This window comes from Pseudochelatococcus sp. B33 (assembly GCF_053570585.1).
On the sequence record NZ_JBSEFH010000024.1, the window covers coordinates 1 to 100,018 of the forward strand.

Here is a 100,018-nt window from a genome sequence, read left to right on the forward strand (position 1 = left end):
GCTGTCGCTGCCCCTGCCGGCCATTCCCGGCCCGCCGTCGCTGCCTTCGCCGCCGTCGCTCCCCGCGCTGCCGGCGCTGCCGCCCTGTCCGATCGATTGAAAGGAGAAGCCCATTGAAAGGAGAAGCCCATGGCACTCGATAAGGCCGGCCTGGCCGCGGCTCTCAAGACCGCCTTCGCCCAGGGAATGGACGATCCGGACTGGACACAGGACGACGCGGCGCAGGCGCTCGCCGATGCGATCGACGCTTTCGTGCGCACCGCTTCCGTCACCGGCATCACCACCATCGTCACCGACGCCGGGGCCAATGTCATCGGCCACGGCACCCAGGACGCGCCGGGGGTCGTGACATGAGCGACATCCACGGCCCCGCCGTCCCCTTCGCCATCGACCCCGAGACCGGCGGCGTCAGGATGGTCAGCGATCGCGACAAGCTCGCGCAGAACGTCCGGCTGATCCTCGGCACGAAAATGGGCGAGCGGCCGCTCAACCGGGGCTTTGGCACGCAGCTGCGCGCGCTGGTGCAGGAGCCCAACGACGGCAGCCTCGGCGCGCTGCTGACCCGGCAGGTGCGCGAGGCGCTGGTGCAGATGGAGCCGCGGATCGTGCTGGCCGATATCGTCTTTCGCGCAGACGGACCGGGCCTGACGCTCGACCTGACGTGGTTCGCCGCCGAAAATCCGCAGCCCGAGCGGCTTTCGATCCCCCTGGGAGGCTTGTGATGACCCTCGCCCTCGACCGCCCGCAGATCGACTATACGAACAAGGATTTCGAATCCCTGCGCCGCGCACTGCTGGATTTCGCCGCGCTGCGCCTGCCGGAATGGACCGACCGCAATCCGTCGGATTTCGGCATGCTGATGGTCGACCTGTTCGCCTATATGGGCGACGTCGTCCTCTACTATCAGGATCGGCTGGCCAACGAGTCCTTCCTGCACACGGCCAGGGAGCGATCGTCGGTTCTGCGCCACTTGCGGCTGATCGGATACGAACTCGCGCCGCCCGTCCCGGCGGGCGCCGAACTGGACCTGATCTTCAACCCCGGCCTCGTGTCGGTCACCATCCCGACCGGCGCCCGTTTCCGCGCACCCAACCCTGACAACCCGCAGGTGTTCGAATATCGCGATCCGCCGCTGACCGTCTTCTTCGGCTCGGATCAGGTCGAGATGCTGGCTTCGGGACACTACCTCTATCGGGGGCTGCCGGTCGTGCAGGGCGAGAGCGTGGGCCCGGTCGTTATCGGATCGTCGAGCGGAGAGCCGAACCAGGATTTCCCGCTAGGTACCGGACCGGTTCAGGCCGAAAGCCTGCGTGTCGAGGTGAACGAGGGCGCGGGCTGGGTCAGATGGGACCGGCGCGAGAGCCTGCTCTACGATCTCGGCCCCGACGGGCGGCTCAGGCTGTCGTCGCCCGGCGACCGCGTCTATCGGGTGGATCGCGACGCCTCCGGCGCGGCCGCCGTGCGGTTCGGCGGCGACGGCCGGTTCGGCCGCCTGCCGCCCAGGGGCGCCGGCAATGTGCGCGCCACCTATTTCGCCGGCGGGGGCGCGGCGGGCAACGTTTCGCCCGGCGCCATCCGCGAGGCGCTGACGCCGGTACCCAACCTGTTCCAGGTCACCAATCCCGGCGCCGCGGTGGGCGGGGTCGACGCGCAGACGACCGCGGAAGCCGCCCGGATCGGCCCCGCCGCCTTCCGCGCCCGCGAGCGCGCCGTCACGCTGGAGGATCATGCCGCCATGGCCTTCCGCGCCGGCGGCGTCGCCAAGGCGCGGGCGCGGGCTTCGAGCTGGAACCGCATCGACCTGTTCGTCGCGCCCGCGGGTCCGGCCCTCGCGCCGGTCAGCGAAAGCCTGCGCCGCCGCCTGATCGCGTTCTTCGAGGATCGCCGCATGGCCGGGGCGGAGGTGCGCATCTTCTCCCCCCGGGCCGCCGAGATCGAGATATCGGCCGAAATCGCCTATGACCAGCGCTACCGCGCCGACGCCGTCCGGCAGGCGGCGCTCGACGCCGTGAACGGCGTGCTGGCGTACAGCCGGGTGGACTTCGGCCAGCCGGTCTATCTCGGCACCATTCACGATGCGCTGGTGCGGGTGGCGGGAGTGCGCGGCGCCTCGATCCGCCGCTTCCGCCGCCGTGGCGCGCAGGGCGATGCGGCGCTGGATGCGGCGCTGAAGGCGGCGGGGCTGCCGTCGGTCGATGCCCTGCCCGACGTGCTGCGCGCCGCCCTTGCCGGGCAGATCGAGGCGGATGGCCGGATCGAGCTCGATTTCGATGAGATCCCCGTCGCCGGGGCCGTCGAGCTGACGCTGATGGTGGCGCCATGAGATTTCTGGGCTTCACCGCAACGCCGGACCTGATGGGCAGGCGCATCCGCCTTTCCTGGTCCTACGCACTGGAGGCGGGCGAGGTTCCGGGCGGGCTGCCCGACGTGCTGATACGGCGCAAGACGCGCGACTTCGCCTTTCCGCCGCTCGCTGTGCCCGACCCCTATCTGGTCCACGACAGCGCCACCTTTCCGCCCGCGCCGGTGCCCGGCGTGCTGACCGTCACCGACCTGCCGGACCGCAGCGCGCGGTCCGGCCCGCTGGAGGGGCAAACCGAGACCGTCTCGGTCGCGCGGATTTCGTCCGGCGTGCCGCTGGAAATCCAGCGCTGGAGCCGCACGATCTGGCGCAACGGGGCGGGGCAGGCGCGCCTCGTCGAAGGCACGCTTCTGGATGCCGAGGCCCTGACCGTGGGCGAGACGTATTATTACGAGCTCGACGACGGCTCGGCGCCCGGCCCCGAGGATCTGGCGCGCTACCGTTCCGTCGTCCGGGCGGGCGAGATCTTCGGCTACAACCGCCAGCTGTGGTCCCTGCTGCCCGACGCCTATCGCGGCGCCGACCCTCAGCTTCTGCCCGCCTCCGCCCATGTCCCCGGCATCCCCGAGACCAGCCGGGCCGGCGGCCAGCTCAAGCGCTTTTCCGATACGTTCGGCATGGGCATCGATTTCCTGCGCAACGGCGCCAACGGCCTCATCGACCTGCGCGATCCCGAGCGCGCCCCGGCCGCCATGCTGGCCGCGCTCGGCCGCCAGATCGGCTGGTACGTCGCGCCCTCCGTCCCGCTCGAGCAGAGCCGGAACGAGGTCGAAACGGCGACGAGGCTTTTTGCCCTCGGCGGCACGATCCAGGCGATGCGGGCGCTGATCAACCACCAGACCGGCTGGAGCGCGCAGGCGGTGGAGATGGAGGCCGGGCTGTGGCGCAGCGGGCAGCCTGCGCGCGGGCTGCTGCGCTTTCTGCGCGAGCGCCCCGCCGCGCCGGGCGTCTTCGGCGGCGGGCTGGATGCGGCGCCGGCCTTCGCCTTTCCGCCGGGCGGGGCCGTGGGCGGCGTCGGGATGCCAGCGATCCTCACCGCCGGCGCGGCCGAGCCCTATGCGCTGGCGCCGGGCCTCGAACTGACGCTGTCCGTCAATGGCGCCGAGCCGACGCGGGTCGTCTTCGGCCCCGACGATTTCGCCGACATCGGCGCTGCCCGCGCGGTCGAGGTCGCCGCCGTCATCGATCGCCATTTCGACGACCTGACCGCTGCCGATCAGGCCGGAGCGCTCGCCCTCGCCACGCATCTCGACACGCCCGAGGCCAGCATCGTGGTCGAGACCTCCCGCGAGAGCCTGCTGGCGCTGAGCGAGACGCCGAGGGGGCGGATCTCCCCGGTCGCCGACGACGGGCGGCTGCGGCTGTTCTACGGCACGCGCGAGGAAAGGCCCGGCGCGGACCGCTCGACCAAGGTCCTGCGGCGGCTGGCGGTGAAGTCCTTCGGCTTCGGGGAATGGCGCGATGAAGTCGTGCTGCCGGCTTGGGGACCCGGCAATTGGGGGCGGCCCGGCGCCGATGAAGCCGCCGCCGCGCTCGTCGGCAGCGACTACTGGCTGGCCTTCGCGTCGGGAGAGCGGCTGGCGCTGGCGCGCGGCCGGGGCAGGCCGCCGGCGCCCGCCGAACTGGTGACAGCGCAGCCCGGCCCCTATGCGCTGACCCCCGGCCAGCAGCTGGTGCTGGTGACGCAGGCGGGGTCTGAAACCTTCACCGTCAACGCCGTCGATTACGCCGTTCCGGCCAGCGCCTCCACCATCGAACTCGCGGCGGCCATGAACGCGCAACTCGCCAACGTGTCGGCGGTGGCGCTTGCGGAGGGCGGCGTGCGGCTGTCGACGCTGGCGACGGGGGAGACCGCACGCCTCTCCATCGACCTCGCCAATTCGACGACCGCGCGGCCCCTCGGCCTGGCGCGGCGCGGGCTGGCCTCGTCGGGAACGTGGGATCCGGCGATTGACTGGCGGGCGCCCGAATCCGGCCCGCTGACCGCCGGCCCGCTGGCCTCGCCCGCCGCTGCGGCCTACAGTGGCGGCGCGCTGCTGGGCTGGGCCGAGCATCAGGACGGGGCCTGGACGATCCGGACGGCGCATTGGCGCGACGGGGCGGCGGCGGCGACGCCGCTCGGCCTCGCCGAGCGCGAGGCCGGCGCGCCCTGGGTGCTGCTGACCATGGCCGACGGGTTGCCGTCGGACGATATCCGCGCGGTGCTGACCGATGCGCGCGGCGTGCTGGCGGCAGCGACCGATGCTGGGCTGGCGCTGCGCCCTTTCGGCGGCGCCTTCGCCACCCTCGACACGGGCGGCGGCCTGCCCTCGGACGATCTGCGCGCCCTGGCCGCGACGGCGCAGGGGCTCGCGGTCGCCACCGCCGCCGGACTGGCCGAGATCGCGCCCGGCGGCGCGCCGGTGGTGACGGTCGCGGGGCCGGACGCGCTGCTGGACGACGATCTGCGCGCGCTCGCCGCGACGCCGGAAGGCGGTCTGCTGGTCGGCTCGGCCACCGGCCTGTCGGTGCGCGACCGTTTCGGCATCTGGACCCGGCATACGCCCGCCGATGGCCTGCCGCCCGGCCCCATTATCGCGGTCGCGGCCTCGGGCCCGCTGCTGCTCGCCGGCTCGGCGGGGGGGCTGTCCCTGTTCGACGGCGCGGAGTGGCGCGCGCTCGACGAGCGCCACGGCCTGCCCTCGACCGATATCCGCGCGTTGCTGACGACACCCGGCAGGATCGTCGCGGCGACGGCGGCGGGGATCGCCCATTGTCCGGCCGACCGGCTGCTGCGCCGCGCGCCGTGGCAGGCGGTCACCGCCGCCGAGGGCCTGCCGTTCGCCGATTGCCGCAGCGTCGCGCTCGGCCCCGAGGACCGGCTGATCGTCGGCGGACCTTCCGGGGTGGCGATCTCGGGACCGGACGGGCAGGGGATGTGGCAGCTGGAGCAGGCGGCCGATGGCCTGCCCGCCGCGCCGGTCGTGGGGCTCGATGGCGCGTGGTCCGCGCCGCAGGTCCTCGCCGCGCCTCCCGGCGGCGCGGTCGAGCCGCATCTGGCGCAGACGGCCGACGGATTTCTATGGTGCGCCTATGCCCGGCGCGGCGATCCGGTGGCGGGGGATCGCGACGACTGGCTGCTGGAACTGCGCCGCTTCGATCCCGCGGCCGCGCTCTGGGAGCCGCCCCAGCCCCTTGCCGCCGCGCTCGCCACGGGTTCGGCCGACCGCGAACCCTTCGTCCTGCCGCAGCCGGCCGGAGGGGCGCGCGTCTTCCTGTCCACCGACCGCAGCGGCGGGCGCGGGCTGGCCGAGATCCCGGTCGACGCGGCGGGCGTGCCTTCGGGGCCACTGGTTTCTTTCGCCGCCGATCCGGCCGAAGCGTGGGCGCCCGGCGCCGTCGCCATGGACGCCGAGGTCTGGGTTTTCCACCGCGGCGAAAGGCCCTACGCGCCCGCGCAGATCGCCTCGCTGGACACGGCGCAGGATGCCGTGCGGCCGAGCCTGCGGCTCGCCGCCGCCTCGTCGCTGGCCTCGCCCGCCGGACTGCGCACGCCGGTTCTGGCGCATCTGCCGCGCCACGCCATGCGGCATCAGCCGGGCGATCCCATGGCCTATACGCCGGACGAGCCGGACAAGGGCGGCGGTGCGCCGGAAGATCCGGTGCCGCTGCACAGCCGCCGCACCGTTGCGCTGCATCTCGCCCCGGCACCGTTCGGGCTGCCCCCGACGCAGGAGCGGATCGAGCGGCTGTTCCAGCTCCTGAACGATTTCAAGCCGATCAACACGCGTCTGCGCCTCGTGATCCGTCCGTCCCCGCTCATCGAGGTGGTCTATCCGCCCGGCGCGGATATCGGCGAAAGCTGGTCCGACAACGCTCCCTTCACCGAGGTCCTGGGCGCGATGGCCGACGGGAGCGGGGTCGTCTACCCCGGGCTCGCGGTCCTGCTGGCCCATGACACGGCCTCCCGCGTCATCGACTTCGCCGATCCGGCGACCTTCCGCCGCCGGACCTGGTTCCCGGACCTTGCCTGAGGAGTGCTCCCATGATGCCCGATTTTATCGAAACGCCTGCCGCCGGCCTGAAGGGCCTGTGGCGCGACGTGCTGCGCGACGGGGCAGGGCGCATCGTCGAGGAGGGGCCAGTGCGTGCCAACGCCATCGTCGCCGATTGCCGCCGGGCGCTGGCGTTGTTCGTCTCGGGCGCGGGCGGGCCGGGGATCGAGGGGCTGTGGTTCGGGCAAGGCGAAGCCGATTGGGACGTGAACGGCACCCCGGCGGCGACGCCGGCGCAGGCGCAACTGGTCGATCCCCATCCGTTCCTGCTGCCGGCGGCGCAGTTGCAGATCGACTTCGTGGACGAGATGGGTGCCGTCACGGCCGGTCCGACGAACCGGCTCCAGATCGTGGCGAACCTGCCCGCGGGGTCGCCGCCGTGGCCGGACGCCAACCATACGACCCTGTCGCTGCGGGAATTCGGGCTTGCCACCCATCTGGCGGCAAACCCGGCGCTGTTCAACTACGTGACCCATCCCGTCATCAACAAAGATGCCGCCAGCTCGCTCGAGCGGACCATCTGGTTGGTGTTCTAACCATTTGATTTGATGCGTTTTCCTCACGCGAACCGGTACCCATTTCGCTCGAAAACGCTGTAGGCTCGCAGGAGGCTTCCATGGCGATCATCACTCCCTCGACTTTCGATCCGCTGCACCGTTTCGTCTCCGTGCGCCTGCAGCAGGGCGTCCCCATCGTCGATGCTGACTGGAACGAGATGGACGACCTGCGGCGGTTCGAGCTGCGGTCCTATCTGAAATGGTTCGTCGGCGACGGCGTGCCCGAGGGCTCGGACGGGTTCCGTTGCGCCGCCCGGGCCGTCTTCGCGGCCAACGACTTCGACATCCTCGCCGGCGTGCCGGCACCGCCGCCCGGCACGCCCAATCTGGTGCAGGGCCTACGGCATATGGGCCGCTGCCTGGTCGAGGGCGGCGAGGCCCTGATCCACGCCGACGTGAACTTCCGCGCGCAGGACCTGCACGTGGCCGCGCCCGGCTCGGCCGCGCGGGCGGCGGCGCAGGGCGTGCCGCAGATCGACGAGATCCCGGTGCTGGATGGAACGGTGTGCCTCTATCTGGATCTCTGGGACCGGCTGGTGCGGCCCGATGAAATGCCCACGCTCGTCTTTCCCGACATTGGCACGGAAAGCTGCGCCCGGATGCGGGCCGAATGGGCTGTGCGGGCAAGGGTCGGCACCGCCGTGCCGGCCTCGGGCGACGCGGATTTCATCGCCGGCCACTCCTACTACGCGCTGACGCTGCTGGAGCGCGTCGCCGCCGATCCGGTCGTCTATCCCGGCCAGTTGACGGATCTGCGCGAGAAGCGGCTGCTGACGCCGCCGGCGCATCTGATCGAGGATCTGTTCGGCAACTCCCCCGCTGACTACCGGCGCGGGCAGGACCGGCCCGCCTTGCCGTTCCGCACCGTGCTGAACGCGCTGCTGCGGGGGGAACTGCCGGGCACGGACGACCAGGTCATCGCTCCCGATCCGGCCAATGATTTCGCCACGCGGGCGATCGTTGCGACGGACACCGATATCGTGACCGCCTTCCACTCGCTGCGCGTGGGGGGCACGCCCAAGATTTTCGTGACCTCGTGGAAGGATGCCTCGCCCGAGGATGCGGACGCGGCGCCCCTGCAGGTGACCGCGCTCGATGCGCAGACGGCCGCGCTGCTGATGCTGCCGACATTGCCCTTTCCCGCGCCGCTGCTGGCCTATTCGACGCAGAACGACATCCGTTTCCGCCGCGCCGCCGCGCTCGGCGGATTGGCCGGCGCCGCCGAAACGCCGGTCGCCGCGACCGCCGACATCGAAACCCATCCGCTCGTTCTGCTCACCGGGCAGATCGTCACCTTCCTGTGGCACCGCAACGGGCCCGGCACCGACGACAACATCCGCTATCGCCGCCGCCAGTACGACGCAACCTGGACCGAAGCCGCCGCGGTCTGGCTGGAGGCCGACACCGTCGATCTGTCGCCGCTCCAGCCCAGCACGACGCTCGCCGAGCCCTGGGCCTTCCACGCCGCCGCCGATGCCGCGGGGCGCCTCTTCGTCGCCTTCCGCACCGCCACCGACAATATCGCGGTGGCGCGGCTCACCCCCACGAGCGGCGCGGTCGAGACCTGGGCGAACCATACGATCGACAGCGGCACGTCCGATCGCGAACCCTTCGTGCTGGTCGAAGGCGCGGCGCAGGTTCATGTCTTCCTGCGTGCCGACAGCGGGATCTCCATGGCGACCCATGACGTCGCCGCCAATAGCTGGTCGGCGCCCGTGCCCGTTCCCGGCACCTCGGAAGGCGCGGCGGGATCGAACCAGCGCCCGGCGGCGCTGTTCGACGACGATGGCGGCCTGTGGCTGTTCTGGTCGAAACAGGTCGCGATCGGCCCGAAGACCGATGTCTGGTGCGTCTACCGCAACCCGAACACGCTCGCCTGGGGCGCTCCCCGGCAGGTCACCGGCTCGCCCGGGAACAACGATTTCCCTGTCGTCTTCGAGAAGGACGGAGCCTTGCGGCTTTTCTTCCGCTCCAACCGCAGCGGGAATTTCGACTTCTTCTTCAAGACAATCGCCACCCGGATATAGAGCGGTTTGCACGATCGTTGAATCAGGGTCTGCTGCGCAAACCACTATAATTCTTATAGTTTTCCGCAACTTGCGTTCAATTTGAGGATCAAATCAAACGCAAACTGCTATAGAGAGACGCACAATGCCGAACCCTATCATCTCCCCCGTCGTATGGGCCCCGGTCGTTCCGTTCACCGTCTCGGATTCACCCTACGCGGCCTTTGACATTCACATGTCGTCGCTCGACGAAAGCGCCGGCATGGTGATCCTGGCCGTTCCGGCCGGGGCAACGGTCGCCGCCATCCGCAATCCTGCGGACTGGTCGGGCGCCGGAACGCCGATCCTGTCGGGCGGGGCGTGGGTTCCGGCGACCGCTCTGGGCGACTGGAGCCTGACCGTCACCTCGGGCGCCGACGTCACCGATCCGGCGACACTGAGCATTTCCTCCTTCACGTCGGGCGCCGGCGGGCTTTTGCGCCTCGTCGTCACCGGCCTCTCGGGCGACGTCAGCGTCGAACCCGCCGGGGGGGAGCTCGCCATCGACCGCGTGCTGGCCGTGCCCACGATCCTCAACGCCCAGACCAACCCGCCTGCGCCGATCCGCGAACATACGGATGTCACGGTCTCGGCCAGCGTCAGCCACAGCGTGACGGCCAATCCGGCGCCTTCCCAGCCCTTGCCCGCGCTGCCCGCCGTCGTCTCCGCCTGGGCGCCCGATCCGGGCAACCCATTGGCCCTGCCGTCGTTCGCCTCCGCGGGGGCCTCCGGGACATTCTCCGCCCCGGCGGTCTATGAGGCCACGGGGCTGGATTTCGTGCTGACCGCGGCCCTCGATCTCGACGCGACCGGCATCATCGACGCCTCGGATCCGGCGAATACCGCGACGTTGGCCGTCGTCATCGAGCAGGCGCGCTACGGCATGGTGCTCGTGCTCGACCGCTCCGGCTCGATGGGCAGCAGCCTGGGCGGCGGGATGAGCAAATGGAACGCCTCGGTGCGGGCGGCCCATGCCTGGGCCGACCTGTTCCGCGCCTTCCGGCCCGGCGACGACCACCTTGCGGGCATCGTCACCTTCGAGAACGACAGTTGCGGGTGGACGCCGTCCGCCGCCGACGATGTCACCTTCCGCAACCCCGCCTCGGGGGCGGCGGTTCCCGGCGCGACGCCGCTGCAGCCCCTGTCCTCCACCGGCACGGTCACGACCTGGAATCTCGGGACGCCGCAGTCCTGCACGCCGATCGGCGACGGGCTGATCAAGGCCTGGGACGCGCTCGGCGCGCAACTCGTGCCCGATGACCGGGCAACCGTCGTGCTGATGACCGACGGCTATGAAAACGCGGGCTCCGTCACCATCGCGGCATCGGCCGTCGGCCCGGTGACGACCTTCGATCAGAAGCGCAAGGACGACCTGCACAAGACGGCCAACGACATCATCGGCGAGCGGCTCTTCACGCTGGCGCTCGGCACGCAGGTGGACGACGACCGGCTGAACACGCTCGGTTCCGGCTATTACCAGCAGATCACGACCTCGGTGAACGAGGTGACGCCGGCCTTCGCCGCGATGCTGGGCCACACGCTGCATGCCGAGACGCTGATGCCGCAGGCGCCGCTGGCGCCGGACCCGGATGCACCCCCCGACGCCCTCTATTACCGCGTCTCGACGGGCGAGAGACGGCTGGCCTTTCTGGCGCACTGGGAGAACGCGACCGACGCGCTGCGGATCGGCTGGCGGCCTCAGGGGTCGAGCGATCCCTTCACCCTGGTTGCAGCCGGCGGGGCCGTCAGCGAAAGCAAGCGCTCCTCCCATGGACTCACCGGCATCGACCTCGCGCAGCTCGTCGGCGAGGGGTCGCCCGCGACCGAATGGCGGCTCCAGCACGTCAATGCCGCGAACACGCCGCAGCCCATCAACCCCGACAACGCGCTGGCCATGGTCGATCTGGTCACCAAGGTCGATGTCGGCTTCGACAAGCCGCAGTATTTCATCGGCGAGCCCATCGGCCTCACCGTACGCATCGCCTCGGGCGGGGTGCCGGTAACCGGCGCGACCGTGCAGTACGACGCCGCCCGTCCGGGCGAGAGCCTTGGCACCTACCTGACCCGCAACGCGCCGATCTACAAGCGCTCGACGGCCGAGCCGTCCGGCCAGGGCATCGCGGCGCCGTCCGTGCGGGACACCGCGCCGCCGGATACCGCGCCGCCCAGGCAGGACGCCGACCCGCCCAAGGGCAAGGGGCTGATGGTGAAGGCCCTGTTCGCTGCCGACGGTGACCGCGAGAACCTGGGTTTCGTCACCGTCGCGGGCCAGCCCCTGTTCGACGACGGCGCGCACGGCGACGGCGTGGCCGACGACGGCGTCTATGGCGCCGCTTATACCGATACCGCGAAGGAGGGAACCTATACCTTCCGCTTCCGCATCGAGGGCAAGCTCGCGGACGGATCCGCGTTCTCGCGCGTCTTCGTCCGCTCGACCTGGGTCGGCGTGCGGCCCGATCCGAACCATCTCGGCGCGGTCTGGACGCTGATCTCGCCGCAGGGCGCAGAGGTGGCGCAGAGCCTGCTGACCATCACGCCGCAGACCGCGAGCGGCGAGTTCCTCGGTCCCTTCCGGGGGGACGAGATCGACTTGAAGATTTTCGGCGGCACGGCGGTCGGGCCGCTCGTGGACGGGATCGACGGCAGCTATTCCATCAAGATCAACCACCCGCCGGGGCGCGATCCGACCGTCGGCATCTCGATCTACGGGCAGGAAATGGCGCCGGCCAGTCCGGGTTCCGGCGCGGGTGGATGGATCTGCTGTTGCTGGCCGTTCTCCATTAAAAGGTGCCTGGCGTGCCTGCGGCATCTGCTCAGAAGGCTGTTCGGCAGGTGAGAGCGGGGCCGGAATCGTGCAGGGGGTGCGCCTATTCCCCCTGCTGCGGCGGGGTGGGCTTCACCCACCGCGCCATCAGCGCGAGGATCAGCGGGGCCGCCGGAAGGATGATGAAGATGCGCAGAACGTGGAAGGCGGTCACCAGCGCCACGCCCTGCTGAAGGATCTTCGCCGTCAATGCCATCTCCGTCACGCTTCCGGGGGCTGTGGCGAGCACCATGGTCTGCCACTTGATGCCGGTCGTCGCGCTGATGACGAGCGCCATCAGCACGCAAAGGGCAAGCAGGACGCCGGTCGAGACGAATATCGCCCGCGCCAGCCTGCCGCCCCGGATCAGCACGTCCCTGTCCAGCGTGCTGCCGAGCCAGACCCCGAGCAGAATCTGGGCGCCTGCAAGGACGACGGAGGGAGGTGCCGATACCGGCAGCATCATGGCCGACGCGGTCGCACTGGCCGCGAGAGGTCCGAGGAAGAACGGGCTGGTCATGCGGATCGCATGCAGGAAGAAGCCGCCGACCAGCGCAAGAACCAGAAGCAGCAGGGCACCCGGATAGTCTGTCGCGAGGCCGCCCAGGGTCCCCGTGGGATCGGCCACGTCGCCGTTCAGCGCCACCAGCAGCGGCGGAACGATCAGCACCAGCAGCACGATGCGCAGGATCTGGGCGAAGGCCACCAGGCCGGGCCGGGCTCCGTACTTGGCCGCGAGCCCCGCCATCTCGGCGGGGCCTCCGGGAATGCTGGCCAGGCTGGCGGTCATCATATCGATGCGGGCGAGCCGCATGAGGACCACCGCGGTCAGAAGCCCGGCGGCAATGGTGAGCAAGGCCACGCCCACCATCGGCACGATCTGCTGACCCACGGCGTTGACGGTCGCCGGCGTGAAGAACAGGCCGACCGACGCTGCAACAACCAGTTGGCCGATCGGCCGGGTGATCCCCGGCACGCCCGGGTTCCGGCCCAGGAGGCCCGCGAGAGCGGCGAGAACCATCGGCCCGATCATCCAGGGCAGTGGAACGCGCAGCCGCGCCGCAGCGTAGCCGCCGGCGACGGCAACGGCATAGAGAAGAGCGACGTTCAGGAGGCGGCGTGTGTCCAATGGTCTCTTATTCTGCTTCTGCGGGCCGTGCCAGTTTCAGGTTGGTATCGGCTTGCCCGCCACCTGGACTCGCTTCTTGATGCAAACTCTAAAGCAATTCCAGCAAAAGTGGGAACCGGTTTTGCGTCCGGAATTGCGTAAAAACAAAGAGATATAGAGTATTTCCCCGTTTCAGCGAAAAGGAGAAATACTCCAGTCCCTGCATATCAGATCGGCGGCTATTTGCCGAGGGCGGCGCGCACCCTGGGCATGACCTCCTCGGCCATCAGCACCATCGAGCGCTTCGCAAGCCCGCCATCCACCCAGTCCATGCCCGCATAGACGAGTTCGCCGAAGTCGCCGGTCTTCTCGTGCAGCGCCAGAATCTGGTCGACGACCTGGTTCACGGTCCCGTAGATCACGAGCTCGTCCATGATCCTGTCCAGATTCACCTCGCTGTCGGGCTGGTCCTTGTGCTCCTTCATGACGAACAGGCGCTTGCTGCGGTGGAGCTTGGCGAGGATCTGCCGGTAGTAGGCCAGATAGGGGCTGTTCGCGTCGTATCGGCCGTAGCCCGCTGCCGTCTTGTCGTCGTCCGCCACGAAGATCGTCCGCGCCACGCGCCAATCCCGGGGATCGGCGACCTCGCCGACGGAAGCCTTGCCCTCGGCATAGTTCGCCCAATGGCTCGGCAGCCATTTGGAGAGCAGGAAGTTGGCGGAAAGCGGATGGAAATTCCGTTTACCCATCGCGACCACGCCCTGGGAAAACGGCGCCAGGACCGTCCCCACGATCTCGGGATGGGGGGACTGGTAGGGTTTCGCGAGCTGACCGATGCCGAGCTCGGGCGCACTCGTCCGCGCCGTGGAGATCTTGAAGCGATTGTCGGGCAGATCGATGTCGTAGGGAGCGTCGCGCTTCCAGATCTCGAGGATGACGTCGATCGCCTCCACGAAGATCTTGTTGCGATCCTCATCGAGGATGCCGAGGGCCTCCGCGTCCGATGTCAGCGCGCCCGGACTGATGCCGAAGACGAACCGGCCCTCGGCGAGATGATCCAGCATCGCCGCGTGGGAGGCGATCAGGACGGGATGAGACTGGGAGAGATTCGACGTTCCGGTCGCCAGCTTGATCGTCTTCGTATCGCTGACGAGCGTGGCCAGGAACAGCATGCTGCTCGTGATCGTTTCCGATCTGTCGGTCAGATGTTCGCCGATGAAGGCATCGTAGAAGCCCAGCTTGTCCGCAAGTATGACGGTTTCGCGATCCTCCTTCAGAGTCTCGGTCCAATTCCTGTGCATTCCATGGACCGGCATGGTAAAATATCCAAGTCTCATCATTGTCTCCGAAAAAAGATAGTTGCATTCCCACGCCGTCGCCCGCGGAAGTTCTCTTCCCCGTGACCTTATTCTCTGGCGACTTGCTCATCGCTGATGGTTTGATAGTCGCATCGACCTGGATGCGGTTGAATATCCGATGTCAGAAAAACCTTGTTTACTTGATGTCCGAAATCATTCCAGAGCATTTCCGCCTATCTTCGAATCGCGAAAATTCTCCAAGTTTTTGGTTTGACGCGTTTTCTTTACGCGAAGCGGTATCCACTGCGCTCGAAAACACTCTCTGCACCGACATGCGCCCTGTTTGCTTTGCGGGTGCCATTGTCGTGGAATGAAAACTGTATCGAAACTCAGTCCTGTAGCGTCTTTAGAGCATGTCATCGTTTCGCGGAAATGCTGACATGCTCTAACTCTTTTTGAGCGAATTCTTATCGATCAAATGATTCCATTTGACCGGAATGCTCTCTGAATAAGGATCCAATCATCGATAAATATTTTGGCGTCATGGATTGGTTGAAAAATCCATGACGTAGTGATTGTTCCGGATATCGCGCAAATATCAGACGGAAGACCAGGTGCGCTGACCGAGGAAAGGCGATCCGGGCGCGTGCAGGGTTTGGGGTCCGATCGTCCAGAACGACCCCGGATCGTTCTTGCGCTGCTCCTGGAACGCCTTCCAGAGATCGGCGCGGGCCTCCGGCGACGTGAATTCATAGAGAATGCAATGCTTGCCCCAGCCGGCCACGCACATGAGCTTGCGCGTGCGCACGCAACCCGGGCTGGCGCCCAATTCCGCGAGCCGCCGCTGCGCGTACCACCGTCCGGCGTCGAAGTCCTCCTGCGGCGTGCGCATGGAAAAGTTGCCGATCCGTATCGCCGGCGCCGGCACGTCGGGCAAGCCGGGCGGCGGCGCTTCGGGGCCGTCGACGCTCGCCTCCTCGAGCAGCACCGCATGACGCAGGTTGATGCGCTTCGCCAGCATGGCCGCGCCGCCGGGGGTGGGCGCCTCGTTGCCGTCGAGCACGAGGGGATTCAGGAATACATGCGGTGAATCGGCGCCGATCAGCACGAGGTACTCGCTTGCCGATCCGATCCCCTCCTTGGCGGGGTCGACCACCGTTTCGCCGAACACGCCCGTCTCGATCCCCGCGCCCGACCGCGATGCGTAGCGCGCCACCCAGTTGTATCTGGGGTCTGCGGCGAGAGCGGGCAGATATTCCTCCTGCTCCCATTTGATGAAGGCGTCACGATCGGCGTCGGCCACGTCGTACCAGGTTGCCCAGATGCCTCGACTCATTGTTTGCGTATCCTCATCGATGGTGCGGCGCGCCTATCCCGCGCCGATTGCGGCCGCCAGGCGGAGGCCCGGCAGCCGATGGGCCTGTTGCCGTCAGGTCGGCTCGATGTCAGTTGACGGTGATATTGGCTTCCTTGATGATGCGCTCCCACTTGTCCCTCTCGCGACGGACGAGGTCCTCGAGGCCCTCGGGTGTGGAGCCGATCGCCTCGACGCCGCGCTCGTTGAGGAATGCCACGGTCTCCGGCATGCGGATGATCTCGCGCAGCGTGTTGCCGAGCTTGTCGACGATCGGCTTCGGCGTCTTGCCGTTGACGTAGATGCCATGCCAGATGACCAGCTCGACGCCCGGCAGGGTCTCGCTCAGCGCGGGCAGTTCGGGCATCCCCTGCCAGCGTCCCGGCGTGCTGACCGCCACCGGCACGAGCGCCCCGGACCTCACGTGCGGCAGAACGGAGGGCGCGCCGTCGAGCGCGATGTCGATATGTCCCCCGAGCAGGGCGTTCATGGTGTCGCCGCTGCTCTTGAACGGGACATGCGTCATCTTGAGGCCGGCTTCCGAAAGCAGGAGCTCCATCGCCAGATGGTTCGTCGCGCCGACCCCCGACGAGCCGTAGCTGAACTTGTCGGGATTGTCCCTGATCTCCTGCAACACGCTGGCGAGATCCCTGGCGGCGAACTTCTCGGGATTGATGACCAGCAGATTCACCTGCTGGTTCGTCTGCGTCACGGCGGCTAGGTCGTCCACCGTATAGGGCATGTCGTTGCGCAGCAGCGGCGCGATGGCCACGGCGGCGTTGGTGGTGATCACCATCGTGTAGCCGTCCGGAGCGGATTGGGCCGCCATGTTGGTGCCGGCGATGCTCGCCGCGCCCGGCACGTTCTCGACGACGAAGGGCTGCCCCAGCTTCTGGGACAGCTGGTTGGCGAGGTAGCGCGCAATGCCGTCCGACGTGCCCCCGGCGCTGGCCGACACGACGAACTTGACCGGCTGCTTCGGCCAGTCGGCATCCTGCGCGGCGGAGGCGGCAAGGCTCCCCATCCAGAACGTCGTCGCCAGTGCAATTCCTGCTATCAGTTTCTGCATTCTTGTTTCCTCCCTGCAGATTTCAGCACCCAGGGTCGCTGGGATATCGACACGCCTGCCGGATACGAACGCCCGGAGCGTGTGATTGCGGCCCGCCCATTGTCGCGCCACTTTAGGGAGATGCACAGATCGAGGTTATCCGGCGGCGAGGAAATTTATCTTTTCCGTTTGGGCCGAAATTTGCCGGCCGCGGTCTCCCGCACCTGAGCCAGAAAGTCCAATCAGGAAAAGCACCATTTCCCAAAGAGAACTATCTTTGCGGGCGCCATCGGATAGATCGTGGCAGAATTCGTGATCCGGCGGGCATGCCGTCTGCGGGCGGAGTGCCTCCAAGGATAATATCGATCGAAGCGGGAGGAAGGTACCTTGAATCTCTTACTGGCCAGGAGACATCTCGTCGCGGGGCTTTTGTTCGCCCTGATGGGCGGAAGCGTCTCCTTAATGTCTCTCAACTACAGGATGGGAACGCTGCGGGACATGGGCCCCGGGTTCCTGCCGTTCTGGCTGGGGCTGATTCTCGCCGCCCTCGGCCTCGTTGCCGCGGCGCAGTCCCTGTATGCGGCCATGGATGAGACCCGGTTGCGCATAGAACCCAAGCAACTGCTGTTCGTCATCGGCTCCGTACTCTGCTTTGCCGTCCTGCTCCGGCCTCTCGGGCTGATCGTTTCCGTCGTCGTCATGACCCTCGTGGCGAGCTTCGCCAGCACGGAGTTCAATCTGAGGGAGCGGATCGTCACCGCCGTGGCGCTCGCGGCCCTCGCCTATGTCATCTTCGTCTACACGCTCGGCCTGCCGCTCCAGTGGGCGCCGGAAGCGTTGCTGCGGTGGGGGCGCTGACATGGAACTTCTCTCGCATCTGGCGCAGGGCGCCGGCGTGGCGTTCACATTGCAGAACCTCGCCTACGCTTTCATAGGCTGTCTGCTGGGAACGTTGATCGGCATCCTTCCGGGGCTCGGCCCGCTCGCGACGATAGCGATTCTGCTACCCTTCACTTACGGTCTCGATCCGATAGCCGCGCTCATCATGCTCGCGGGCATCTACTACGGCTCCCAGTACGGCGGATCGACGACCGCGATCCTGCTGAACCTGCCGGGCGAGACATCCTCCGTGGTGACGGTGATCGACGGCCACAAGATGGCCCAGAAGGGCCGCGCCGGAACGGCGCTCGCGACCGCCGCGATCGGCTCGTTCTTCGCCGGATGCGTGGGAACGCTGGTGCTCGCGGCCTTCGCCATCCCGCTCACCAAGGTCGCCCTGTCCTTCGGGCCGGCCGAGTATTTCTCGCTCCTCGTGCTCGGCCTCGTCGGCGCGGTCGTCCTGACGCCGAGTTCGCTCGTGCTGTCGCTGGGGATGCTGGTCATCGGCGTCCTTTTCGGCATGGTCGGCACGGACGTGAATTCCGGCGTGACCCGCTTCACGTTCGGCATTCCCGACCTGTGGAACGGCATCGATTTCGTCGTCGTCGCGGTCGGCATCTTCGCGGCGGCGGAGATCGTTTCCAATCTCGTCCAGCCCGAGGGCGCGAGGGCCGTCACCTCGAAGGTGTCGAACCTCTGGCCGACACGTGAGGAGTTCCGGCGCATGACGCCGTCGATCTTCCGGGGCACGGCGCTGGGAAGCGTGGTGGGCATTCTTCCGGGCGCGGGCGCCGCGCTGGCGTCCTTCATGGCCTACACCGTCGAGCGCAAATTCTCGCGCAATGCCAATGAAATCGGCAAAGGCGCGCTGGAAGGCGTCGCGGGCCCGGAGTCGGCGAACAATGCGGCCGCGCAGACGGCCTTCATTCCGACGCTCACGCTGGGCATTCCGGGCACGGGAAGCATGGCGATGCTGCTCGGCGCGATGATGATCCACAACATCCAGCCGGGTCCCCAGGTCATGACCAGCAACCCCGACCTGTTCTGGGGCCTGATCGTATCGATGTGGATCGGCAATCTCATGCTGGTCATCCTCAACCTGCCCCTGATCGGCATCTGGGTGCGGCTGCTGACGGTGCCGTACAGGATGCTCTTTCCCGCCATCCTCATGTTCTGCTGCGTCGGCGTCTATTCGGTCCAGTCCTCGACTTTCGACGTCATCCTCGTCGCCATATTCGGTGTCGCCGGCTATGTCTTCCGCAAGCTCGAGTGCGATCCGCTGCCGCTGATGCTCGGTTTCGTGCTGGGCCCGATGCTGGAGGAGCATTTCCGGCGCGCGATGATCCTGTCGAGGGGCGACATGATGTTCTTCATCGAGCGTCCGGTGTCGGCCGTCATGCTGGGGCTGGCGGCGTTCATGCTGCTGCTCGTCAGTTCCTCCTATATCCGGGAACAGCGCCGCGAGAAGCTGGTCCTCGAGGAATAGGGGGCAGTCCCCCGGCATGTCGCGATACGAAAGAAGCGGCCGCCCATCCGGCGGCCGCTTCTTTTTCAGTATTTAAGGTCAGTACCTTCCGGTCTCGATGCCGCGGATCAGTGCCCGTGCGCGTAGTTCCCGAAATTGCCGCGGAAGAAGACCAGCGGGTCGCCGTCGAGGCGCCGGCACGAAACCACCTCGCCGATGACGATGTCATGATCGCCGCCGGGATGGATGTCCCTCACGACGCATTCGAAGGTCGACAGGGCGTCGCGCAGCAAAGGCAGCCTGCGGTGGCTGACCTCGACGTCCAGCCCGTCGAACCGGTCCGCCATGCTGCCCGCGTTGCCGACGAACCGGGAGGCGAGATCCTTCTGGGCGTTGCTCAACAGGCTGATGGCGAAATGACCCGAGGCCCTGACTGCTCTGCCCGTGGCGCTGCCCCGGCGCGGGCAGATGAGCAGCAGGCACGGGACGAGCGAGACCGAGGTGAGCGAGTTCATCGTCATGCCATACCAGATGCCCTGATCGACGGTCGTCACGACCGCCACGCCGGTGGCGAAGGCTCCCATCGCCATGCGAAATTCCGCCGGGTCGATCCGTCCTTCAGTCGGTGAATGAACAAGCTGGTTCATGGCGATCCTCTTGGCGATCCTCTTGCCTGCAAATGCTGACCGCAAGATAGGTGCCGTCCACTCATGTTGAAAATGTCCTAAATATGAAATACATTATTTCTCTTTGGGAAAGGAGATGTCGTGAACAAGTTCATGGCCCTGATCATATTCACGAAGGTGGCGGAGAGCGGCGGATTCACGGCGGCGGCCCGCAAGCTGGGCATGTCCGTGTCCGCGGTGACCAAGGCGATCGCCAGGCTGGAGGATGATCTCGGAACGCAGCTCTTCCACCGCACCACCCGCCAGCTTTCCACGACCGATTACGGCCAGGAGTTCTATGAGCGCAGCGTCCAGATCCTCGCCGATCTGGAGGACGCCGAAACCCAGCTTCGCAACCGCAATGCGACGGCGCGGGGGCGCGTGCGCGTCGTCGTTCCGATCTCGTTCGGACGCGTGACGCTGGTTCCGGAACTGCCCCGGTTCTTTGCGCGCTATCCGGACATCGAGCTCGATATCTCTTTCAGCGACAGTCCCGTCGACCTGATCGCGGAAGGTTTCGACGTGGCGGTCCGAACCGGGCATGTCAGCGATTCCCGGCTCACCATCCGCCTGCTGACGCGCGGCCCGCAACTGGTGGTGGCCTCTCCCGACTATATCGCGCGACACGGCGTGCCGCGGACGCCGGAAGACCTGCAGGAGCACAATTGTCTCGTCGGCCGCTTCGGGCCGGATTGGGAGTTCCGCGATCTCGACGGCCGCATCAAGACGGTCCGGGTCAAGGGCAATGCCGTCATCAACAGCGGCGACGCCCTGCGCGAGGCCGCGGTCACGGGACTTGGCATCATGCAGGGCACGCTGTGGCTTGTGCGCAAGGATCTCGGCCGGGGCAGGCTGGTGCCGCTCCTCTCCGAATACTGCGTCGACGGCGTGCCGATTTCCGTGCTCTATCTCGGCAAGAAGCATCTGCCGCGGAAGGTGCGGATCTTCATCGACTTCCTCATCTCGCTCGCCAAGAACGAGGAGCTGCCGTCCCTCCCGGCTCCCGCTCTCCAGCCGGCCGAGTAGCGGGCTGGCGTCCGCTCATTCCCTGCCATGGATGAAGGCGGTGACCGCCGCCGTGAAGCCGGCCGGATTCTCGATGACCGAGATGTGGCCGGTATCGGGCAGCTCGACGTAGCGCGAGTTCGGTGTCTGCTGCTGGTGGGCGCGGACGACGGCCGCGGGCGCGCCGCTGTCCTTCTCGCCCGTGAGGTAGAGCGCCCGGACGCTGTTCTCCTGGAGACGGCGCTCGTAGTCCAGGCCCTTCAAGGCCTCGGCGCTGGCGCAATAGCCCTCGGGCGGGGTCGCGAGCACCATCTCCCGGATCGCCCGCAGGGCTTCAGGAGCCCGGGCCGGGAATTCGGGCGTGAACCAGCGGCTGACGGTCGCGTCGGCGATGGCCTCCATCCCGCCGTGGCGAACCCGCTCGACACGCTCGTCCCAGTTCTTCCGGTATTCGGGCGTCGCCGCCGCCCGTGCATTGCAGAATGCGACGCTCTCCAGGCGCTCGCGATGATCCAGCGCCAGCCCCATGCCCACCATGCCCCCCAGAGAGAGGCCGACGAAATGGACCGTGGGAATGCCGAGCGCGTCCAGGAGCGCGACGGCATCGGCCGCGAGGTCCGACAGGGTGAAGGAACCGGATCCGACCGGCGAGCCGCCATGGCCGCGGCTGTCGTAGCGCAGCACGCGATAATCTTCCGCCACTGCCGCGGCGAAGCCGTCCCACAGGCGCAGGTCCAGCGCGACGCCGTGCGCGAGCATGATGCAGGGAGCCTGCTGCGGCCCTTCGAGCCGATAGTTGATGGCGCGGCCGTCGGAGAGAGTTGCCTTCATGACCGCTGCTCCCCGCTATCCGCCCGCCGTTCTTCCCGCCTCCAGGGGATGTCGGCGTCCGCGGGCACCTCCACCTCGTGGGCGTTGATGGTGAGCGCGAGGAGGGAGTAGTAGCCGACGAGGCCGACCAGATCGGTCGTTCCGCGAACGCCGAGAAGGTGCTGCGCGCGGCTGTATTGCGCGTCGGACACCCTGCCGGTGCGCAGGAGCCGGGAGCAGAAATCCGCCACGATCACCTCCGCCTCGCTCGGCCATTCCGGTTCGCCGTCGGTGCCGAGCGCATCGATCGCCGCTTTCGGCAGCCCCTGTTTCTCGGCGATGGGCGCGTGGGCGAACCACTCGTAGTCCGCCTGCCAGTGGCGGGCGACGACCAGGATCGCCAGTTCGCGCAGCCGCTGCGGAACCGCGCACTCGAAGCGCACATAGACCCCGAGCTGCTCCACGCGCGCCGCGAGCTCGGGACTGTGAAGCAGCGCCAGGAACGGCCCGCGCACGCCTCCGCGCGCGCCTCCGGCGATGCGGTCGTGGACAGCCTTCTGCGCGGCATCCATCGCGTTGGTGTCGAGTGGGGGAAGTCGCATGGAAACCTCATCCGTTAAAGCAATTCCAGCAAAGGCGGGAACCGGTTTGCGTCCGGAACTGCGTAAAAACAAAGAGACAGAGCATTTCTCCGTTTCAACGAACAGGAGAAATGCTCTAGCCGGGCTGCCGGTCAGCGCCGAATCTACTTTTCCCATGGATCGAGGCGGGACAACCTCCATTCTGGGAAATTCATCTTTCTCCCGGAATTCATCTTTCTCCTGGAGAGGAAAACGCTGGAGCGGAAACCGCCTCGGCGCAAAGGAGAATTTCCAAAACGGACCATATCGCGGCCCTGCCGCAGGCTGTAGGCTGGCTCTTCTTACGGAGTCCGATCCTCAGAATGTCAGTCAACTCAGCCACACGTTTCGTTGCCGATGCGGGAGGGGTCGGCGCCTGCTGCTGTCCCGCCTGCACGCCGTCCGCCACCGGGCCGGGCCGGCGCCTCGCTTCCCTGCCGGCCGCCGATCCGCCGGCGCCCGCCGGGCCGTCCGCGTCGCGCGCCGCGCTTCCCGTTCCGGAATGGGTGAGCCGCCACAATGCGGGCGGCGAGGAGGGGCGGCTGCTGATATCGGGCGCCTGCATCGTCTCCATGGACCCGGCGGTCGGGGATCTGGCCAGGGGCGACATCCTGATCGAGGGCAGCAGGATAGCTGCCGTCGCTCCCGTCATCGATGCCGATTGCGAGACGGTCGATGCGCGGGGAATGATTGCCTGCCCCGGCTTCATCGACACGCATCGGCATTGCTGGCAGAACGTCTTCCGGCGCTTTGCCCCCAACATCCTGTGGCAGACCTATCGGACCACCTCCGACCGGGCGGCCGCCGTCTACCGGCCGGACGACGTGCTGATCGGCAATCTGCTGACCTGTCTCGGAGCGATCGACAGCGGCGTGACCACGCTGCTCGACTGGTCGCACATCTCCAATTCGCCGGACCACTCGGAGGCCGCGATCGAGGGGCTGCGGCGCTCCGGCATCCGCGCGGTCTACGGCTACGGCCAGTCGCGGTGCAATCATCCGGACAGCCTCTACCCCGAGGATATCAGGCGGCTGCGGCGCGATGTGCTCACGGCGGACGACGCGCTGGTGACGCTTTGTCTGGCTGCGGACATCGACCGCTACCAGCACTGGCCCATTGCCCGCGATCTCGGCCTGCGGATAACTGCGCACGCGGCCCGCCGCCCGGAGCTGATGGCGGAAATCAGCCGCCAGGGCCTGATGGGCGACGACGTGACCTACATCCACTGCACCGATCTCGACGATCTCGCATGGAATCACATCCGGGACAGCGGCGGCACGCTGTCGCTCGCCACCATATCCGTGGCGCAGCTTGGTGTGGCGGGCGGCGTCCCGCCGATCCAGCGCGCGCTGGATCTCGGCCTCAAGCCCAGCCTGAGCATCGACGTGGAGGTGTCGCTTCCCGGCGACATGTTCAGCCAGATGCGGGCCATGCTCGTGCTGCAGCGGTCCGCCGCCAACGAGCGCAGGATGCGTGGCGACGGCGCGGACGTGCCGCTCCTGAGCGTGCGCGACGTGCTCGGCTTCGCCACCGTGGAAGGCGCACGCGCGCTTGGCATGCTGCACAGGATCGGGACGCTTGCGCCCGGCAAGCAGGCGGACCTCGTCCTGATCGAGGCCGATGCGATCAACACCCTGCCGCTCAACAACGCCGTCGGGACGATCGTCTCCGGCGCCGACGGCAGGAACATCGGGGCGGTCATGATCGCCGGCCGGCTGGTCAAATGGGGCAGCCGCCTCGTCGATGTCGACGTCGCGCATGTGCGGCGTCTCGCCGAGGCCGCACGCGACCGGGTCATCGAACAGTCCGGGCTAGACGCGCCCCTGTTCGACGACGGCTACTGAACGGGGAGGGAGGAGGACGATGATGAACGGACATCTGTGCAGCGGTCCGGCCTGCGGATGCCAGGCCAGCGACGGCCGGCAATCCTTTCTGGACGGGGTGTTCTCAGGCATCGTCGACGCCGCCGCGCCGGAGCCGGTGCTGTCGGAAACCGCGCTCGCGGCGGATTTCGCCCGTCGACCGGGGAAGGCGGACGCAGCGCGCAGGATCCTGTTGAAGGGCGGCACGATCATCAGCATGGATCCGGCCGTCGGCGATTTCGCCTGCGGCGACCTTCTCATCGAAGGCAGCAAGATCGCCGCCGTCGCACCCCGCATCGATGCGGACGCCACGGTCATCGACGCCTCGGAGATGATCGTCATTCCGGGCTTCTGCGATCCGCACATCCACGCCTGGCAGGGCAACCTGCCGCGCATCATCCCGAACCATGCGAGCACCGCCGAGGACGAGAAGAAGGGCACTGTCGACCCCGCGACGCGAACCCGGAATTACCGCTGGGTCTTCCACCATACGTTCGGGCCGGCCTACCGCCCCGAAGACACCTATATCGGCACGCTCATGTCGCTGTTGTCGGCCATCAACGGCGGCATAACGACGGTCTGCGACAATGCTCATAATTCGCGCACCGCGACCCATTCGGACGCGTCGATCCAGGCGCTGATGGATTCGGGCGTCCGCGGCATCCACGCCTTCGGGCGGCCGCGCTTCGGTTCCTGGGACGGTCAGTTCCCGCAGGACGCCTACCGGCTGCGCAGCCGGTACTTCTCCTCCGACGACCAGCTGACATCCCTGCGCCTCTTCATGCTCGGACGCGATCCCGAGGAGGAGCTCCGGCAGATCCTCGAAGTCCGCCGCGATCTCGACTGCTGGATCACCTTCGACAGCGGCATCGGGATCCACCCGCTGGTGGAACTCTACGAGAGCGGCGAACTCGACGGCCGGGAAACGATCAATCACGGCACGTTCATATCCCGTGAGAAGATGGCGGCCGTCGTGGCCCACGGCGCCACCGTCAACGTATGTCCGCGCATCGAGACGCAGTTCCGTTTTGGCGACGTGCCCTATCAGGCCTGGATCGAGGCGGGCCTCAAGCCGGCGATCAGCAACGACGATCCGGCGACCTACGCCATAGACACGTTTCACGAGATGCAGACGCTCTACGCGTTCCAGCGCGCGAAGGCCCACAGGGACGCGCTCCGCGGCGACGGGGCGTCGCTGCACTACGCGACCTTGCGCGACATGCTGGAGGCCGCGACGATCCGCGGTGCGCAGAATTGCGCGCTCGACCACAAGGTCGGCTCGCTGACGCCGGGCAAGCAGGCCGACATCGTCATGATCAATACCGACGACATCCACCTCTTCCCCCGCCACAACGCGATCTGCACGGTCGTGGAAGGCGCCAACGTCAATTCCGTCGACACGGTGTTCATCGACGGCCGCATCCGAAAATGGCGCGGAAAGCTGGTCAACGTCGATTTCCGGCGGCTGCGCGCGGCTGCGGAGGCCTCGCGCGATTATCTCTTCGAGAAAACGCAGTGGCCGCTGCCTGCCATCGACCTGACGGACTGAGGGCGAGGAGGGCGCCTTTCGGGCCCCCCTGAGGCCGGGATATGCGGGCTCGGCGTCTCCCGCGCGCCGGAACAATGCCGGCAATGCGTCGTTACTTTCCCGTATCGGTCCGCAATTCGCGAGGAGGAGAAGTCATGCCCGCGAAATCGAAGGCCCAGCAGAAGGCGGCCGGCGCCGCCCTGTCGGCGAAGCGCGACAGCCGCAAGAAACGCCAACTGAGGGGCGCATCGCGAGAGATGTTCGAGTCGATGACGGAAAAGGAACTGCACGAACTCGCTTCCACCGAGCGCAAGGGCAAGCCGGAGCACATCGACAAGTCGTGAGCAGCCGGCCTCAAAGCGTTGCGAGCAGCCGGTTGTCGATGCCCTCTTTCGACGCGGCCCGCATCGCGACCTTGTTCTCGACCGCCTGGATGATCGGGTCGCTGAAGTCGACGCCGTAGAACTCGCGCATGTTCCACAGGCCGCCCGGCGAGAAGACGTTCACTTCCAGAATCTTGTCGCCGACGATATCGAGGCCGACCAGAAACATGCCGTCCGCCACCAGTTTCGGGCGCAAGCGTTCCGCCAGCGCGAGGATTTCGTCCGTGATCCCGACGGGCTCGGCGGTGCCTCTTGCGTGGATGTTCGACCGCAGGTCGCCTTTCGCGGGCACGCGCCTCAGCCCGGCGTAGGTGTCGCCGTGCTTCAACGGTTGCCCGTTGAGCAGGAAGAGCCGGATGTCGCCGGCCTTCGCTTCCGGAAGATAGGGCTGCGCGATGAGGTATCCGTCGACGCTGATCGCCTCGAATATCTGGTTGAGATTGGCCTCGGAGGCGGAGCCGATCTTGAACACGCTCTTGCCGCCCGAGCCCTGCAGAGGCTTCAGGATCGCACCTTTCCGGTGGCCTTCCACGAAGCGGCGGATTTCGTCGATGTTCCGCGATATCAGGGCGGCCGGGCGCACGATATCGGGGAAGGTCTCGAAATAGAGCTTGTTCTGGGCGAGCGCCAGCCCCTCCGGATCGTTCAGGACGACGACGCCGCGCTGCGCCGCGAAACGGCCGAACAGGATGCCGGCATGCACCGCCCAGGGCCTCGCCGTGAGATCGAGGGAGGGATCGTTGCGCAGCAGCAGCGCGTCGATTTCGCCGATGTCGAAGGTGCGGCGCTCGAGGGACTTGTCCTGCAGCGCAGCATGAAAGGTCTCCGGTTTCTTGTATTTCGTGGCCGGCAGAACCGCCGCATGCACCGCAAGTGCGCCGTCGGGACGCAGCGTGAAATCGCCGGGGGCGAGATAGACCACCTCGTGATCCCGGTTGAGCGCCGCCATCGCCAGGAGCGAGGTGGTGAAGTGGGGGCCTTCCCCGTCGATGGCGTTGACGAAAAACGCGATGCGCATCCGGGCCTCCTTGCAGATGTCATGCCGTCATGTCGGCGATTGTGAGACCGCCGCGGGCGGCGGCGAGCCGTCGTCCGGCTTCGGGCGAGGCGAGAAAGGCGGGCTGCACGGCGGGCCGGCGCAGCAGTCCGCGCAGCGCGAGTTCCTGCATCACCGGGAAATGGTCGGCGGCGATCTTGCCCATCCAGAACGGGTCGAGCGCCCCGCCGGCACGCAGATGCGTCAACACTTCCGTCAGTCCCCGCAGATAGATGGCGTCCTTCGACAGGCCGCCGCCGCGATAGATCCGCAACGCCATATTGAACGCGCCGGGTTCGTCGAAGCCATGGACGCCGGTCAGCAGGGAGAACGTTTCCTGGAAAGTCGCGCCGTCCAGCATCGCTGCGCAGCCGATGACCCGGCCGGCGATCAGCCGCAGCCGCTCCCGCGTCATGCCGCCCGCCAGGTATTCGGCGAGCACGGCAAGTCCCTCCTGCACGCCTTCGTAACCGGCGAGCCCGCTGCGGAACAGGCGCAGCCCCTGGACGGAACCGTTGAAGTAGGTCAGGAGGTGCACGCCGACCTCGTGGCAGAGCAGGGCGTGTATGCGGCCGCGGTCCATGACGGTGGTGCTCGCGACCAGCAGCCGGCTGCCGGTGACCATCAGGCCCGCGGGAAGATCGCTGCGGATTTCGACGCCGGCGTTGAACTCCGGCATGTCCGCCCGATAGGCCTCGATCATGAGCCGGGCGGCCTCGGCCACGGTTTCGCAATCGGCCGGTTCCGCCTTGGCCTTCGCCCGGCGCTTCGGGGGCAGGGCCGCCAGGATGGCCTTCGCCTGTGTCAGCAGTGCCGGCTCCACCGGGCCATAGAGCGCCCGGCTGAACTCGGTGAAGCGGCGGGTATGCAGCGCCGACAGCATGGTCAGTTGAAGATCGACCTCCTGCTGCTTCTCCCGGAAGAGCTGGTAGAGCACCGGGTCTTCCAGATGCTCGAAGGCGGCGGCATAAAGCTTGCACTTTTGCGCCTCCACATCGACCGACAGCGGCCGGTAGTAGAAGCGGGGCGGGTCCTTGAAGCCGCTCTCGCGGAATGCGAGCCATGCCTGACCGGCGTTGATCGGCGTCAGCGCCGGGAGGAAATCGAAGGACGTGACGATGTCGTCGATGGAGCGGTCGAGGCGTCTCACCGCATCGATGAACGCCTTGCGGCCGAGCGCCCTGTGCGTCGTTACCGTGAGCGCGCCGGCGCTGGCGGCGAACGCCTCGAACGCCTGCAGGCAGGCGTCGAAAACGTTTGCGACGAGCCGCTCCCGCAACCCCGGGTAGACGACGCCGGATTCCGGCTGCCGATAGATCGGGGCGAACCGCGCCGCGATGCAGGGCGCCCGGATTCCCGCCCGCCGCAGCGCCGTCAGCGGATCCTTCGCCGCATCCGGCCATGTCACGCGCGGCGTGCGGAACCTGACTTCCGCGTCGCGGATCGCCTTGACGAAAACCCGCCGTGCGTCGCGGGTCCGGGGCTCGTGGCTTGCCGAGACGGAGACCTCGTAGTGCGGCAGATAGGGCGAATCGTCGGCGAGGAAGATATCGTGCTCGAGTTCGCCGACATCGAGCACGATGAAGGCGCCGAACCGCTCCTGCATGACCGCGCCGACGGCATCGACGAGGAGAGCCGCTTCCCCGAGATCGCGTGCGACGAGATATGACGCGTGCGCCGAGGCGATATCGCGCGCGGCCGTATCGTCCCTCGCACCCATGATATGCAGGCACAGGAACGGCAACGGCCGGTCGATGTGCAGCCGGCCCCCGTCGGGCAATTCCCGGCGCACGGCCTTGCCGCTCCGAAGGCAATCGACGATTTCCGCAATGAGCGGGTCGTTCGACGGCTCCTTGGCCGATTGCGTGCCCTCCGCCATTCTCATCACGCTTCTCCGAGTGCATGCTCGATGACCGGAACGGCCGAAGCCAGCAGGGAACGCAATTCCCCGAGCACGCGGCGGTCGGGCTCGCCCGTCCATTCGTCCATGAAGATCTTCTTGAATTCGACGGCGATGGCGCAGCCGGTTCGCGGAAAGGTGTCATGAATGAACCGGGTCTGCTCGCCCTTGCCCTGGAAGGAGACGTTCTCGCGCACATCGAGCCGCCGCCCGGCGATTGCGCCGGCCGACAGATGCTCCATCAGCGCGTCGACCACGCCGCGCCAGCGGTCGCGGTCCATCGAGAAGGTGCCGATATTGATATCAGGCGCTTCCGCCAGGGGCGTGGCGGCGGCGTCCGGACCCTGCCTGCGATGGTTGTAGCTGTGGATGTCGAGAACGGCGAAGGCGCCGTGACGCTTCTCCATCTGGCGCAACGTCAGCGCCAGCATGTCGTAATAGTCGTCGTGGAGGCTCAGGGAAGCGGCGATCAGGTCTCCCGGCGGCCGCTCCCGCCACACCGACAGGCCCCAGGATTGCTCGGGCACGAGATAGACCGCCCCATCCCGGGCCCGGTTGAGATCCACCTCGAAACGCGACCGGTGGGCAACGATGCGATTCGGCAAATCCCGGATCAGATGGTCGGTGAACGGATCCTCCTCCCTGAGACGCTGCTCGCCGGACAGCGCGGTGAGCGCCCGCGTTTCGGACCGCATGCCGTGCCCGTTGTGAATGGCGGTCCCCAGCACCGCCGACGCGCCCAGATGGAGCGACCACAGATCGTCATCGGCGGCCGGACAGTGCGGCCAGTCGTCGGTTTCCATCGATATTCCCGTCATCATCGAGCCTGGAATGATCCGTTCTCCTGCTTGAGGCCGATGGCGACCTCCATTCTGCGCAACACCCACAGGATCACGACGCCCAGTCCGGCGGCGAGCAGCGCGAGCCGCCACAAGCCGAACCCGGCCGAAAGGCCGATCGCCCCTGCGAGCCACATGCTGGCGCCGGTCGTGAGGCCTCTCACGTCTCCCTTCGCGTAGACGACGACACCGGCGGCGAGAAAGGCAACACCCGCCGTGACGGCCTCCACCAGCCGGATGGGGTCCATGCGCACCGCCTCGCCCGACGACGTCAATGTGTGCATCATTTCAAGGGTGACGATGCAAAGGATGGCGGCGGACACGCCGATCAGCATGTTGGTGCGCAGTCCCGCGGTATTGTTGCGCACTTCTCGTTCGAGGCCGATCAAGCCGCAAAGAACGGCCGCGCCCACGAGACGCAGGACGATGACTTCGAACGGCATCGACATCGTCATCGTCAATTCATCAAGCAGCCGCTGCGGCACGCCGAACCTCCCTTTACTGCTTTTCGGGAAATGCGCGCGGCGAAGCATTGTTCCGTGGAACCGGCTCCGGCTCCAGCCGGAACAAAGCCGATGGGTGGGCGTTGAAAGAGTGGCAACGACTACAGGAGAGACATCCATGGCGGACTCACCCGACAAGCGGGATCCGGGCCCGGATGAACAGCCGCAGATCGTGCCGGCGGGGAAGACGCGGCCCGGCGGGATCGGGCGGACGGTGTTCTACATCCTGCTCGCGAGCCTGGGATTGGCAGCAATCGCATGGGCGGTACTGGAGATATGGGCCTATAGCGGCGCCCCCGTCCCGTAGACGGCGAGCGACCCCGACGGCCCGGTGCTTTCATGAAAGGGATTGTCATGCCACAGGACAAGAAGAAGCAAACCACCGACGAGCCGACCGATACGGAGAAGATCCTCGACTACGGAGAAGATCCTCGACGAAAGTCTGGAGGACAGCTTCCCGGCAAGTGACCCTCCCTCCGTCACGCGGGCGCCGGCGGACAAGCGGGAAACAAAAGATCCGCCGCGGGACAAGCCGGTTGAGCAGGGCCGATAAGACGGCCCTTTTTTATTTTGTTTTGCGTTGCGGCAGTCCGTCTCCCTCCGGCCATCTCCGCGTGGACAGCGCCGGGGCCATCCACCCGTTTCCTCTTGTCACGTGTTTCCCCTTGCCACCCGTTTCCCCTTGCAGTCGGGCCGTTGTCCGAAGCGGTGGCGCACTCTCAGTTTCGCGATGTGCCGTAGCCCCTGAGATCGATCACGTTCGTCTCCGGAATATCGCTGTCGCGTCTGCCGCTCTTGGCGATGCCGACCAGCGCCCCCTCGCGTGACGGATGGGGGCCGAGCACGGGAGTTCCGATTTCATCGACAGCCCACCAGCCGGGCGTGACGCCCAGGCGCTTGGCCTCTTCTTCATTCAGTTGTCGCGGTTCGAGTTTCATCTGTCTGTCCCTTGCAGTCTGTTTTCTCCGATCGAACGGGGATTGGCGATGCCGAGCGGCACCGCCAATCCGCTTGTTGCGGGCAGGCGCTCAGTAATCCTCGCGGTGGCGCCAGCCCCGGCGCGCGGCTTGGGCGTGGCCTTCGGGATCGCCGAACCAGCCGCCTTGGCCGCGGTCGCGGCTATAACCTTCGTCGTCGCGGCGGCCATAGCGGCGGTCGTCGTCATCCCGCGAGCGGCTGTAGGAGCGGCCGCGGCGGTCGTCGTCGTAGTCGCGGCGCTCGTCCCATCCGCGACGTGCGGCCTCGGCGTGGCCTTCGGGATCGCCGAACCAGCCGCCCTGGCCGCGGTCGCGGCTATAACCCTCGTCGTACCGGCCTCCGTAGCGGCGGTCGTCGTCATCCCGCGAACGGCTGTAGGAGCGGCCCCGGCGGTCGTCGTCATAGTCGCGGCGTTCATCCCATCCGCGACGTGCGGCCTCGGCGTGGCCTTCAGGGTCGCCGAACCAGCCGCCCTGGCCGCGGTCGCGGCTGTAACCCTCGTCGCCACGGCGGCCGTAGCGGCGATCATCCTCGTAGTCGCGCCTTGAGGCGTACCGGCCTTCCCCGCCACGACGGTCGTCGTCATCATAGCGGCCGTAGCGGCGGTCGTCGTCGTCCCTGCGCCGGTAGCGGCGGTCGTCTTCGCTGACAAAGCGTCCTTGCGCGTCACGTTCGCGATTGGTCATGATAGCCTCCTGTTCATGGGGATGGTGGATGAAGTCGTCAAACGACAGATGGTTCAGAACCGGATCGGGCAGGCCGTCCTCTTCCAGTTCCTTCTTTCGTTCCGCTATGTGCTCGCCGATATCGGCAAGGTTCAGGGATTGAATGCGGGCGAACAGCCCGGTTTCGGGCTTTTCTTCCGCTTCGACGAGCTGCCTGATGAACGTGTCGAGCACGCGCAATCTGGCGGCGTCTTCCGCGCTATCGGTCCTGTCGGCCCGCAGATTGACAAGCAGCAGCTTGACCAGATCCCGCTTCACCTCGCCTTCGAGAAGCTCCGCGCTTTCGATGCCGCGCTTCTTCAGCTCGGGCAGGAGGAACTCTTCCTCCAGGCAGGAGTGTTGAAACCAGCGGGTCCTGAGTTGCTGAACATTGTCTTTCTGTCTCTCGGGCGATTTCTTGTTGATCGTATCGAGAAGGTCGACCAACTCATGATGAATTTTCCGAAGAGCAGAAAGTGTGTCGGTGTCCGATGACCTGTCGGCACTTTTTTTCTGTTCCGAGTCGCTTTCTTCTGTGTCCGTTGTTGGATTTCTACTGTGCTTTTCGGGGTTTTCAGATTCTGGTGTTTGTCTTGGCATATGGTGCCTCCAACTTTGCAAGTGTTGGCAAACCAGTCTCGTTTTCGGGAGCCGCGCGGGTACCCGAACGCACGGACGGTGTCGTCCCTGCACGGATTAAACTTTCGTTGGAAAACTTTGTTCCGAAAAATAAATAATAATGGCTGCGTTCCAGCTGTATTCAATGGTCAAGCTTGCCGATAAAAGAATAAAATTTGTAATAAATATCAGGAAATTCAAAGAACGTCAGGGCAGTATCGCTGATTAATACCATAATTCTATCTGTATTTTATATATCCAATGTCCGGAATGAGTATTTATTGCAAAGGATGAGCTTCTCAAGGCATGGAAGCAATCCGTCGGCATCGGCCTTTCTTGGCGGCGCAGCACCGCGGCGGCGGGAAGGAGGCATTCGGCCCGACGTCAAAAAACAGGCGCCGCCAAGGCGGCGCCTGCAACAAAAAAACAGGCGCCGCCAAGGCGGCGCCTGCAACAACAGGGAGGCGGTCGACTGCCTTTTTAATTGGCCGCGGTATGGAATCCGCCCGGCGCCGTTATATCCCTGAGGCCGGAGCCGGCGGCGATCGGATGTTCCTGTGCCGCGTCGGCAAGCGATACGATACCCGTCAGACGCTTGTCGCGGTTGACCACCGGCAGGCGCCGCACCTGGATGTCGCCCATGTTGCGGGTGACGTCGTCGACGTCCTCGTCCTCGAAACAGTATTTGACGTCGGCGGTCATGACATCGCTCACTTTGGTGTTGCCATCCTTGCCCATAGCGAGGCACCGCACCACGATGTCCCGGTCGGTTATCATGCCGACCAGCCGGTCGTTCTCCCGGACCGGGAGAAAGCCCACGTCGTTTCCGGCCATCTTTTTCGCCACCTCGGTGATCGTCTCGTCAGGTGTGGCGAGAAGGACGTCCCGACTCATGATTTCCGATACTTGCATTTTCGAGTCCCTCCGATGCGAATGTCGGCGTGCCGCGTCGCGGCAGGCTCCATTTGGCCACAGGGGCCCCCTCGCTGCCCGAGTGGTTGCCAGTTCAACCGGACGGGAAGATATTTGTTCCGGCTCGAAGCGAAAAAGGACGGCAGCGACCGGCGCAAACCGTGCAAGCCGCGCAAGCGCGCGATGAGGTGCGGATCGCGTGCGAATCGAGGCATGTTTCCGCGCGGGCCGTCCGATTGCGCGGGCGGCATTCCCGGGCCGGAAACGACGGCTCCGCGACGGGATGAGGCGGTGAGTTTGAAAACGGGGCATGGATGATGAACAACCTGGACCTTGGCGTCGTCGGCAACAGCACGATCGCGGCCCTCATCGATGATCGGGCCAGCATCGTCTGGATGTGCTATCCGCAGCTCGACGGCGATCCGGTGTTCCACTCCCTCATCGGCACGGCTGCGCACGGCGGCGGTGCGTTCGACATCGCGCTCGAGGGGTTCAGCGCGAGCCGGCGGACCTATACCCACAACACCGCCATTCTCGAAACCGTCCTGGAGGCCGAGAACGGGGCGCGCGTGCGCGTCACGGACTTCGTGCCGCGTTTCAAGAGCCGCGGCCGCATCTTCCGTCCGGCGATGGTGGTGCGCAGGATCGAGCCGCTTGCGGGCACGCCCCGCATCACCTTGCGTGTCCGCCCTTCCGGGGACTATGGCCGGGTGCAGGCCGAAGTCACCCGCGGTTCCAACCATATCCGCTATGTCGTCGGCGAGCAGGTGCTGCGCCTGACCACCGATGCCTCGCCCGGCCTAGTCGTCAACGAGGTGCCCTTCATCCTGGAGCGCACGCTCACCTGCCTCCTCGGTCCGGACGAGATCCCGACGGAGGCTCCCGGCATCCTCGGCGCGCGTTTTCATGACGAAACGGCCCGCTACTGGCGCGACTGGGTGCGCTATCTCGCCATTCCCTTCGAGTGGCAGGACGTCGTCATCCGCGCGGCGATCACCCTGCGGCTTTGCGCCTTCGAGGAGACCGGGGGCATCGTTGCCGCGCTCACGACCTCGATCCCGGAATTCTGCGCCTCGGGCCGCACCTGGGACTACCGCTATTGCTGGCTACGCGATTCCTTCTTCACCGTGCGCGCGCTCAACCGGCTGGGCGCGACCCTGACGATGGAGGACTACATCAGCTACGTCACCAATGTCGTGACGCGCAACGGCGAGCGCGAGCTGCAGCCATTGTTCGGGCTCCAGTTCGAAGCCCAGATAGCAGAGGAAGTCGTCGGCTGCCTGCCCGGCTACAGGGGCTTCGGTCCGGTGCGGCGGGGGAACGCCGCCTATACCCAGCGTCAGAACGACGGTTACGGCTCCGTGATCCTGGCCATTGCCCAGTGCTTCTTCGACGAGCGCCTCGAGCGCCGCGGCGACAGGGCACTGTTCGAGCGGCTCGAAGCGCTCGGCCACAAGGCGGTGGCGGTATGGAACACGCCGGATGCCGGATTGTGGGAATTTCGCGCGCTCGCTTACGTGCACACGCATTCCGCCGCGATGTGCTGGGCGGCCTGCGACCGGCTGGCGCGCATCGCACTGAGATTGGACCTTGCGGACCGGGCGGCCTTCTGGCGCGAGCACGCGGACGCCATCCGCGAGGAAATTTTTGCTAGAGCATGGAACAAAGAGCTGTCAAGCTTCGTTTCCCGCTTTGAGGGCCATGACGTCGACGCGAGCCTGCTGCTGCTCGCCGACATCGGGCTTCTGCGCGCGGATGACCCGCGTTTCCGCTCCACTGTCGAAACCATCGGGCAGCGGTTGAAACGCGGATCGCACCTTTTCCGCTATGCGGGGGAGGACGATTTCGGCGTGCCCGAGACGGCGTTCACGATATGCACGCTGTGGTACATCGAGGCGCTGGCCAAGATCGGCAGGGAGGGAGAGGCGCGTGCTCTGTTCAATGATTTGCTCGGGCGACGCAATGGCCTCGGTCTGCTGTCGGAGGGCATTCATACGGAGACGGGAGAACTCTGGGGCAACTTCCCGCAGACCTATTCGATGGTGGGTCTCATCCATGCCGCGCTGTCGCTGTCGCGGAAATGGGAGGAGGCATTCTAGCGCATCAAAACGGGGACCGCTTTTTTGGAAATTTGATGCATGAGCAAATAGTTGGAGCAAAGTTGCGATTTAGATTTAATGCATTTTGCTCCCGCAGGATGGGGCAGGAGGGACAGTGAAACTGATAATTGTATCCAACAGGGTGACGGTGCCGGGTCGCAAGAGCCATGCGGCGGGGGGACTCGCCGTCGCCCTCAACGACGTGCTCGCCAAGCGGCGCGGCATGTGGTTCGGGTGGAGCGGCAAGATCGGACCCGAGCAACAGGAGGCGACCCTGTCCACGCACGGGGAAGTCACCTACGCCCTGTGCGATCTCTCCAAGGAAGACTATGCGGAATATTATAGCGGCTTTGCCAACCGCGCGCTGTGGCCGCTGCTGCATTACCGCCTCGATCTGACGGAATTCGCGCGCAAGGATCTCAACGGATACCGGCGCGTGAACGGCTATTTCGCGGATCTACTGGTGCCGCATATCGAGCCCGACGACGTGATCTGGATTCACGATTATCACCTCATCCCGCTGGCCGAGGCGCTCCGGGGGCGGGGGGTAGCGAACAGGATAGGCTATTTCCAGCACATTCCCTGGCCATCCGTCGATGTTTTCCTGGCGCTGCCCAACCATGCCGAAATCGCACGCGCGCTGACGGCCTGCGACCTCGTGGGTTTCCAGACGCAGCGGGATGCCGCCAATTTCGGCGACTATCTGGTATCCGAAGGGCGCGCCTCCACGAAGGACCAGGCCCACTACGTCATCGGCGACAGAAAGCTGCGGGTCGGCGTGTACCCGGTCGGCATCGACCGGGCCGGCTTTGCGCGGGCCGCCACGCGCGCGGCCAGGAGCCGCTTCGTCCGCGACGTCGAGGAAAGCTTCTCCGGCCGTCCGATGCTGCTCGGTGTCGACAGGCTGGATTACTCGAAGGGGCTGACGCAGCGTCTCGACGCTTTCGAACGGCTGCTGGAGACCCATCCCGGATATCTGGACAAGGTAACCTTCCTGCAGATCACGCCCCGAAGCCGTGCCGACATTCCCGAATATACGGCCATGCAGCGCGCCCTCGCAGAGACCGCCGGGCGCATCAACGGGCTTTACGGAAAAGCCTCGTGGACGCCGATCCGCTACATCAACCGCACGCACACGCGCGCGGAACTCGCCGGCCTCTACCGGCTGGCGAAGGTGGGCGTGGTCACGCCGCTGCGCGACGGCATGAACCTGGTGGCGAAGGAGTTCGTCGCAGCCCAGAACCCGGCGGACCCCGGCGTGCTCGTCCTGTCGCGCTTTGCCGGCTCCGCCACCGTGCTGAAGGGCGCGCTGCTGGTCAATCCCTACGATCTCGACAGCACGGCGAAAGCCATCGATCAGGCGCTCAAGATGCCGCTGGAGGAGCGCATCAACCGCTGGACGACCATGTGGGCGGGTGTCGGGGAAACGGACATATCGCAATGGGGCGCGCGTTTCCTGAGCGATCTGGAGAACCTCGGCGAGGCCGAGCCGGCCGTGCTGCCACCGGACGACGAGACGCCGGGCACCATAACGGCCGCGCCATCGGCCATCGGCGATCTCGGCGTCATATCCGCCAACAACCGGCGCCCCAACCTGAAAACGCCGCGACCTGCGGGACCGCGCAGGGCGGTCCGCGGCCTGTCCGTCGAGCTTTCGAAGTGCAAGTAGACGATAACCGCGAAAGGAAGGGGGAAGTCATTTCGCCACCTTCGTTTGTCGCGCTGGCCGCCGAGGCCCCGGCGCTGATCGCTCTGGCGGAGAATCCGGGAAAATGGGCGTTGTTCCTCGACATCGACGGCACGCTCGTCGACATGGCGCCGACACCCGACGCCGTGGAGGCACCCGCCGGCCTCGCCGACAACCTCACCGCTGTCATGACGGGCCTCGGAGGCGCGATGGCGCTGGTTACCGGTCGCGGCATCGCCTTCGTGGACCGGCTCTTCCTGCCGCACCGCTTCCCGCTTGCCGGCCTGCACGGGGCCGAACTGCGTCTGTCCGACGCGCGCACGATCGCGACCGATCCCACCCCTTCCTTTATGCAGGCCAAGGCCACGCTGCGCGCCGGAACGGCAGGCATGTCCGGCGTGATCGTCGAGGACAAGGGAGTGGCCGTCGCCGTCCACTACCGTCTCGCGCCCCACTACCGGGAAAGAGTCGAGGCCCTGATGCGGGAGGCCGCCGTGCTGGCCGGCCCCCGGTGGAGCCTGCAAGGCGGCAAGATGCTCGTGGAGCTGAAACCCGCGGCAGCCGACAAGGGGGAGGCGCTGAAATCCTTCATGGATGCGGCGCCGTTCGCCTTCAGGCGGCCGCTCGCGGTCGGCGACGACCTGACGGACGAAAGCATGTTCGCGGCCGCCAACGCTCTTGGCGGACAAGCGGTCAGGATCGGCAGCCGCGATGCGCGGACGCTCGCTGCCGGGCGGATACAGTCGCCGGCACATCTGCGCGATCTGTTGGCCCTGATCGCCGGCAGCTGGGAGAATAACCCGCGATGAGCCGGATGCCCGCGGTTTCGAACCGGCTTCGGGCGCAGGATGAGCCTAGAGAATTCGCTCGAAATCAATAAGTTAGAGCATGCTGCCGTTTCCACGAAAAGACAACATGCTCTAGCGTCCGCCTCCGGGGGCCGGCCGGGAGGACAGGGCGCCGCCGGGCAGTATTTTTCCGATTGGAGGGAACCCCTCGCATTGCGGTTGGTTTGGCCTGATATCGATGTCCGATACAGCCGGTCGAAGACCGGAAGTGTCGGCACCGAGTCGGCAAGAGGAGACAGGCCATGGCCAAGTGCGACCAATGCGGCAATGACTACGATAAATCCTTCGAGGTGATATTGGCAGGGAAGATCTATGTCTTCGACAGCTTCGAATGCGCTGTCCACAAGCTCGCCCCTGTCTGCCCGCACTGTGGTTGCAAGATCGTCGGCCATGGTGTGGAACAGGGCGAGGTTATCTATTGCTGCGCCCATTGCGCCCAGCTGGAAGGCGCGACGGAGCTGGTCGACCGGGCGTCGTGAGAGCGGGGCGCAACGGGAAATCCGCCAGAACCTCGGCACAATGATCTGTCAACGTCCGCCGCCGGTGTTGGGGAAAGCCTGCCCAGGCGCCACCGGAAAAGGCCGGCTCAAGCCCGGCGCACCGGCGAGCCCGAAGCGCCAGGGCAGGTCCCGGCCCTGGGATATGCCGATGCGGCTTCCCCTCACGATGCCCGCCGGCGACGTCGACGGCAGGATCAGCGACAGGGTCTTCCCGTCGAACGGAGCCCCGTCGTCCGTCGGATCGATGCCCAGTGCCTGCGCAAGACGGCCCGGCCCGGCACAAAGCGGCATCCGGCCCCGCCTTTCCTGCATGATCTCGAGCCCGATCTGCGGTTCGATCGCCCGGATCAGCACGGCTTCGCCCGGCCGCCCGACCACATTGAGGCAAAGGTGGATGCCGTAGGATCGGTAGACATAGGCATGGCCGGGCGGGCCGAACATGGTCGCGTTCCGCGCCGTCTGGCCGCGGAAGCTGTGCGATGCGGGATCGTCGCGCGCGTAGGCCTCGGTCTCGATGATCGTGCCGCCCGCCCCACGGACGACAAGCCGCCCCCCGATCAGCGCACACGCAAGCTCGACCGCCGTCATCCCAGCGTCAAAAGGCGGAAACATGGACAACCTCCCGTGCCGTGGCGGACAATGCCGGTCTCGTCCGACATCAAATACTCCAAGGAGGAAATACTCCAAGGAGGACCAATCTGGCGAGACACCTCGGTTGCCGTCGCGGCGTCCCTGACGGTGCCTTTGGCCTGTCGGTTGACCTGATCCCTGCATTGCGGAACACTGCCTGACAAGATTCGCTGGAAAATCAAGATCCCGAATTGGCGGCAGCATGCAGCGCGTTACGGTTACTCTCGATGACGATCTGATGCAGGAGCTCGATCGGGTCATCGCCATGAAAGGTTATCAGAACCGGTCCGAGGCCATACGCGATCTGGCCCGCGCCGGTCTTCGGGAGGCCGTTCTGGAGGCTGCCGACGATCAGTCCTGCGTCGCGGCGCTGGTCTACGTCTACGACCATGCGGCACGCGAGTTGTCGAAGCGTCTGGTGCAGATCTTCCACGATCACCACGACTTGTCGCTCGCGACCATGCACATCCATCTGGATCATGACTACTGCATGGAGATAACCGTCATGAAGGGCGACACCCGGGAGGTTCAGCACATCGCCGAGCAGGTGATCTCCGAGCGTGGCGTCCGTCACGGGCGCCTCGTGCTGATTCCCGTGAGCGAGGAGGTCCATCGTCACAGCCACGGCCACCTGTCCGCGCGCCCGCATTCCCACCTCAAGGTCAAGTAAGGGCTGCGCAGGCTCCTATGTAGCCTGTGGCGGACGGCTGCGCGGGCGAGGGGGCAGGACGGCTGCTGCGAGCGCGCGGGAGGCGGGGTGATCGAAGATCATCTCTCGACCGACGCTCACTTCCTCGACGATGGCGCCTTCCTCCATCACGATGAGCCTGTCGCACAGCCGCCGTGCCAGGCGCAGATCGTGGGTCACGAACAGGAAGGCCGTTCCGGATCGGCGCCGCAGCTCTGCAACGAGATCGAGAACCTGCAGCCGGACAACGAGGTCGAGGTTGGACACGGCTTCGTCGAGGACGATCAGTTCGGGGTCCACCGCGAGCGCGCGGGCTATGCAGACCCGCTGCAACTGGCCACCGCTCATCTGCCCCGGAAGCTTGTCCATATCCCGCTCGTCGAGTCCGACCGAGGCGAGCAATCCGGCGGCGCGCCGGCGCTGTGCGGCGCTGCCGAGATCGCTCAAATGCCGCATCGGCTCCGCCAGGATTCTCGCGATCGTGTGGCGCGGATTGACGGCGGCAGTCGAATCCTGGAACACCATCTGGACGGCGCGGCGGAAAGCGCGGTGCCGGTCGCCGCGAAGCCCGGCGATGTCGTTGCCGCGAAACATCGTGCGGCCCGCGTCGGGCTTTTCCAGCCCGAGCAGCAGGCGCGCCAGGGTGCTTTTGCCGGAGCCGCTGCGGCCCAGCAGGCCGACGCATTCGTGGCAGCCGATCGCAAGATCCACCCCGCGCAGCACGCTCCTGGGAGGCGGTCCGCCGATCAGGGCAGCCGAGCGGTAGGTTTTCGTGACGGCTTCGGCCGAGAGAAGGCTCATACGGCTCGCTCCTCGGGATAGAGGGCGAGGTGCGCGGCGACCAGCGCCTGCGTCGCCGGATGGCGCGGACGGTCGAAGACGTCCTCCACACGGCTGCGCTCGACCACGCTTCCGGCTTCCATCACCACCACGCTGTCGGCCGCACGCGCTACCACTCCCATGTCGTGTGTCACGAGCAGGACGCCGAGTCCCCGCGTTGCGACCAGGCGCTCGATCAGATCGAGCACCCGGGCTTGCAGCACGAGGTCGAGAGCGGTCGTCGGCTCGTCGGCGAACAGGAACGGCGCACCGGACAGCAACGCCAGCGCGATCATCATGCGCTGGAGCATGCCCCCGCTCATCTGAAACGGGTAGAGACCCAGAATCCGCACCGGCTCCTCGAGGCCGACCTCGTCCAGAACGGCGTCGATGCGGCCGTCGGCGTCCGGGCCGTGGAGACCGGCGGCTTTCAGCGTTTCCGTCGCGTGGGCGCACATGGTCATGACAGGATTGAAGGCGCTGCGCGGGTTCTGCATGACCGTGGCCACGAGGCGGCCGCGCAGTTCCGCTCCGCTCCTTTCCCGGCCATCGACGGCGACGCGGCCGCCGACCCGGCTGACGCCGGGCGGCAGGCTCTCCTGTATGCCGAGGCAGGTCAGCGACTTGCCCGAGCCGCTGGCGCCGACCAGGGCCGTAACGGTGCCTCTGGCGATGGTCAGGTCGATGCCGTGCACGAGCGCAACCCGCGCGCCGTGGCGCCGGGTCACGAGCCTGAGCCCTTCAACCGAAAGGATGGCAGCCATCAGCAATGCTCCGCCTTGAATGCCGGATCGAGGTGATCGCGCAGGGCATCGGCGAGCCGGTTGAAGGCCATGACGCTGATCAGGATCATGAGGCCGGGCCAGACGATCAGCATGGGCTGCGTCCAGACGAACTGCCGGGCGTCGTTGATCATCACGCCCCATTCGGGCGTCGGCGCCGAGACCCCGAGGCCGAGGAACGACAGGCCCGCCACATGCAGCATCATGTGTCCGATATCGAGCGTCGCGAGCACGGTCAGCGGGGCGAGCACGCCTGGCAGGATATGGTCCACGAAGGTCCGCAGCCGGCTGGCGCCGGCGACGCGGGCGGCGAGGACGAACTCGCACTCCCGCATCGACAGCACGAGGCTGCGCACGATGCGCGCATACCACGCCCAGTGGGAGAGCACGATGGCCGCGATGACGTTGACCATGCCGGTGCCGAGCACGCCGATCATGAACATCGCCAGCACGAAGGTCGGAAAGGTGAGGAAGACGTCGCACAGCCGCATCAGGACCTGGTCGACGCGGCCGCCGACAAAGCCGGACACGCCGCCGACGCCGATGCCGAGCGCCAGAATGAGCGCCAGGATGAGCACGACCGAGCCCAGCGAGACCCTCGCGCCATAGATCAGTCGCGTCGCCATGTCCCGGCCGAGGTGATCGGTGCCGAGCCAGTGCTGCCATGTGGGATCCTGGAGCCTGTTGGCGAGATCGACCGCGTTCGGATCGTAGGGCGATACAATCGGCGCCGCAAGCGCCAGAAGAGCGAGCCCTGCGATGACGCCGAAGGCGGCGCGGACCTGCCATGAGCCGCGCGATCCCCGGGCGCGCTTGCCCGGAGGGGTCAGGGTATCGTCGACCGCCGTCATCCGGCACCCCCCGCGAACGATCTGGTCCGTGGATCGAGCCAGGCGTAGAGAATGTCGATCACCAGATTGCAGAGCACGAAGATGAGCGTCATCAGCAGGACGAAGCATTGCATGACGGGGAAATCGCGGTTGTAGATGGCCGAGACGGCATAGCGGCCGACGCCGGGCCATCCGAATATGTTCTCGACCACCAGGGTCCCCCCGATCAATTCGCCCACGTGCATGCCGGTCGCGGTGACGATCGGGAGCAGCGCGTTGCGCAGCACGTGGCCGCGCATGACGCGTCTCTCCGACAGCCCGCGCAGGCGGGCATAGAGCACGTGTCTCTGCCCGGCGACTTCCAGCATGCTGGCCCTCAACAGGCGCGCGTTGATGGAGAGCGACATCAGCGACACCGCGAGCGCAGGCATCAGGATGTGCTCGACGCCGCCTTTCCCGAGCGGAGGGAGCCAGCCCAGCCAGACCGAAAAGACGATGACGAGCATGAAGCCCAGCCAGAAATTCGGCACCGACACGCCGACAAGGGCAATGGCGCGCACCAGTTGGTCCGGCAGTCTGTCGGGATGCCGCGCCGACCAGATGCCGAGCGGCAGGCTGACGGCGAGGGTGACGAAGAGGGCGAAGGCTGCGAGCTGCAGGGTCGCCGGCAGGAAATAGAGAAACTCGTCCAGCACTGGCCGCCGCGTGACGTAGGAGACGCCGAAATCGAGGCGCAACGCGTCCCACAGCCAGCCGACATATTGTGCGACGAGCGGCCGATCGAGCCCCAGCAGTGCCCGGGCATGGGCGATCGCCTCATCTGTCGGCGGAATCTGCGACAACCGCAGATAGTCGAGCGCCGGGTCGCCGCGGCCGAGACGCAGCATGAGGAACACGAGGATGGACACGCCGAGCAGCATGGGCGGCAGCAGCGCGATCCGGACGGCAATGAAGCGGACCATGGTCTCGCCTCAGTCCGCCGGACGGTAGGTTTCGAACGGAATCTCGTTGACGGTCGGCCCGAAGCCGGCCTCTGCGACCCCGGGGCCGGCCACGAGCGCCGCGGTGGCGTAGGTCAGCGGCAGGTAGACGGCCTCATCGTGCAGCGTCGTGAGAATGTCCCGGTAGAGCTGCCGCCTTGCCGTTTCGTCCACCGTCACCAGCACCTCGCCGATCCTGGCATCGAGATCGGCTTTCATGGGCAGGCCCAACTGGGCCTGATAGTCGGCGTGCGAGGGAACGCGCATGGAGCTGACGAACGAATGGGGGTCATATGGCGCGCCCCACGTCTCGCCGAAGATCATGCCGAACTCGCCCTCGCGCTGACGGGTGTGGAAGGAGTTCGCCTCCTCGCCGATCAGGACGACATCGATGCCGACTTTGAGCAGATCGGCCTGAATGACCTCCGATATCGCCTTCTGCTGCGCGTTGTTGCCGACGAAGCAAAGCTCGATCCTGAGCGGGACGCCGTCCCTGGCACGGATCCTGGCGCCGGGGGCGAGCGTCCAGCCCGCTTCGTCCAGCAGTGCGGCTGCCCTGGCGGGATCGTGGTCATAGGGAACGAGCCCCACGTCCGTGTAGGGGAGGTTGACGGCGAACAGCGTGTCGGCGCGCTTCTGCGTTCCGTAGAGGACGCCGCTGACGATGGCGTCCTTGTCGACCGCATGGTTGATCGCCTTGCGGACCGCGCGTTCGCTGGTCGGCAGCCGCTTCGAGTTCAGCGCCAGCGCTTCCGTTATCAGCGGCTGGGACAGCGCGGCCTTGTCCGGGTGCATCGCCTGCAGGCGCGCGAAGGTGTCGGGCGAAACCTGGCCCAGTCCGTAGATCAGGTCGATGTCTCCGGTCTCGAAAGCTACCGCCCGCGCGTTGGGGTCGGGAATGACCTTGACGACGATGCGATCATAGGCCGGCTTCGGCCCCCAGTAGGCCTCGTTCCTGATGAAGACGTCGTATTCGCCGAGCCTGGTCTCGGCCAGTTTCCAGGGCCCGGTGCCGACGGGGGCCACGATCCCGTCGGCGGAGCCCTGAGGCGGAATCGCAGCCGGCGAGATGAAGCGGAACGGCCGGATGAGGGCCAGTTCCTGAAGGATCGGGTAGTAGGGGTTCTTCAGCGTGAGCCGGAAGGTGCGGGCATCGAGGGCTTCGGTGTTCTGCACCTGATTGGCGAGCTCAAGCCAGTCGTGCCGTCCGCGGTTGGCGAGCACCGTATCGAAATTCGCCTTGACAGCGCCGGCATCGAAGGCCGCGCCGTCCGAAAATGTGACGCCGTCACGGAGCGTGAACGTATAGGTTCGCCCGTCGCCGGACACGGTCCAGGCCACGGCGAGCCACGGCAGGATCGTTCCATCCGCCCCGTATTTGACCAGGGGCTCGTAGAGCATCGCCTGGGCAAAGAGCTGGTTCGGCGAATAGGCATGCGGGTCGAGGGGGCCGACATTGGATGTCCACGAATAGGTCAGCGTCGACCCGGCGTGCGCCCAGCCGGCGGCAAGCACGCCTGCAAAGACCATTCCGGCCAGCGATCCCGGCACCCGCATCATAACCTCCCGCGCCCGGATTCCGACATGCCGGGTGAGGCCGATGTTACGGCGGGTGTGTATGATGTCTAGGTGAAATCGTCTTATCGGGCCGATCAGAACAACTTTTCTGCAAATGGCGCGCGATCACAGCCACCTGGCGCGTTTGAAGCCGGTATAGAGCACGGTGCAAAAAACGGCGATGGTGCCCAGCACGACGAAATAGCCGTAGCTGGTCTTGAGTTCCGGCATGTTCTCGAAGTTCATGCCGTAGATGCCGGCGATCGCCGTCGGCACGGCGAGGATGGCGGCCCAGGAAGCGAGCCGGCGGGTGATCGTTCCCTGCCGCTGCTGCTCGAGCAGGTTGCTCGCCTCGAATACCGAGGTGATGACGTCCCGCAGGCCGCCGACCATCTGGTCGACGCGGTGCATGTGCTGCAACGCATCGCGAAAATAGGGTTTGGCCTCGACATCAATGCAGGGCAGATCGAGATGCACGAGCTTGCCGCAAAGATCGAGCATGGCGCCGAGCACGCGCTGGAACAGGATGACCTCGCGGCGCAGTTTGAAGATGCGCTTGATTTGCTCGGGATCGAGGATGGTGTCGAGCATGCTCCGTTCCATGTCGAGCACGGCATCCTCGATGGTGAGGACGATCGGCAGGTAGCCGTCGACGATGAAATCGAGAATGGCGTGCAGGACATAGTCGGCGCCATGGCGCATCAGGTGCGGTGAGGTCTCCAGCCGGTGGCGCAGTTCCCCGTGGCCGCGGTCGGACCCGTGGCGGACGGTGATGATGTAGCTCTCGCCGACGAAGATGGCGGTGCGGCCGTAGCTGATGCCATCGCCTTCGAGCTTGGCCGTCTGGGCGATGACGAAGATCTGATCGTCGTAGGTGCTGAGCTTCGGCGTCTGATGCGGGTTGAGCGCGTCCTCGACCGAGAGTTCGTGCAGGCCGAAACGCGTCCGCAGGAAGGCGAGCTCGTCCACGCTGGGCTCATGCAGCCCGATCCAGATGAAATCGTTCTTGTCGGCGGGGATGGAGACGGCCTCGAACGGCACATCCTCCACCCGTCGGCCTTCGCGGTAGAGACAGGATGCGACGACGGTCATGGCGGCTCCCGTGCTCAGGCGCTCTTGAGCTGCAACTTGGCGCGCCGCCAGATGGGCGAGACGCAATAGCTCATGGCCGGGATCATGAGCGCGCCCAGGACGATGCCGAAGATGCCCGAACCCGCGGCACCGGCGAGCCAGCCGACCGCCGGTCCGGCCGTCTGCCCGGCCGCTGCGGAGAGATCGTGCACCAGATGCGCGGCGCCTCCGAGACCGAACTGCTCGAAGCCGTGCAGGACAATGCCGCCGCCGACCCAGATCATGGCCGCGGTGCCGATGATCCCGAGCCCTTTCAGGAACCAGGGCATGCCCTGCACGATGCCGCGGCCGAAGGCACGGACCGCCTTGCCGGGCGTCGACGGCGATCTCATGCGCGACAGCATCAGACCGAAATCGTCCGCCTTGACGATCAGCGCCACCGCGCCGTAGACGCCGAGGGTGATGCCGACGCCCACCACCGCGAGGACGATCGCCTGCATGCCGAGCGACGCGTCCGGTATGGCGCCCAGGGTGATGGCCATGATCTCGGCCGAGAGGATGAAATCGGTCTTGATGGCGCTCGCGACCTTCTGGTCCTCGAAGCTCCTGGCGTCGACGGCTATCGTCTCCAGCTCCGCCTCGTGGCTGTGGGCGGCATGCGGCAGGACGAGCTCGAACACCTTCTCGACGCCCTCATAACAGAGATAGAGACCGCCGATCATCAGCAGCGGCGTGATGGCCTGGGGCAGCAGCAGGCTCAGGATGAGCGCCGCCGGCAGCAGGATGAAGAGCTTGTTGCGCAGCGAGCCGAGGGCGATCCGCGCGATGATCGGCACCTCGCGCGCCGGCGAAAAGCCCGTCACGTAGCGCGGCGTCACCGCCGCGTCGTCGATGACGACGCCTGCCGCCTTGGTGCCGGCCTGCGCGGCCTGACTGGCGACGTCGTCGAGGGAAGCGGCGGCGACCTTGGCCAGCGCCGCGATATCGTCAAGAAGTGCTACCAGACCGACACTCATCGAAGCCTCGCCCAGTTCGACAATCGTTGCGACGCAGGGTGCTAACGCATCAGACCAAAAATGGGCACCGTTTTCCGGAAGAATGTGATGCATTCTGCTCTGACGGATGGCTGCGGAAACGCCGCCCGCCGGGGCGCGATCGTCCCGGCGGCAGGGGGCATCGGGATGCTGCGGCTTGGCCAGAGGCCGGCGAGCCGCGCTCACCGGCCCTGTGTCACTCGGCCGGAACAGGGGTGAGGCCGCCCTCGTCCGTGCGGGGATCGGGCGCCTGCTGCCGCGCGGCACGCGCCAGCACGCTCTGCCGGTTCACCGACTTGCGTTCGGCGTCGATGCGGCGGACGAGGAACTCGGCGCGCTCGATGGAGCCCAGCAGCGCCAGGATGGTTCCCCGCTCGCCGGCGCCCGCGTTGGGGCCCAGCGCCAGCGCGCGGGCGCGCAACTCCTCCACCTCGGGGAAGCTGACATGGCCGGCCGGCAGCTGCGGATCGGCGATGCCGTAGTCCGGCAGGATCTCGCGCAGCGCATTGTCGAGCTTGTCGAGCGCGACATCGACGATCGCCTGCGCCTGCGGGCCGAACTTCTCGCGCTTCACGCGACGGGCGACCTGATGCAGCGACTCCGTCAGCGCGGCGGTGAAGTCCGCCTCCTCGATGAGGCTGGCGATGAGGTCGAGCTGCTCATACGGCAGGTCTTCCTTCAGCAGCGAAGCGGTATAGGTGCGGATGTCGCGGCTGAGGACGTCGGTCGCGAGGTAGTGCTCGCCCGGATCGGACGGCGCCTTCTTGTCGCCGCGGGCGATGTCGAGGAACAGCGCGCCGGCCTGGAGATGGCGGGCGGTCTCCTTCTCCACGGCCGGAATGGCCCTGGCGAAATCGTTGGTGAGCTGACGGTCGAGGAACTTCGGCGTCGAGTAATCCTCGATGTCCTCGTCTTCGCCGCGCCCGACCCGCGACAGCACGCGCTCGAATACCCCGACGAAGGGGAACAGCAGCGCGGTGTTGAAGATGTTGAACACCGTCGAGTAGAGGCCCACCGCCACCGGCACCAGCGGGAAGGTCTCCTTGCCGTTGACGAGGACCGGAATGCTCGGATCGCCGCCGAACCACTGCATCGCCCACCGCAGGATTTCGATCGAGATGAAGAACAGCGGTATGGTGATGGAGACGCCGATGAGGTTGAACGAGATATGCGCGTAGGCCGCGCGCTTGGCGTTCTTCGACAGGTTGAGCGAGGCCATCCACGAGGTGATGGTGGTGCCGAGATCCGCGCCGAGCGAGAAGGCGACCGCCGTCTTCCAGTCCAGAACGCCGGCGGCGCCGAGACCCATGACGATGCCGATAGTCGCCGAGGAGGAATGGATCAGCGCCGTGATGGCGGCCGCGATCAGCACGCACTTGATGAGGTTGAAGTAGGAGTCCGCCGTCAGCGTCTGCAGCAGTTCCATGACTTCCGGCATGTTGCGCAGCGGGCGCAGGCCGCCGGTCATCAGGTTGAGGCCGTAGAAGATGAGCGCGAAGCCCATGCAGGCCAGCGCGATGTTGCGGACCTTCTCGCTGTGGGAGAAGCAGTAGACCAGCGCGAAGATGCCGGCGAAGATGAGGCCGAGCGGACCGAGCGGCAGGGCGATGAGGCCGTTGCCGAGCGTCGTGCCGATGTTCGCGCCCATGATGACGCTGATGGCGGGACGCAGCGCGACGACGCCGGCGTTGACGAGGCCGACCACCATCACGGTCATGGCCGTCGACGACTGGATGACGCCGGTGATCAGCGTGCCGGCCATCACGCCCTTGATGGGCGTTCCCGCGGCCTTGGCGAGGAACTCGCGCATCTTGTTGACCGAGAGGGCCTGGATGCCGTTGGCCATGAACTCCAGGCCGAGCATGAAAATGCCGAGCCCGCCGATGACCGGGACAAGTATGTCCTTGAAGATATCAATATCCATGATTGTGCCATCCCCAAGCTATGCCACCGTGGCGTCATTCCGGGAAACGTTTTCCGTCCGAAACTGCAACGAAATGAAAGAGCGGGGCGGGACGGCGCCTGAGCGCGAGGACGCCCCGCTCCGGCAGGCGTCGCGATCAGCTTCGCGGGCGCGGCCCCTTGGCCCAGTATTCCTTGATCCGTTCCACGAGCTGGGCCGGCAGCGGCACGTAGCCGAGCGCGCGTGCTTCCGCGCCGCCGTTGTCCAGGCCCAGGCGGAAGAAGTCGTGCACGCGGCCGATGCGGCTTTCCGAACGCCGGGAGACCGGCACGATGGCGAAGGTCGCGGCGGTGATCGGATAGACTGCCTCGCCCGGACGGTTGGTCAGCGTCGCGTAGAAATCTTTCGTCTGCGACCAGTCGATCGCATCGATGGCGGCCTGAAAGCCTTCCGGTCCCGGCGCGACGAACTGCCCGGAAGCGTTCTCGATGGCGGCGAAGGGCATGCTGGTGCGCGCCACCTGCCCGAACTCGGCATAGGCGATCGCACCCTTGGTCGCCTGCGTGGTGCGGATGAGATCCTGCGTGCCTTCCGCCCCCCTGCCGACCAGCCATGCGATCAGCGTATCCGCGCCCAGACGCTCGCGCCATTCGGGGCTGACGGCGGACAGGTATTCGGTGAAGGCGAAGGTAGAGCCCGAACCATCCTTGCGGTGCACGACGGCAATCGGAAGGTCGGGCAGGTCGAGGCCGGGGTTGGCTCCGGCGATGGCCGGATCGCTCCATCGCGTGACCCGGCCGAGATAGATGTCCGCCAGTGCCTGGCCCGTGAGGCGCAATTCGCCCACCTTGACCCCGTCGAGATTGACCACGACGGCGATGCCGCCCATCACGAACGGAAACTGCTGGTGGCCGCGCCGCGCGAGTTCGTCGGGCGTGACGGGCACATCGCTGGCGGCGAAATCGAGCTCGGGTTGCTCGAGGCGCATCAGGCCGGCGAGCGATCCGACCAGTTCGTAGTCGACCGTCCAGTCAGGCGACACGTAGTCGCCGCCATCCGCGCGCGCCGCGCTGTAGGCGCGCGCCCATCTGGCGACGATCGGCGCGGCGAAGGTCGATCCGGCGCCGCGTATCGGTTCGGCCCTGACGTTCTCGGCGGCCAGCACGGTCACCAGAGAGAGCGCAAGCAGAAAAATTGCCGCCGTGCGCTTCAGCGCTCCGACGGCAACGGCAGGCTCGGTCCATCCAGCCATGGTTCATCTCGCAATATGAGCCGCGCGCTTGGAGGCCGCGCGCCAATCCTCCCGCCCGTTCATCTTCTCAACAATTTGGGGCAGCAGTATCTTTGACTTGATGTAAACTAGAACACCGGACGCTCCGATGAAATCGGAACGTACGCTCCAGGTTTTTGAGTTTGCGCAGCTTTGTCGACGAAAAGTGGTGCCCACTTTTCTGCACGCTGCACTGGGCAACCGGGCCACCTCACGATGATCCGCCCGCTATGAACGAAATAGATCGGCGGGATGACAATAGAATGTCACTCATATAACCGTTCAGATGACGCTTTGGGCGATATGTATTGGATTCGGCTACTGCTCCCATGCGCCATCAGTTGACCAGGGCGCTCGACGCCGGAGTTTTTCCCGTTCGGCGCGGAGCGGTCTCAATGGCCGGTATTGAGCAGTTCAAGGGCGATGGCAGCGGCGGAGGAACGGTTCTCGACCCCGAGCTTGGTATAGATCTGTTCGAGGTGCTTGTTGACCGTGCGCGGGCTCAGGCCCAGAATGTCGGCGATATCCTTGTTGGACTTGCCGCGCGTCAGCCACATGAGCACTTCAGCCTCCCGCGTGGTTACCGAAAGCCTGTCTTTCAGAATGCTTTCGGGAAGGATCTTGCGTTCTTCCACCAGACGCAGAATGAACTGGTGCTGCGGATGGCGGGCCACGAGCGAAAACACGATGGCATGCCCCCGGATGCCGACCGTGAGCTGCGGCAAGGCCGTTTCGGAGCCGGACACCTCCTCGATCCACTGCCGGACGGCCGGGGGGAGAACGCAGTGGTCGGACGCCGCAGCGCCGGGCGCGCTGTCGGTCAGAATATGCCGGGCCTGGGGCGTAAGCCACAGAATGTCCCCGGCTGCGTTCACGGCCAGAAGAAACCGGCCGCTCGCGTCGAGAGCCACCCTGGCGCCATGGGCGGCGCGCGCATTGGCGAGATGAACGCGGATCCGCGCCAGCAGCTCGTCCAGGACTACGGGCTTGGTCACATAGTCGACGCCGCCGGCTTGCAGCCCCTTCAACACATGCTCGGTGGCCGTCAGTCCGGTCATGAAGATGACCGGAACGTCGGACATGAAGGGCACCTGCTTGAGCAGGCGCGTCGTTTCGAAGCCGTCCTTGCCCGGCATGATCGCGTCCATCAACACGATGTCAGGCCTGACTTTCTCGACGAGTTTCAGCGCGCTGTCCCCATCGACGGACACGAGCACGGTCATCCCCGCTTCCTCGAGCGCGGTCGTCAGCATCGACAGGTTGTCGATGGAATCCTCGACGACGAGAGCGGTGTCACGCGGATAGGAGCTTTCAGTCACCGCCATTCGCCTCCAGCACGGACAAAAATCCCTTGATGTCGAATCGACCCGCATGGTTGCTCAGGACGGTGACGAGCGGCTTCAGTTCGGGCCTGTCGCGCTCGATTTCAGCCAGCTTCATTTCGATGCCGCGTATATGGCCGATGTCGCCCAGATGCTTCAGTTCTGCCAGATGATGGTCGGCCATGCGCAGTTGCGGCTGCACTGCCGGCGGGGGAAGCTTCTGCCTGGCCGGTTCCGTGTCGATCCATTCGATGCCCAGAAGCTCCTGCATCCGGTCGAGCAGCTTCTCGATGTCGATCGGCTTGGGAACCACGTGGTCCCACGCCGCGCCGGCGGGCAGCCGTCCCCGCTGCTCCATCATGTTGGCGGAAACCATGATGATCCCGGCTTGCGTATGCCCGTCCGCGCGCAGGCGGTGCGCGAGTTCCGCGCCGTTCATGCGCGGCATCGAGATATCGAGCAGAAAGAGATCCACGTGACATTCGTGGGCCAGCTGCAGACAGTCCGGCCCGTCCTGCGCCGTCAGGAAAACGAAGCCGAGCGGCACCAGCACCTCGCGCATCAGCTCCCTGTGAGACGCATCGTTGTCGCACACGAGCACGGTGCGGCGGGCGCCGCGGTATCCTTCTATCCGGCGCTGGGATCGGCTTTCACGGCGTGGCCTGTTGACGGAGGAAAGCAGCAGGCGGACGGAGAACGTGGTTCCCTCGCCGACGGTGCTGCGCACGGAAATCTCCCCGCCCATGATTTCCGTCAGCAGCTTGGTGATGGTCAGGCCAAGACCGATGCCCGGCGTCTCCTGGATATCGACATCGCGACCGCGCTCGAACGGTGCGAACACCCTGTCGATATCCTGCGGCGGGATACCGACGCCGGTGTCCCTGATTTCCAGATCGGCTACGCCGCTGCGCATGGCGATCTTCAGCTCGATATACCCCGCGTTGGTGAACTTGACGGCATTGGACAGCAGATTGATCAGGATCTGCCGCAATCGCTTCTCGTCGCTGACGACGATCGCCGGCAGGGAAGGGGGCCGCGTGAATATGAATTCGAGCCCCTTGGCCTGTGCCTGCATGCGGAACATTTCCACAATCTGGTCGAGGAATTCCGGCAACGGTATTTCGTCGCGCTCAAGCTGCAGGCGGCCGGATTCGATGCGCGAGATATCCAGCAGACCGTCGATCAGCCCGGAAAGGTGTTCGGCCGAGCGGCGGATGACCCGTATTCCGCCTTGGCGGTGCTGCGGGATGCGATCGTCGTTCTCCATCAGCTGGGCATAGCCGAGAATGGCGTTGAGCGGCGTGCGCAGCTCGTGGCTGATGCCGATGACATAGCGGCTTTTGGCCTGGTTGGCGGCTTCCGCGACGAGGCGGGCCTTGTGCAGCTGGGCGTCGGTGTGTTCGTGGGCCTTGATTTCGCGCAGCAGAAGCCGCGTCTGGCTGGCGGATTCCTCCTCGGCCACCCGTCTGCTCTCGTGCGCCAGCACGAAAAGCCACGACGCAATGCCGATGATGATGAGCAATATGAAGAAAACCACCCAGAGCGTGTGGGCGATGACCTGCCTGTAGTCGGCGGCATTGATGGCGAACTGGAAGTATATGGTGGCGAGCAGCATGCCGACGATGATGGCGCTGAACAGAAAGACGCCGACAAAGAGCCCGACGTCCGTATTCAGCTTTTCCGCGAACCGTTGCGGCAGAACGGACCGGGTGAAGGACGCCAGCTGTTCGTGCAGCCGTCCCTGGGGCCTGCAACCGTCGCCGCAACGCGCGTCGAGCGAACAGCACAGGGAGCAGATGGGACCCTGATAGACGGGGCATGAAGCCATGTCCTGGGTTTCGAAGTGATGTTCACAGATGCAGCACCGGATGATCGTCCGGCCGTTCCAGTCCTGCATCGGCGGGCGTGCCAGATAGAACCGGCCGCGGGTGAGGAAGGCGATAAGGGGGCTTGCCAGGAAGGCCACGCCCAGCGCAACGAAGGATGCGAGCGCCTGCAACACCTCCCCGAAGGTGCCGCTGACGGCGAGAAACGCGCAGGCGACGGCAAGCAGCATCGCGCCCACGCCGACGGGGTTGATGTCATAGAGATGGGCGCGCCTGAACTCGATCGTCCTGGGGCTGAGGCCGAGCGGCTTGTTGATGACGAGATCCGCCACGAGCGCCCCGACCCACGCGACCGCGATCACGGAATAGAGCCCCAGCGTCTGCTCCAGCGCGCGGTAGATGCCAAGCTCCATGAGAAGCAGCGCGATCGCGACGTTGAAGACGAGCCATACGACCCGCCCGGGATGGGAATGCGTCAGGCGCGAAAAGAAGTTAGACCAGGCGATCGACCCGGCATAGGCATTGGTTACATTGATCTTCAACTGGGAGATGATGACGAAGCACCCCATCAGGATGAGCGCCATTTCGGGCGAGGAGAACACATACTGGAAGGCGACGAGGTACATCTCCGTCGGCTGCGCGGCCTTGTCGAAGTCGAGACCGTGGGAAACGGCGAGCACGGCGAGGAACGAGCCCAGAAGCATTTTTACCACGCCCAGCAGGATCCAGCCGGGCCCGCCCGCCAGAAAGGCGACCCACCATGTCACCCGGTTGCTCGGCTGTTGACGCGGCACGAAGCGCAGCAGGTCAACCTGCTCGCCTATTTGCGCGACAAGCGAGAATATGATGCCGGACGCTGCGCCGAAGAGCAGGATATTGAAACCGCCCCCACCGTCCTCGGGAAAGTTCATCCACTGGTGCAGGGCGTCCGTATCGCTCTGGATGATGAAAATGAAGGGCAGGAGCTGCAGCAATACCCAGATGGGCTGGGTCCACGTCTGGAAACGCGTTATCCAGGTGATGCCGTATGCAACCAGAGGTATCACGATGATTGAAGACAAAACATAGCCGAAGGCCAGCGGCAGCCCTGTCACCATCTCGATGGCGAGCGCCATGATGGCTGCTTCGATGGCGAAGAAAATAAAAGTAAAGCTGGCATATATGAGCGACGTTATGGTGGAGCCGATATAGCCGAATCCGGCCCCGCGCGTAAGAAGATCGATGTCAACGCCGTATTTGACGGCGTAATGACTAATCGGCAGGCAGGTGAGGCAAATCAATCCTCCGACGACCAGGATGGCGGCTATGGCGTTGGTGTAGCCGTAATTGAGGGTTATCGCGCCTCCGATAGCCTCCAGCGCCAGAAAGGAAATGGCCGCGAGAGCGGTATGTCCGACACGAAGAGGTGACCACTTGCGCGCCCGTTCCGCGGTGAAGCGAAGGGAGAAATCCTCAAGTGTTTGATTCGCAACCCACTTGTTGTAGTTGCGTCGAACCCGGACGATGCGATGGCCTTCCAACATGGAATCCTGTCAAGCCTCCCGAAGCTCGAGCCATTCTCACAGCAACGATCGTAAGCAAGCAAGAAGCATGCCGTAACGGCGCATCGATACTGCATTGGATACAGGGGGCGGGACATACGTCAATTGACGTATACCTGAACTGGCCGACCTCGACGAAGATCTGGAGCAATGAGGTGATCGAGCCTCGCCATTTGCTACGAGGGGTCAACGATGGCGGACAACAGGAAGACGGGTCTGGAGTCACAGTTCAGGCGGAACCTTTTGATGGGTTTGGCGGCTATTCCGGCGGCGGCGCTTATTCCCCGTTTCGCATACGGCGCCGGCCCGGCAACTGCGGAGGTGAACACGACGGGGCTTGCCGTCACGGATACGGATGTGACGGTGGGCATTCTGCACTCCGTCACCGGCACCATGGCCATTTCCGAAACGGGCTCGGTGCAGGCGGAAAAGCTCGCGATCGAGCAGATCAACGAAGCTGGCGGCGTCCTCGGGCGCCAGATCAAGTTCATTCAGGAAGACGGCGCCTCCGACTGGCCGACTTTCGCGGAGAAGGCGCGCAAGCTGCTTGTGAACGACAAGGTCGCGTCCGTCATGGGATGCTGGACGTCGGCGTCGCGCAAGGCCGTTCTGCCTGTCTTCGAGCAGTATAACGGCATTCTCTACTATCCGACATTCTATGAAGGGTTGGAGCAATCGAAGAACGTCATCTACACGGGACAGGAGGCGACGCAGCAGATTCTCGCCGGCCTCGACTGGGTGGTGAAGGAAAAGGGAGCGAAGAGCTTCTACCTGCTGGGTTCCGACTACATCTGGCCGCGCACCTCCAACAAGATCGCGCGCAAGCATATAGAAAAGCTCGGCCTGACGGTGTCGGGTGAGGAGTATTTCCCGCTTGGCCACACGCAGTTCAATTCCGTGATCAACAAGATCAAGCTTCGCAAGCCGGATGTGATCTACGCGATTATCGTCGGCGGTTCCAACGTGGCCTTCTACAAGCAGCTCAAGGCGGCGGGCATCGATCTGTCGAACCAGACCCTGCTCACCATTTCCGTCACCGAAGACGAAATCGACGGAATCGGCGGCGAGAATATCGCCGGGGCCTATGCCTGCATGAAGTATTTCCAGTCGCTGGACAACCCGAACAACAAGAGTTTTGTCGAAGCCTTCAAGAAGCGGTGGGGCGACAAGACCGTGATCGGCGACGTCACCCAAGCCGCCTATCTTGGCCCGTTCCTCTGGAAGCTCGCCGTGGAAAAGGCCGGCAGTTTCGATATCGACAAGGTGGTCGCCGCCTCTCCGGGCATCGAATTCCCGGAAGCGCCGGAAGGGTATGTCAAGATTCACGACAACCATCACCTGTGGTCGAAGACCCGCGTCGGTCTTGCGCAGACGGACGGTCAGTTCCAGGTCATCTTCGAAACGCCCGATCTGATCGAACCCGATCCGTTCCCCGAAGGCTATCAATAGTCCGCCGGATGAGGGCGCGCGCGCCCTCATGCCACCGGCTGCTGTCTTCGGCCGATCCCGGGCGGGGCGTCTGTGATGTGCAGGTGCCCGCGCTCCGTGGTTCGTCCGCATTGGAGAATCGTGATGTTCGAAGGCTATACCCTCGGCGAACTGGGTTCGATCTTTGTGATGCAGGGCTTCGCGGGCCTCATTCTCTTTTCGGTCTTTCTGCTCATGGCGCTCGGCCTGGCGATCATCTTCGGCCAGATGGGCGTTATCAACATGGCGCATGGCGAATTCATGATTCTCGGCGCCTACGTAACCTATTTCACGTCCCAGTTCTTTCTGAGCAGCGTGCCCGCGTTGTTCGACATCTACTTCTTCATTGCGATGGTGCTGGCGTTCGTGGTGACGGGCGCATTCGGCCTGTTCGTCGAGTGGGCGCTCATCCGGCATCTCTACAAGCGTCCGCTGGATACGCTGCTGGCGACATGGGGCCTCAGCCTCATCCTGCAGCAGGCCTACAGATCGATTTTCGGGCCGCGCGAAGTCGGCGTCGAGCTGCCGCAATGGATGATGGGCTCGGTCGCCGTCACGGACATGATCGAGGTCCAGATCAACGGCCTGCTCGTGATGACCATCACGGTCGCGATCACCGCCGCGGTGGCGGTGCTGCTCTACAGGTCGCGCTGGGGCAAGCAGGTGCGCGCGGTGGTGCAGAACCGTGCGATGGCCGGCGCCGTCGGTATCAATACGGAGATGGTCGATCGCCTGACGTTCGCGCTCGGCTGCGGCATCGCGGGTGTCGCCGGTGCGGCCTTCACGATGATCGGTTCGACGGGTCCCACGGCTGGCCAGCTCTACATCGTCGACACGTTCCTCGTTGTCGTGTTCGGGGGCGCCGCGAGCCTCATGGGAACGATCGCCTCGGCCTTCACCATCTCGCAGGCCCAGTCGACGCTGGAGTTCTTCCTGTCCGGTTCGATGGCCAAGGTCCTGACGCTGCTGGGCGTCGTCGGCATCCTGATGCTGCGTCCGCAGGGCCTGTTCACGCTGAAGGTTCGTCGTTGAGAGGGGAATTGTCATGAAAGCCGGCACGCTTCTCAGTCGTTCGGAATGGGTCGGTCTGCTGATTGTCGCGGCCTTGATCCTGGTGGTCCTGCCCGCATGGCTCGACATCTTTCGTCTCAACCTCGTCGGCAAGTACATCACCTACGCCTTCGTCGCCGTCGGTCTGGTGCTGTGCTGGGGGCTCGGCGGCATTCTCAGCCTCGGCCAGGGCATTTTCTTCGGCCTCGGCGGTTATTGCATGGCGATGTATCTCAAGCTCGAAGCCTCCAGTGTCGAGAATACGACGATCCAGTCCACGCCCGGCATTCCGGATTTCATGGACTGGAACCAGATCACGGCCCTGCCGTGGTTCTGGCAGCCGTTTCATTCGCTGCCGCTGACGCTGCTGCTGGTGGTCGCCGTGCCGGCGGGCTTTGCCTTCATCATCGGCTTCGCCATGTTTACCCGGCGTGTCGGGGGCACCTATTTCGCGATCATCACCCAGGCGATCGCGGCCATCCTGACGATCCTCATCGTCGGCCAGCAAGGCTATACGGGTGGCATCAACGGCATCACGGATCTTCGCACGCTCAACGGTTGGGATATCCGCACCGACAACGCAAAGTTCATCCTCTACTTCGTCAATGCCGGTCTGCTCATCGCCTGCCTGCTGGCCGCGTATTTCGTCAAGCGCTCGAAACTCGGACGTATTCTCGTGGCGATGCGCGACAAGGAGGATCGCGTCCGCTTCTCGGGCTACAACGTGGCGAGCTTCAAGATCTTCGTATTCTGTCTCGCTGCGGCGTTCGCGGCCGTGGGCGGCGCGATGTTCACTCTCCAGGTGGGGTTCATGTCGCCGAGCTTCGTCGGCATCGTGCCCTCCATCGAGATGGTCATCTACGCCGCGGTCGGAGGGCGGCTGTCCATCCTCGGCGCCGTCTACGGAACGCTGCTCGTGAACTGGGCGAAGACGGCGTTCTCCGAAAGCTTCCCGGAGCTGTGGCTGCTGGGGCTCGGCGCGCTGTTCATCGCGGTGGTTCTCGCTTTTCCCAATGGTCTCGCCGGCATCTATCAGCGTCAGGTGCAGCCTCTGCTGAAACGTCTGCTCAGCAAGCGGGTATCGTCCGGACCAACGGAAGCCGCTGCGCGTGGCATACCGGCAGAGTAGGAGGGCATCCAGCATGAATCCCGTGATCCAACCCATCTCCGACGCGATGAACAAGGACTTCCTGCTCTCCGTTGAAGGGCTGACGGTATCCTTCGATGGGTTCAAGGCCGTCAACGACCTTTCATTCTATGTCGACGAGCGCGAGATACGGGTCATCGTCGGTCCCAACGGGGCGGGCAAGACGACGGTGCTCGACCTGATCTGCGGCAAGACGAAAGCCACTTCGGGTTCGATCAGATTCCGCGATCATGAACTGACGCGCATGAGCGAGTCCGCCATCGTCAAGGCCGGCGTGGGGCGCAAGTTCCAGAACCCGTCGATCTACGACGATCTGTCGGTTTTCGAGAATCTCGAAATCTCGTTTCCCAGGGGGCGTTCGGTGTTCGGCGCGCTTGTCTTCAGGCGCGATACGACCGTGCGCGAGCGGGTGGAGGAAGTCGCTGAAATGATCTTCCTCGAAAACCTCCTCGATGAACGGGCGGAGTTCCTGTCCCACGGCCAGAAACAATGGCTCGAAATCGGCATGCTGCTGATTCAGAACCCCGATCTGCTGATGCTGGACGAGCCCGTCGCCGGCATGAGCGTTGCGGAACGCGCCAGAACGGCCGAACTGCTGAACAGGATCATCGCCGATCGGTCGATCATCGTGATCGAGCACGACATGAAGTTCGTCGAGGACATCGCCCACCGCGTCACCGTTCTGCATCAGGGCAAGGTCCTGTCCGAGGGATCCATGGAGCATGTGAAGAACGATCCCAAGGTGATCGAGGTCTATCTCGGACATTGAGGAGTGGGAACATGCTGAACGTATCCGATCTGCGGGTCGCCTATGGCCAGAGCGAAGTGCTGCACGGCATGAGCTTCAACGTGAAGCCCAGCGAGATCGTCGCCATCATGGGCCGCAACGGAATGGGCAAGACCACCTTGATGAAGGCGTTGATGGGCCTCGTGCCGACGAAGAGCGGCAAGGTCACGATCGCCGACACCGATATAACCAACCTCAAGAGCTACGAGCGCGTGGCGGATGGCATGGGCTATGTCCCGCAGGGCCGCATGATCTTCTCGACGATGACGGTGCAGGAAAACATCGAAACCGGTTTGATCATAACCGGCAGCTCGAAGGTTCCCGACGACATCTACGCGCTTTTTCCGGTGCTGCTGGAGATGAAGGGCCGCCGGGGCGGCAATCTTTCCGGCGGCCAGCAGCAGCAACTGGCCATCGCGCGCGCCGTTGCCTCGAGGCCGCGGGTGCTTCTGCTCGATGAACCGACCGAGGGCATCCAGCCTTCCATCATTCGGGAGATCGGCCGCACCCTGAAGCGGATTCGCGACGAGAGGAACCTGTCGATCGTCGTTTCGGAACAGGTGCTGAGCTTCGCCCTCGATATCGCGGACCGCGTTCTGGTCATCGAGAACGGCCAGATCGTGCGCGACGACGAGCGCGCGGATGTCGACGAGAACACGGTGGCGAAATACCTGTCCGTCTAGGCGTGGCAGAAGGCCGATAATGAATGCGAACAGAAGGAGACAGCATCATGCCGGAAACCCTGATTTCTGTAGATTTGTCGCGATCTGCCTACGAAAACGAGAACCTGCACAACCGGTGGCATCCCGATATTCCGATTGCCGTATGGGTTGAGCCGGGCGCCGACTTTCTGGTCGAGACGGTGGACTGGACAGGTGGCGCCATCAAGAACGACGATACGGCGGAGGACATCCGCGATGTCGATCTCACTACCGTGCATTTCCTGTCGGGGCCGATCGGCGTGAAGGGGGCGGAGCCGGGCGATCTGCTCGTCGTCGACATTCTGGACGCGGGAACGCTCAAGGGCCACGAATGGGGCTTCAACGGCTTCTTTTCCAGAAAGAACGGCGGCGGCTTTCTCACGGATCATTTTCCCTATGCGCAGAAGTCCATCTGGCACTATGAGGGCCTGTTCACGCGCTCGCGGCACGTGCCCGGCGTTGGCTTCGCCGGGCTGATCCATCCCGGCCTCATCGGCACGCTGCCCAGCCAGTCGTTGCTCGAAAAGTGGAACGCGCGGGAACAGGCGCTGATCGACACCAATCCGACCAGGGTTCCGCCGCTTGCCAATCCGCCGGCTCCCGCGACGGCGCATCTCGGCAAGATCTCCAAGGGCGACGTGTTCGACAAGGTGGCTGCCGAGGGGGCGCGCACGGTTCCGCCGCGCGAGCATGGCGGCAACTGCGACATCAAGGATCTGTCGCGCGGCTCGCGGATCTATTTCCCGGTCTACGTGGATGGCGCGGGGCTCTCGATGGGCGACATGCACTTCAGCCAGGGCGACGGCGAGATCACCTTCTGCGGCGCGATCGAGATGTTCGGCGCCTGGCTGCATATCAAAGTCGATCTCATCAAGGACGGGATGGCGAAATACGGCATCAAGAACCCGATCTTCCAGCCATCGCCGATAACGCCCAACTACAACGACTATCTGATCTTCGAGGGTATTTCCGTCGACGAGCAGGGGACCCAGCACTATCTCGACGCCAATGTCGCTTATCGGCAGGCTTGTCTGAACGCGATCGAATATCTCAAGAAATTCGGTTATTCCGGCGCGCAGGCTCACTCCATCCTGGGGGTCGCGCCGGTTCAGGGGCATCTGTCGGGCGTGGTCGATATCCCGAACTCCTGCGCGACGCTCTGGATTCCCACCGAGATCTTCGACTTCGATATTCGCCCCTCGGCGGCCGGACCGCAGAAATTCATCGATGGTCTGGTCGATATGCCCATCGCCTACGATTGACGGGGGTCTTCCCCTTGCCGGCCGGTGAGGGGACCTCGTTGCGGCGCGCACCATCGATTCAACAACGATCCGGCGGGATGAAGAAGAATGCCATACTACGAATATGAATGCGGTCGCTGCGGTGTGTTCACGGCATTGCGTCCGATGGCCCGATATGCGGAGCCGCACGATTGTCCTGAATGCGGGGCCGAGGCGCCGCGCGTGCTCTACACCGCCCCCGCAATGGCCACCATGGCCTCCTCGCGGCGGATGGCCTACGCCGTCAATGAGCGGTCTCGACATGAGCCTCGTCTCGCCAGCAGCGGGCACGGGGCCGGCTGCGCCTGCTGCTCGCCGGGCAAATTGGGGAAAGGGCGCGTCGCGACCAGCGCCAACGGCGTCAAAAGCTTCCCGACGGCGCGGCCCTGGATGATTTCCCACTAAGACCGAGCCTCGATCTGGTCCCCCCCTGCAGCGCATCTCGACAAATGCGCTGCAAGTCTTTCTTTGAGCGATTTTTGATCGCGGGCTCGCGCTATGCGCGGGATCCGCTCATTTCGTCATGCCGCGCGCGAAATCGACGAAGGCACGCAGCGTCGCGGGCAACTGCCTGCGGCTGGGATAGTAGAGGTAGAAGCCGGGATAGGAGGGGCACCAGTCCTCCAGCACCCGCACCAGCCGGCCCTGGGCGACCAGCTCCCTGACCTGCGCCTCGAAGGCGAAGGCTATGCCCGCGCCATCGAGCGCCGCCTGCACGGCCAGATCCTGCTCGCCGAGCGTCAACTGCCCGTCGACCTCGACGGCAAGCTCGACGCCGTCGCGCTCGAATTCCCACGCGTAGTAGCGGCCGCTCTCGAAACGGAAGCGGATGCAGGGCAGGCCCTTCAGCTCCTCGGGGGTCGCGGGCTTCGGATGGCGCCGGAAGAAATCGGGAGAGGCGACATAGGCCGAGCGCTGCGGCGGCCCGAGCGGAACCGCGATCATGTCCCGGGCGACGACTTCCCCGAAACGCACGCCGGCGTCGAACCCCTCCGAGACCATGTCCACGAAGGCGTTATTGACGACGATGTCGACATTCACGCCCGGATAGGCGGTGAGGAAGCGTGTCACCGTCGGCAGCAGGATGATCTGGGTCGAAGCGCGCGCGGCATTGATGCGCAGGGTGCCGGTCGGCGTGTCGCGGAAGGTGTTGAGGTCGTCGAGCGCGTCGTCGATATCGCGAAAGGCCGGCGCAATGCGGGCGCGAAGCCGCTCGCCGGCCTCGGTCAGCGCCACGCTGCGCGTCGTCCGGTTGAGCAGCCGGACACCGAGATGCTCCTCCAGCGCGCGAAGGGCATGGCTCAGGGCCGATGACGTGACGCCGATCTCGTCCGCCGCTTTGCGAAAGCTCCGGTGTCGGGCAATGGTGAGGAAAATCGCGAGATCGTTGGGCTCGATGCGTTGCATTGCTGAACTATGCTCAATACTTCATGAAAAATCCAGTCGGTTATCTCAGCAGCGGAACTGCGCTAAACCGTGAGGGCAGCGGCGGGAACGCCGCTATCGAGCAAAGGAGATATCCCATGAAAACCTGGTTCATCACGGGCGTGAGCTCCGGTTTCGGCCGGGCCATCGCCGACGCGGCCTTGGCGGCCGGCGACCGTGTCGTGGGCACGCTGCGCAACGAGGAACAACGGCAGGCCTTTGCGGCGCAGGCCCCGGGCCGGTCCTTCGGCGTCATTCTCGACGTGACCGAGGATGCGAAGATCCAGCCGACGGTCGATCGCATCGAGCGCGAGGTCGGCCCGATCGACGTTCTCGTCAACAATGCCGGCTACGGCCACGAGGGAACACTCGAGGAATCGACGCTCGACGACCTGCGGCGCCAGTTCGACGTCAATGTCTTCGGCGCGGTCGCCGTGACGAAGGCCGTGTTGCCCTTCATGCGCAAGCGCCGCTCGGGCCATATCGTCAACATCACCTCGATGGGCGGCCTCATCACGCTGCCGGGCCTGAGCTTCTATCACGGCTCGAAGTTCGCGCTGGAGGGCTTGTCCGAAGCGCTCGGCAAGGAAGTGAAGGGCTTCGGCATCCACGTCACGGCGGTCGAGCCCGGCTCGTTCCGCACCGACTGGGCCGGACGTTCGATGAACCGCGCGCCGCGCGGGATCGAGGACTATGATGCCCTCATGGATCCCATCCGGGAGAAGCGGCTCGCGATGAGCGGCAGGCAGCTCGGCGATCCGGCGAAGCTCGGAGCGGCCGTGGTCAGGCTCGTGAACAGCGACGATCCGCCGGCGCATTTGCTGCTCGGCTCGGATGCGATCAAGCTGGTCGACCGGAAGCTCGCTGACCTGCGGGCCGAATACGACGCCTGGAAGGAGGTGACGCTTTCGACGGACTTCGTCGACGACAGCGCCGCCGCCAATTCCTGGGCCTGATGCCCACGCGAGGGCGAGGACGCTCGCCTGCGCACGATCAACTCTCTCCGTCACGAAAAAGGAAGCGACAATGACCACCGTCAACGCCAACCTCTCCGGCCAGTTCAAGATCGGAGACATCTCGATCAATCGCCTGGGTTACGGCGCGATGCGGATCACCGGTCCCGGCATCTGGGGGCCGCCTTCCGACCGCAATGCCGCGCTTGCCACGCTGCGCAGGCTCCCCGAGATCGGCGTCAACTTCATCGACACGGCCGACAGCTACGGTCCCGACGTGTCCGAGGAGCTGATCCGCGAGGCGCTTCATCCCTATGAGGGGTTGCTGATCGCCACCAAGGGGGGATTGACGCGCGAAGGGCCGGACCAGTGGACATCGAACGGCCGGCCCGACTATCTCATCGAGCGGGCGAGGGGCAGCCTCGGGAAGCTCGGCGTCGAGCAGATCGACCTCTGGCAGCTCCATCGCATCGACCCGCGCGTGCCGCGCGACGAACAGTTCGGCGCGGTCAAGCAACTGCTGGACGACGGCGTCATCCGCCATGCGGGGCTGAGCGAGGTCTCGGTCGATGACATCGAGGCCGCCCGCCGCGTGTTCCCGGTGGCGACGGTGCAGAACCGCTACAACCTGGCCGACCGCGGCAGCGAAGACGTGCTGGCCTATTGCACGGCCAACGGCATCGGCTTCATCCCCTGGTATCCGCTTGCGGCCGGCGAGCTGACCCGCCCCGGCGGGGTGGTCGACCGTGTCGCGCAGGCTCATGGCGCCACGGCCGGCCAGGTCGCGCTTGCATGGCTGCTGCAGCGCAGCCCCGTCATCCTGCCGATCCCCGGCACGCTCAGGGTCGCTCATCTGGAAGAGAACGTGGCGGCGGCCGGGCTGTCGCTGACGCCCGACGAAATCGCCGCACTCGACGCCGCCGCCTGAACCCCCGCAGCGTCGACGGCACAAACCGGTTTCGGCCCCGCGCCGCGCGGGGCCGACAGGAAGGAGTAACGGACATGGAAAATGCGCCTGTGGACAATGCGCCTGTATGGTTCATCACCGGCTGCTCGACCGGCTTCGGTCAAGCGCTTGCGCGGCAGGTGATCGCGCGGGGCGACCGCGCGGTCGTCACCGCGCGCGACAAGTCCCGGCTCGCCGATCTCGTCGAAGGTCACGAGACGACGGCGCTCGCCCTCGATCTCGACGTGACGCGCCCCGATCAGATCGAAGCGGCCGTGGCCGCGGCCGAGGAACGGTTCGGCCGGATCGATGTTCTCGTCAACAATGCCGGCTATGGCTACCTCGCAACCATCGAGGAAGGCGAGGAAGCGGAGATCCGCCGCCAGTTCGACACCAATGTCTTCGGCCTCTTCGCCGTCACCCGCGCGGTCCTGCCGGTGATGCGGCGGCAGCGCAGCGGTCACGTCATCAGCATCGCCTCGGTCGCGGGCTTTGTCGGCTTCCCCGGCTCCGGCTACTACGCAGCCAGCAAGCATGCGGTCGAGGGCTGGTCGGATTCGCTCGCGGCCGAGGGCAAGCCGATCGGGATCAAGGTCACCTGCATCGAACCCGGGCCGTTCCGCACCGACTGGGCCGGCCGGTCCATGACGCAGACGCCCAACCGCATCGCCGAATATGCCGAGACAGCCGGCGTCCGCTTCGCCCGCGCCACGGAGCAGAGCGGCAAGCAGCCGGGCGATCCGGCGCGCGCGGCTGCGGCGATCATCAGGATCGCCGGCGCGGACGACGCACCGCGGCATCTGGTTCTCGGCGCATTCGGCATCGAGCAGGTCACGAAACGCCTGAACGCGGCTCTCGCCGACATCGAAGCGTGGCGCGAAACCGGTCTCGCCGCGGATTTCCCGGCGGCATGAATGGCGATCGCGGCATGCAACGCCGCGCTGGAGCCGCCCGACCTCATCCTCTATGATGCCGATGCCAGCCCCCGCGTGTGCGGGGATGAACCGAGCTGGTCGAAGAATGGCCGCACCTTCTGCTGCCGTTCCCCGCCTGCGCGGGGATGGACCGACCACGCTGACCAACGCGCTGCTGGCCGAAGTCCGTTCCCCGCAGATGCGGGGATGAAGCGGCAGTCGCAGGCGTCCGACTAGATCTGCCGCGCCCCCATCCCGCGCGAGCGTCCCGTGCCTCGTTTTCCCGACGGGCCCATTTCGATAGCCGCCAACTAGACGTTTATCATAAACCAGTTTGAGGGTAGTTTCAGGGGCAAGCAAGAGCACGCCGAACGCCTGCATGGCGACAGAGACCACATGACGATGACCCATAACGACACGCCGCTTTCGCCCGACGACGTGGAACGCTTCGGCCCCGATCCGCTTGCCACGTTCCGCGCCAATCTGGCGTCGGTCGAGGCGCGGATTGCCCGTGCCTGCGCGCGTGCCGGGCGGGAGCGCGCTTCCGTGCGGCTTCTCCCCATCACGAAGACGGTGCCGGCCCACATCCTGCGATTCGCCTTTGCGGCCGGCATCCGCGCTTTCGGCGAGAACAAGATCCAGGAAGCAGCCGCGAAGCGCGACGCGTTGGGTGATCTCGCCATCGACTGGAGCATCGTCGGGCATCTCCAGACCAACAAGGTCAAGCATCTGACCCGCTTCGCCCACGCGTTCCACGCGCTCGACAGCCTGCGGCTCGCCGACCTGCTCAACGCGCGGCTGGAACGGGAAGACCGCTTCCTCGACGTCTATGTGCAGGTCAACACCTCCGGCGAGGAGAGCAAGTTCGGCCTGCATCCCGACGCGCTCCTGCCGTTCGTCGAGACCCTCGACCGGTTCCCGCGGTTGAAGCCGTGCGGGCTGATGACGCTCGCGCTGTTCAGTTCCGACATGGCGAAGGTGCGGCCCTGCTTCGCGCTGCTGCGCCGTCTGCGCGACGAGGCCGTCAGGCGCAACCCCGCGCTGACCGGGCTGTCCATGGGCATGTCCGGCGACTTCGAGGAAGCGATCGAGGAAGGCGCGGACGTCGTGCGCGTGGGTCAGGCGATTTTCGGCACGCGTCCCACCCCCGACCACCACTACTGGCCGCCGGCAACCGGGGCCGATCGACAGGGAACGCCATGACCTTTCCACGCGGACTATGCGCCTTTCCGATCACACCTGCCGACCACGCCGGCCGCGTCGACACGGCGGGTCTGCGCCGGCTGGTCGCCCGGCTGTCGGCTGCGTCGGTCGATTCCGTCGGCCTGCTCGGCAGCACCGGCATCTATATGTATCTGACGCGCGAGGAACGGCGGCGGGCGCTCGAGGCGGCGCTGGAGGAGACACGCGGCCACACGCCGGTCATCGCCGGAATCGGTGCGCTGAGGACCGACGACGTGATCGGGTTCGCACAAGATGCCCGCGCCATCGGCGCCGCGGCCGGGCTGCTCTCGGCCGTCTCCTACACGCCGCTCACCGATGACGAGGTGTTCGAGCATTTCGCGGCCGTGGCGCGGGAGAGCGGCCTGCCGATCGTCATCTACGACAACCCCGCCACGACCCACTTCCGGTTCACGCCGGCGCTTGTCGGCCGCCTCGCCGGCGTGCCCGGCATTGTCGCGATCAAGAACCCCGCCGGGAGCCCCGAGGAAACCGCAAGCCGTCCGGCCGAATGGCGTGCTTTCCTGCCGGATGGCTTTTCGATCGGCTGCAGCGGCGACTGGACGGCGACCGAGACCATGATTGCCGGCGCCGACACCTGGTACAGCGTGCTCGGCGGCCTGTTTCCGGAGGTCTGCGGCAGGATCGTCAGGGCGACCCGGCAAGGTGACGCCGCCGAGGCGCGCCGGCTCGACGCCGCGCTCGCGCCGGTGTGGGATCTGTTCAGGCGGTTTTCCGGCCTGCGCGTCGTCTATGCGCTCGCCGAGCAGCTCGACATCTGTCGCACGGAGCCGCCACGGCCGATCCTGCCGCTTCCCGATCCGGCGAAGCGAGAGGTCGCCGAAGGGGTTGCCGAAGCCCTGGCACGCCTGCAGGCGGACATCACATAATGACCGGACCCACCACCATGACAAGAACCGCACTCGCCATCCGCCATGTCCATTTCGAGACGCTCGGCACGTTCGAGCAGGCGCTGGAGGAAGCCGGCTACACGCCCGGCTATGCCGATGTCGCTACCGGAGGCCTTGCCGATGTCGATCCGCTCGCGCCCGATCTTCTCGTCGTTCTGGGCGGGCCGATCGGCGTCTATGAGACCGAGGCCTATCCCTTCCTCGACAAGGAACGTGCCCTTATCCGGACCCGGCTCGACGCCGGTTTGCCGATCCTCGGCATCTGCCTCGGCGCGCAACTGATCGCCGCGGCCCTCGGCGCCGGAGTGGGGCCGACCGGCGTCAAGGAGATCGGCTTCGCTCCGGTCGACCTCACCGAGGCCGGGAAGCGCGGCCCCCTGCGCCACCTCGCGGGCGTACCGGTGCTGCACTGGCATGGCGATGCGTTCGATCTGCCCGCGGGCGCCGAGCTGCTCGCGACCACTGCCATAGCCAATCAGGCGTTCTCGATCGGCGCCCATGTGCTCGGCCTGCAATTCCATCCGGAAGCCGACACCGGCCATGACCTCGAGGCCTGGCTGATCGGCCACGCGGCCGAGCTTGCCGGCGCCGGCATCGACCCGAGGCGCATCCGCGCCGATGCGCGCACGTTCGGCCCCGCGCTGCGCGACGCTGGCCGGGCCGCCTTCGCGGAATGGCTGTCGCAGCTCTAGGCGCCGGACGCCGGAGGCGCTTCGTCGGCCGGTGGCGGGGTGGGGGCGCGTGCCAGCACGAAGTCGTGCTCGACCTCCCAGAACGGCGACTTGAAGCCCAGTTCCCCGGCGCGCTGCGGGTCGTCGATCTGCCGGAATTCCGCCAGCAGGCTCTCCTTGACGCCGAAGACCGCATCGGAATTGATGTAGGGGTCGTCCGGATCGAAGATATGCGTGGTCAGGGGCTCGTAGCCGTCGGCCTCGATGATGTAGTGCAGATGGGCCGGGCGGTAGGGATGGCGGCCGAGCGCGCAGAGCAGCTTGCCGACGGTGCCGTCGTCCGGAATCGGGTAGTATTTCGGCTTGACCGCCCGGAACCAGTAGCGCCCGTCCGCCCCGGTGCGGAAGACGCCGCGCAGGTTGAAGTCGGGCTGAATGCCTTTCTGCTGCACGTCGTAGAAGCCTTCGTCGTTGGCCTGCCAGACGTCGATCACCGCCCCGGACACCGGTTGGCCCTCCGTGTCCAGGATGCGGCCGGCGATCACCATGTCCTCTCCCTTGCCGTCGAGGCAGATGTTGGCGCCCATCGGCAGTTCCGGCGCGTCGGCAACGTGGAACGGGCCGAGCACCGTGGACTCCGATGCGCCCGACGGCTTTCTGTTGTTGATGGCATCGACCAGCATCGACACGCCGAGAACGTCCGAAAGCAGGATGAACTCCTGACGCCATTCGTTGCAGAGCTGTCCCGTCCGCGTCAGGAACTGGATGGCCTGAAACCATTCCTCCTGTGTCGGCTCGATCTCCTTGACGGCCTCGTGCAGCTTGCGGGTGATCACCTCCATCACGGTCTTCAGCCGTTCGTCCCTGGCGTTGACATTGCGGCCGGTCACGACCTCCACCGAGTTCTGTTCGACGAAGAAGCCTTTCTCATGGGCTGCGGTCATGTCACTCACCTGTCCGGGCGGTTTTCGGAGCGCGGCCGCCGCAATGGCGGGGCGCATCGGCTATTTGGCGGACGACTCAAGCTGCCGGCCTTGTTCCCTCCCAGGCGCGCTGGAGGAGCTCTCTGACGGACGCCCGGTCGATCGGGCGGGGATTCGCGTAGGGCTTCGACAGGGCGATCTCGGCGGCGCGATCGAGGTCGGCCGCCGAGACGCCGACATCCCGCAGATTCGCCGGCGCGCCGACCGAGCGGGCGAAGTCCCACAGGCCCGAGCCCAGTTTGCCGCCGAACAGGTCGGCTGCCGGCGACAGCAACGTTGCGGCCGCGGCCTCGTTGAAGGCCACGGTATGCGGCAGCATGATCGCATGCGTTTCGGCATGGGGCGTGTCGAAGCTGCCCCCGAGCACATGGCAGAGCTTGTGGTGAAGCGACATGCTCACCGCCCCCAGCACCGTCCCGCACAGCCACGCGCCATAGAGCGCGCCGGTGTGTGCTTCGGGATCGGCGGGGGAGGCCACGACGCGCGGCAGCGCATCCCGCATGGCGCGCAACCCCTCCACCGCCATCAGGCTCGTCACCGGGTTCCTGTCGGGCGCGTAGAGCGCCTCGGCGGCATGCGCCATGGCGTTCAGCCCGCTGGTCACGCTCATGGCGACCGGCAGGCCGAGCGTCAGGTCGGGATCGTAGACGACCACTTCGGGCAGCACTTTCGGATCGCGGATGGTCGTCTTCTCCCCGCGCTCGGTCTGGCCGAGGATGTCGGTCACCTCCGAACCGGCATAGGTGGTGGGGACGACGATCTGGGGCAGGTCGGTGCGCAGCGCGATCGCCTTGCCGAGGCCGGTGGTGGAGCCGCCGCCGAGGGCGATGAGGCAGTCGGCGCCGGCGGCCCCGACCGCCGCCAGCGCGGCCTCGGTGACATCGACCGGGGTGTGCATGGCCGCGCCGGCGAACGTGCCGGCGGCCCGGCCGCCGAGACGCGCGGAGAGCGCTTCGGCGCCCGCGGCCTGCTGCGGTGTCGACAGCACCATGGCGCGATGCAGCGACAGCCGTTCCATCGCCCGGTCGATGCCGTCGATCGAGCCGCGGCCGAAAATGACGGTGGCCGGCCGCGCAACGTAGGTGAACGGCTCGATCATCCCATCCTCCCGCCTGTCCGGACGGACCCGGCCGCGCCGGCAGGCGGCGGCTCGGCCCCGCGCCACCGCCTGGACGAACCGCCGCCTTCGAGACGCAGTTGCTGGCGGATGTCGGACACGGCCTTGGCCAGGACCGCGAGGCATTGGCTGCGCACGTCGGCGTTGAAGCGAGCGACCGGCATGGCGATATTGATGGCGGCGAGCGGAATGCCCGACGCACTGAGAATCGGCCGCGCCACGCCCGCGATCCCGATGGTGAATTCCTCGACCACCTGGGCGTAGCCGTCGCGCCGGGCGGCGGCCAGTTCCCGTTCCAGTTCCTCCACGGTCACGATCGTGTTGGGCGTGATCGGCTGCAGCACGGTGCGTTGCAGATACTCGCGCAGCATCTCTTCGGGCAGGTGGGCAAGCAGCGCCTTGCCGCCGGATGTGGCGTAGAGGGGTGCCGAATCGCCGAGCTGCATGTGATAGAGCAGACGCCGGGGGCTGGTGACGCAGGCCACCACCTCGGACCTGTCGCCCTTGATGAAGTTCAGCGCGCAGGATTCGTGCGTCTCGGCCGTGATCCACGACAGGATCGGCTGCGCCACCGAGATCAGGTCGTTGCCGTCATGAATGCGCGTGGCGAGGCTGGCAATGGCAGGACCGAGCCCGTATCCCTTGCTCTCCGCCGAGTAGGTGAGATAGCCGCGGCGCACCAGCGTCTTCAGAAGCTGGGTCAGGCTGCTCTTGGGGATGGCGAGTTCGCGGGCGATCTCGGTATGCGTCTTCTCCGCATCCCAGCGGCCGAGATACTCGAACAGGTCGAGCACGCGCGTCGCCGATTTGACCGCACCGGCCTCGGCCGCAATGACGCGGTCGGTGTCTTGCGCGATCGTCTCGTCCTTCATCATGCGGTTCCTCGCTTTCCCGGCCTCGCGGCGCGGCCTGCAGGGATATCGCGTCCCTGCAGCGATGCCGTCGGCCATCTCTCCGGGACCCTGGCCGTATGCCCCGGCGACATAGTGCCGACTAGCTTTACATGAGGAACTAATTCACGTAAATAAACAATTACTCGGCGGACCCGCCGGGCGATCAGCAGGGATCATTGGGACAAGATGCAGGATATCAGAAGCGAGCGCGACGCCATTCGCGACCTGATCGAGAACTGGGTCGTATGGCGTGACGCCGGCGATTGGGAACGCTTCCGCACCGTCTGGCACGACGACGGACGCATGATGGCCACCTGGTTTCAGGGCACCGCGGACGAGTTTATCGCGGTCAGCCGCAAGGGGTTCGAGAACGGCGTCCGCATCCTCCATTTTCTCGGTGGCACGTCCATCGACCTTGCCGGGTCGCGGGCCATCGCGCAGACCAAGATGACGATCAGCCAGCGCGCGCCGGTGGAGGATGTCGAGTGCGACGTGGTGTGCACCGGCCGGTTCTACGACTTTCTCGAGAAGCGCGGGGACCGCTGGGGCGTGGTCCTGCGCCAGCCGATCTACGAGAAGGACCGGCTGGATCCTGTCGACCCGGCCCGGGTGCCAAAGCTGGACGCGGCGCTGCTGAGCAGCTTTCCGGAGGGGTACCGTCATCTTGCTTACTTGCAGACGGGAATCGGCTACAAGGTGAAGCCTGACATGCCGGGGCTGACCGGCCCGGAGGTCGAAAGCCTTTATCGCAGCGGCAGGGCCTGGCTGGCGGGGGGCGCGGTCAACTGACCGGGCGGCCGGGACTTGCCGGCGCGGCTTGGGGCTGGAGCGTCCAATGTCCGGAAACGGGAGCCTGCCATGACGGGCGATATCGAGGTGATGGCGCTGGCCATGCTGGCGGCCTTCATCGTGGGTCTGTCGAAGGGCGGCCTCGCCAATGTCGGATCGGCGGCCGTGCCGATCATGGCGCTCGTCATGCCGCCGCTCGCGGCGGCGGCGATGCTGTTGCCTATCTATATCCTCTCGGACGTGGTCGGCGTCTGGCTCTACAGGCGCAGTTATTCCCGGCGCAATCTGGCCATCCTGATCCCGGCCGGGCTGGCCGGGGTCATCGTCGGCTGGGCCGTCGCGTCGCGCATGTCGGATGCCGTCGCCGGGCTGCTCGTCGGCGTCATCGGCATCGCCTTCTGCCTGCACTTCTGGCTGCGGCGCAGTTCTGCCCAGGCCAGCAGGGCGGACGTGCCGCGGGGGCTTTTCTGGGGCACGCTGACGGGCTTCACCAGCTTCATAACCCATTCCGGGGGCGCCACCTTCCAGATCTATACCATGCCGCAGCGGATGGAGAAGCTGGTGTTCGCCGGCACCTCGACCATTCTCTTCGCCACCATCAACGCCGCCAAGCTCATCCCCTACTGGCAACTGCAGCAGATGGACCTTCGGCCCTCGACGCTGGCGCTGCTGGTGCCGACGGCGATTGCCGGCACCTTCTCCGGCGCCTGGATCACGAAGACGATGCCGACAGAGGCCTTCTTCCGCTTCATCCAGGCTGCCCTGTTCCTGATTTCGGTGAAGCTCGTCTTCGACGCGGTCCGGACCCTGGCTTGACGGGCAGTCCGGCGTCCGGCCGGGCAGTCTCCCGCCCGGATCAGCAACTGGCAATCAGCGCTTGGCCCTGCGTTCCAGCAGCCGTGCCGCGGCGCGCAAGGCGATGGGATAGCCGACCGGGCCAAGACCCTCGACCATGCCGGTGGCGGCGAGCGAGACGTAGGATTTGTGGCGGAAGCCCTCGCGGCGGGATCTGTTCGACAGGTGCAGTTCGATGATCGGCCCGTCGAAGGCGAGCAGGGCGTCCATGATGGCGATCGAGGTGTGGGTGTAGGCGCCGGCATTGATGACGATGGCGGCCGCATCGGCGCGCGCCTCGTGGATCCAGGAGACCAGTTCGCCCTCGACGTTGGACTGGCGGAAGTCGACCTCGATGCCGAGCGTCGCGGCCTCCGCCCTGGTCGCCGCCTCCAGGTCGGCGAGCGTATCGTGGCCGTAGATCTCGGGCTGGCGCGTACCCAGCAGGTTGAGATTCGGGCCGTTCAGGAACAGTACTTTCGCCACCTCGCTCACCGTCTCCTCCTCTCGGGAATGTCGTCTCTTGGGAATGTCGTGCGTCGATGCGCCGGCATCAGAGTCGGCCTGCCTCGGCGAGCAGCCGGCGCGTTGCCCGGCCGCATAGCTCCGCCCGTTCGGCCACCGGCCGGTCGTCGTGGCGTGCGCAGGGCGCCTCGACTGCGATGGGGATGTCCGGCGGGAAGGCATCGAGGAACGCCTTGAGCGGCAATTCGCCTTCGCCGGGATAGAACCTGCCGCCGCGCCCCTCCGCCCGCAGGTTGCCGGGTTCGGGAGGTTGCGCCGCCGCGTCGCAAAGATGCAGGTAGGCGAAGAGGCCGGGATCCATCGCCGCCACCTCGGCCGGCGTGCCGCCGGAGCGGAAGAGGTGCAGCGCGTCGATGAGCAGCGTCGCGTTCGCGCCGCCGGCCTGGCGCAGCGCTGCCGCCCTGGCGAGCGTGTTCACCTCGACATAGGACATAGGCTCCAGCGCGACGCCGAGGCCGAACCCGGCCGCCTCCGCGCACAATTGAGCGAAATTGTCGCGCAGCCGCGCCGGTTCGGGATCGTTTCCGACCACCAGCAAATGCCGCGCGCCCAGCCTGGCGCCGACCTCCAGCGCCGGCCGCAGCGCCGCCACATCGGTGTGCGGCATCAGCCACACCGCCTCGACGTCGAAAATGCGGATCCCGGTGGCGGCCAGCGCGCCCGCGATCTCGCGGATGGCCTCCGGCCGGCCGACCACGGGGACGATCCTGTCGGTCGGCAGCGGCGGCACGATGCGCAGCCCGACCGCGTCGAAACCTGCCGCGGCGGCCGCCTCGATCAGTTCGGGCGGGGTGGCGTCGAGAACCGTCAGATGGGCAAGCGAGAGCATCGCGGATTTCGTCATGGGAGCCTGACGGACCATCCATCTTCATTTTCATGAACGAGTTCAGTATACGGAATTTTAGCCAGACGTCAACGCGCCCGCCTGAATAAGCCCTTCGCCGGAGAGGGGCCGGCCCTACCGGTGCGTCATGTTCTCGCGTGTGATGACCTCGATCGGGATCCCGCCGCCGGCAGCGGACATGGCGCCGTCATGGAGGCAGCGGAGCCCGACGCGGGCGATCTGCGTCATGTTCTGATGAATGATGACGTCCGCGCGGCCGTCCATCAGATAGGTCTTGGTCAGGGGGCAGAGGTTGTGGCCGATGGTCACGCATTGTCCGGTCCTGCCTGCCTCCGACAGGGCCTGGACGACGCCTTCCATGCCGGCGCCGACACAATAGGCGCCGACGAAATTCGGATTCGCCTCGGCGACCTTCAGCACCTCGCGGTAGTTCCGGGCCGTATCGTCGTTGCCGGTGATCAGGTCCAGGACCTCGAGCTCGGGGAACTCCGCGCGCAGGATGCTGCGGAAGCCGAATTCGCGCTCCTCGTGGCAGCGGTAGAGCTGGCCGCCCCAGATGACGGCGACCTTGCCCGGCCGCCTGGAGAGCCGGCCCATCAGATATCCGGCCGTGCGGCCGGCGGCGCGGTTGTCCATGCCGACATAGGCGAGCCGCTCGACCCCGCCTATGTCGGAGCACAGCGTCACGACGGGGATGTTCCTGGCCGCGAGCAGGGAGACCGCCTCGCGCACCACCTGATGGTCCAGCGCCTGGAAGGCGACGCCGTCGCTGCCCCTTGTGGCGCGCTCGCGCAGCACTTCCGCAAGGGCGAAGGGGTTCATGCGCTCGACGAACTCCCTGCGCAACTGGACCCGCATCTTGTCGGCGAAGCCCTGCATCTCCTTGGCGAGAAAATCGGTGGAAGCGCCGGCCATGGCCGGCAGGATCAGGTCGAAGACGCCGAACCGGTGCCGCTGCGGCCGCGCGTGCAGCCCGCCGCCGCTCTCCCAGAGCTGGATGGCCTCCTGGACCTTCCTGATCGTCCGGCTCCTGACGCCGCCGCGCTCGTTCAGAACGCGGTCGACGGTCGCCGTGCTGACGCCGGCCAGCGTGGCGATCTCGGCAATCCTCGGCTTTTCATTCATGGCCCGTTTCTCCGGCTGCCGGTTCGCGCCGCCGTGGAATCCCGGCAGCGGGAAGCGGCTTCACTCCTGAACAACGCGACGGCAGGTGTCACCCTCCGGCCTCCGGCACAGGCCGTGGCGATTCGCAGAAAACCATCAAATGATCGTCATTCTCGATGGATGATGTCATCATCAAGGGTTGATTTCAATCAGGATCGGCCCAATCCGGCCAGAGACGCATTTTACACCGGACGCATTTTGCACCGCAAACTTCCTTCAGAATTTTGATGTGCGCTGCAAACAATGATGCATCAATTATTGATTGATGACATCAAATGATACTGGCATGATGAAAAGAATGTTGACATGATGAGCTTGGCTCGTTAATGCTAATGGTTAATATATAAACAAGTTCCTGATATAGAACAAACGCCATTCGCGTCGCCGGGGGGAAGAAGATGAAAAAGGTGGGCGTCATCGGTCTTGGCGACATGGGCAGCGGCCTCGCCAGGAATCTGATCGGGGCTGGATTCCGGACGTCTGGTTACGACCTGCGCAAGGACCGGCTTGATGCGCTCGCGGCGATGGGCGGCACACCGGCCGGCAGCCCGGCGGAAGTGGCCGAGGGCGCCGACGCTGTCTTCGTCATGGTGCTCAACGGCGCCCAGGCAAAGACCGTCATCTTCGGCGACGACGGATTGGCCGCCCGCTTCAAGCCGGGCTCCACAGTCATCATGACGGCCACGATCAAGCCCTCGGAGGCGCGCGACATCGGCGACAGCCTGGCGGCCAGGGGATTGCGCATGATCGATTCCCCGGTGAGCGGCGGCTTCCCGGGCGCCCAGTCCGGCACGCTGACGATGATGGCGGCGGCGCCCGCGGACGTGCTTGACGAGCACCAGTCGCTGCTGCAGGCCGTCGGCAAGAGCATCTTCCATGTCGGCACGGAGCCGGGGCAGGGCCAGACTGTGAAGGCTTGTCTGCAGGGCCTGATCGGCTCCATCTTCACGGCCACGTTCGAGGCCGTCGTGCTCGGCGCCAAGTCCGGCGTTCCGGCCCAGGTGCTCTACGATGTGTTCAACGCCTCCGGCGCCGGCAACAGCATCACCAGAAACGCGCTGGAGAAAATCATGGACCGTGCCTTCGTCGGCACCGGCAGCCATCTCGGCACCATGTACAAGGATCTCACGATCACCATGGACCACGCCCGCGAGTTCGGCGTGCCCATGTTCACCGCCGGCGCCGCCATGCAGCTCTTCCAGGCCGGCATCACCAAGTTTCCCGGCGAAGACAACTGGGCGGTGACGAAGATCCTCGAGGATATCGTCGGAACCACCGTCCAGCGCTGACCGGATGTTCCCGGAGCATCGGCCCGGAAGGCGCATGTCGCCTTCGGGAAGGGATCATGCTCGATCGAATGGATGGATCGGGATGGCCGCGCATGAAGGCCGTCCCGGCAGATAGATAGCGGAGCCCGAAATGGCCAAGCTTGGCGTCATCACCGACGGCATCAGCCGTGATCCCGAACACGCGCTGCGGGTCGCAGCCGAAGCCGGACTGGAATATGCCGAATTCCAGTTCGTTTGGGACAAGGAAGTCGGCGACCTCGACATCGGCGAGATCCGTCGGCTGAAGGATCTGGTGCACCGGTATGGCCTCAAGGTCTCCTGCATTTCCCGCCACATTCTGGGCGGGAACATCACCATGGCCACCAAGCCGACGGACGAGGTCTACCGCCACCACCTGGATGCGCTGCATCGCTGCATCGCCATGGCGCATGAGATCGGTTCGCCGCTCGTGCGTACCTTCAGCGGGCGCAAGGAGCAGATTCTGTTCGGCCGCAACGGCGCCGACCACTGGAACGTCGCCAAGGGCGCGTGGGATGCGCTCGCGCCGCTGATGGAGCCGGCCGTGCGCATCGCCGAGAAGGAAGGGATCGTGCTCGTCGTCGAAACCGGCAACGGCACCATGATCAATTCCAGCTGGACCGCCCGCAAGCTGCTCGACGAGATCGACAGCGACCACTTCAAGGTGCTCTGGGATCCCGCCAACAACTGCTGGGCCCATGAGCGCGCCTATCCGGACGGCTACGAACTCATCCGCGGCAAGTATCTCGGCCACATCCACCTGAAGGATGTCTTCGTCGACACGCCGAAGGCGACGCTGGAGGTGCGCAATCTCGGCGAGGGCGACCTCGCCGACCAGCTATGGCCGCTGGCCAATGCGCTCAAGTCGGACGGCTATGACGGCGTGATCTCCTATGAGAGCGTCTACCGGCCGGACGGCGGGACGTTCGAGGATGGCTTCCACGCGGCGATCGGCCGCTTCAAGGCGATCTTCGGCTAACGCATGAACCCCGAGGCGGGTGCCGCTTTGGGATCGTGCGCCATCAAGGAATCGGAGCGGGATGGCTTTCAGGCGAAAGTCTTTCCGCTCCGATCACCCGGACGCGCACCGCGCGGGAAGAAGCGGCCGACGCCGGGCGGCTCATCTGCCTAATGGGTGTTCTGTATTGAACAGATTCACATACGTGTCTGAAAATCTCACGATGCATATCGGGAAAGGGTAACTTTTTTGCCGCAAGGGCAGGGAGGAGCGTCGATGACAGATCTCTGTTGCCACTTTCCGGTTCTGCCCGAGGCTGGAGCATGTCCATGATCCGCATCGCCCTCTTCGGAGCGGGCAGGATCGGCCAGATCCACGCCCGCAACATCGCCGCCAATCCGCGGGCGCGGCTCGCCCGCATCGTCGACCCCGACTCCGCCGCCGCGGCAAGGATCGCCGCGATCACCGGGGCGAGCGCGGCCAGCCGCGAGGACACTCTCGCGGCCGATGATGTCGACGCCTTCATCATCGGCAGCCCGACGGACAGCCATGCCGGCCTGCTGGAGGCCATGGCGGAGCTGGGCAAACCCATCCTGTGCGAGAAGCCGATCAGCCTCGACTTCGCGGCTGCGCGGGCCTGCTCCGACCGCCTGGAGGCGGCCGGCGCCCGCTGCATGATGGGCTTCCACCGTCGTTTCGATCCCAGCTTCGGCCAGGTGCGCCGGCAGGTGAGGGCAGGCGACGCGGGCAAGATCTACCAGGTCTGCATCGCCTCGCGCTCCTGGGCGCCGCCGCCGCCCGACTATGTGCGCCAGTCCGGCGGGCTCTTCCGCGACCAGAGCATCCACGACTTCGACATGGCGCGCTTCATTCTGAACGAGCCGATCGTCAGCATCTACGCCGTGGGCGGCTGCATGATCGACGAGCGGATCGGCGAACTCGGCGACATCGACTCGGCCATGATCACGCTCGTCGCGCAGTCCGGCGCGCTGGTGTCCATCCACAATGGCCGCTTCGCCGCTTTCGGCTACGACCAGAGGCTGGAGGTGCTTGGCACGAGGGCGGCCTATCTGGTCGACAATGCACGGTCCGACGCGGTCATACGCGGCGATGGCGGCGGCTTCCTGTCGGCGCCGCCCGAGCCGACGTTCGCGGAGCGCTACCGCCTCGCCTACGAGCGCGAGCTGGATCGCTTCCTCGACTTCGCCGAGGGACAGGAGACCGAGGTCGCCACCCACAGGGACGGCCTGGCGGCGCAGGAACTGGCCGAGGCGGCGTTGTGGTCCTGCCGCGCCGGCGCGCCGGTGGAGCTGTGCTGCTGACGGCGGGGAAACGCTTCAAGGGAGGTGTTGACGATGCTCAATGCGATGGTGGAGGTAATCGGGCGCCGGCTGCGGGTCGGCGTGGTCGGGGGTGGCGAGGGTTCGCTGATCGGCGCCGCCCATCGCGTCGCCATGCGTTTCGACGACCGCTACGAGATCGTCGCGGGCGTGCTTTCCAGCAACAGCGGCAAGGCGCTGGAGCAGGGGCGGGCGCTCGGCATTCCGCGTGCTTACGGCTCGCTGGGCGAGATGCTGTCGGCAGAAAAGGCGCGCGAGGACGGCGCCGACATTATCGCCATCATGACGCCGAACGACAGCCACGTCTCGGCGTCGATCGCGGCGCTGGACGCCGGCTACCACGTCATCTGCGACAAGCCTGTCGCCAACGATCTGGCCGGTGCCAAAGCGCTCGCCGCCCGGGTCCGGGCGAGCGGCAGACACTTCCTCGTCACCTACAACTACACCGGCTATCCGATGGTCAGGCAGGCGCGCGAGATGATCGCGGCCGGCGATATCGGCGAGCCGCATCTGGTCGAGGTCCGCTACGCCCAGGGCAATCTGAGCATGCCGGTCGAGCGGGGCGTGCTGTCGCGCCAGCTCGAATGGCGTCTCGACCCGGTCAAGGGAGGCGTCAACAACCTTCTGCTGGACATCGGCACGCACGCCCATCACCTGGCGACCTACGTTACCGGACGGGCGTTCGAATCCGTCTATGCCGATATCGGCCCGGCCCTGCCGGGGCGCCGCTTCGACGACACCGCCGTGATCCTGGGGCGGCTCGCGGGCGGCCTGCGCATCGCGCTCTCCGTCACCAAGGCTGCGACCGGAGCGCCCCAGGTGTTCGGCATCGAGGTCTATGGCGGGAAGGGCGGCATCCGGTGGGAACAGGGCCTGCCCAACGCGCTGAGCGTCACCCGTCAGGATGGGCCGGTCGAGATCTACGGCCGCGCCACCGCCGGCCTGATGCCGCTCGCCGCCCGCTCCCTGCGGATTCCGCTCCATCATCCGGAGGGCTTTCGCGAGGGCTTCGCCAACATCTACGCCAATTTTGCCGACGTGGTCGCGGCCACGATCGCCGGCGTCGCGCCACCGCCCGAGGTCCTCGGCTATCCCGGCATCGCCGACGGCGTCGCAGGCCTCGCCTGGGTCGAGGCCTGCGTCAGGTCCCGCGAGGAAGGGCGCTGGATCGCGGTCGAGAATGCCGCTGCCGACGCCGCGGAGACGCCGCCATGAGCTATCAGTTCGATTTCGGCGTCATTCTGAAGAACTACGACATCCTGCTGGAAGGGACGTGGCTCACGATCCAGCTCTCGGTCATAGCGATGACGTGCGGCCTCGCCATCGCGCTGACCATGGTGATCGCCCGCCGGTCCGGTTTCCCTCCGGCCGAAATGATAGCGGTGGCCTACGTCGAGATCGTCCGCAACACGCCCTTCCTGGTGCAGATCTTTCTCTTCTACTTCGGCCTGCCGACGCTCGGCATCCGCATGTCGCCGAACACGGCGGCGATCGTGGCGCTGTCGATCAATGTCGGCGCCTACGCCACCGAGATCATCCGCGGCGGCGTCGATTCCATCGACAGGGGTCAGGTCGAGGCCGGTCTGGCGACAGGGCTCCGCCCGCTGCAGGTGTTCCGCTACATCATTCTGAAGCCGGCCATGCGTGCCATCTATCCGGCGCTCACCAGCCAGTTCATCCTCATCATGCTGACCTCCAGCGTGGTCGCCTCGATCTCGGCGAACGAGCTGACCTACGTCGCGCAGACGCTGGAGACGATGACGTTCCGGAGCTTCGAGATCTACTTCGTCGTCACCGCCATCTATCTCATCCTGACCTTTCTCCTGTCGCGAATCTTCGACCTGATCTTCAAGGTCGTGTTTGCCTATCCGGCGAGGTAGCGCGATGCTGACGGTCCGCGACTTCGGTATCGACGAATTCCTCTTCCTGCTTGCCGGCATACCGTGGACGATCGGCCTGTCGCTGATCGCCTTCTGCGGCGGCTCCATCGGCGGGCTGGTGATAGCCCTGGCGAGGGCGGCCGAGAATCCCGTCCCGCAGTACTCCGCCAAGGCCATTATCGAGCTCTTTCAGGGGACGCCGCTGCTGATGCAGCTCTTCCTGACCTATTTCGGTCTCGGGCTGCTCGGCTTCCCGCTCAACCCGTGGATGGCGGCGGCGGTCGCCTTCACGCTCCATGCGAGCGTCTTCCTCGGCGCGATCTGGTACGGCTGCATCAGGGCCGTGCCGAAGGGCCAGACGGAGGCGGCCTCGGCCCTGGCGCTGGGCTACCGGGACCGCATGCGCTACGTGATCCTGCCGCAGGCGTTCCGCATCTCGCTGCCGGCCACGGTGGGCTTCCTCGTGCAGCTCATCAAGGGCACGTCCCTTGCCGCCATCATCGGCTTCGTGGAACTCGCACGTTCGGGGCAGATCATCTCCAACGTTACCTGGCAGCCACTGCTCGTCTACAGCATCGTCGCCGCGTTCTACTTTGTCCTGTGCTGGCCGCTGTCGAAATACAGTTCCTACCTCGAGCGTCGCTACGCCGAGGCCGATCGATGAAGCCATTGTCAAGAAAGGAGGAATGATCGAACCGAACTCAGTGCGAATCCCAGAGGACGACAATGAAAACAATGAATTAGTGGAGGAAAAGAAATGTCTCTGTTCAGGAAATATCTGCGTCGCTCGCTGCTCAGGCTCGGCGTTGTGATGGCCATGGGCGCCGGCATCGTTGCCGCGTCACTGCCGACGACCGCATCGGCCGGGGTTCTCGACGACATCAAGGCCCGCGGCAGGCTGATCGTTGGCATCCAGGCCGAAAATCCGCCTTGGGGTTTCGTCGATTCGAGCGGCAAGAGCATCGGGTATGACGCCGACGTGGCCCACCTCATGGGCGAGGCGCTCGGCGTGCCGGTCGAGTTCGTGCGCGTCACCACGCCGAACCGTATCGCCCAGCTCCAGACCGGCAAGGTCGACGTGCTGATCGCCGTGCTCGGCATGTATCCCGACCGCGCCGAGGTGGTGCAGTTCTCGAGGCCCTATTCGACGCTGCGCAACATCGTCATCGCGCCCAAATCGATGGACATCAAGGATTTCCCGGATCTCGCCGGACTCAATGTCGGCGTTTGCCGCGGCTGCAACCAGGACAAGGTGCTGACCGAGAACGTCCCCGCGAGCACGACGCTGCAGCGCTTCGACGATGACGCCGCGACCGCGCAGGCCCTGCTGTCGGGGCAGGTGCAGGTCATCGGCGGCAACAACACGTACCTGGCCAATATCAGCAAGGTCAAGCCGGACCACGACTTCGAGCAGAAGTTCGTCCTGACCGTGCAATGGACGGGCATGGGCATGCGCAAGGGCGATCCCGAGTTCCTCGCCTGGACCAACGGATTCATCGACGAGATCACGAAGAGCGGCCAGCTGAACAAGATCAGCCAGACATGGCTGCTTGAGGATCTGCCGGAGTTCCCGGCCGAAATCGAGGGCGTCCCCTTCTGATCCGATGTCCGACCAGGAAAAGGAAGCCACGATGACGACCATCGACATCAATCCAGTACATGTCGTGACCGATGAGGTGATCGTCAGGCTGCAAGGCGTCGAGAAATGGTTCGGCGCCTTTCAGGCCCTCAAGAACATCAATCTCGAGGTCCACGCCCGCGAGCGCATCGTCATCTGCGGCCCGTCGGGCTCCGGCAAGTCGACGCTGATCCGCTGCATCAACGCGCTGGAGAGCATTCAGGCCGGAACGATCACGGTGCAGAACATCAGCCTCGACGACAAGAACGCCATCTTCGCGGTTCGCCGCGAGGTCGGCATGGTGTTCCAGCAGTTCAACCTGTTCCCGCACATGACCGTGTTGCAGAACTGCATGCTGGCGCCGATCAAGGTGCGCGGCGTCTCCAGGGAGGAGGCGAAGCGCACGGCCATGAGCTATCTGGAACGCGTCCGCGTCGCCGATCAGGCGGAGAAATATCCGGCGCAGCTGTCCGGCGGCCAGCAACAGCGCGTCGCGATCGCGCGGGCGCTGTGCATGTCGCCGGCGCTGCTGCTGTTCGACGAGCCGACCTCGGCGCTCGACCCGGAGATGGTGAAGGAAGTGCTCGACACGATGGTCGAGCTGGCGGAGGCCGGCATGACGATGCTCTGCGTCACCCACGAGATGGGCTTCGCCAGGGCCGTCGCCGACCGCGTCATCTTCATGGACCACGGCGAGATCGTCGAGAGCGCCCGCCCGGCGGAATTCTTCGCCAATCCGAAGCACGAGCGGACGCGCAACTTTCTGGCCAAGATCCTGTGACGCAGGCCGGATCCACGATCAACGTCCGGCCCAAGAGGAAAGCAGTCATGAAGATAGGCATCATCGGCGCGGGCGCCATGGGCAGCATCGTCGGCGCGCGGCTGACGCGCGCCGGCGTCGACACCACCCTGTTCGACACCTGGCGCGAGCACGCGGACGCCATCCGCGCCAACGGCCTGACGATCGAGATGGATGACGGCCCGTTCACCGTCCCGGCCAGGATCTTCGCGCGTCCCGCGGACGGCATGCGTTTCGATGTCGTCGTCATCCTCGTCAAGGCGCAGGCGACGCGGCAGGCCGCGGCGATCGCCGGGGAGCATCTCGCCGGGAGCGGTGCCGTGATCTCGTTCCAGAACGGGCTCGGCAACGAGGAGGTGGTGGCCGATGTCGTCGGCGCCGGGCGAACGCTGGGCGGCACGCTCTATTTCGGGGGCAACGTCATCGCGCCGGGGCGCGTCAAGCATTCCAACCCGAAGGCCGGGATCGCCGTCGGCGCCCTGCGGGCCGAAGGGCGGGCGGCCGCCGGCCGGCTGGCCGAGGCGCTGCGCCGCGCGGGCTTCGCGTGCAAGGTCGATGACGATGTCATGGCGCTCAAGTGGCAGAAGGCGCTGCTCAATGTGGGCACGAACCCCTTCGCGACCATTCTGAACCTGCCCAACCGCGCCGCCGGCGACCACCCTGACATCCGCGAGGCGATGATCGCCTGCTGCAGCGAGGCCATAGCGGTCGCCAAGGCCCGGGGCATCGCGCTGCCCGGCGGCGACGACCCGCGCGACTACGTCCGCCAGGGCACCGACGTGCACAATTACGAGCACAAATCGTCGATGTGCATGGATCTCGCCGCCGGCCGCGCGACCGAGGTGGACACGATGAATGGCGCTATCGCCCGCTTCGGCGCCGAGGTCGGCGTGGCGACCCCGCTCAACACCACGGTGACCGCCGCGATCCACCGCATCGAGCAGGAAATGGCCAGGAAGACGGCCGGCTGACCCTCCGGACAGGCGGCGGGCGCGACGCCGGCGGCGCCCCTCATCCACGGCCCGGCCGGCGCCCGCCTTCAAACGAAGAACCGTCATGTCCGTCCATCAGCATATCGAGACCGCGCAGAGCCAGATGCTGGCGAGCGCGATGATTGTCACGGCCGTATCCCTGTTTGCGATCGGCGACATGTTCTCCAAGATCGTCTCGACCGGCTCCGGCCCGCTGATGGCGCTGTGGGGGCGGCACATCTTCCTTTTCCTGCTGGTATCGCCGCTGCTCATCCAGGAGCGTCCGTCCGATCTCTTCCGCGGCCGGAACGCGCCGTTGCTCGCCTTCCGGTCCCTGATGCCGGTCCTGAGCGGCCTCACCGTCATCGTCGCGATGAAGTTCCTGCCGATAGCCCAGGTGACGGCGGTCATTTTCATCGCGCCGATCATCAGCCTCGCGCTGGCGCGGGTCATCCTCGACGAACCCGTCAACGCGCTGGGCTGGCTGGCCGTTTTCGTCGGCTTTCTCGGTGTCCTGCTCATCACCCGGCCGGGCACCGCCTCCTTTAGCTGGTACATGGTCCTGCCGGTGATCGGCGGTATCGGCATCGCCTGCAACCAGGTCGTGACCCGGCACCTGGCGACCCGCATCCGCGCACGCACCGCGCTGCTCCATGTCAGCATCACGGGGCTTGTCGTGAGTACCGCGCTGCTGCCGTTCGGCTGGCATCCGATGACGGCGCTGGAGTGGGGCATGACCGCCGTCACAGGGCTGATGCAGGCGATCGGACAGTTCCTGTTCCTCGCCGCCTTTGCCCGGGCGCGCGCCTCCGCGGTCGCCCCCTTCACGTATGCGCAATTGGTGATGGCCGCCATCTGCGGCTACCTCGTCTTCGGCGAGGTGCTGACGCCCGCCGCGCTCACCGGCGCGGTACTGATTACCGGCGCAGGGCTGGTCACCCTGGTGAGGCGCCGATGATGGCCGGGCCGTATCGTCGGATGGGCGCGGGGCCTTCAGCCGCCGGTCGCGGCAAGGAGGCCGGCGGCGGCCTCGAACATGATCCGCGCCTGCGCCCGTGGCTCGATGGGCCGGTGCGCGCCGGAGAGCGGTGTCTCCACGCCGATCCCGGTTGCAGGCGGGAGCGCCTTCAGCATGTCCGCAAGCGGGAAGTCGCCCTCGCCGGGCAGCAGCCTTTCGGTCCGCGCCTCGCGCGGCAGGTCGTCCGGGTAGGGAGGGGCGAGGGGGCCGTCGCAGAGCTGGAACGAGCCGATCAGCCCGGCCGGCGTCTCGGCCAGGAGGCTGACGGGGCTCGCCGACCGGACCATGTGCAACGCATCGACCAGCACATGGGCATTGGCCGCGCCGGCGCGTTTCAGAATGTCGAGCGCCTCCGCGAGCCCCCGCACCGGCCGGAAGGGCATGAACTCCAGGTCGACGGCTATTCCGTGCCCGGCGGCGTCCTCGGCCAGGGCCGCGAGCCTGTCGGCGAGGGCGCCGAAATCCGCGTCGTTGCCCGCCACCGTCAGCCGCCCGGCGCCGAGGGCCGCGCCGACCTCAAGCACCCGCAGCCAGTCGTCGCGTGTCGTTGCTCCGTCGAGCGCCAGCGTCTCGATGCCGTCGATCGCGATGCCCAGGGCCGCCGCCCGCTCGCGCACCGCCCGCAGCCGCTGCGAGCCGGCGGGGAGTTCGTGCACCGGCGCCCCCGGGGCAGCGGCACGGGTGCGCAGGCTGACACCGGAGAAGCCGGCTGCGGACGCCGCCTCGATCAGTTCGAGCGGGGGGAGGGCGATGAGGCTCTGGTGGGCGAGGCATAGCGGTTTCATGGGCGTTCGGCTCCTCGGCTGCCCGGCGCGCTGCAATCGTTTCGGGGCCGTATGCACTTGACCCGCCGTTCGACCGGAATTATGATAGTTTCATATATGAACTAATTCGTCAATAAGAACCAAATCGGGAAAGGGAGATCGCCATGTCTGATCTGGCGCGCTGGTTTTCGTTGGAGGGGAAGGTCGCGCTGGTCACCGGCTCGGCGCGGGGTCTCGGCTGGGCGATGGCGCAGGCCCTGGCGGGCGCGGGCGCCCATATCATCCTCAACGACATCAACGAGGAGGCGCTGGAGGCCAGCGCCAGGGAACTCGCCGGGAAGGGCGGGAAGGTCTCGACCGCGCTGTTCGACGTGACCGACGAAGCCGCGGTCCGCCAGGCGGTGGCGCAGGTCACGGCCAGCACCGGAACCGTCGACATCCTCGTCAACAATGCCGGCTTCCAGAACCGGAAGAACTTCATCGACTACGAGCTGGACGAAATCCGCAAGCTGATGGACATCCACTATTTCGGCTCGGTGAATGTGACGCGGGCGGTGATCCCCGGCATGCAGGCGAAGCGCGGCGGCCGTCTGATCTTCGTCAGCTCGCTGTCGCTGAAGTCGATGCGCGTGCCGATGTCGGCCTATGCCGGCGCGAAGGGCGCCCTGACCTCGCTGATGAACGCGCTCGCGATGGAGCTGGGGCCATGGGGCATTACCAGCAACGCGATCGCGCCCGGCTTCTTCATCACCGAGATGTCGCGCAAGCTCGTGGAGGACGAGGCGTTCAACGCCTACATCAAGAACCGTGTGGCGCTGAACCGCTGGGGCGACCCCTCCGACCTCGAAGCGGCGGTCGTGTTCCTCGCCGGCCACGGCGCGAGCTACATCACCGGCCAGGTCATCGAGATAAACGGCGGCATCCTGACGACCGTCTGAGAGAGCGGCCGCCTCAATAACCGCGCTTGCCCAGCCACTGCCGCATCATCTCGATCTCTGCTTCCTGCGCCGAGATCACCTCTTCGGCCAGGGCGCGGACTTCCGGGTCGCTGCCGTGTTCGAGCACCACCCGCGCCATGTCGATGGCGCCTTGATGGTGCGGGATCATGCCGCGCATGAAATCGACGTCGGCATCGCCGGTGAACGCAATCCCCATGCCTTCGTGCATGCGGTCGTTGGCCGTGCGGTAGGCTGCCGTCGCGGGGGAATCCTCGCCCGCCGGCGCGGCCGGACTGCCGTGATCCGCGTGTTCATCGGTCTGGGAGGCATGGCCGCCATGGTTCATGTCGCCGGCCGGCGACATGTGGCTCTGGGCGAAGGCGAGACCTGCCGCGGCCATGAGCGCGCCGGCGATGAAAATGGGTGTCAGCTTGTTCATGGCCGCCTCATCCGGTTGCGCGTGCGGGATAGCCGGCGGCCGCCAGCGCGCGCTCGATGTCGGGCTGAGGCGCCACCGTCTCCACGCTGACGGTGCGGGCGGCCGGATCCATCGCGATCCGGGCTTGAGGATCGAGCCCCTGGATAGTCTCGGTTACGGTCTTTACGCAGCCGTCGCAGGCCATGTTGTCGATACGGAACTGCATGAGAACCTCCGTTGATTCCGTCCCATGCGCCTACAGATAGGGCTTCCCAGCGTTGGAAGGTCAAGATCGCGGGGCCATTTTTTGCCGCTTGACCTTCCAACGGTTGGAATGTTCACCCTATCGCACGACATATGGATGAAGCGCGCATGTGGATAGAGCGCATATGGAGCCAGCGATGAACGCCCCGGTGAAGGACAAATCCGCGACAGCCGTCAGCCTGCCGATCAAGGGCATGAGCTGCGCGTCGTGCGCCGGGCGCGTCGAAGCCGCCCTGCGCAAGGTCGTCGGAACCGGCACGGTGAGTGTCAATCTCGCCACGGAACGCGCCGACATCAGGGCCGATGGTCCTCTCGACCGGGCAGCGCTGGTGCGGGCCGTCGAGGCGGCGGGATATTCGGTGCCGGCGGGTCTGACCGAGCTTGCCATCGATGGCATGTCCTGCGCGTCCTGCGTCGGCAACGTGGAGCGGGCGTTGAAGGCCGTGCCGGGCGTGACCGAGGCCACCGTCAACCTGGCGACCGAACGGGCGCACGTGCGCGGCACCGCCGATGCGGACGCGCTGATCGCCGCCGTCGCGGGTGCGGGTTACGCTGCCAGGGCGCTGGATCGCGGCGTGGACGACGCCGACGAGACGGCGGCGAAGAAAGAGGCCGAACAGGCTGGGCTCAAGCGCGACGTCATGCTCGCGGCGGTGCTCACGCTGCCGGTCTTCGTACTGGAGATGGGGGCTCACCTCGTTCCCGGCATCCATGACCTCATCATGACGACGATCGGCATGCAGTGGAACTGGTATATCCAGTTCGCGCTGACAACGCTCGTGCTGTTCGTCCCCGGCATCCGCTTCTACGAGCAGGGCTTGCCGGCGCTCGCGCGGCTGGCGCCCGACATGAATTCGCTCGTCGCGGTGGGGACGATGGCGGCCTATGCCTATTCGATGGTGGCGACCTTCGCGCCCTCGCTGCTGCCGGCCGGCACGGTCAACGTCTACTACGAGGCGGCGGCGGTGATCGTGACGCTGATCCTGCTCGGCCGCTTCCTCGAAGCGCGCGCCAAGGGCCGCACGTCCGAAGCCATCAAGCGGCTCGTCGGCTTGCAGGCGAGGACCGCACGCGTGCGGCGGGACGGACGGACGGTCGAGATCGTCATCGGCGAGGTCGTGCCGGGCGATGTGGTCGAGGTGCGCCCCGGCGAGCGCGTGCCTGTCGACGGCGAGGTCGTCGAGGGCGAGAGCTATGTCGATGAATCGATGATCACCGGCGAACCCATCCCCGTGGCCAAGTCGCCAGGCAGCGCGGTCGTCGGCGGTACGGTCAACCAGCAGGGCGCGTTCGCCTTCACCGCCACCGCGGTGGGCGGCGCGACCATGCTCGCGCAGATCATCCGCATGGTGGAGGAGGCGCAGGGCTCCAAGCTGCCGATCCAGGCGCTGGTCGACAAGGTGACGATGTGGTTCGTGCCCGCGGTCATCGGCGTGGCGGCCGTCACGTTCCTCGTCTGGTTCTTCCTCGGCCCGTCTCCGGCGCTGACCTTCGCGCTGGTCAACGCGGTCGCCGTGCTCATCATCGCCTGTCCCTGCGCCATGGGGCTCGCGACCCCCACCTCGATCATGGTTGGCACCGGCCGGGGCGCGGAAATGGGCGTGCTCTTCCGCAAGGGCGAGGCGCTGCAGCTCCTGAAGGACGCCCGCGTGGTGGCGGTCGACAAGACCGGGACGCTGACCGAAGGCAGGCCCGCGCTCACCGATCTGGAGGTCGCGGAGGGTTTCGAGAGGGGCGAGGTGCTTGCGCGCGTCGCGGCGGTCGAGGCCAGATCCGAGCACCCCATCGCGCGCGCCATCGTCGAGGCGGCCGAGGCCGAGGGCCTCGGCCTGCCCGCGATAACCGGCTTCGAGTCCGTTACCGGCTTCGGCGTCAGGGCCGAGGCCACGGGCGAGAGCATCGAGATCGGCGCGGACCGTTACATGAAAAAGCTCGGGCTCGACGTCTCCGCCTTCGCACCGACCGCTGCGCGGCTCGGCGACGAGGGCAAGTCGCCGCTCTATGCCGCTGTCGGCGGCAGGCTCGCAGCGATCATCGCGGTTGCCGATCCGATCAAGGAGACGACGCCGCAGGCTATCACGGCGCTGCACGATCTCGGCCTCAAGGTCGCGATGATCACCGGCGACAACGCCCGCACCGCGCAGGCCATCGCCCGCCGGCTCGGCATCGACGAGGTGGCGGCCGAGGTCCTGCCTGAAGGCAAGGTCGAGACGGTCAGGAAGCTCAAGGCCGAGTACGGCAAGCTCGCCTTCGTCGGCGACGGCATCAACGACGCCCCCGCGCTCGCCGAGGCCGACGTGGGCATCGCCATCGGCACGGGCACCGACATCGCCATCGAGGCGGCCGACGTGGTGCTGATGTCCGGGAGCCTGAGGGGGGTGCCGAACGCCATCGCGCTCTCCCGCGCCACGATCGGCAACATCAAGCAGAACCTGTTCTGGGCCTTTGCCTATAACACGGCGCTGATCCCGGTCGCGGCCGGGGTTCTCTATCCTGCCTTCGGCATCCTGCTGTCGCCGATCTTCGCCGCCGGCGCGATGGCGCTGTCCTCGGTGTTCGTGCTCGGCAACGCGCTGCGCCTGCGCACGTGGAAACCGGCCGCGGCCGCGCCGGGGACCGTCACGCACGCGCATTGAGAAAGGAGAACCGGCTATGAATATCGGTGCAGCGGCACGCGCCTCCGGCGTCTCGGCCAAGATGATCCGCTACTACGAGCAGACCGGCCTCATCCCGCCGGCCGGCCGCACCGCGTCCGGCTATCGCGACTATTCCGCCTCGGACGTGCACGTGCTGCGCTTCATCCGGCGTGCCCGCGATCTCGGCTTCTCGGTCGCCGAGATCAACGAACTGCTGGAGCTGTGGCGGGATCGCAGCCGCCGCAGCGCCGACGTCAAGCGCGTGGCGCGGGTGCACATCGCCGAGCTTCGGCAGAAGATCGAGAATCTCAAGCAGATGGCCGACACGCTCCAAGCGCTTGCCGACTGCTGCGCCGGCGACGAACGGCCCGACTGCCCGATCCTCGCCGATCTCGCCACCGGCGACGCGCATCTGTCGACCGCGCCCCGCGCGGGCGCCGTCGATCGCCTGCAATGAGCCTGTTGCATCAAACCAAAAAATGGGTGCATTTTTTGGATAAATTCGATGCACAAACAAAGAGATAGAGCAAAGTGAGATTGAATGCATTTTGCTCTGGCCCAAGCCTCAGGGTGAAATGGAGGTGTCCTCCGGGGCGGTCATGCCGCCCTGCAGAATCCGGGCGAGGAGGGGGGCGTCGATGTTGCCGCCGGACAGGATGACGGCAACCTCGCGCCCGCGCATCCGGTTCCGCTCCTGCAAGAGGGCGGCCAGACTCGCGGCGCCGGCGCCTTCCGCCACGTTATGGGTATCGGCGAACAGGATGCGGATGGCGTCGCACACCGCGTCGTCGCTGACGGCGACGATGCGGTCCGCGCCTTTGGCGTAGATCCCGAACGCCTCCCGCACCGGTTCCCGGACGGCGAGGCCGTCCGCCATCGTGTCGGCGGTGGCGGTGGTGACGATGCGGCCGCTCTCGAACGACAGTTTCGCCGCCGCCGCTTCGGCCGACACCACGCCCACCACCGCCGTCGGGAGCCCGAGCGCGTCGCGCGCCGCGATGGCGCCGCAGATGCCGGAACCGCAGCCGATGGGAACATAGAGCGTGTCGACCGTCGGGGCGGCGGTGAAGAGCTCCAGCGCACAGGTGGCGACGCCGCGCACGATCTCGCGATGGAATGGCGGCACCGGAAACAGGTTCTCCTCGGCAGCGATCCGGGCGGCTTCGACGCGTGCGGCGTCGAAATCCGCGCCGAAGGTGACGATCTCGCCGCCGAAGGCCTGCATGGCGGCGTTCTTTTCGGGCGAATTGCCGTGGGGCACGACGATCACCGCCCGCAACCCGGCCGCTGCCGCGGCGCGCGCCTGGCTCTGCCCGTGGTTGCCGCGCGTGGCGGTGACGATGCCGCGCACCTCGGGATGCGTGCGCTTCAGCCAGTCCATGAAGGTCACGCCGCCGCGCACCTTGAAAGCGCCGGTGGGTGTGTGGTTCTCGTGCTTGACGTGGACGACCGCGCCCGTCCGCCTGTTGAGGAGCGGCCAGACGTGCTGCGGCGTGGGGGGCACCTGCGCGCGGACGAGGCGCGCGGCTTCCATGAGTTCGTTTTTGCCAAACATGACGTTTCCCGGATAGACTGAATCCTGTGTCGAATCTGGCTTCGCGGAGCGGACCGGTCTTTCAGGAAAATGACATCGGGTGGCGGGCAGGAGCAGGTTGCGATGGCGGAGCCGATACGGCGGATCGTCTGCGAAAGCGCCCGGCTCGAGCTGCTGCCGGCGCGTCCCTACGAGGCGCGCTACGTGGCGGATGCCGACGGCATCGGCTTCGCGTTCGATCTGCAACGGGGGATGCATTCCTTCGGCAGCGACCGCGTGGGCGCCTTCTGCACGCGCCCCAACAGCGCGGCTTTCGTGCCGAAGGGGTGCGACGTCTATTCCCGTTCGCCCACGGGGGGCGAGTACCTCGTGGTGGCGCTGAACCGGGTGCCGGAAACGCCGCTGTCATGCAGCGGGCGCTTCACCGATGTCATCCTTCCCCCGGTCGTCGCGGCCGCGCACCGGCTGCGTGCCCGCCTGCTGGCGGAAGCCGTCGAACCGATGCTGGTCGACGGCGAGGTGCATGAACTGCTGCATCGGTTCGTGCTTCAGGCGTTGCCGGCGCCGGTCTGTCGCGACGCCGAACGGTGGATGACGTCGCGGCGCCTGAAGACCATCACCGACCTGGTCGAGGCGCGCCTCCACGGCCCGCTGACGGTGGGCGAACTGGCGCGGGAGCTCGGCCTGTCCGCCGGCTTCTTCACCCGGGCGTTCAAGGCGGCGACGGCGCGCGCTCCCCACAGCTACATCGTCGATCGCCGGATCGCGCGGGCGCGCCGGCTGCTGTCGGCGTCCGGCCGGGGATCCGCCGGCGCTTGCGGGCTCGCCGACGTCGCGCTGGCGGCGGGCTTCTCCTCGCAGGCGCACATGACGTCGGCCTTCCGGGAACGCCTCGGCCTGTCGCCCGGACGCCTGCGGCAACAGACTGCGCGGTGCTGATGGCGGTCGCCGAGCTATGCGCGGCAAGCTGAGCACCGTGCCGGAGACAGGCATGGAAATCACATCGATTTCCGGGTAAATAGGGGTCGCGGGCCGCCTGCCGTTCCGGCGGATCCGGGTTCCGACAAACACGGCCGTTCCGAGAAAGACAATCATGGCGGGGGAGGCGCTGGCGCGCAGAAATATCCTTGTGCTTACACTCGCGCAATCGCTGGGGGCCGCAGGCCCGCCGATCATCATCTCGCTCGGCGGGATCGTCGGCCAGATGCTGTCGCCGGACGCCGCGCTGGCGACGCTGCCCGTGAGCCTGTTCAGTTTGGGGCTGGCGGCCGGCACGATTCCGGCCGCGCTCATCATGCGCCGTTTCGGCCGCCGGAGCGGCTATCTGCTCGGCGCGGGCATCGGCGTCTTCTCGGGACTGGTGGCGACGCTCGGGATCGTGTCGTCGGCGTTCGCCGTCTTCTGCCTCGGCACTTTCATGGCCGGGTTCTACGGCTCCTATGTGCAGAGCTATCGCTTCGCGGCGGCCGACGCGGCAACCGGCGCGCTCAAGGACAAGGCGATTTCGTGGGTGATGATCGGCGGCCTCGTCGCGGCGGTGATCGGCCCGCAGCTCGTCATCTGGACACGTGACGCCTTTCCGGCGGCTCCCTTCGCCGGCAGTTTCCTCAGTCAGGCGGCATTGGCGCTGCTTGCCCTGCCGGTGCTCATGCTGTTGCGCTCGCCGCCGGCAGCGCTTGCCGGCACACGCCCGTCAGGCGGCCGGCCGCTGCGGGAACTCCTGCTCATGCCGCGCCTGCAGCTCGCGATCGCCGCGGGCGTGGTGTCCTACGCCCTGATGAGCTTCGTCATGACGGCGGCGCCCATGGCGATGGTCGGTTGCGGCTTCACGGTGGGCGAGGCGGCTCTCGGCATCCAGTGGCACGTGCTGGCGATGTTCGCGCCGAGCTTCATCACCGGCCATCTCATGGTCCGGTTCGGCAAGGAGAGGGTGACGGCGCTCGGCCTGCTGATGATCGCCGCTTCCGGAGCGGTGGCGCTGATGGGGCTGGAGCTGGCCCACTTCTGGATTTCGCTCGTCCTGCTCGGTGTGGGCTGGAATTTCGGCTTCATCGGCGCTACCGCCATGGTGACCGATTGCCACACGCCGGAGGAGCGGGGGAAGGTGCAGGGTCTCAACGACTTCGTGATGTTTGGAACCGTCGCTGCCGCTTCCTTCTCGGCGGGCGCGCTGCTGACGGCCTCCGGCTGGGAACTGATCAACTGGCTGGTCTTTCCGGCGGTCGCTCTCGTGCTCGTTCCCCTGCTGCTGCGGCGGTCGCGTGCGGGTTTTGCTTCTTTGCCCTGACTATTGCCTCATGCATCGGGTTGTCCCAGAAGACGGTACCCTTTTGGGTTCGGTGCTCAAGCCGTGTCCGGTCAGGGCAGCGTCACGACGATGCTGCCGCGTTTGCGTCCCGAGTCGGCGCGGACATGGCCGCGGGGCAGCTCGGTGAAAGGCACGACACTGTCGATCAGGGGATGAAAGCCGCCGTTCGCCCATGCCTCGACCAGCATGGCCAGATCCTCGGGCTTTTCGGCCGCCGGCCCGGCGATGCAGCGGCGACTGCCGCGGGGGCGGGCGAGGAGGTCGCCCATGCCGCCGGCAATCGCCAGATATCGCCCGCCTTCGGCGAGAATGGGCCGGGCGCTTGCGAATGTCAGCGCGCCCACCGCATCGGCCACGATGTCGTAGGCCGCGTTCAGGCGGGCGAGGTCCTGCGCCATATAGTCGATCACCGCGCCTGCGCCGAGACCGCGCACGAGGTCCAGATTGCGCGTGCTGGTCACGCCCGTCACCTCGGCGCCCGCCGCCGCAGCCAGCTGCACGAGCGCGGAGCCGACCGTGCCCGACGCCCCGATGACCAGCACGCGCTGCCCGGTCCGCAAACCGGCCCGCTGCAGGAAATCGCATGCGGTGGTGCCGCCGAAGCCAATGGCTGCCGCCACGTCGGGCGGCATCGTCTCCGGGCGCGGCACAACCGGCCCGTCCTCGCGCACCAGGGCATATTCCGCGTGCCCGCCGCCGCGCGCTCCGGTCATGGCGATCACCGCGTCTCCGGCCGAGAAACGGCTGGCTTGCGCCCCCGCCGCGACCACGATGCCCGTCAGCTCCGCTCCCAGTATCGGCCGGCGCGGACGGCGGATGCCAAAGGCCGCCCGCCCGATCAGCCCCATACCGCGCGGGAAATCCATGGCCCGGAGGCGCCTGTCGCCGGCCGAAACCGTCGTTGCCTGAACTGCGATCAGGAGATCGCGGGCCCCGGGTCGCGGTAGCGGCATGTCGCGCAGTTCCAGAACGTCCGGGCCGCCGTAGGCGCGCACGAACCAGGCTCGCATCGTGGCGGGGAGGGACATGGTGCAACCTTCCATGGGGCAAGGACGATCGCGACGGCCGGCGCAACGGCTTCCCCCATCCGCGAGCCGCCGTCGCCGGGCATGCATGATGCCTACACCGAAAATATCTCGGCCGATTGAAGCAGCTTGCGTTTAATTTGAGCATCAAATTAAACGCAAGCTGCGGAAAACTGTAGAGGTCAGAATGGGCTGCTGTCACTCGAGGCCGAGATAGAGCTTGCGCACCACGTCGCTCCCGCGCAGCGCGTCGGCGTCGTCGGCCGACAGCGCGATCTCGCCGTGGACCAGCACATAGCCGCGATCGGCGATGCGGATCGCCTGCTGGAAGTTCTGCTCGGCCATCAGCACCGTCAGCCCGAGCGCGCGCTTCAGTTCCGCGATCTTGTCGATCATGCGGGCGACGAGGATGGGCGCGAGCCCCACGGACGGTTCGTCCACGAGCAGGATCTTCGGCGCGGACATCATGGCCCGCGCCAGCGCCAGCATCTGCTGCTCGCCCCCCGACATCGAGCCCGCAAGCTGGCGGCGCCGTTCCTTGAGGCGTGGAAAGGTGTCGAAGCAGAACGCGCGGTTCTCCTCGATCCGCCCGCGCGCCGCGCGGGGCAGCGCGCCCAGCATCAGGTTCTCGTCGACCGTGAGCTTCGGGAACAGCCGCCGGCCCTCGGGGACGAGCGAGATGCCGAGGCCGACGATCTCCTCGGTGGAGAGGGTGGACAGGTCGTGCTCGACGCCGTCGATGCGCGCGCGGACGCGGCCGCTGGTCGGGCGGACCTGGCCCGTCAGGCACTTCAGCAGCGTGCTCTTGCCGTTGCCGTTGGTGCCGAGCAGCACCACGGTCTCGCCGCCCGGAACCTCGACGTCTATGCCGCTCAGCACCTTGACAGCGCCATATCCGGCGTGGAGGCCCTCTACGCTCAGTTGGCTAGCCAAGGTATGCCCTTTCGACTTCCGGATGGGCCATGACGTCGCGGGGGGCGCCGTCGGCGATCTTGCGGCCGGTGACGAGCACGACGATCCGCTCGGAGAAGCCCATGACCGCGCGCATGATGTGCTCGATCAGGATGATGGCGATACCCTGCCGGTTGAGCTTGAACAGGAGTTCGAGAATTTCATCCACCTCGTGATCGGACAGGCCGGCCATGGCCTCGTCGGCGATGAGCAGGCGCGGATTGGCCGCGAGCGCACGGCCAAGCTCCAGCTTGCGCAGTTCCACCTGGCTGAGGCTCGCGGGCGCGTTGCCGCCGCGTCCGGCAAGACCGATCGAGGCGAGAATCTCCTCCGCGCGTTCCGCGTTGCGCTGCCGGTCGGTCTCTCCGACGGCGAACATCAGCGGAATCTCGATGTTCTCGCGGATCGTCAGCCCCTTGAACGGACGCGGAATCTGGAAGCTGCGCGCCAGCCCCATGCGCGCCCTGCCGTGCGCCGGCATGCGGGTGATATCGGTATCCTCGAACACGATCCGCCCGTCGTCCGCGATCAGCGCGCCCGTCAGGCAGTTGACGAAGGTGCTCTTGCCCGATCCGTTGGGGCCGATGAGCCCCACGCGCTCCCCCGGCGAAAGCGTGAAATCGATGCCGTCGAGCGCGACGAAGCCGCCGAACCTCTTGCCCACGCCCGAGACCGATAGAAACGGGACGCTCACGATCGCCTCCTCCTCAGCTTCGCGACGATGCCCATGATCCCGCCCGGCGCGATGGACGTGCAGACGACGAGCAGGATGCCGACGATCATGAGATTGGCGGCCGAGGAGATCGTGACCGTCGCGAATTGCTGGATCGTGCCGAGCAGAACCGCGCCGATCACCGGGCCGAGCCATGTGCCCGTGCCGCCGATGAGCGGCATGGCGATGGCGTTGACGGCGATGGTGAGGTTGAACGCGGTGTTTGGATCCACATAGGTGATGAAATACGGAAACGGCGCTCCCGCCACGGCCAGCAGGGCGCCGCTCAGCGTGGTCGCGATCAGCTTCATCCTGAGCGACGCGACGCCCGAGCATTCGGCCGCGGTCTCGTCGTCGCGTATCGCCGCGAGCCCGCGCCCCAGCCACGAGTTCTCCACGAGGCGCGCGATGGCGACGGCGCCCACCGCGAGCGCGAACATCAGCAGGCACAGGTAACGCGCGTAGCTGCCGAAGAAGGGCACTTCATCCGGCCGCAGGATGTAGGCGCCGCGCGCGCCGCCGACGAAATGCCAGTTGACGATGAACGTATGCAGCACCACCGCGAGCGCGAGCGTGCCGATGGAGAAGAACACGCCGCGCAGGCGCAGCGTGAGATACCCCATCGCCAGCCCGAACACGCCGCCGACGACGGCTGCGACAAGCACGAGCACCGGAATGGGCAGCGGATGCAGCAGGTGGATGAGGACCGATCCGTAGACGCCCAGCGCGAAGAAGCCAGCGGAGCCGAAATTGACGTAGCCGGCATAGCCGCCGAGAATATTCCAGGCGGTGGCGATGACCACGTATTGCAGCACCGTGTAGGCGGCGAGATAGGCGTAGTCGGAGCCGATGGAGTCGAGACCCGCGAACAGCACGACGCCGATGGCGGCCGCCGCAACGAGCCACAGGATCTGGCGGTTTTTACGCCGGCCCGCGGCCGGCAGAACGGAGGACACGCTGCTCATCGGCCGAGAATCCCGTTTGGCCGCACGGCGAGCGTGACGAGCAGGAAACCGAAGGCGACAGCCGGGCTCCAGGCCGCGCCCGCATAGGTGGCGGTCATGGATTCCGCCACCCCCAGGATCGAGGCCGCGAGGACGGTGCCGGCCAGGCTCGTCATGCCACCGAGCACGCAGATCGCGAAGGCGCGCCCGATGAACTCGCGGCCGATCGACGGCTCTATCGGCTGAATGATGATCAGCAGCGCGCCGGCGATCGCGGCCGTGGCGATGGACAGGCCGAAGGCCACTTCCTTGATGCGCGCCGGATTGCCGCCCACGAGCCGCAACGCGCCGGGATCCTGGCTCACCGCGAGGATCGCACGGCCGGTGAAGGTGCTGCCGAGATAGAGCCAGATCAGGCCCACCGTCAGCAGCCCGATGGCGAACGGGACGATCATGCGCAGCGGCGCCGACAGGAAGCCGATCGACAGTGTCGGGCCGATATAGGGCGCCTCGACGAAGCGGTAGTCGACGCCGAAGACGAGAAGCAGCCCGACCTCGACGATGAACAGAAGGCCGAAGAAGAAGGCCAGCCCCTGCAGGGAATCGGCATTCCGGCGCTCGAAGACGCGGTTGTAGTAGCGGTAGAGGCCGCGCCCGAGCACGTAACCGAAGGGTGCCGCGATGAGCGCGGCCAGCAGCGGGTCGAGGCCGTAGCTCAGGTTCAGCCAATAGGCGACGAAGGCCCCGAGCATGATGAAGGCGGGGTGCGCGATGTTGACGATGTCCAGCATGCCGAAGGCGACGGTGATGCCCACCGCCACGGCGGCGTAGAAGCCGCCGAGGAGGAGCCCTGACAACAGTGCGTTGCCAAAGAGATCGATCGAGAACTCCATCACATCAGCTTCCGCTTGCGGGAAACGGCGTGCGCAGGTCGCCCGATCTGAACTCGGCGGGATGCAGGATCACCTGCGTGCCGGCCTGCGTGAACTGGTCGAGGCCGTTCCCCTTCACGCCCTGGTACTGGGCGGTCAGGATGCGGGGCGTCGCCCACTCGCCGCGATCGCCGAAGGTGATTCGCCCCACCACGGTGTCGAAGCTGTTGGCGCGGATGTGATCGGCCAGCTTGCCGTCGTCGAGCTCGCCCACCGCGTTGACGGCCGCCTCCAGAATCTGCATTTCCGCATAGGCGAAAGGCGGGATATAGAGGCCGAGCGGGTCGACGCCCGCCGCATTGGCGCGGGCCCGGTATCGTTCGAGGAAATCGACGATGCCGGGAAAGTTCATCGTCGGCTCGGGCAGATAGAGGTCGTAATAGACCACGTTGTTCAGCATCTCGCCGAGCTGGTTCTTCAGGGCCGAGAACTGCAGCCCGATCATGCCGCCGCCGAGCATTTTCGCGCCGAGGCCGACCTCGTGAACGGCGCGGATCATGCCGGCCGAATCCGGCGGATAGGACGCGATATAGACGAGATCCGGACCGGTCGCCCTGATGGCGCGGACGATCGAGGAGAAATCGATGGTATTGGGCGGATACGTCCTGTCGTACACGATCTTGATGCCGGCCTCTGTCGCGTTCTCCCGCGCGCCGTCCAGCGCTAGGATCGAGAATTCCGCATCGGCGCCGACGAGGGCGACCGACGCCGGCTTTTCCGGCAGGCCCATCGCCAGCTCGAAATACCCGCGCGAGAACTCGACCTTGGCGTTCGGCCCGTTCGGCTGGAGCTGGAAATAGCGGTCGTAGTTGAACTGGTCGTTGGCGGCCAGCGCGAAGAGAGACAGGAAGAGTTTCTTCCGCTGCATGACGATCGGCATCGCCGCTGCCGTGGGCACGGTCGCGTAGCCGGAGATCACGAGATCCACCCGGTCGATGTCGAGCAGCTTGGAGTAGATACCCGGTACGGTCGACGGATTGCTCTGGTCGTCATAGTGGACGAGTTCGACCTTGCGGCCGAGCAGGCCGCCGCGGGCGTTCACCTCGTCGGCCCATATTTGATAGGCGAGCAGGGCCGCCTTGCCGCCCGCCGCGAGACCGCCGCTGAGCGCCATGCCCATGCCGATGCGGATGGGGCGCTCCTGGGCGGCCGCTCCCCTTGACGTGACCGCGAGCAAGCTGGTCGATATCGTGCCGGTCAGAAGCCTGCGTCTGGTAAACATGCTGTCCTCCCCTGTGAAATGGCCGGCGAGGCGGGCTTGATGCCCTTCTGAGGTCCCGCTCGGTGCCGGGCGATTCGGCGGCCGGCCGCATCGCGCAAATCGTTCACCTGTTCTTGCTGTTTTGCTTCTCCGCACGGACGGAAGCGTCCGTCCC

General features: G+C 66.1%; 94 protein-coding genes. 51 read left to right on the top strand and 43 right to left on the bottom strand.

All coding sequences use genetic code 11. From position 1 onward, the window contains the following. The first annotated feature begins 129 nt into the window (after positions 1 to 129). The 7 genes from ACUSIJ_RS22650 to ACUSIJ_RS22680 all read left to right on the top strand — a co-directional run bounded on the left by ACUSIJ_RS22650 (position 130) and on the right by ACUSIJ_RS22680 (position 11,834). Entirely contained in the window at positions 130 to 354 is a 225-nt protein-coding gene (locus tag ACUSIJ_RS22650; protein ID WP_449310693.1) for a hypothetical protein, read from the top strand. Then, a complete protein-coding gene (locus tag ACUSIJ_RS22655; protein ID WP_449310694.1) occupies positions 351 to 722 on the top strand; it encodes a GPW/gp25 family protein in 372 nt (123 codons plus the stop codon). Before ACUSIJ_RS22650 ends, ACUSIJ_RS22655 begins: the two co-directional genes overlap by 4 nt. Continuing rightward, positions 722 to 2,323: a baseplate J/gp47 family protein gene (locus ACUSIJ_RS22660; protein ID WP_449310695.1), complete on the top strand. Its 1,602-nt coding sequence runs from the start codon at positions 722 to 724 to the stop codon at positions 2,321 to 2,323. The genes ACUSIJ_RS22655 and ACUSIJ_RS22660 overlap by 1 nt, the downstream gene beginning before the upstream one ends. Then, the gene (locus ACUSIJ_RS22665) at positions 2,320 to 6,375 is read left to right on the top strand and encodes a hypothetical protein (protein ID WP_449310696.1); all 4,056 of its coding nucleotides are present in this window, start codon (positions 2,320 to 2,322) and stop codon (positions 6,373 to 6,375) included. Before ACUSIJ_RS22660 ends, ACUSIJ_RS22665 begins: the two co-directional genes overlap by 4 nt. An 11-nt stretch (positions 6,376 to 6,386) precedes the next feature. Then, the gene (locus ACUSIJ_RS22670; protein ID WP_449310697.1) at positions 6,387 to 6,932 is read left to right on the top strand and encodes a hypothetical protein; all 546 of its coding nucleotides are present in this window, start codon (positions 6,387 to 6,389) and stop codon (positions 6,930 to 6,932) included. A gap of 80 nt (positions 6,933 to 7,012) precedes the next feature. Continuing rightward, positions 7,013 to 8,980, top strand: a complete 1,968-nt coding sequence (locus tag ACUSIJ_RS22675) for a hypothetical protein (protein WP_449310698.1) — start codon at positions 7,013 to 7,015, stop codon at positions 8,978 to 8,980. A 124-nt stretch (positions 8,981 to 9,104) separates the two neighbouring features. Then, positions 9,105 to 11,834 (top strand): choice-of-anchor X domain-containing protein, encoded by a 2,730-nt coding sequence (locus tag ACUSIJ_RS22680; protein ID WP_449310699.1) that lies wholly within the window; start codon positions 9,105 to 9,107, stop codon positions 11,832 to 11,834. 31 nt (positions 11,835 to 11,865) lie between these two features. Here ACUSIJ_RS22680 and ACUSIJ_RS22685 read toward each other — a convergent pair whose 3' ends face one another. Then, positions 11,866 to 12,930: an AbrB family transcriptional regulator gene (locus ACUSIJ_RS22685; protein WP_449310700.1), complete on the bottom strand. Its 1,065-nt coding sequence runs from the start codon at positions 12,928 to 12,930 to the stop codon at positions 11,866 to 11,868. A 218-nt stretch (positions 12,931 to 13,148) separates the two neighbouring features. After that, positions 13,149 to 14,249 (bottom strand): LLM class flavin-dependent oxidoreductase, encoded by a 1,101-nt coding sequence (locus tag ACUSIJ_RS22690; RefSeq protein ID WP_449310701.1) that lies wholly within the window; start codon positions 14,247 to 14,249, stop codon positions 13,149 to 13,151. A 59-nt stretch (positions 14,250 to 14,308) separates the two neighbouring features. Here ACUSIJ_RS22690 and ACUSIJ_RS22695 point away from each other — a divergent pair, with 59 nt between their 5' ends. Continuing rightward, entirely contained in the window at positions 14,309 to 14,581 is a 273-nt protein-coding gene (locus tag ACUSIJ_RS22695) for a hypothetical protein (protein WP_449310702.1), read from the top strand. Between the two features lie 224 nt (positions 14,582 to 14,805). Here ACUSIJ_RS22695 and ACUSIJ_RS22700 read toward each other — a convergent pair whose 3' ends face one another. Both ACUSIJ_RS22700 and ACUSIJ_RS22705 read right to left on the bottom strand, forming a co-directional pair. Further along, positions 14,806 to 15,543, bottom strand: a complete 738-nt coding sequence (locus ACUSIJ_RS22700; RefSeq protein ID WP_449310703.1) for a hypothetical protein — start codon at positions 15,541 to 15,543, stop codon at positions 14,806 to 14,808. A gap of 109 nt (positions 15,544 to 15,652) precedes the next feature. Then, positions 15,653 to 16,630: a Bug family tripartite tricarboxylate transporter substrate binding protein gene (locus ACUSIJ_RS22705; RefSeq protein WP_449310704.1), complete on the bottom strand. Its 978-nt coding sequence runs from the start codon at positions 16,628 to 16,630 to the stop codon at positions 15,653 to 15,655. A gap of 366 nt (positions 16,631 to 16,996) precedes the next feature. Here ACUSIJ_RS22705 and ACUSIJ_RS22710 point away from each other — a divergent pair, with 366 nt between their 5' ends. Together ACUSIJ_RS22710 and ACUSIJ_RS22715 are read left to right on the top strand one after the other, a co-directional pair. After that, a complete protein-coding gene (locus ACUSIJ_RS22710; RefSeq protein WP_449310705.1) occupies positions 16,997 to 17,467 on the top strand; it encodes a tripartite tricarboxylate transporter TctB family protein in 471 nt (156 codons plus the stop codon). Between the two features lies 1 nt (position 17,468). Further along, on the top strand, positions 17,469 to 18,974 hold the full coding sequence (locus tag ACUSIJ_RS22715) for a tripartite tricarboxylate transporter permease (protein WP_449310706.1): 1,506 nt from the start codon (positions 17,469 to 17,471) through the stop codon (positions 18,972 to 18,974). Between the two features lie 107 nt (positions 18,975 to 19,081). On the opposite strand, the gene ACUSIJ_RS22720 is transcribed toward ACUSIJ_RS22715, so the two are convergent. Beyond that, a complete protein-coding gene (locus ACUSIJ_RS22720; protein WP_449310707.1) occupies positions 19,082 to 19,600 on the bottom strand; it encodes a flavin reductase family protein in 519 nt (172 codons plus the stop codon). A gap of 120 nt (positions 19,601 to 19,720) precedes the next feature. Here ACUSIJ_RS22720 and ACUSIJ_RS22725 point away from each other — a divergent pair, with 120 nt between their 5' ends. Beyond that, on the top strand, positions 19,721 to 20,644 hold the full coding sequence (locus ACUSIJ_RS22725) for a LysR family transcriptional regulator (protein WP_449310708.1): 924 nt from the start codon (positions 19,721 to 19,723) through the stop codon (positions 20,642 to 20,644). A 15-nt stretch (positions 20,645 to 20,659) separates the two neighbouring features. On the opposite strand, the gene ACUSIJ_RS22730 is transcribed toward ACUSIJ_RS22725, so the two are convergent. Continuing rightward, the gene (locus ACUSIJ_RS22730) at positions 20,660 to 21,454 is read right to left on the bottom strand and encodes an alpha/beta fold hydrolase (protein WP_449310709.1); all 795 of its coding nucleotides are present in this window, start codon (positions 21,452 to 21,454) and stop codon (positions 20,660 to 20,662) included. Beyond that, on the bottom strand, positions 21,451 to 22,035 hold the full coding sequence (locus ACUSIJ_RS22735) for a carboxymuconolactone decarboxylase family protein (RefSeq protein WP_449310710.1): 585 nt from the start codon (positions 22,033 to 22,035) through the stop codon (positions 21,451 to 21,453). Before ACUSIJ_RS22735 ends, ACUSIJ_RS22730 begins: the two co-directional genes overlap by 4 nt. Before the next feature lie 341 nt (positions 22,036 to 22,376). Here ACUSIJ_RS22735 and ACUSIJ_RS22740 point away from each other — a divergent pair, with 341 nt between their 5' ends. The 3 genes from ACUSIJ_RS22740 to ACUSIJ_RS22750 all read left to right on the top strand — a co-directional run bounded on the left by ACUSIJ_RS22740 (position 22,377) and on the right by ACUSIJ_RS22750 (position 25,787). After that, positions 22,377 to 23,897 (top strand): amidohydrolase family protein, encoded by a 1,521-nt coding sequence (locus tag ACUSIJ_RS22740; protein ID WP_449310711.1) that lies wholly within the window; start codon positions 22,377 to 22,379, stop codon positions 23,895 to 23,897. 19 nt (positions 23,898 to 23,916) lie between these two features. Beyond that, positions 23,917 to 25,464, top strand: a complete 1,548-nt coding sequence (locus tag ACUSIJ_RS22745; RefSeq protein WP_449310712.1) for an amidohydrolase family protein — start codon at positions 23,917 to 23,919, stop codon at positions 25,462 to 25,464. A 134-nt stretch (positions 25,465 to 25,598) separates the two neighbouring features. Further along, complete coding sequence (locus ACUSIJ_RS22750; protein ID WP_449310713.1) at positions 25,599 to 25,787, top strand: DUF3008 family protein; 189 nt, start codon at positions 25,599 to 25,601, stop codon at positions 25,785 to 25,787. A 10-nt stretch (positions 25,788 to 25,797) separates the two neighbouring features. On the opposite strand, the gene ACUSIJ_RS22755 is transcribed toward ACUSIJ_RS22750, so the two are convergent. From ACUSIJ_RS22755 to ACUSIJ_RS22770, 4 genes are read right to left on the bottom strand one after another with little or no spacing between them, the layout of a single operon-like run. Further along, a complete protein-coding gene (locus ACUSIJ_RS22755; RefSeq protein WP_449310714.1) occupies positions 25,798 to 26,844 on the bottom strand; it encodes a glutathione synthase in 1,047 nt (348 codons plus the stop codon). A 19-nt stretch (positions 26,845 to 26,863) separates the two neighbouring features. Then, positions 26,864 to 28,747, bottom strand: a complete 1,884-nt coding sequence (locus ACUSIJ_RS22760; RefSeq protein ID WP_449310715.1) for a flavohemoglobin expression-modulating QEGLA motif protein — start codon at positions 28,745 to 28,747, stop codon at positions 26,864 to 26,866. Further along, positions 28,747 to 29,565, bottom strand: coding sequence for an N-formylglutamate amidohydrolase (locus ACUSIJ_RS22765; RefSeq protein ID WP_449310716.1), 819 nt, complete (start codon positions 29,563 to 29,565; stop codon positions 28,747 to 28,749). The genes ACUSIJ_RS22760 and ACUSIJ_RS22765 overlap by 1 nt, the downstream gene beginning before the upstream one ends. A gap of 14 nt (positions 29,566 to 29,579) precedes the next feature. Beyond that, positions 29,580 to 30,086 (bottom strand): MgtC/SapB family protein, encoded by a 507-nt coding sequence (locus ACUSIJ_RS22770; protein ID WP_449310717.1) that lies wholly within the window; start codon positions 30,084 to 30,086, stop codon positions 29,580 to 29,582. Positions 30,087 to 30,222: 136 nt separating this feature from the next. Between ACUSIJ_RS22770 and ACUSIJ_RS22775 the strand changes: the two genes are divergently transcribed. After that, positions 30,223 to 30,411 carry a hypothetical protein gene (locus ACUSIJ_RS22775; protein WP_449310718.1) on the top strand — a complete coding sequence of 63 codons (189 nt, stop codon included), beginning with the start codon at positions 30,223 to 30,225 and terminating at the stop codon, positions 30,409 to 30,411. A gap of 32 nt (positions 30,412 to 30,443) precedes the next feature. Next, entirely contained in the window at positions 30,444 to 30,572 is a 129-nt protein-coding gene (locus ACUSIJ_RS22780) for a hypothetical protein (protein ID WP_449310719.1), read from the top strand. A 251-nt stretch (positions 30,573 to 30,823) separates the two neighbouring features. Here the strand turns inward: ACUSIJ_RS22780 and ACUSIJ_RS22785 are convergent, their stop codons facing one another. The 3 genes from ACUSIJ_RS22785 to ACUSIJ_RS22795 form a co-directional block, all read right to left on the bottom strand. Continuing rightward, positions 30,824 to 31,042, bottom strand: a complete 219-nt coding sequence (locus ACUSIJ_RS22785) for a hypothetical protein (RefSeq protein ID WP_449310720.1) — start codon at positions 31,040 to 31,042, stop codon at positions 30,824 to 30,826. A gap of 90 nt (positions 31,043 to 31,132) precedes the next feature. Then, positions 31,133 to 32,386, bottom strand: coding sequence for a hypothetical protein (locus tag ACUSIJ_RS22790; protein WP_449310721.1), 1,254 nt, complete (start codon positions 32,384 to 32,386; stop codon positions 31,133 to 31,135). Positions 32,387 to 32,884: 498 nt separating this feature from the next. After that, positions 32,885 to 33,316, bottom strand: a complete 432-nt coding sequence (locus ACUSIJ_RS22795) for a CBS domain-containing protein (protein ID WP_449310722.1) — start codon at positions 33,314 to 33,316, stop codon at positions 32,885 to 32,887. A 314-nt stretch (positions 33,317 to 33,630) separates the two neighbouring features. On the opposite strand from ACUSIJ_RS22795, the gene ACUSIJ_RS22800 reads away from it, so the two are divergent. The 4 genes from ACUSIJ_RS22800 (at position 33,631) to ACUSIJ_RS22815 (ending at position 38,429) form a co-directional block, all read left to right on the top strand. Further along, positions 33,631 to 35,415, top strand: a complete 1,785-nt coding sequence (locus ACUSIJ_RS22800; RefSeq protein WP_449310723.1) for a glycoside hydrolase family 15 protein — start codon at positions 33,631 to 33,633, stop codon at positions 35,413 to 35,415. 115 nt (positions 35,416 to 35,530) lie between these two features. Continuing rightward, complete coding sequence (gene otsA, locus ACUSIJ_RS22805; RefSeq protein WP_449310724.1) at positions 35,531 to 37,084, top strand: alpha,alpha-trehalose-phosphate synthase (UDP-forming); 1,554 nt, start codon at positions 35,531 to 35,533, stop codon at positions 37,082 to 37,084. Beyond that, positions 37,075 to 37,911, top strand: a complete 837-nt coding sequence (otsB, locus tag ACUSIJ_RS22810) for a trehalose-phosphatase (RefSeq protein WP_449310725.1) — start codon at positions 37,075 to 37,077, stop codon at positions 37,909 to 37,911. The genes otsA and otsB overlap by 10 nt, the downstream gene beginning before the upstream one ends. Before the next feature lie 281 nt (positions 37,912 to 38,192). After that, complete coding sequence (locus ACUSIJ_RS22815; RefSeq protein ID WP_449310726.1) at positions 38,193 to 38,429, top strand: hypothetical protein; 237 nt, start codon at positions 38,193 to 38,195, stop codon at positions 38,427 to 38,429. Positions 38,430 to 38,477: 48 nt separating this feature from the next. Here the strand turns inward: ACUSIJ_RS22815 and ACUSIJ_RS22820 are convergent, their stop codons facing one another. After that, positions 38,478 to 39,062 (bottom strand): DNA-3-methyladenine glycosylase, encoded by a 585-nt coding sequence (locus tag ACUSIJ_RS22820; protein WP_449310727.1) that lies wholly within the window; start codon positions 39,060 to 39,062, stop codon positions 38,478 to 38,480. 220 nt (positions 39,063 to 39,282) lie between these two features. On the opposite strand from ACUSIJ_RS22820, the gene nikR reads away from it, so the two are divergent. After that, positions 39,283 to 39,750 carry a nickel-responsive transcriptional regulator NikR gene (gene nikR / locus ACUSIJ_RS22825; RefSeq protein WP_449310728.1) on the top strand — a complete coding sequence of 156 codons (468 nt, stop codon included), beginning with the start codon at positions 39,283 to 39,285 and terminating at the stop codon, positions 39,748 to 39,750. Positions 39,751 to 39,765: 15 nt separating this feature from the next. On the opposite strand, the gene nikE is transcribed toward nikR, so the two are convergent. The 11 genes from nikE to ACUSIJ_RS22880 form a co-directional block, all read right to left on the bottom strand. Then, entirely contained in the window at positions 39,766 to 40,569 is an 804-nt protein-coding gene (gene nikE, locus ACUSIJ_RS22830; RefSeq protein WP_449310729.1) for a nickel import ATP-binding protein NikE, read from the bottom strand. Then, the gene (locus ACUSIJ_RS22835) at positions 40,566 to 41,351 is read right to left on the bottom strand and encodes an ATP-binding cassette domain-containing protein (protein WP_449310730.1); all 786 of its coding nucleotides are present in this window, start codon (positions 41,349 to 41,351) and stop codon (positions 40,566 to 40,568) included. Before ACUSIJ_RS22835 ends, nikE begins: the two co-directional genes overlap by 4 nt. Then, a complete protein-coding gene (gene nikC / locus ACUSIJ_RS22840; protein WP_449310731.1) occupies positions 41,351 to 42,220 on the bottom strand; it encodes a nickel ABC transporter permease subunit NikC in 870 nt (289 codons plus the stop codon). Before nikC ends, ACUSIJ_RS22835 begins: the two co-directional genes overlap by 1 nt. Then, entirely contained in the window at positions 42,217 to 43,161 is a 945-nt protein-coding gene (gene nikB / locus ACUSIJ_RS22845) for a nickel ABC transporter permease subunit NikB (RefSeq protein ID WP_449310732.1), read from the bottom strand. Before nikB ends, nikC begins: the two co-directional genes overlap by 4 nt. A gap of 9 nt (positions 43,162 to 43,170) precedes the next feature. Further along, positions 43,171 to 44,736, bottom strand: a complete 1,566-nt coding sequence (gene nikA, locus ACUSIJ_RS22850) for a nickel ABC transporter substrate-binding protein (RefSeq protein ID WP_449310784.1) — start codon at positions 44,734 to 44,736, stop codon at positions 43,171 to 43,173. 126 nt (positions 44,737 to 44,862) lie between these two features. Continuing rightward, a complete protein-coding gene (locus tag ACUSIJ_RS22855) occupies positions 44,863 to 45,828 on the bottom strand; it encodes a magnesium and cobalt transport protein CorA (protein WP_449310733.1) in 966 nt (321 codons plus the stop codon). Between the two features lie 14 nt (positions 45,829 to 45,842). After that, positions 45,843 to 46,823, bottom strand: a complete 981-nt coding sequence (locus ACUSIJ_RS22860; protein ID WP_449310734.1) for a DUF808 domain-containing protein — start codon at positions 46,821 to 46,823, stop codon at positions 45,843 to 45,845. 214 nt (positions 46,824 to 47,037) lie between these two features. Further along, a complete protein-coding gene (locus ACUSIJ_RS22865; RefSeq protein WP_449310735.1) occupies positions 47,038 to 48,765 on the bottom strand; it encodes a Na/Pi cotransporter family protein in 1,728 nt (575 codons plus the stop codon). 136 nt (positions 48,766 to 48,901) lie between these two features. After that, positions 48,902 to 49,996: a phosphate ABC transporter substrate-binding protein PstS gene (gene pstS / locus ACUSIJ_RS22870; RefSeq protein WP_449310736.1), complete on the bottom strand. Its 1,095-nt coding sequence runs from the start codon at positions 49,994 to 49,996 to the stop codon at positions 48,902 to 48,904. A 410-nt stretch (positions 49,997 to 50,406) separates the two neighbouring features. Next, a complete protein-coding gene (locus ACUSIJ_RS22875) occupies positions 50,407 to 51,339 on the bottom strand; it encodes a DNA-binding response regulator (RefSeq protein ID WP_449310737.1) in 933 nt (310 codons plus the stop codon). Beyond that, the gene (locus tag ACUSIJ_RS22880) at positions 51,326 to 54,685 is read right to left on the bottom strand and encodes a hybrid sensor histidine kinase/response regulator (protein ID WP_449310738.1); all 3,360 of its coding nucleotides are present in this window, start codon (positions 54,683 to 54,685) and stop codon (positions 51,326 to 51,328) included. Before ACUSIJ_RS22880 ends, ACUSIJ_RS22875 begins: the two co-directional genes overlap by 14 nt. Positions 54,686 to 54,895: 210 nt before the next feature. Between ACUSIJ_RS22880 and urtA the strand changes: the two genes are divergently transcribed. The 7 genes from urtA (at position 54,896) to ACUSIJ_RS22915 (ending at position 61,540) form a co-directional block, all read left to right on the top strand. Then, positions 54,896 to 56,152 (top strand): urea ABC transporter substrate-binding protein, encoded by a 1,257-nt coding sequence (gene urtA / locus ACUSIJ_RS22885; RefSeq protein WP_449310739.1) that lies wholly within the window; start codon positions 54,896 to 54,898, stop codon positions 56,150 to 56,152. A 123-nt stretch (positions 56,153 to 56,275) separates the two neighbouring features. Further along, positions 56,276 to 57,202 carry an urea ABC transporter permease subunit UrtB gene (gene urtB / locus ACUSIJ_RS22890; RefSeq protein WP_449310740.1) on the top strand — a complete coding sequence of 309 codons (927 nt, stop codon included), beginning with the start codon at positions 56,276 to 56,278 and terminating at the stop codon, positions 57,200 to 57,202. Positions 57,203 to 57,215: 13 nt separating this feature from the next. Next, on the top strand, positions 57,216 to 58,349 hold the full coding sequence (gene urtC, locus ACUSIJ_RS22895) for an urea ABC transporter permease subunit UrtC (RefSeq protein ID WP_449310741.1): 1,134 nt from the start codon (positions 57,216 to 57,218) through the stop codon (positions 58,347 to 58,349). Between the two features lie 13 nt (positions 58,350 to 58,362). Beyond that, the gene (gene urtD, locus ACUSIJ_RS22900; RefSeq protein WP_449310742.1) at positions 58,363 to 59,136 is read left to right on the top strand and encodes an urea ABC transporter ATP-binding protein UrtD; all 774 of its coding nucleotides are present in this window, start codon (positions 58,363 to 58,365) and stop codon (positions 59,134 to 59,136) included. Between the two features lie 11 nt (positions 59,137 to 59,147). Further along, a complete protein-coding gene (urtE, locus tag ACUSIJ_RS22905; protein ID WP_449310743.1) occupies positions 59,148 to 59,837 on the top strand; it encodes an urea ABC transporter ATP-binding subunit UrtE in 690 nt (229 codons plus the stop codon). 47 nt (positions 59,838 to 59,884) lie between these two features. Continuing rightward, the gene (fmdA, locus tag ACUSIJ_RS22910; protein ID WP_449310744.1) at positions 59,885 to 61,117 is read left to right on the top strand and encodes a formamidase; all 1,233 of its coding nucleotides are present in this window, start codon (positions 59,885 to 59,887) and stop codon (positions 61,115 to 61,117) included. A gap of 87 nt (positions 61,118 to 61,204) precedes the next feature. Further along, on the top strand, positions 61,205 to 61,540 hold the full coding sequence (locus ACUSIJ_RS22915; RefSeq protein ID WP_449310745.1) for an FmdB family zinc ribbon protein: 336 nt from the start codon (positions 61,205 to 61,207) through the stop codon (positions 61,538 to 61,540). Between the two features lie 108 nt (positions 61,541 to 61,648). Here the strand turns inward: ACUSIJ_RS22915 and ACUSIJ_RS22920 are convergent, their stop codons facing one another. Then, complete coding sequence (locus ACUSIJ_RS22920; RefSeq protein WP_449310746.1) at positions 61,649 to 62,542, bottom strand: LysR family transcriptional regulator; 894 nt, start codon at positions 62,540 to 62,542, stop codon at positions 61,649 to 61,651. 116 nt (positions 62,543 to 62,658) lie between these two features. Between ACUSIJ_RS22920 and ACUSIJ_RS22925 the strand changes: the two genes are divergently transcribed. The 6 genes from ACUSIJ_RS22925 to ACUSIJ_RS22950 all read left to right on the top strand — a co-directional run bounded on the left by ACUSIJ_RS22925 (position 62,659) and on the right by ACUSIJ_RS22950 (position 68,197). Then, a complete protein-coding gene (locus tag ACUSIJ_RS22925; protein ID WP_449310747.1) occupies positions 62,659 to 63,516 on the top strand; it encodes an oxidoreductase in 858 nt (285 codons plus the stop codon). 70 nt (positions 63,517 to 63,586) lie between these two features. Continuing rightward, positions 63,587 to 64,441: an aldo/keto reductase gene (locus ACUSIJ_RS22930; RefSeq protein ID WP_449310748.1), complete on the top strand. Its 855-nt coding sequence runs from the start codon at positions 63,587 to 63,589 to the stop codon at positions 64,439 to 64,441. 74 nt (positions 64,442 to 64,515) lie between these two features. After that, a complete protein-coding gene (locus ACUSIJ_RS22935) occupies positions 64,516 to 65,373 on the top strand; it encodes an oxidoreductase (RefSeq protein ID WP_449310749.1) in 858 nt (285 codons plus the stop codon). Between the two features lie 402 nt (positions 65,374 to 65,775). Continuing rightward, a complete protein-coding gene (locus ACUSIJ_RS22940; protein ID WP_449310785.1) occupies positions 65,776 to 66,576 on the top strand; it encodes a YggS family pyridoxal phosphate-dependent enzyme in 801 nt (266 codons plus the stop codon). Beyond that, positions 66,573 to 67,484, top strand: a complete 912-nt coding sequence (locus ACUSIJ_RS22945) for a dihydrodipicolinate synthase family protein (RefSeq protein ID WP_449310750.1) — start codon at positions 66,573 to 66,575, stop codon at positions 67,482 to 67,484. The genes ACUSIJ_RS22940 and ACUSIJ_RS22945 overlap by 4 nt, the downstream gene beginning before the upstream one ends. A 17-nt stretch (positions 67,485 to 67,501) precedes the next feature. Beyond that, positions 67,502 to 68,197 (top strand): glutamine amidotransferase, encoded by a 696-nt coding sequence (locus ACUSIJ_RS22950; RefSeq protein ID WP_449310751.1) that lies wholly within the window; start codon positions 67,502 to 67,504, stop codon positions 68,195 to 68,197. On the opposite strand, the gene ACUSIJ_RS22955 is transcribed toward ACUSIJ_RS22950, so the two are convergent. The 3 genes from ACUSIJ_RS22955 to ACUSIJ_RS22965 form a co-directional block, all read right to left on the bottom strand. Then, positions 68,194 to 69,120 carry an intradiol ring-cleavage dioxygenase gene (locus ACUSIJ_RS22955; RefSeq protein ID WP_449310752.1) on the bottom strand — a complete coding sequence of 309 codons (927 nt, stop codon included), beginning with the start codon at positions 69,118 to 69,120 and terminating at the stop codon, positions 68,194 to 68,196. The genes ACUSIJ_RS22950 and ACUSIJ_RS22955 overlap by 4 nt on opposite strands. Before the next feature lie 76 nt (positions 69,121 to 69,196). Beyond that, positions 69,197 to 70,258 carry a maleylacetate reductase gene (locus ACUSIJ_RS22960; protein ID WP_449310753.1) on the bottom strand — a complete coding sequence of 354 codons (1,062 nt, stop codon included), beginning with the start codon at positions 70,256 to 70,258 and terminating at the stop codon, positions 69,197 to 69,199. Then, positions 70,255 to 71,151: an IclR family transcriptional regulator gene (locus tag ACUSIJ_RS22965; protein WP_449310754.1), complete on the bottom strand. Its 897-nt coding sequence runs from the start codon at positions 71,149 to 71,151 to the stop codon at positions 70,255 to 70,257. The genes ACUSIJ_RS22960 and ACUSIJ_RS22965 overlap by 4 nt, the downstream gene beginning before the upstream one ends. Before the next feature lie 204 nt (positions 71,152 to 71,355). Here ACUSIJ_RS22965 and ACUSIJ_RS22970 point away from each other — a divergent pair, with 204 nt between their 5' ends. Together ACUSIJ_RS22970 and ACUSIJ_RS22975 are read left to right on the top strand one after the other, a co-directional pair. Next, the gene (locus ACUSIJ_RS22970) at positions 71,356 to 71,958 is read left to right on the top strand and encodes a nuclear transport factor 2 family protein (RefSeq protein WP_449310755.1); all 603 of its coding nucleotides are present in this window, start codon (positions 71,356 to 71,358) and stop codon (positions 71,956 to 71,958) included. 69 nt (positions 71,959 to 72,027) lie between these two features. Further along, the gene (locus tag ACUSIJ_RS22975) at positions 72,028 to 72,774 is read left to right on the top strand and encodes a sulfite exporter TauE/SafE family protein (RefSeq protein WP_449310756.1); all 747 of its coding nucleotides are present in this window, start codon (positions 72,028 to 72,030) and stop codon (positions 72,772 to 72,774) included. A 54-nt stretch (positions 72,775 to 72,828) separates the two neighbouring features. Here the strand turns inward: ACUSIJ_RS22975 and aroQ are convergent, their stop codons facing one another. The 3 genes from aroQ to ACUSIJ_RS22990 form a co-directional block, all read right to left on the bottom strand. After that, positions 72,829 to 73,278 (bottom strand): type II 3-dehydroquinate dehydratase, encoded by a 450-nt coding sequence (gene aroQ / locus ACUSIJ_RS22980; RefSeq protein WP_449310786.1) that lies wholly within the window; start codon positions 73,276 to 73,278, stop codon positions 72,829 to 72,831. Positions 73,279 to 73,345: 67 nt separating this feature from the next. Next, positions 73,346 to 74,161 (bottom strand): sugar phosphate isomerase/epimerase family protein, encoded by an 816-nt coding sequence (locus ACUSIJ_RS22985; protein ID WP_449310757.1) that lies wholly within the window; start codon positions 74,159 to 74,161, stop codon positions 73,346 to 73,348. A 114-nt stretch (positions 74,162 to 74,275) separates the two neighbouring features. After that, positions 74,276 to 75,286, bottom strand: a complete 1,011-nt coding sequence (locus ACUSIJ_RS22990) for a LacI family DNA-binding transcriptional regulator (protein ID WP_449310758.1) — start codon at positions 75,284 to 75,286, stop codon at positions 74,276 to 74,278. Positions 75,287 to 75,723: 437 nt separating this feature from the next. Between ACUSIJ_RS22990 and ACUSIJ_RS22995 the strand changes: the two genes are divergently transcribed. The 10 genes from ACUSIJ_RS22995 to ACUSIJ_RS23040 all read left to right on the top strand — a co-directional run bounded on the left by ACUSIJ_RS22995 (position 75,724) and on the right by ACUSIJ_RS23040 (position 85,156). Then, the gene (locus ACUSIJ_RS22995) at positions 75,724 to 76,614 is read left to right on the top strand and encodes an NAD(P)-dependent oxidoreductase (RefSeq protein WP_449310759.1); all 891 of its coding nucleotides are present in this window, start codon (positions 75,724 to 75,726) and stop codon (positions 76,612 to 76,614) included. 130 nt (positions 76,615 to 76,744) lie between these two features. Continuing rightward, a complete protein-coding gene (locus ACUSIJ_RS23000; protein WP_449310760.1) occupies positions 76,745 to 77,611 on the top strand; it encodes a sugar phosphate isomerase/epimerase family protein in 867 nt (288 codons plus the stop codon). Positions 77,612 to 77,919: 308 nt separating this feature from the next. After that, the gene (locus ACUSIJ_RS23005) at positions 77,920 to 78,912 is read left to right on the top strand and encodes a Gfo/Idh/MocA family protein (RefSeq protein ID WP_449310761.1); all 993 of its coding nucleotides are present in this window, start codon (positions 77,920 to 77,922) and stop codon (positions 78,910 to 78,912) included. A gap of 33 nt (positions 78,913 to 78,945) precedes the next feature. Next, positions 78,946 to 80,145, top strand: a complete 1,200-nt coding sequence (locus ACUSIJ_RS23010) for a Gfo/Idh/MocA family protein (RefSeq protein ID WP_449310762.1) — start codon at positions 78,946 to 78,948, stop codon at positions 80,143 to 80,145. After that, positions 80,142 to 80,810, top strand: coding sequence for an amino acid ABC transporter permease (locus ACUSIJ_RS23015; protein ID WP_449310763.1), 669 nt, complete (start codon positions 80,142 to 80,144; stop codon positions 80,808 to 80,810). Before ACUSIJ_RS23010 ends, ACUSIJ_RS23015 begins: the two co-directional genes overlap by 4 nt. Positions 80,811 to 80,814: 4 nt before the next feature. Next, entirely contained in the window at positions 80,815 to 81,474 is a 660-nt protein-coding gene (locus ACUSIJ_RS23020; protein ID WP_449310764.1) for an amino acid ABC transporter permease, read from the top strand. Between the two features lie 93 nt (positions 81,475 to 81,567). Then, on the top strand, positions 81,568 to 82,410 hold the full coding sequence (locus ACUSIJ_RS23025) for a transporter substrate-binding domain-containing protein (RefSeq protein WP_449310765.1): 843 nt from the start codon (positions 81,568 to 81,570) through the stop codon (positions 82,408 to 82,410). A gap of 31 nt (positions 82,411 to 82,441) precedes the next feature. Then, positions 82,442 to 83,209 (top strand): amino acid ABC transporter ATP-binding protein, encoded by a 768-nt coding sequence (locus ACUSIJ_RS23030; protein ID WP_449310766.1) that lies wholly within the window; start codon positions 82,442 to 82,444, stop codon positions 83,207 to 83,209. 47 nt (positions 83,210 to 83,256) lie between these two features. Next, complete coding sequence (locus tag ACUSIJ_RS23035) at positions 83,257 to 84,198, top strand: ketopantoate reductase family protein (RefSeq protein WP_449310767.1); 942 nt, start codon at positions 83,257 to 83,259, stop codon at positions 84,196 to 84,198. A gap of 85 nt (positions 84,199 to 84,283) precedes the next feature. After that, positions 84,284 to 85,156, top strand: coding sequence for a DMT family transporter (locus tag ACUSIJ_RS23040; RefSeq protein WP_449310768.1), 873 nt, complete (start codon positions 84,284 to 84,286; stop codon positions 85,154 to 85,156). 35 nt (positions 85,157 to 85,191) lie between these two features. Here ACUSIJ_RS23040 and ACUSIJ_RS23045 read toward each other — a convergent pair whose 3' ends face one another. Then, positions 85,192 to 86,001: a sugar phosphate isomerase/epimerase family protein gene (locus ACUSIJ_RS23045; protein ID WP_449310769.1), complete on the bottom strand. Its 810-nt coding sequence runs from the start codon at positions 85,999 to 86,001 to the stop codon at positions 85,192 to 85,194. Positions 86,002 to 86,144: 143 nt separating this feature from the next. Between ACUSIJ_RS23045 and ACUSIJ_RS23050 the strand changes: the two genes are divergently transcribed. Next, positions 86,145 to 86,918 (top strand): SDR family NAD(P)-dependent oxidoreductase, encoded by a 774-nt coding sequence (locus ACUSIJ_RS23050; RefSeq protein WP_449310770.1) that lies wholly within the window; start codon positions 86,145 to 86,147, stop codon positions 86,916 to 86,918. A 13-nt stretch (positions 86,919 to 86,931) separates the two neighbouring features. Here the strand turns inward: ACUSIJ_RS23050 and copM are convergent, their stop codons facing one another. After that, positions 86,932 to 87,357, bottom strand: coding sequence for a CopM family metallochaperone (gene copM / locus ACUSIJ_RS23055; RefSeq protein WP_449310771.1), 426 nt, complete (start codon positions 87,355 to 87,357; stop codon positions 86,932 to 86,934). A gap of 7 nt (positions 87,358 to 87,364) precedes the next feature. Then, entirely contained in the window at positions 87,365 to 87,562 is a 198-nt protein-coding gene (locus ACUSIJ_RS23060) for a heavy-metal-associated domain-containing protein (RefSeq protein WP_449310772.1), read from the bottom strand. A gap of 175 nt (positions 87,563 to 87,737) precedes the next feature. On the opposite strand from ACUSIJ_RS23060, the gene ACUSIJ_RS23065 reads away from it, so the two are divergent. Together ACUSIJ_RS23065 and cueR are read left to right on the top strand one after the other, a co-directional pair. Then, positions 87,738 to 90,236 (top strand): heavy metal translocating P-type ATPase, encoded by a 2,499-nt coding sequence (locus ACUSIJ_RS23065; protein WP_449310773.1) that lies wholly within the window; start codon positions 87,738 to 87,740, stop codon positions 90,234 to 90,236. Positions 90,237 to 90,252: 16 nt separating this feature from the next. Then, positions 90,253 to 90,693, top strand: a complete 441-nt coding sequence (gene cueR / locus ACUSIJ_RS23070; RefSeq protein ID WP_449310774.1) for a Cu(I)-responsive transcriptional regulator — start codon at positions 90,253 to 90,255, stop codon at positions 90,691 to 90,693. 108 nt (positions 90,694 to 90,801) lie between these two features. Here cueR and ACUSIJ_RS23075 read toward each other — a convergent pair whose 3' ends face one another. Beyond that, positions 90,802 to 91,791, bottom strand: coding sequence for a threonine dehydratase (locus ACUSIJ_RS23075; RefSeq protein WP_449310775.1), 990 nt, complete (start codon positions 91,789 to 91,791; stop codon positions 90,802 to 90,804). Between the two features lie 102 nt (positions 91,792 to 91,893). On the opposite strand from ACUSIJ_RS23075, the gene ACUSIJ_RS23080 reads away from it, so the two are divergent. Both ACUSIJ_RS23080 and ACUSIJ_RS23085 read left to right on the top strand, forming a co-directional pair. Then, positions 91,894 to 92,709 carry a helix-turn-helix domain-containing protein gene (locus tag ACUSIJ_RS23080; protein WP_449310776.1) on the top strand — a complete coding sequence of 272 codons (816 nt, stop codon included), beginning with the start codon at positions 91,894 to 91,896 and terminating at the stop codon, positions 92,707 to 92,709. A gap of 154 nt (positions 92,710 to 92,863) precedes the next feature. After that, complete coding sequence (locus ACUSIJ_RS23085; protein WP_449310777.1) at positions 92,864 to 94,057, top strand: MFS transporter; 1,194 nt, start codon at positions 92,864 to 92,866, stop codon at positions 94,055 to 94,057. 71 nt (positions 94,058 to 94,128) lie between these two features. Here ACUSIJ_RS23085 and ACUSIJ_RS23090 read toward each other — a convergent pair whose 3' ends face one another. The 6 genes from ACUSIJ_RS23090 to ACUSIJ_RS23115 form a co-directional block, all read right to left on the bottom strand. Continuing rightward, positions 94,129 to 95,106 carry an NAD(P)-dependent alcohol dehydrogenase gene (locus ACUSIJ_RS23090; protein ID WP_449310778.1) on the bottom strand — a complete coding sequence of 326 codons (978 nt, stop codon included), beginning with the start codon at positions 95,104 to 95,106 and terminating at the stop codon, positions 94,129 to 94,131. Between the two features lie 195 nt (positions 95,107 to 95,301). Next, on the bottom strand, positions 95,302 to 96,036 hold the full coding sequence (locus tag ACUSIJ_RS23095; protein WP_449310779.1) for an ABC transporter ATP-binding protein: 735 nt from the start codon (positions 96,034 to 96,036) through the stop codon (positions 95,302 to 95,304). Then, positions 96,029 to 96,748: an ABC transporter ATP-binding protein gene (locus tag ACUSIJ_RS23100; RefSeq protein WP_449310780.1), complete on the bottom strand. Its 720-nt coding sequence runs from the start codon at positions 96,746 to 96,748 to the stop codon at positions 96,029 to 96,031. Before ACUSIJ_RS23100 ends, ACUSIJ_RS23095 begins: the two co-directional genes overlap by 8 nt. Beyond that, positions 96,745 to 97,731: a branched-chain amino acid ABC transporter permease gene (locus ACUSIJ_RS23105; protein ID WP_449310781.1), complete on the bottom strand. Its 987-nt coding sequence runs from the start codon at positions 97,729 to 97,731 to the stop codon at positions 96,745 to 96,747. The genes ACUSIJ_RS23100 and ACUSIJ_RS23105 overlap by 4 nt, the downstream gene beginning before the upstream one ends. Continuing rightward, a complete protein-coding gene (locus ACUSIJ_RS23110; protein WP_449310782.1) occupies positions 97,728 to 98,603 on the bottom strand; it encodes a branched-chain amino acid ABC transporter permease in 876 nt (291 codons plus the stop codon). Before ACUSIJ_RS23110 ends, ACUSIJ_RS23105 begins: the two co-directional genes overlap by 4 nt. A gap of 4 nt (positions 98,604 to 98,607) precedes the next feature. After that, positions 98,608 to 99,864 carry an amino acid ABC transporter substrate-binding protein gene (locus tag ACUSIJ_RS23115; protein WP_449310783.1) on the bottom strand — a complete coding sequence of 419 codons (1,257 nt, stop codon included), beginning with the start codon at positions 99,862 to 99,864 and terminating at the stop codon, positions 98,608 to 98,610. Positions 99,865 to 100,018: the final 154 nt, after the last annotated feature.

Coding starts and splice junctions, on each gene's coding strand:
- ACUSIJ_RS22650 (WP_449310693.1), top strand. CDS start 130: ATGGCACTCGATAAGGCCGGCCTGGCCGCGGCTCTCAAGACCGCCTTC.
- ACUSIJ_RS22655 (WP_449310694.1), top strand. CDS start 351: ATGAGCGACATCCACGGCCCCGCCGTCCCCTTCGCCATCGACCCCGAG.
- ACUSIJ_RS22660 (WP_449310695.1), top strand. CDS start 722: ATGACCCTCGCCCTCGACCGCCCGCAGATCGACTATACGAACAAGGAT.
- ACUSIJ_RS22665 (WP_449310696.1), top strand. CDS start 2,320: ATGAGATTTCTGGGCTTCACCGCAACGCCGGACCTGATGGGCAGGCGC.
- ACUSIJ_RS22670 (WP_449310697.1), top strand. CDS start 6,387: ATGATGCCCGATTTTATCGAAACGCCTGCCGCCGGCCTGAAGGGCCTG.
- ACUSIJ_RS22675 (WP_449310698.1), top strand. CDS start 7,013: ATGGCGATCATCACTCCCTCGACTTTCGATCCGCTGCACCGTTTCGTC.
- ACUSIJ_RS22680 (WP_449310699.1), top strand. CDS start 9,105: ATGCCGAACCCTATCATCTCCCCCGTCGTATGGGCCCCGGTCGTTCCG.
- ACUSIJ_RS22690 (WP_449310701.1), bottom strand. CDS start 14,249: ATGATGAGACTTGGATATTTTACCATGCCGGTCCATGGAATGCACAGG.
- ACUSIJ_RS22700 (WP_449310703.1), bottom strand. CDS start 15,543: ATGAGTCGAGGCATCTGGGCAACCTGGTACGACGTGGCCGACGCCGAT.
- ACUSIJ_RS22705 (WP_449310704.1), bottom strand. CDS start 16,630: ATGCAGAAACTGATAGCAGGAATTGCACTGGCGACGACGTTCTGGATG.
- ACUSIJ_RS22715 (WP_449310706.1), top strand. CDS start 17,469: ATGGAACTTCTCTCGCATCTGGCGCAGGGCGCCGGCGTGGCGTTCACA.
- ACUSIJ_RS22720 (WP_449310707.1), bottom strand. CDS start 19,600: ATGAACCAGCTTGTTCATTCACCGACTGAAGGACGGATCGACCCGGCG.
- ACUSIJ_RS22730 (WP_449310709.1), bottom strand. CDS start 21,454: ATGAAGGCAACTCTCTCCGACGGCCGCGCCATCAACTATCGGCTCGAA.
- ACUSIJ_RS22735 (WP_449310710.1), bottom strand. CDS start 22,035: ATGCGACTTCCCCCACTCGACACCAACGCGATGGATGCCGCGCAGAAG.
- ACUSIJ_RS22740 (WP_449310711.1), top strand. CDS start 22,377: ATGTCAGTCAACTCAGCCACACGTTTCGTTGCCGATGCGGGAGGGGTC.
- ACUSIJ_RS22745 (WP_449310712.1), top strand. CDS start 23,917: ATGATGAACGGACATCTGTGCAGCGGTCCGGCCTGCGGATGCCAGGCC.
- ACUSIJ_RS22750 (WP_449310713.1), top strand. CDS start 25,599: ATGCCCGCGAAATCGAAGGCCCAGCAGAAGGCGGCCGGCGCCGCCCTG.
- ACUSIJ_RS22755 (WP_449310714.1), bottom strand. CDS start 26,844: ATGCGCATCGCGTTTTTCGTCAACGCCATCGACGGGGAAGGCCCCCAC.
- ACUSIJ_RS22760 (WP_449310715.1), bottom strand. CDS start 28,747: ATGAGAATGGCGGAGGGCACGCAATCGGCCAAGGAGCCGTCGAACGAC.
- ACUSIJ_RS22765 (WP_449310716.1), bottom strand. CDS start 29,565: ATGGAAACCGACGACTGGCCGCACTGTCCGGCCGCCGATGACGATCTG.
- ACUSIJ_RS22775 (WP_449310718.1), top strand. CDS start 30,223: ATGGCGGACTCACCCGACAAGCGGGATCCGGGCCCGGATGAACAGCCG.
- ACUSIJ_RS22780 (WP_449310719.1), top strand. CDS start 30,444: ATGAAAGGGATTGTCATGCCACAGGACAAGAAGAAGCAAACCACCGAC.
- ACUSIJ_RS22785 (WP_449310720.1), bottom strand. CDS start 31,042: ATGAAACTCGAACCGCGACAACTGAATGAAGAAGAGGCCAAGCGCCTG.
- ACUSIJ_RS22790 (WP_449310721.1), bottom strand. CDS start 32,386: ATGCCAAGACAAACACCAGAATCTGAAAACCCCGAAAAGCACAGTAGA.
- ACUSIJ_RS22795 (WP_449310722.1), bottom strand. CDS start 33,316: ATGCAAGTATCGGAAATCATGAGTCGGGACGTCCTTCTCGCCACACCT.
- ACUSIJ_RS22800 (WP_449310723.1), top strand. CDS start 33,631: ATGATGAACAACCTGGACCTTGGCGTCGTCGGCAACAGCACGATCGCG.
- ACUSIJ_RS22815 (WP_449310726.1), top strand. CDS start 38,193: ATGGCCAAGTGCGACCAATGCGGCAATGACTACGATAAATCCTTCGAG.
- ACUSIJ_RS22820 (WP_449310727.1), bottom strand. CDS start 39,062: ATGTTTCCGCCTTTTGACGCTGGGATGACGGCGGTCGAGCTTGCGTGT.
- nikR (WP_449310728.1), top strand. CDS start 39,283: ATGCAGCGCGTTACGGTTACTCTCGATGACGATCTGATGCAGGAGCTC.
- nikE (WP_449310729.1), bottom strand. CDS start 40,569: ATGAGCCTTCTCTCGGCCGAAGCCGTCACGAAAACCTACCGCTCGGCT.
- ACUSIJ_RS22835 (WP_449310730.1), bottom strand. CDS start 41,351: ATGGCTGCCATCCTTTCGGTTGAAGGGCTCAGGCTCGTGACCCGGCGC.
- nikC (WP_449310731.1), bottom strand. CDS start 42,220: ATGACGGCGGTCGACGATACCCTGACCCCTCCGGGCAAGCGCGCCCGG.
- nikB (WP_449310732.1), bottom strand. CDS start 43,161: ATGGTCCGCTTCATTGCCGTCCGGATCGCGCTGCTGCCGCCCATGCTG.
- nikA (WP_449310784.1), bottom strand. CDS start 44,736: ATGCGGGTGCCGGGATCGCTGGCCGGAATGGTCTTTGCAGGCGTGCTT.
- ACUSIJ_RS22855 (WP_449310733.1), bottom strand. CDS start 45,828: ATGACCGTCGTCGCATCCTGTCTCTACCGCGAAGGCCGACGGGTGGAG.
- ACUSIJ_RS22860 (WP_449310734.1), bottom strand. CDS start 46,823: ATGAGTGTCGGTCTGGTAGCACTTCTTGACGATATCGCGGCGCTGGCC.
- ACUSIJ_RS22865 (WP_449310735.1), bottom strand. CDS start 48,765: ATGGATATTGATATCTTCAAGGACATACTTGTCCCGGTCATCGGCGGG.
- pstS (WP_449310736.1), bottom strand. CDS start 49,996: ATGGCTGGATGGACCGAGCCTGCCGTTGCCGTCGGAGCGCTGAAGCGC.
- ACUSIJ_RS22875 (WP_449310737.1), bottom strand. CDS start 51,339: ATGGCGGTGACTGAAAGCTCCTATCCGCGTGACACCGCTCTCGTCGTC.
- ACUSIJ_RS22880 (WP_449310738.1), bottom strand. CDS start 54,685: ATGTTGGAAGGCCATCGCATCGTCCGGGTTCGACGCAACTACAACAAG.
- urtA (WP_449310739.1), top strand. CDS start 54,896: ATGGCGGACAACAGGAAGACGGGTCTGGAGTCACAGTTCAGGCGGAAC.
- urtB (WP_449310740.1), top strand. CDS start 56,276: ATGTTCGAAGGCTATACCCTCGGCGAACTGGGTTCGATCTTTGTGATG.
- urtC (WP_449310741.1), top strand. CDS start 57,216: ATGAAAGCCGGCACGCTTCTCAGTCGTTCGGAATGGGTCGGTCTGCTG.
- urtD (WP_449310742.1), top strand. CDS start 58,363: ATGAATCCCGTGATCCAACCCATCTCCGACGCGATGAACAAGGACTTC.
- urtE (WP_449310743.1), top strand. CDS start 59,148: ATGCTGAACGTATCCGATCTGCGGGTCGCCTATGGCCAGAGCGAAGTG.
- fmdA (WP_449310744.1), top strand. CDS start 59,885: ATGCCGGAAACCCTGATTTCTGTAGATTTGTCGCGATCTGCCTACGAA.
- ACUSIJ_RS22915 (WP_449310745.1), top strand. CDS start 61,205: ATGCCATACTACGAATATGAATGCGGTCGCTGCGGTGTGTTCACGGCA.
- ACUSIJ_RS22920 (WP_449310746.1), bottom strand. CDS start 62,542: ATGCAACGCATCGAGCCCAACGATCTCGCGATTTTCCTCACCATTGCC.
- ACUSIJ_RS22925 (WP_449310747.1), top strand. CDS start 62,659: ATGAAAACCTGGTTCATCACGGGCGTGAGCTCCGGTTTCGGCCGGGCC.
- ACUSIJ_RS22930 (WP_449310748.1), top strand. CDS start 63,587: ATGACCACCGTCAACGCCAACCTCTCCGGCCAGTTCAAGATCGGAGAC.
- ACUSIJ_RS22935 (WP_449310749.1), top strand. CDS start 64,516: ATGGAAAATGCGCCTGTGGACAATGCGCCTGTATGGTTCATCACCGGC.
- ACUSIJ_RS22940 (WP_449310785.1), top strand. CDS start 65,776: ATGACCCATAACGACACGCCGCTTTCGCCCGACGACGTGGAACGCTTC.
- ACUSIJ_RS22945 (WP_449310750.1), top strand. CDS start 66,573: ATGACCTTTCCACGCGGACTATGCGCCTTTCCGATCACACCTGCCGAC.
- ACUSIJ_RS22950 (WP_449310751.1), top strand. CDS start 67,502: ATGACAAGAACCGCACTCGCCATCCGCCATGTCCATTTCGAGACGCTC.
- ACUSIJ_RS22955 (WP_449310752.1), bottom strand. CDS start 69,120: ATGACCGCAGCCCATGAGAAAGGCTTCTTCGTCGAACAGAACTCGGTG.
- ACUSIJ_RS22960 (WP_449310753.1), bottom strand. CDS start 70,258: ATGATCGAGCCGTTCACCTACGTTGCGCGGCCGGCCACCGTCATTTTC.
- ACUSIJ_RS22965 (WP_449310754.1), bottom strand. CDS start 71,151: ATGATGAAGGACGAGACGATCGCGCAAGACACCGACCGCGTCATTGCG.
- ACUSIJ_RS22970 (WP_449310755.1), top strand. CDS start 71,356: ATGCAGGATATCAGAAGCGAGCGCGACGCCATTCGCGACCTGATCGAG.
- ACUSIJ_RS22975 (WP_449310756.1), top strand. CDS start 72,028: ATGACGGGCGATATCGAGGTGATGGCGCTGGCCATGCTGGCGGCCTTC.
- ACUSIJ_RS22985 (WP_449310757.1), bottom strand. CDS start 74,161: ATGACGAAATCCGCGATGCTCTCGCTTGCCCATCTGACGGTTCTCGAC.
- ACUSIJ_RS22990 (WP_449310758.1), bottom strand. CDS start 75,286: ATGAATGAAAAGCCGAGGATTGCCGAGATCGCCACGCTGGCCGGCGTC.
- ACUSIJ_RS22995 (WP_449310759.1), top strand. CDS start 75,724: ATGAAAAAGGTGGGCGTCATCGGTCTTGGCGACATGGGCAGCGGCCTC.
- ACUSIJ_RS23000 (WP_449310760.1), top strand. CDS start 76,745: ATGGCCAAGCTTGGCGTCATCACCGACGGCATCAGCCGTGATCCCGAA.
- ACUSIJ_RS23005 (WP_449310761.1), top strand. CDS start 77,920: ATGATCCGCATCGCCCTCTTCGGAGCGGGCAGGATCGGCCAGATCCAC.
- ACUSIJ_RS23010 (WP_449310762.1), top strand. CDS start 78,946: ATGCTCAATGCGATGGTGGAGGTAATCGGGCGCCGGCTGCGGGTCGGC.
- ACUSIJ_RS23015 (WP_449310763.1), top strand. CDS start 80,142: ATGAGCTATCAGTTCGATTTCGGCGTCATTCTGAAGAACTACGACATC.
- ACUSIJ_RS23020 (WP_449310764.1), top strand. CDS start 80,815: ATGCTGACGGTCCGCGACTTCGGTATCGACGAATTCCTCTTCCTGCTT.
- ACUSIJ_RS23025 (WP_449310765.1), top strand. CDS start 81,568: ATGTCTCTGTTCAGGAAATATCTGCGTCGCTCGCTGCTCAGGCTCGGC.
- ACUSIJ_RS23030 (WP_449310766.1), top strand. CDS start 82,442: ATGACGACCATCGACATCAATCCAGTACATGTCGTGACCGATGAGGTG.
- ACUSIJ_RS23035 (WP_449310767.1), top strand. CDS start 83,257: ATGAAGATAGGCATCATCGGCGCGGGCGCCATGGGCAGCATCGTCGGC.
- ACUSIJ_RS23040 (WP_449310768.1), top strand. CDS start 84,284: ATGTCCGTCCATCAGCATATCGAGACCGCGCAGAGCCAGATGCTGGCG.
- ACUSIJ_RS23045 (WP_449310769.1), bottom strand. CDS start 86,001: ATGAAACCGCTATGCCTCGCCCACCAGAGCCTCATCGCCCTCCCCCCG.
- ACUSIJ_RS23050 (WP_449310770.1), top strand. CDS start 86,145: ATGTCTGATCTGGCGCGCTGGTTTTCGTTGGAGGGGAAGGTCGCGCTG.
- copM (WP_449310771.1), bottom strand. CDS start 87,357: ATGAACAAGCTGACACCCATTTTCATCGCCGGCGCGCTCATGGCCGCG.
- ACUSIJ_RS23060 (WP_449310772.1), bottom strand. CDS start 87,562: ATGCAGTTCCGTATCGACAACATGGCCTGCGACGGCTGCGTAAAGACC.
- ACUSIJ_RS23065 (WP_449310773.1), top strand. CDS start 87,738: ATGAACGCCCCGGTGAAGGACAAATCCGCGACAGCCGTCAGCCTGCCG.
- cueR (WP_449310774.1), top strand. CDS start 90,253: ATGAATATCGGTGCAGCGGCACGCGCCTCCGGCGTCTCGGCCAAGATG.
- ACUSIJ_RS23075 (WP_449310775.1), bottom strand. CDS start 91,791: ATGTTTGGCAAAAACGAACTCATGGAAGCCGCGCGCCTCGTCCGCGCG.
- ACUSIJ_RS23080 (WP_449310776.1), top strand. CDS start 91,894: ATGGCGGAGCCGATACGGCGGATCGTCTGCGAAAGCGCCCGGCTCGAG.
- ACUSIJ_RS23085 (WP_449310777.1), top strand. CDS start 92,864: ATGGCGGGGGAGGCGCTGGCGCGCAGAAATATCCTTGTGCTTACACTC.
- ACUSIJ_RS23090 (WP_449310778.1), bottom strand. CDS start 95,106: ATGTCCCTCCCCGCCACGATGCGAGCCTGGTTCGTGCGCGCCTACGGC.
- ACUSIJ_RS23105 (WP_449310781.1), bottom strand. CDS start 97,731: ATGAGCAGCGTGTCCTCCGTTCTGCCGGCCGCGGGCCGGCGTAAAAAC.
- ACUSIJ_RS23110 (WP_449310782.1), bottom strand. CDS start 98,603: ATGGAGTTCTCGATCGATCTCTTTGGCAACGCACTGTTGTCAGGGCTC.
- ACUSIJ_RS23115 (WP_449310783.1), bottom strand. CDS start 99,864: ATGTTTACCAGACGCAGGCTTCTGACCGGCACGATATCGACCAGCTTG.